Here is a 94,808-nt window from a genome sequence, read left to right on the forward strand (position 1 = left end):
GGGAGCGTTGACGATACTGCGCCCAGAGCTCGTCAAGCGCCCGATTGTTTGTCTCGATTACGCTCAGCGTTGCTTCGACGGGGCGGTCGAACGCCGCCACCAACGGTCCTTCGGGGTCCTGTTGGATGGCGAGCAAGACCTGGCGCCGACTCTCATTGAGCCGATGCTGGACCTCGCCAAACATCAACAGCGTCGCCAGATTGTCCTCGTTTATAGCCCGCAGGCTGTCGCGCGCCTGCTGCAAGCCATACGCACCAAAACCGACCGCCAGTACAAACAACAATGTGGCCAGCAGCGCCCATAGCCACAAGCGCTGAGCGATAGTGATTGTCTTGAACATAAACAATGGCTTATCTCGTGCAACTGACGGGGCGCGGGATGCGCCCCGCTCTGGGTCAGTCGGCAGTCACGCTGGCCAGCATGGCCGCCAGGAAGTGCTCGCCATACGGCGGCAAGAGCCCCCACTCACGACGCGGGTCATGCTCCGGCGCCTTGAACACCGTGCGCTGGTGACTGAACTCGAGAAATCCTTCATGGCCGTGGTAATGACCCATGCCCGAGGCGCCGACGCCGCCAAACGGCGCATCGTGCATCGCCGCGTGCATCATCACATCGTTGACGGTCACCCCGCCGGATACGGTGTGCTCCAGCACGTAGCGCTGCTCTTGGGGGTCTTTGCCGAAGTAATACAGCGCCAGCGGGCGTGGGCGACCATTGATATCGTCTATGACCTGCTCGAGGTCTTCATAGGTCAGCACGACCATGGCGGGGCCGAAGATTTCTTCGCGCATGATCACACTGTCCGGCGCCGGGTCGACCACCACGCGCAGGGGGCGGCGCCGGTCCTGGGCATTCAGCGCCAGGGGCTTGGGCAGACACTCGACGCGTGCGCCACGGGCCTGGGCATCCAGCACGTAACCTTCGACCCGGTCCAGGTGCCGCTGGTTGACCACCGCCACCACATCCGGGTTGCCGGCTACCGTTGGGTTGAGTTCGCTATAGGACGTGCGCAGCGCTTCAAGGAAAGGTTCAAGCAGCGCCTTGGGCACATACACCAGATCCGGATTGATGCAGATCTGCCCGCCATTGCAGGCTTTCCCCACGGCGATACTGAAAGCGGTTTTTTTGAGGTCGGCGCTACTGGTGACGATGACCGGCGACTTGCCGCCCAACTCCAGCGTCACCGGCACCAGGTTCTGTGCGGCGTTGCGCATGACCAGCCGCCCCGTCGCGGTACTGCCGGTGTACACCAGGTGGTCAAACGGCTGAGCGCTGAAGGCTTCGGCCAGTTCCACATCACCGGTGACGACGGCGATCTCCAGCGGGTCGAGGTGTTCAGCGCACAGCTGCGCCACCAATTCGGCCGTCCGTGGCACCACGTCCGACGGCTTGAGGATGGCCCGGTTGCCTGCGGCCAGAACCGAGGCCAAGGGACTGAACAGGGTAAACAATGGTGCGTTCCAGGTGCCGAGAATGCCCACCGTGCCCTTGGGTTGGTGCATCACCCACGCCTTGGCGCCGAGCTGATCATAAGGCGCGAAAGGCGCACGCGGATCATCCTGCATCCAGTCATGCAGATGATCACGCGCATATTTGAGTGAGGCCAGGGCGCCCAGCACATCATTCATCAACGAGAAACCGGCAGGCCGGCCGCCGAAATCCAGGTCGATCGCCTCGGTCAACGCGCCATGGTGGCGGACCAATAGATCGATGACTTGCTGGAGTCGACGTCGGCGGGTGTCGGCGCTCACCGCACCGGCGCTGGCGAATGCGCTTTTTTGCCGGGATAACAGGCTGGTAAGCCCTTGGACGGATGATGTGACTGAACTCATTCGTGTCCCCTTGCTGGTACTGGCCCCATGGCCGGGAAGCGCCCGATGCGCTTGCCGCCACCCTAGCCGTGCACCCTTCGCGACGCCTCGTCCGATCGGACGAGGATCGAGCAAATCTGTTAGTCCGTTGAGACGATGTTAAACAGCGTGTAGCGACCAATACTGGCCCTACGAAAATCCCACCCCATGAGGCCAGTCATGGCAATGCAGAACGTCAGTTTCGATCCCCAGGCTTTTCGTGCCGCACTCGGCACCTTTACCACCGGGGTCACCATCATCACCACCCAGACCGAAGACGGCTCACCGGTGGGGATCACGGCCAACAGTTTCAACTCGGTATCGCTCAACCCGCCGCTGGTGCTCTGGAGCCTGTCCAAACAGGCCCGGAGCTTGCCGGTGTTCACCAGCGGCAAACACTGGAACGTCCACGTGCTGTCCACCGAACAGGAAACCCTGTCGGGACGTTTCGCTACCCAGGGCGAGGACAAGTTTTCTGAGATCCAGTTGGACAATGGCGTCAGCGATGCACCGCTGCTGCAAGACTGCACGGCGCGTTTTCAATGCCGCACCGCGTTCCAGTACGAAGGCGGCGACCACGTGATTTTTGTCGGTGAAGTCCTCGCCTTCGATCACAGCGACCGTGCGCCGCTGGCGTTCCAGAGCGGCCAGTATGCCCTGGCGACCCGCAAGCCGCGCAATGAACTGCGTCTGGCCACCACGCCGCCGCCCCCTGAGTGCAGTTATACCGAGGACTTGCTCGGTTACCTGTTGGGGCGCGGCCATTATCAGGTGCTCAATACGCTGCGGCAGATGCTGAGTAATCAGCAACTGGACGAATGGGCGTTTTTTGTCCTGTCGATATTGTGCATCCGAGACAACCTGAGCCTCGAGGAAATCAATACCTTCGTGGCTTACACCGGCCGCGAAGTCACATTGGCGAGCATGCGTTTTCTCGAACACCAGCGCCTGGTGGCGATCGAGGGCTCGGCCGAGTCGCTGCGGTTTGTCCTCACGGCCCAGGGCCGGGAGATTTCACTGCGTCAACTGGCGCTGGCCAAGGCCGTGGAAGAGGACCTCTCGGCCAAGCTCGGCACCGCCGACGCACAAGCATTGAAGGTCTTGCTCAAACGCCTGATTGTCGTGAGTGACCCCGGCTTGCCGGATCTCTGGGCGCCGCGATGACCGTCGGCCTGGGCACGCTACCGCCAGCCAGGGTCGGTTGGGGCAGCCACGGTTTGCTGTTGCTGCTCGCCATGGTGTTCGCCGACAACTTCGTCGGGCGACAAATACTCGCGGTGATGATTGAACCGATCAAAGCCGAGTTCGGCGTCAGCGATACCGCCATGGGTTTGATCTCCGGCCTGGCGTTCGCGGCGGTGTATGCACTCATGGGTTTGCCGGCGGGACGGCTGGTGGACCGCATGCCGCGTACGCGCCTGCTGGCCATGTCGTGCCTGCTCTGGGCCGTGGCGACAATGGCCTGTGGGCTGGCCGGAAGTTTCCTGGCACTGGCCATGGCGCGGATGCTGGTAGCGGTCAGTGAATCGCCGACCACTTCGGCTTCGCTGTCAGTGATCGCTGACCTCTATCCCCCGCAACGACGCTCATTCGCGATCAGTTGCTTTACCTCTGCCCCGACCTTTTCCTCGATCATCGGTTTGAGTATCGGAGCCTGGGTGGTGGAGCACTATGGCTGGCGCAGTGGGTTTATTGCCCTTGGCGTGCCCGCGCTGGTGTTTAGCGTCCTCCTGGCCTTTGTCGTGCGCGACCCGCAACGCGGTCGTTGGGACCTCACGCCCCACGCTCACTCGCCCTCTCCACTGCTGGGTATGGGTGCCGAAGCACGCCAGCTCTGGGCGTTGCCAGCCTACCGTTGCCTGATCCTCGCCGGTGGCCTGACCACGCTCAGCGCCTATGCCATCGGCATGTGGAACACCAGTTTTCTGGTGCGCTCCCACGGCTTGTCACTGCAACACGCCGGGTTGTTGGTCGGGGTGATCTGCGGCATCTCGGCGGGGATCGGTGGCCTGTTCAGCGGTTGGTTAAGTGACCGCCTGAGCCGCCGCCGCCCGCACTGGCAGATTTCCATCCCCGTGCTGGGCCATCTGACGGCCCTCTGCGCGCTGATTCCCTATCTGCTCTGGTCCGACGCCGTGCTGATCCGCCTCGGTGATGTACCGATCCCCAGCGCCATGCTCTGGTGCGCGCTCTATGCCTTCTTTGCCGTGTGGTGGGTCGCGCCGTCCTTCAACCTCGTCACCCAACTGGTGCCGCCAGGTCGGCGCGGCAGTGCCATGGCCCTGCAAACCATCGTCAGTACGCTGCTCGGGGTCGGCGTCGGCCCGCTGATCACCGGGTTGTTCAGCGACATGCTGCTACCGCGATTTGGCCAGGAGTCGCTGCGCTATGCGCTATTGCTGGTGAACCTGCCGATACTTGGCGCTGTGCTGTTGCTGGTACGCACGGCGAGCCATGCGTCCAGAACGGCCTATCGTCACGCGGCGACCGTCTCGTAACCTCATGAGGTGCCCTACAGCTTCAGGCTATGTCAGGTCGAGCATCGCCTGAACAGTCGCATCGGCGGCGAGAACCTCGCCATGGCTGTCGGTTGCCTGCGTCCCTCCACATTTGACTAACCAGTGGTCAAGTGGGTCGCTGGCGGCGCTGATGGCTGCCGAAGCTCGAATCACCCACCACATCGCCAACCTTTAAACCACAGAGGGCCTGCCTCCCTCTCTGGAAGCGGCCCGTGCGCAAGCTGATACCGGGTAGGGTCTATAGCCCGCGAGCGTAGAAATGCGGATTGTCCCGACCGGGCTTGCCATAACGCAGCGCATCGCCGGCCAGGGTGCAGACCTGCCCGCCGGCGGCGACCAGCACCGCATGCCCCGCGGCGATATCCCACTCCATCGTGCGCCCCAGGCGCGGATAAAGGTCCGCCTCGCCGGCAGCCACCAGACAAATCTTCAGCGATGAGCCGGCGCTTTTCAGTGAACGCACCTTGCGTCCATCGAGGAATTTATCCAGCGCCTCGGCATCGCCATGGGAGCGGCTGGCAACCACGTCCAGGCCCTCTTCCGTCACCGCCCGGCAGTGGATGGGTTGGCGCTGCCCGGCCTGTTCGATAAAGGCTCCGCAACCACGGGCGCCGGCAAACAGACGCTCCAGCGCGGGAGCCAGGACCACCCCCAGCACCGGTTCGCCGTTATCGATCAGGGCGATATTGACGGTGAACTCGCCGTTGCGATTGATGAACTCCTTGGTGCCGTCGAGCGGGTCCACCAGCCAGAAACGCTGGCCCACCTCGGGCACCTGGCCAGCAGCGGCGGCCTCTTCGGAAATCACCGGAATCTCCGGTGTGCGCGCCGCCAAGGCCTGCAGAATCAGGGTCTCGGCGCGCTCATCAGCCTCGGTCACCGGGGAGGTATCGACCTTCCCGCGCACCTCGAAATCCGAGCGGTACACCTCCAACACCAATTCGCCCGCTGCGCGAGCAATACCGATGACATCTTCGAGCAGAACAGCCATTGACTCGTTCATGGGATTTCTCCTGTTTTTGTTCTTCATATGGTCCATACGGCCTATGCGCCGTTTTCCGGCTCGGGGAACAGTACAGACATCCGCAACACCGCCAATCAGCAAATGGATGTTTAACAGGAGTTCCTGTGTCCCACGGCAATCAGTTATCCGTTCCACAGATCAACAGGCTCCGCCTGCGCGCCGTGCAGTTGCGCATCGCCGGCAGCACGCTCAAAGCCATCAGCCAGGACACCGGTCTCTCTTCGCCGACCATCATCGCCGCCTACAAGGCCTGGCAAGCCGGCGGCTGGAATGCCGTGCCCGTGCGCGACCGCGGGCGCAAGCAAGGCGAAGGCCGCAGCCTCTCGGCACAACAGGAACAGAACATCTACCAACTGCTGGTCAGCACGCTGCCGGAACGGCACCAGTTGCCGTTCCTGCTCTGGCAGCTGGAGGCCATGCAGGCACTGGTCAAGCGCCTGCACGATATCGACTTGCCAGAGCGCACTGCCGCCCATTATTTGCAACGCTGGCAGCTCAATGCCGAGCGCCCGGCCAAGCGTGTCGCCAAGGCTTCGCTGGCGGTGCAGCGCTGGTACCGCAGCACCTACGGGCACATCCTCGACCAGGCTCGCGCGCAGAACGGCGAGATCCTCTGGGTTGACGACTACGGCGCGCGCAACGACCAAGGCAAGCTCAGTTACGGCGTGCTGCGCGCGATCAGCAATCGCGGCAAGGTGCTCTGGCTGCCTTACGAAGACGGGTTACGCGCGCCGCACCTGCAAGATTTCTTCGACCGCCTGCATCGCTCGGCCGAACGCAAGGTGTTCGCCCTGCTCTCGGGCATGCACTGGCAACGCGCCGCCACCTTCATCACCTGGGCGGGCGAGCGCGCCGATCGGCTGCATCTGTTCCACCTGCCCGAAGCCAGCGACATGCTCAGTGGTGCCCGCGAGCTGGCGACCCACATCAGCCAGCAAGCCGCGCGCGCCAACCATGACGATGTGGTGCTCGACCACGCGGCAGCTGTCGCCTCCGCCCTGCCCCGCAACCCCATGCTGCAGATGTTGCGCCTGATGTTAAAACATCAAGTCGCGCATAAGTCCGAACCGCGGCAGTTGTACGTTGATAAACGACAACAACAAAAAGCGAGAGGCCAATTTATGACGCTTACCCACCTGCAACGACTGGAAGCCGAAAGCATCCAGGCAATGCGCGAGGTTGTCGCCGAATCCGACAACCCGGTCATGCTCTACTCCATCGGCAAGGACAGTGCGGTCATGCTGCACCTGGCCATGAAGGCCTTCTACCCGGCCAAGCCGCCCTTCCCTTTGCTGCATGTCGACACCACCTGGAAGTTCCAGGAGATGTATCGCTTCCGCGATCAGATGGTGGCCAAACTGAACGTGGAGCTGTTGACCCACACCAACCCCGAAGGCATTGAAATGGGCATCAGCCCGTTCAAGCACGGATCGCAGATCCACACCGACATCATGAAGACCGAAGGTCTGAAGCAGGCGCTGGATCACTACGGCTTCGACGCGGCCTTCGGCGGCGCACGCCGCGACGAGGAAAAATCGCGGGCCAAGGAACGGATTTTTTCCTTCCGCTCCGACCAGCATCGCTGGGACCCGAAGAACCAGCGGCCGGAACTCTGGCACCTGTACAACACCCGTAAACACAAGGGCGAGTCGATCCGCGTGTTCCCCCTCTCCAACTGGACCGAGCTGGACATCTGGCAGTACATCCACCTGGAAAACATTCCGATCGTACCGCTGTACTTCGCCGCACCGCGCCCGGTTGTCGAGCGCGACGGGATGCTGATCATGGTCGATGACGAACGCATGCCGCTCAACCCGGGTGAAGTGCCGATGATTCGCAACGTGCGCTTCCGCACCCTCGGTTGCTACCCGCTCACCGGTGCCGTCGAGTCCGAAGCCGACACCCTGCCCAAGATCATTCAGGAAATGCTGCTGACCCGCACATCCGAGCGTCAGGGACGAATGATCGACCACGACTCGGCCGCATCAATGGAGAAGAAAAAACAAGAGGGGTATTTCTAATGGCACACGTATCTGACCTGATTGCCGAGGATATCGAGCAATACCTCAAGGCCCACGAGCACAAGAGCCTGCTGCGCTTCATTACCTGCGGCAGTGTGGACGATGGCAAGAGCACCCTGATCGGGCGCCTGCTCTACGATTCGAAAATGCTCTTCGAAGACCAGATGGAAGCGCTGGAGGCCGACTCGAAAAAAGACGGCACCCAGGGTGGCGAACTGGACTTTGCCCTGTTGGTGGATGGCCTGGCCGCCGAGCGCGAGCAAGGCATCACCATTGACGTGGCCTACCGTTTTTTCTCCACTGACCGGCGCAAGTTCATCGTTGCCGACACCCCAGGGCATGAGCAGTACACCCGCAACATGGTGACCGGTGCCTCCACGGCCGACGTGGCCGTGGTGATGATCGATGCCCGACGCGGCGTCCTGACTCAATCCAGGCGTCACAGCTATCTGGCCTCGCTGCTCGGCATTCGCAAGGTGGTACTGGCGGTCAACAAGATGGACCTGATGGACTATTCGGAGAAAGTGTATAACGCCATCGTCGATGACTACCGCACCTTCGCCAAGCAGATAGGTCTACAGGATTTCACCGCCATCCCGATGTCCGCGCTACGGGGTGAGAACATCACCGAGCAAAGCGAACACATGCCTTGGTACCGCGGTACCACGCTGATGGGTTACCTGGAAACCGTCGAGATCGACGAAGCGCACCAGCAGAAACTGTCGTTCCGTCTGCCGGTGCAGTGGGTCAACCGCCCTAACCTGGATTTCCGTGGCTTCACCGGCACCATCGCCAGCGGCGTGATTCATCCCGGTGACCGTGTACGCGTGTTGCCGGGCGGACAAGAGAGCCGTATCTCGCGCATCGTCACCCTCGACGGTGACTTGCAACAAGCCGTGGCCGGACAGTCCATCACCCTGACCCTGACCGAAGAAGTCGATTGCAGTCGCGGCGATGTGCTGTCCACCGCAGAAGACCCGACCAGCGTGGCCGACCAGTTCCAGGTCAGCCTGATCTGGATGCACGAGCAGGCCATGCTCGCCGGTCGCCCCTATTTGATGAAAATCGGCGGCAAAACCCTGTCAGTGACCTTGTCGGTGCCCAAGTACAAGGTCAACGTCAACACCATGGAGCACTTGGCGGCCAAAGAGCTGGCGCTGAACGAGATCGGCGTGTGCAACCTCTTTACCAGCCAGCCGATCGCCTTCGATGCCTACAAGGACAACCGTGAAACCGGCAGCTTCATCCTCATCGATCGTCTGAGCAACGCCACCGTCGGCGCGGGCCTGATCGAGTTCTCCCTGCGCCGTTCGCAGAACATCCATATGCAGCACGTGGATGTGAACAAGAAAGCGCGCGCCGAACAGATGGGCCAGCAGCCGGTGTTGCTGTGGTTCACCGGCTTGTCGGGCGCCGGCAAGTCGGCCATCGCCAACCTGCTGGAAACCCGACTGTACGCCCGCGGCCGGCACACCTACTTGCTCGACGGCGACAACGTGCGCCACGGCTTGAACCGTGACCTGGGCTTCACCGATGCCGACCGGGTAGAAAACATCCGCCGGGTGGCCGAGGTGTCCAAGTTGTTCGTGGATGCCGGGATGATCGTGTTGTCGGCCTTCATCTCGCCGTTCCGTTCCGAACGCGATATGGCGCGCGGGCTGCTACAGGAAGGCGAGTTCATCGAGATCTTCGTCGACACGTCGCTGGCCGTGGCCGAGGAGCGCGACCCCAAGGGCCTGTACAAGAAAGTCCGCCGTGGCGAACTGAAAAACTTCACAGGCATCGACTCGCCCTACGAGGTGCCGAACAAGCCGGACATCCATATCGAGACCAGCAAGCTGACGCCGGAGGGCGCAGTGGATCGCATCATCGCGGTGCTGACCGAGCGCGGCATCATCGGTAAAGAGTTCTAGCCCCATCGCCCGGTTCGCCGGGCGCTTAACGATCGCCTCGAGTAGTCCGAAAGGACGACGCGAGGCAAATAAAACAGTGGCCCTGTTGTGGGCCGATGAATCCGGTTCGGGCGTCTCTGCGCAGACGTTCACGATCCGGGTTCGACTAATCAAGAGCGTCGAACAATGACAATCAGCTCGATTGACGAACAACACCTGTTGAGTGGCCAGACCTGGTCCACGTTTTGCGATCACCTCAAGCGCTGTGGCGAGCAGATTCTGCGCCCCGAAGCGCCAGCCGATGCGGCCACCCGCGCCGAAGGTTTCCGCTACCTCACGCGCCTGCTGCGCATTGGCCTGGAGATGCACATCGAGTTTGCCGATCCGGCCTTTCCCAGCTTCTTCAAGACCTCCCACGAGACCGCGAAGATCGGTGCCGACAACCCGGACAACCTCTACGAGTACTCGCGCCTGGACGGCACGCTGGAATATCGCATCAAAGGTCAGCGCGGCAGCGTCGCCTACCTGAGTTTCGGCACCCAGAAAGGCGGTTATGAAACCGACGGTACGCTGATCCAGACCGGCTTCATCGATGCCAGCCAGTTACAGGTCGATGCCCAGGGCAACTTCGAAATCATCCTCAGCCGCGAGCCGAAACCGGGCAACTGGTTGAAAATGGAAGACGCCACCAACGCCCTGATCGTGCGCCAGACGTTTCTCGACCGTCGGATTGAAGAGCCGGCCAAGCTGAGCATTGAGCGCATTGGTTCTGATTCCAAGCCACAGGCCCTTGATCCGGCGACCTTCCAGCAAGGCCTGGCGCGGGTCTCCAGTTTCGTGGAGAACACCGCCAGGCTGTTCGCCGACTGGAGCCAGAGCTACCTGCCTCACAGCAATCAACTGCCACCGGCCAACCAGGCCCTGTGTCAGTCAGTGGGCGGCGACCCGAACATTTTCTACTACCACTCGCACTGGGCGCTGGCTGAAGACGAAGCCTTGGTCATCCACATCGACAAAGTGCCGGAGTGCGACTTCTGGAACTTGCAGATCAACAACTACTGGATGGAGTCGCTGGACTACCGCTACCACCAGATCTGCTTCAACAAACACCAGGCCCAATACGACGACAACGGCGGCGTGACCCTGGTCCTCAGCGAGCGGGATCCTGGGCTGAGTAACTGGCTGCAAACCGCCGGCGTACGCCAAGGCACGATGTGCCTGCGCTGGGTCGGTGCCCAGGAGCAATGCCACCCCACCACCCAAGTAGTCAAAGTGTCTGCCATCGCGGAGGCCCTATGAACGCGCATCCCCTGATTGAAGAGTTGACCGTCGAAAGCCTGTTGGCCAGCGCCATCGCGCGCACCGACGGCCTGAGCAATTTTGGCGATGACAACTATCGCGAGTCTCTGGAAGCACTGCTGGTTGCCTTGGCCGCCGAAGCCGAGTTGTCGCAGACCGGCCAGTACTTGCTGCAGGAAAGGCTGGTGGGACAACTGGTCAATCGCCTGGTGATCGAGGACTACCTTGTCCGCTATCCGCAAATCACCCAGATACAGATCGACGATCCGCTGGTCATCGTAGGCCTGCCACGCACCGGCACCACCATGCTGCAACGCACGCTGGCGGTTGACCCGCGCTTCCACTCGGCTGCCTGGTGGGAGACCCGCTTCCCGGCACCGCTGGCAGACGAAACCCTGGCCGTGCCGGCCAAACGCATCGCCCAGGCCAAGGCCGAGGTCGAGCTGATGGCCCAGGTCATCCCGCAGATCCTCGCCATCCACCCGCTCGATGCCATGCTCTGCGACGAAGAGTTCATGCTCATGGAACACTCGTTCATGTGCGCCATGGACGCCTACGTCAACGTGCCCAGCTATACCCGCTGGCTGGATCAGCAAGACCAGCGGCCGGTCTACACCCAGCTGAAAAAAATGCTGCAGTTCCTGCAATGGCAGAAAGGCCAACGGGGTGAACCTGCAGGCCAACGCTGGCTGCTCAAAGCCCCCCAACACCTGCACACCCTGCATCTACTGCTGGATGTTTTCCCGAAGGCGCAGGTGATTTTGACCCACCGCGAACCGGCCCAGACCATCCCGTCAATGGCGAGCATGGCCCACACCCTGTGGCAGATGTACAGCGACAACCCTGATCCGAAAGCCGCCGGCGAACAGTGGAACCACCGCATGGCGCGTGGCATCCGTCACACCATGCAGGTCCGCGACCAGCACGCTGCCGAGCGCTTTCTCGACATCCACTTCGCCGACACCGTGACCCAGCCGATGGATGTGCTGGAAAGGGTTTACGCCTTTGCCGATCTGCCGTTTACCGAAAAGGCCCGCGCCGACGCGCAGGGATGGCTGTCGCAAAACAGCCGGGAAAAACGTGCCAGCCACGACTACAGCCTGGAGCGTTTCGGTTTGAACGAGGCGCAGATGACTGAGGACTACAAGGAATATCGCGCCCGTCATTTGAGCGTCAACCACTAAACCCAGGCTGGAGGATTCATGGAAAAACTCATGTTGACCCTGTGGAAACCGCCACAGCAAAGCGTCGAGCAATGGCGCCAGGCGTTGCTCGACCTGAGCGACAATCTGGTCAGCGTCGGCGCGCGTACCCTGCGCGTCATGGTGGTTGATGAGGGCGTGGCCGCCGCGTCTGCACAGCGCATTACCAATAGCGCCGTTCCCCTGGACGGATTGCTCTCGCTGTGGCTGGACAGTACCTCGCAATGGCCGTCCATCAAGGCGCTTGTGACACCGTTGACCAGTCGCCTGGAGGCTTATCTGGTGCTGGAATCCGAGCCCTACCCCGAGGAGCGCAAGTCGCGTGTAGCCCACTACCGGGTACCGGTTGGCGAGCGCACACCCGGCATGAATCAGGTGGCGCTGCTGCACAAGCCAGATCGGATGAGCTACGAGCATTGGTACGACACCTGGCGCAACGGGCACGGGCCGAATGCCTACCCTCTGCAGTCGATCTTCGGCTACCGGCAGAACACCGTGGTACGTGCGCTCACCTTCGGTGCGCCGGTGCTGCACGCGATCGTCGAGGAAAACTTCCCGCCAGAGGCCATCGGCAATCCGCAAGGATTCTTCGCGGCCCTGGGCGACCCGGACAAATGCGCGCAGCGCCAGCAGGCCATGTACGAATCGACCAGCAAATTCATCGACTTCGAGAAGATCGACTGCATCCTCACCAGCGAGTACCAGCTCAGTGCCTGAGTAGCCCATAAGGAGACTTCATATGTTGGATCTAGAAGCAATCGAGCTGATCAAACAGCTCAAGGCGCGCTATTTCCGCGCCATCGACACCTGCAACATCGAGATGCTGCAGGGCATGCTCACCGAAGACGTCGCCCTGTCGTTCAAGAGCCCTGCCTACGAGTTCCACGTCAATGGCCTGGGCGATGCGCTGGACTTCTACCGCACCTCGTTCACCAAAACCCGCTTGGCCACCCACAACGGTCACACCCCGGAAATCGAAGTCGATGGCGACCAGGCCACGGCCCTCTGGTACCTGAGCTACGTGTTCATCAACCTCGAGGACAACACCCACATGCACGGCAGCGCGATCTACCAGGATCGCTACATCAAGCACGGCGAGCGCTGGATGATCGCCGAGACGGGCTACGAAACCTTGCTCGAGACTATCCAACCCTTGAGCGAACAGCTGCAGATCACCTCCAGACCCATCAACTGAATGCACAACAGGAGACAGTCATGGCCAGAGCCGAAAACATAGTGACCTCCCACACGGTGGAAATTAACGCCCCCGCGCGGGTGGTCTGGGAAGTGCTCATTGATCTCGACAATTACCACCAGTGGAACAGCTTCTGTCCGAGCATTCAGTGCGGCCTGCGGATCGGCGACGAGGTGCATATGCAGGTACTTACCCCCAATACCGGCGAAACCGTTCCGGTCTTCGAATACCTCGTGGCCTGCGACCCCGAGCAGCTGTTGTCCTGGGAGCAGCGCCCCGTCCCGGAAAACATGGACGCCGCCCGCCGCGATCAATATATCAAGGCCATCGATGCCAACCGCTGCAGCTATTTCACCACTGATATTTTCCTGGGCCTGAACCAGGACACGATCATGCGTGAACACGGTGCCTGGGTAAAAATCGGCTTCGACCAGATGGCCCTGGATCTGAAACGACGCGCCGAAGAACTGCACGCCAGCCGCACCTGAACGACCCACTCCCTACCAAAACAATAAGAAGGTAATTGCCATGTTGCTGAAAGATAAAGTCGTCATCATTTCCGGGATCGGCCCTGGCCTGGGCATCAAGCTGGCCGTGCGTGCCGCGGAGTATCAGGCGAAGGCAGTGGTGTTGGCCACCCGCACCCCCGCCAAACTGGACCAGGCTGAACAGGCCATCCGCGACGCCGGCTACAGCACACAGGTATTGAAAGTCCCCACCGACATCGCCCAGGCCGAACAGTGCCAGACGCTCGCCGACCTGACGATCGAGCACTTCGGCCAGATCGACGTATTGATCAACTCTGCCTACGCCCATGGCGCCTGGGGCAGTTCCTCCGAGTCGTCAATGGACGACTGGCGCAAGGCGATGGACGTCAACCTGTTTGGCACCATGCACATGACCCAGGCCGTGCTGCCGCAGATGAAGAAACAGCAGTCGGGCAGCATCGTCATGATCAACACCATGGCCACCCGCACCCCCAACCAACTGGAATCCGGCTATGCCGTCTCCAAGGGCGCATTGAAAACCGCCGTGCAGTACCTGGCCCAGGATCTCGGCCCGTTCGGCATCCGCGTCAACTCCGCCTTCATGGGCTGGATGTGGGGCGCGCCGGTGATCGGCTACTTCGAGAACGAAGCCAAGCGCCTGGGCGTCCCGATGGAGTCGCTGGTCGACCAGGTCGCCCAGCAGATTGCGTTGCGCAAAATCCCCGAAGACAACGACTGCGCCATGGCCGCCCTGTACCTGGCCAGCGATTACGCCAAGGTCATTACCGGCGCGCAACTGGATGTCAACGGCGGCCACTTTCTGCCCTGCTAAATACTTCAAGGCGACAGGAATGTCGCCTCACTCAGATATTCACAGATGGCCGTGCAGCCATCGCCCTACCGCTGGAGATTACCGACATGCTGGACCTCGTTGCCATCGAGCAAATCAAACAGCTCAAGGCCCGCTATTTTCGTGGTATCGACACCTGCAACCTCGAACTGCTGCGCACCGTCCTCGCACCCGAAGTGAAGATCAGCTTCGACAGCCCGACCTACCAGCTAGAACTCAACGGACTGGAGGAGGCCATCGAGTTCTACCGCACCAGCTTCACCAACCGCCGTTTCGGCATGCACAACGGCCACACCCCGGAAATTGAGGTCAACGGGGACGAAGCCACCGGCCTCTGGTACCTCAACGACGTGTTCATCAACCTTGATTCGCAGACCCTGCTCAACGGCAGCGCGATCTACGAGGATCGCTACGTCAAGGTGCAGGGCGAGTGGCGCATCCTCCAGACCGGTTACAAGCGGCTGCTGGAGATGATCGGCCCGCTGGATGCCCAGTGGAGGATCACCTCTCAGCCGATCAACTGACTGGCCGTTTAACAAAGCAAAAAGCAGCTACAAGGCGTCCGCGTACCGCTCGAATTTCTTCGGTTTGAAGTTCGAACGAGCGCTGGGAGCTGGCTCAGTGGTCTCCGACGTTCGCTATTTTTCTGCCAGCGAAACCGGAGATGAAGGCTTGGTGAAGTGGACAACCGGTGTGGTCTAAAACTTATCTGGTTCAGTTCTGCCGATGACCATCCATCAGCTAGTTCCCGCGCCCGGAGCAGGCCACTAGACTTCACATGGGGGATGAAATCAACGCACCTCAAATCAGGAGATCTGTGATGAACAGAGCATCTTGGCTGGCGTTGGTAGTGGCCGCAGGGGCAATTTCAGGTTGCGCGAGCAGATCCGAAATTGTCGATGTCCCCCTGGATGCTACCCCGCACAACGCAGAGCATATCGCTCGAGCCACCCTCAGCCCGGTGGGCAACCAAACCAGCATCTGGCTCACCGTCGGTGGTGTCCCCCACGACATGGCCGTATCCAGCCGCCTCGACACCGCTATCTACGCTGGCTCGTGCCAGCAGCTGGGCGCACAACCGGCGTACAAGACCCGTCAGGCCAACAGCGTCGACTATCCATCGCTGGCCCCGCGAACCCAGCATTGGGCCCAGGCACCGGTGGCACTGAGCGAACTGACCAAGGGTGACTATGTCTTGCTCGTTCGCACCAGCCCGGCAGACGGCAGCCGACCTCTTTTCTGCGGCAACATCAGCGCTGGCTAGGGGCGCATCAAGCAAGCTGCTCGGTACCGTGGCCTGCGCAACTTTCGCCAGGCCACGGTGACGCCTCCATCAGCTTGCCAGGGACAATATTGGTCAATCATTTTCTCCGCGGCAGCCTGGAGAAAAAAGTTCGATAAGACTCGCAGAGATGCCGCCAACGTGCCGATCCGGACCAGACCTCACACAGCAGTGCACCGGTAAGACCCAGGTGTACTGCCTGTCCACCCCCGAAACGCGCGATGGAATACTGCGTTGGAGTCAAAGCCTAACCCTAAAGCAATCTGGGTGATCGAGAGATCCGTGTGAATCAGCTGCTGCACGGCGATATCTCGACGTAAGGCGTCTTTGACTAGCTGGTAGCTAGTACCCTCTTCCTTAAGCCTGCGGGTCAATGTGCGAGTGGACATGAGCAGCGCGATGGCAGCGCCCTGCAAACTGTCATCATTCTTTAGGTTCGACAATAAGTATTGGCGCACCTGCTGAGCCACCAAACGCTCTTTCAACGTGGTGAACAACCAGTAGCGAGGGGCGGCCTTAAGAAAGGGCAGTAGCTCGGCCTTATTGCGGCGAAATATGCGTGCCCCCCACTCAGCGTCAAAACAGAGTGTTGTACAGGGTTGCTGGAAGCTGATCGGCGCAGGGAACATGTGCATGTACTCCGAGGCATACACGGGCCGTGGAAAGGAAAACATTACGCTGCGCAGAGGAATTTCCTGCCCGATCAACCATGACGCAACACCGTGAGCCAGCTTCATCATTAACTCATGGCCGAAGCGCTGTAGCTTGGCGGTGCTGTCACGTGCTTCGAGGGAAATCACAATCCTGCCCGAATCTTCGGTGTAACCGAGCTGGTAGTCATCAAGCAACAAGTTCCAGAATCGCGTGAAACGGTACATGGCGTTGGAAAGGGAACTAGCGTCAAGAAGGCTCAAGCACAAGTACTTGAGCGTGCCACTACGAATACGCCTGGACCATAACCCCATCATTTCGTCACCACTGCCCACGGCCACTTGCTGGTACAAGCGCACAAACTGATCGTAGGTCACCCTCGCGTCTGGCGTTCCCAGCAAGTGTTGGGCGATACCTGCTGCCGTGACAAAACCCTGTATGTCGGTTCGGCTACAGATACTGGTAGCCCCCTGTAACAGTCCCTGGACGAAGGTCATAGACAAGGTGTTATCCACCGGATGATCCACGCGTCCCCACTCCTCTGCGCATCGCCAGACTGGCGTGATATGCAAATAAATCGGCGTATCGGGTTATTTCAAGCCCGATAAGTAGCTGGTTAAGCTAAGGCTCAATCGGCACCGAACGCAACCCGAACCCAGAGCCATATCAAAACACAGGTGGCGGGTAATGCAAGTCTGATAGTTCGATGCAAGGACCGGTATCTCATAACAAAAAAGGGGCTTCTCCATGGACCGTAACACCCGCACCCTCGCTACCCGACTGCTGCTGGCCGGCGGCGTCATTAGCCTCTCGGCACCCGCCGCAGCGGACTTTATCCAGGACAGCAAGGCCAGCCTTGAACTGCGCAACTTTTACTTCCACCGAGATTATCGTCAGACCAACGCCCCTCAATCCAAACAAGAGGAATGGGCGCAGGGCTTCCTGTTGCGCTATGAGTCTGGCTTCACTGAAGGCTTGATCGGTGTCGGTTTCGATGCCATCGGCCTGGTCGGCGTAAAACTCGACTCCAGTCCTGATCGTGCGGGCTCCGGGCTGCTCAAACGTCATAGCGACACCAGCAAAGGTGCCCAGGACGAGTATGGCGAACTGGGTCTGACCGCCAAGTTGCGCGCCTCCAAAAGTGTGCTGAAATTCGGCACCCTGCAGCCCAAGCTGCCGACGATACTGGCCAACGATTCACGACTGCTGCCACAAACCTTCGAAGGCGGTCAGTTAACGTCGCTGGAAATCGAAGGCCTGACCGTGGATGCCGGGCGGCTGACGCAAGTCAACCAGCGCGACTCCTCGAACTATGAGGATATGGGCATCACCCGAACCGGTGCCAAAGGCATCACGACGCGTCATGTGGATAGCGACAGCTTCGATTTCGCCAGCCTGAATTACAAATGGACCAGCAACCTCGCCACCGGCTACAGCTACGGTCACCTCGACAACTTCTACAGCCAGCACTTGGTGAACCTGACCTACCTGTTGCCGGTGACGACGGGCCAGTCATTCAAGACTGATCTGCGCTTCGCCCGCTCCACGGACGATGGCGCTAGCAACGTCGACAACCGCGCCGTGGGCGCGATGTTCACCTACAGCCTTGGAGGTAATGCGTTCGGTCTGGGCTATCAAGCCATGAGTGGCGACACCGGCTACGCCTACATCAACGGCAGCGATGCGTTCCTGGTGAACTTCGTACAGATCGGCGACTTCGCCAGCAAGGACGAACAGTCCTGGCAGGCGCGTTACGACTACAACTTCGCGGCCATTGGCGTGCCTGGCCTGACCTTCATGACCCGCTACATCAACGGCTCGAACATTGATCTGGGCGGCAACCGTCCCGAAGGCAAGGAGTGGGAACGCGATACCGACATCGGCTATGTCATACAGGGTGGCCCGCTGAAAAATGTCGCTGTGAAATGGCGTAATGCGACAGTTCGTTCGAGCCACTTTGGCAGCGACCTGGATGAGAACCGCCTGATCGTCAGTTATAGCCTGCCAATCTGGTAAACAACCGGGCTCATCCCGTTAACGAACGCACCAGGGACGCCACTTGCGGGCCACGTCCCGCGCCTTCCTTCATATGACCAATATGCCCCAAGCGTACGGCATACCCTAAAACGATCCCTGCCTCTAACAAGTTTGGCGTGATATGCAAATAAATAGGCGGATCGGGTTATTTCAAGCCCGATACCTCACTGGCTAAGCTAGGGCTGTACCAATGATTAAAGCGACCTTGACCAAGAGACACCATTAAACAGATCACAACACAGTGGCAGGTAATGCAAATCTGCCACTCATCGAGACACTCTATCCAGCCGTCCAGAAGACTGCTCACTAATAAAAACAATGGAGACTTAACCATGCTGTTACATGGCGGAATGATGAACCAACCTCTTCTCATTTCTTCGATCATCACCCATGCGGCGCGTAACTCCGGTAGTCATGAAGTGGTGTCGCAGCTTTCGGATGGCAGTCTCCATCGTTACACCTATGCCACCTGCGAGCAGCGCAGCAAACTACTGGCCGGCGCTCTGCTGGACCTGGGAGTATGTCAGGGTGATCGCGTGGCGACACTGGCCTGGAACGGCTATCGCCATCTGGAAATCTACTACGGTGTTTCAGGGCTCGGCGCGGTCTGCCATACCATCAACCCCAGGCTGCATCTGCAACAGATTGTCTACATCATCAATCATGCCCAGGACGTCGTGGTGTGTTACGACATCGGCTTCGCGGCGCTGATCGCGCAGATCAGCGGGCAATGTCCAAGCGTGCGTCACTGGATCGCGCTAACCGACATCGACCCTGCCGAAGGTTCTCTGAGTTACGAGGCATTGCTTCGCCAGGCCAACGCCCTTGAGCACTGGCCCGAGTTCGATGAGAACACCGCTTCGGGTCTGTGCTACACCTCGGGAACCACCGGGCAACCCAAAGGTGTCTTGTACTCCCACCGCTCCACGCTGCTCCAGGCATACGCCGCTTCTCATCCCGACGCGATGGGTATCTCCGCACACGATGTGGTGATGCCGCTGGTACCCATGTTTCACGTCAACGCCTGGGGACTGCCCTATACGGCGCTAATGGCGGGTTCCAAGCTGGTCCTGCCCGGTAGCCGGCTGGATGGCGCATCTCTGCAAGCACTCTGCGACGGCGAAGGCGTGACCTTTTCAGCAGGCGTGCCTTCAGTCTGGCAGGGCTACATCGAAACCCTGCAGGCCAGTGGTCAGCGACCGCGGACCCTGCGCAGAGCCTACATCGGAGGATCAGCCTGTCCGCCAGCGATGTTCAGCGCACTCCATGAGCTAGGCGTCGATGTCACTCACTCCTGGGGCATGACCGAAGTGTCGCCCCTGGGAACGGCTTGCCGTCTGCTGCCCAAGCACGATGACGAGGACAATCAAAGCAGAATCCGGGTGTTGGCCAAGCAGGGACGCGAGTTGTTCGGCATCGAAATGCGCACGGTCGATGAAGGTGGCATAGCCCGGCCCCGAGACGGACAACAGCCAGGCAACCTTAGGGTGCGTGGCAATTGGGTGGTCCGTGATTACTACCAGAGCGACTCAACGGCGCTGACCGAAGGCTGGTTCGACACCGGTGACATGGCCACCATCGACGAAGACGGTTACCTGCTGATCACCGACCGCTGCAAAGATGTCATCAAGTCCGGTGGCGAGTGGATCTCCTCCATCGACCTGGAAAACATCGCCATGGCCCATCCCAAAATACACATGGCCGCCTGCATTTCCTGCGATCACCAACGCTGGGGTGAACGCCCTCTGCTGGTCGTTGTTGCCAAGCCTGACACGCAAGTCGATGCCGCCGAGTTGTTGGCTTTCTTCGAACACAAGGTTGCCAAATGGTGGATACCCGATGACGTCCTGTTCATCGCGGACATGCCCCTGACCGCCACCGGCAAGCTATTCAAACTCGCCCTGCGCGAGCGGTATCGCGATCACTACGAGCGCCAGTCATCGACTGGCGGCAATACACAGAGCCCTCCCCTGAACCAGGCACACGCCTGACCCATCACTGCTATCTGGAGTCTGTATGAACGAGCCCTTCCTGAAAATCGAACTGCGCGGCACCATCGCGATCGTCACGCTCAATCGTTCACAGAAACGCAACGCGTTGGATGAACAGGCGATTGCCGCCCTGGATGATTTCTTCTCCACGGTTCCAACGAGCGTACGCGCCATCGTACTGGCTGCTGCGGGCCCACATTTCTGTGCCGGCCTGGACCTCAAAGAACACCATGACAAAGAGCGCTCGGCGATTGATTTCATGCGTGTATGTCAGGCATGGCACCGCGCCTTTGACAAAATTCAGCATGGCGGCATCCCGGTGATTGCGGCCATGCAGGGGGCGGTTGTCGGCGGTGGGCTGGAACTCGCTGCCGCTGCCCATGTGCGGGTGGCAGATTCCACCACCTACTTCGCTCTACCCGAAGGCCAGCGCGGCATTTTTACCGGGGGTGGCGCCACCGTGCGCGTGGCCCGGATCATCTCCGCCAACCGGATGGTCGAGATGATGCTGACTGGACGCGTACTCGACGCCCGCGAGGGGCATCGGTTGGGTCTGGCCCACTACCTGTGCGAGCAAGGCCAGGATGTGCTCGAACAGGCCATCGAGTTGGCCCAGCGTATTGCCTCGAACGCCGCGCTGTCCAACTACGCCATCGTCAGCTCAATCAACCGCATTGCCGACATGTCCTCAACCGACGGTCTCTTCGCCGAAGGCTTGATGGCTGCGGTGGTGCAGACCGGACACGATGTTCAGCGGCGTCTCGGAGATTTCGTCGAGAAGCGCACCGAAAAAGTCAGAGTCTGAGCCCGTTCAGGGCCGTCGTGCATCACCTGCCACCGGCGTGGCAGGACCATAACAAAAAACTCCACCCGATAACCTCTCAGGTATTAAGGAGCGGCAGCATGTCATCGAACCTCGTTTATCAGAAAATCCGCGAAAACCCTCTGTATCACTCCCTGGTGCTGGGCCGCAGCCGACTGGCCTTTACCCTTAGCGCCGTGGTACTGGGCCTCTACTTCCTGTTCATCGCTGCAGTATCGTGGCAACCGCAACTGCTGACACAGGTGCCCCTGAGTAGCGGCAGCCTGACCATCGGAATCTGGGCTGCGCTAATCCTGATTGTCGGTTCATGGCTGCTGACAGGCCTATACGTGCTGCGCGCCAATAACCAGTTCGACAAGTTGACCGAGGCGCTGCTTGAGGGGGTGCGGCCATGAAGCTCATCACTCGGGTAACGGTATTCAGCCTACTCTCCGCCGTCAGCTTCATGGCGGTTGCGCAGGCCTCGCTTCAGAGCACACGCGCTCCTAATATTACGGCGATTGTGATTTTCCTGGCTTTCGTTATCACCACGATCGGCATCACCTACTGGGCTGCCGGGCGCACCCGCTCGACGGCCGACTTTTACACGGCAGGGGGTGGCATCAGCGGCGTGCAAAACGGCTTCGCGATTGCTGGGGATTACATGTCGGCGGCGACTCTGCTCGGTGTTTCAAGCATGGTCTTCAGCACCGGTTTCGACGGCATGATCTATTCCGTCAGCGCATTTCTGGGTTGGCCGTTGATCATGTTTTTGATGGCTGAGCGACTGCGCAACCTTGGACGCTTCACCCTCGCCGACATCATCTCCTACCGCCTCGACCCGGTGGGCACACGGATATTTTCAGCCTGCAGTTCGCTGATCATCGTCTGTTTTTATCTGATCGTACAAATGGTCGGCGCCGGTCAGTTGATCAACCTGTTGTTCGGGCTCGATTACGAGGTCGCGGTCATCTGCGTCGGCGTGTTGATGGTGGTCTATGTGACATTCGGCGGTATGGTCGCCACGACCTGGGTGCAGATCATCAAGGCTGTCCTGCTGCTCGGCGGCGGCCTGTTCCTGACGCTGCTGGCATTCAAGCACTTCGGCTTCAGCCTGGAGCGCATGGTGGACAGCGCGGTTGCCAGTCACCAGAGCGGCAACGCAATACTCGGGCCGTTGAAGTTCGCCAGTGATCCACTCTCCATCATCTCGATGTGTCTGGGTCTGGTGTTCGGGGTGGCAGGCCTGCCGCATATCATGATGCGTTTCTTTACCGTTCCGGATGCCAAAGCAGCGCGCCAGTCGGTGTTTGTGGCCACCGGTTTGATCGGGCTGTTCTTCATCGTGGTCTGCGTGCTGGGAATGTCGGCGATCAGTATCGTCGGACAACAACCGAGATTTTTCGAGCAGGGGATTATAGGCGGCACGCTACTCGGTGGTGGCAATATGCCAGTCATGCACCTGGCCCAGGCTCTGGGTGGCGACCTGATGTTTGGGTTCCTGGCCGCCGTGGCCTTCGCCACCATCCTTGCCGTAGTTTCCGGTCTGGCCCTGGCCGGTGCTTCAGCACTCTCCCATGACCTGTATGCCAATGTCCTGTGCAAGGGACAATCCTCCAGCCGCAATGAAATGCGTGTCAGCCGCTGGGCAACGCTAGGTCTGGGAATAGTCGCCATTGCCTTGGGGATTGTCTTCAAAGGTCAGAATGTGGCGTTTCTCGTCGCGCTGACATTCGGCATCGCCGCCTCATCGAATTTCCCGGTACTGCTGCTGGCCATGTATTGGCAAGGATTGACTAGCCGGGGAGCCATTTGTGGCGGCCTGGCCGGCCTTATCAGCTCTGTTGCCTTGGTCGTGCTGTCTCCCGGGGTCTGGGTCAAGGTGCTGCATCATCCCGAAGCCATCTTTCCTTTCGACTACCCCGCGCTGTTCTCGATGCCCTTGGCCTTCGGTATCGCCTGGGCAGTCTCGTGCCTTGATCGCAGCCCAGCTGCAAACCTTGAAAGAACGGCGTTCGAACCACAGAGCGTACGCGCCGAAACTGGCTGGGGCGCCAACCAAGCGGCGCAACATTGACTATCTGAACGACCTCCAAGGAGTTACCGATGAGCTATCAAGCCCCGGTTAAAGAGATGCGCTTCGTCATCAATGAGTTGGCAGACCTGGCCGCCATCGCCCGGCAACCTGGAATGGAGGACGCAAGTCCCGATATGGTGCAGGCGGTGCTCGATGAGTCGGCGAAATTCACTACGGAGGTGATTGCACCCCTCAATCACCCTGGCGACGTTCAAGGGTGCCGGTTGATCGCAGGCGAAGTCTTCACCCCTTCCGGCTTCAAGGAAGCCTTCGCCCGGTTTGCCGCCGGTGGTTGGCAGGGGCTGGCGCACCCCAGCCGATTTGGTGGCGCAGGGCTGCCGAAACTGGTCAGCACGGCCTGCAATGAAATGCTCAATTCAGCCAACATGTCCTTTGCGCTGTGCCCACTGTTGACCGATGGCGCGATCGAAGCCTTGCTAATGGCCGGCAGCAAGGAACAGCAGGATTACTATTTGCCACGCCTGATATCAGGAGAATGGACCGGCACCATGAACCTGACCGAACCCCAGGCAGGCTCGGATCTGTCCCTCTTGCGCAGTCGTGCCGAACCCATTGGCGATGGTCGCTATCGCGTATTCGGTAGCAAGATTTTCATCACCTATGGGCAGCACGATATGGCGAGCAATATCGTGCATTTGGTGCTGGCACGCGTACCCGGTGCGCCGGAAGGCGTCAAAGGTATTTCCCTGTTTGTGGTTCCCAGGTTCCTGCCCGATGCGGACGGCCAGCTGAATCTGCGCAACGACATAGAGTGTCTGAGCCTGGAACATAAGCTGGGGGTCAGAGCCAGCCCCACGGCAATCCTGCAGTTTGGCGATCATGGCGGTGCGATCGGCACTTTGATCGGCGAGGAGAACCGCGGCCTGGAATACATGTTCATCATGATGAACTCGGCGCGTTATGCCGTCGGCATGCAAGGTGTAGCCATCGCCGAACGTGCCCGACAACAAGCGACTGCCTATGCGCGAGTACGCGTCCAGGGCCGGGCATTGGACAGTAGCCATAGAACCGTTGCGATCATTGAGCATCCCGACGTCAAGCGCATGCTCCTGGACATGCGCGCCTTGACCGAAGGCAGCCGGGCAGCCGCCTATATGACCGCTGCTCATAGCGACCTGGCGGCACATCATGCAGATCCCCGGCAACGACGGGAGCATCAGGCGCTCTATGAGTTCCTGGTACCGATCATCAAGGGATGGTGCACCGAGATGGCCCAGGAAGTGACCAGCCTGGGCATACAAGTCCATGGTGGTATGGGCTTCATCGAGGAAACCGGCGCAGCTCAGCATTTCAGGGATGCGCGGATTTTGCCGATTTACGAAGGGACCACCGCCATTCAAGCCAATGATTTGATCGGTCGCAAGACGGTGCGCGATCAAGGCGCAGTGGCGCGGTTGCTGGCCAGTCGCATTGAGGAAACCGAGAACCAACTGCTCGCCAGTGGCAACCCGGATGCTCGGGCCGTTCATGGTCCGTTGCGCCAGGCTCGATTGGCCTTCGAGGCAGTGGTGGACCATGTGGTCGAACACCATCGTAGTTCAGCACAGACGGTCTACGCCGAGGGAGTCGCTTACCTGACACTGTGCGGGATAGTGGTCAGCGGCTGGCAACTGGCGCGCGCCCTGCTGATCAGCGAGCCACGACTCGCCGAAGACCAGAGCTTCTACGGCGCAAAAATCGTCGTCGCTCGCCACTTTGCCGGGCACTACCTCACGCGGGCAGCAGCATTGCGCGATTGCGTGCTGTACGGCGGCGAAACGGTAAACCGTCTGGCAGCCGATGATCTCTAACGCTACCAGAGTTCTGCAGCGCATCAATATTGGCCAACTATCCCGCTTCTACGGACCAACGGGAAACTTCATCGGCTAAGACCTGGCTACCCCAGGACATCAAAATGAGAGAAAAACAACAATGGCTACCATCCCCCATTTGATTCACGCAGAACGCATCGTCAGCGGTGGGCGTACTTGCACTGTATCCAACCCCTCCACCGGCGAGGATATTCATACGCTCGGCCTGGCTGACCGCGAAACAGTGCAACGGGCCATCGACTCCGCCAAGCTGGCCTTTCCAGCCTGGCGCAATACGCCGCCGGCCAAGCGTGCCCAGGTGATGTTCCGCTTCAAGCAACTGCTTGAGCAGAACGAAGCACGTATCGCTCAGTTGATCAGCGAAGAGCACGGCAAAACCCTGGAAGACGCCACCGGCGAATTGAAGCGCGGTATCGAGAACGTCGAATACGCCTGCTCGGCGCCGGAAATCCTCAAGGGCGAGTACAGCCGTAACGTCGGCCCGCGTATCGATGCCTGGTCAGATTTCCAGCCATTGGGCGTGGTTGCCGGTATCACCCCGTTCAACTTCCCGGCCATGGTGCCGTTGTGGATGTATCCGCTGGCGATCGTCTGCGGCAATTGCTTTATCCTCAAACCCTCCGAACGTGATCCGAGCTCAACGCTACTGATCGCCGAACTGCTGCAGGAAGCCGGGCTGCCCAAAGGCGTGTTGAACGTGGTGCACGGCGATAAGGAAGCGGTGGACGCGCTGATTGAAGCGCCGGAGGTCAAAGCGCTGAGTTTTGTCGGTTCGACGCCGATTGCCGAATACATCTATTCCGAAGCCACCAAGCGCGGCAAGCGTGTCCAGGCCTTGGGTGGCGCGAAGAACCACGCGGTGCTGATGCCGGATGCGGATCTGGACAACGCGGTCAGTGCCTTGATGGGCGCGGCTTACGGTTCGTGCGGTGAACGCTGCATGGCGATTTCGGTGGCGGTGTGTGTCGGTGACCAGGTGGCGGATGCGCTGATCAGCAAACTGGTGCCGCAGATCAAAGCCCTGAAAATCGGTGCAGGTACAACTAGTGGTCTGGATATGGGCCCGCTGATTACCGGCGCCCACCTGGACAAGGTAACCGGCTACATCGAAGACGGCGTGCAGGCTGGCGCTCAGCTGGTCGTCGACGGGCGCGGATTGAAGGTTACCGGTAACGAAGGCGGCTTCTTCCTCGGTGGCTGCCTGTTCGATCGCGTCACGCCAGAGATGCGAATCTATAAAGAAGAGATCTTCGGCCCGGTGCTGTGCATCGTGAGAGTGAACAGCCTTGAACAGGCCATGCAACTGATCAACGAGCACGAGTACGGCAACGGCACCTGCATCTTTACCCGTGACGGTGAAGCGGCCCGATTGTTCTGCGACGAAATCGAAGTCGGCATGGTCGGCGTCAACGTACCGTTGCCGGTTCCAGTGGCGTACCACAGCTTCGGCGGCTGGAAGCGCTCACTGTTCGGTGACTTGCATGCCTATGGCCCGGACGGTGTGCGTTTCTATACCCGTCGCAAGGCGATTACCCAACGCTGGCCACAACGTGCAAGTCTTGAGGCGGCGCAGTTCGCTTTCCCTAGCAACAGCTAGCAATGAGTTGCTTTATCGGATAATAAAACCGGTATGGCTCAATGCCGGGCAGTGACTTGAAACAGGTTCTGCACGGAATCTCGGGAAACACAGAAACAAGAACGCCGATTTGATTGATGATGTTTGTGCGAGCAAACACGTCTGACAAACCGGCGTTCTTATGCCAGAGCAAAAAGCGATGCACCCTGGGCCGCTTTCCGGCGCGTGCGCATGGCAACACCGAAAAACTATTTTTTCCCGCACTGATATCGGCTACTTTGCCGACTCACTACGCCACCCGCTGGGTGGCGCGCGGCAAACTGCGCTCGATCATCGCGCACCGGTTGGCGTATCGTTCGGCCTTTCATTGCATCACCCGCCAGGGGCTGGAGCAGAAATGCACCGTCAGCCGTTTTCTCGACGTGTTGACGGCTCATTCGCAAAAGCATTTGTGTTAGTAGAATCCGCCTGTCCTGGCGGCGCGCTAATGAGTCGCCTAGCAGGAATACCGCATGCAACTTGAATGGCTTGAAGACTTTATCGAACTGGCCCGCACCCGCAGCCTGTCGCGTGCCGCCGAAAATCGTTGCGTCACGCATCCCGCGTTCGGTCGACGTATCCGGGCGCTGGAAGAGTGGGTCGGCACGGCGCTGATCGAGCGCAAGCAACCGCTGTCGCTGACGCCTTGCGGTGTACTGTTTCTCGATGCCGCTACGCAATCGCTGGAATTGCTAACTGCGGTCAGGGCGCAATTCCAGGGCGGCACCCTGAGTCGCGACGAGCCGGTGCGCATCGCCACCGGACGGACCCTTGCCTGTGATTTTTTCCCCGATTGGTACGAGTCACTGAACCAGCAATTCGGCAGCTTTCCGGTGTCATTGGTCACCAGTGGCGCGCAAGAAGCGATTAGCAAATTGTCCGCCGGCGAGGTCGACTTGCTGTTGAGTTTTTCCAGCGCGTTGACTCAAACACTGATGGACCCGGAGCGTTTCGACTCGCTGGTGCTGGCCAATGAAGAGCTGCTACCGGTCAGTGCGCCGGACGCCAAGGGTCAACCGCGGCAGCAGATATCCGCCAACAGCAGCGCCTTGACCATCCCTTGGCTGGCGTTCTCGCCGACCCTGGCTCTGCGCGGCGTACTGGCCCAACACCTGGAACGACTGCCACAGCGCTTGGCGCTGCGGATGGTTTACCAGGCTGATTCCTATGACGCCATTCTGGAAATGGCCAAGCGCGGAAAAGGCCTCGCATGGCTGCCGCGCATGGTGGTCAAAGGTGCGCTGGAGTCGGGCGATTTGCTGATTGCGGGCAGTGCCGAGTTCCGCGTCAGCTTCAACGTTTCGCTGCATCGCTTGCGCGCCAACCAGAGCGAATGGGTGATGAAGATATGGAACGGCCTTTGACGACTCCTGACCCTCTGTTGCCGCTGCCGCGTCACGAACCTTTCGGGCTCGATCGCAGCCCTGCGGCAGCGGCTACATAGGACCTGTGCCAAAACAGCTCAAACCTGTGCCGAAACAGCAATTGCTGTTCTGCTGCACTTGATTCAATTTCACCCGGGCTTTCACCCATAACAATTAACGCCTTCGATCTCGCCAGGCCGCCCTGCGGTTCGGTGAATCCGAATGCCAACTGTGAAACAGACTCGGTGCTCACTCATGACAGCTCAATCATCCGCCGTACCGTCGGCACATGCTACGACCAAGCGAGGCCCGTGGAAGGAAATCGTCGCGGCCAGTGTCGGCAACGCGCTGGAGTTCTACGACTTGTTGATCTATGGCTATTTTGCTGTGGTCATCGGCAAGCAGTTTTTCCCGTCCGACAACGAAACCACTTCGCTACTGCTGGCCGTGGGCTCGTTCGGTATTTCCTTTTTGATGCGTCCGCTGGGCGCCATCGTGCTCGGCTCATACGCCGACAGGGCCGGGCGCAAGGCGTCGTTAACGATGTCGATCATGATCATGTTGATCGGCACCGCGATGATTACCTTCGCTCCGACCTATGAGCAGATCGGCCTGGCGGCACCGCTGCTGATCGTCGTTGCGCGTATGCTCCAGGGCTTTTCTACGGGCGGCGAGTTTGGCGCGGCGACGGCGTTTATGGTCGAGCACGCAGATGCCAAGCGCCGTGGTTTCTTCGCCAGCTGGCAATTGTCGACCCAAGGCCTGGCAACGGTGTTGGCGGCAGGCGTCAGCGCGATCCTCAGCTATGTGCTGTCGGATGTGCAATTGAACGACTGGGGCTGGCGCGTTGCATTCGGCATCGGCCTGCTAATCGGGCCGGTGGGTTTTTACATTCGCACGCAAATCGATGAAACCCCGGACTTCAAGAAAACCGTGGCCAACATCGAGGTCAAGACTCCGCTGCGCGATGTCTTGATCAAAGGGCATGTCAGCTTGTTGCTGGCCATCGGCGTGGTGGCCGGTGCGACCGCGTTCAATTACGTGCACAAGCTATACATGCCGATCTATGCCTTGAAACAGTTAAACATCGCCGCAACTTCCTCGTACCTCGGGGCGCTGATGACCGGCGTGACGCTGATGATCATGGCGCCGGTATTTGGTGGGCTTTCCGATCGCCACGGACGATTTCGGGTGCTGACCATCGCCTTGTTGATTACCGGGCTGTCGTCCTATCCGATGTTCGTGCTACTCAACACCTTCCCCAGCCTCTCTACGCTGCTGATGGTGCAAGCGATTGTCGGCGTGTTGATCGCGGCCTGCCTGGGGCCGATACCGGCGATGCTTGCCGACATCTTCCCAACCAGCATTCGCGGCACCGGCCTGGCGCTCAGCTACAACTTTTCCGTCACCCTGTTTGGTGGTTTTGCACCGTTGATCGTGACCTGGATGATCGATGCCACCGGCAGCAAACTGGCCCCGAGTTTTTATGTGATGGCGACCGTTTTGATCAGCGTACTGGCGATCGTCTGCCTGGGGCGGCGCATGCGCGGCACCCGTCCGTCAGCCAGTTAAGCAAAGTCCCTGTGGGAGCGGGCTTGCCCGCGAATACAGGTGCGCTTTCTTGCAGTAAACCCTTCTTGCTTGTCACGCCTGAACGTCGCGCGACAAGTGCAATCGCTGGTCTGTCGGAGACTGAAATGAAGACCCTTGAGCAAGTTCGTGCATCGCTGAAACCGTACCCCGTGGAAGTCGAGTTCCCCGATATTGGCCAGTGGAAAACCGGTAACTGCGGGATCGACTACGTCCACAGCTTCGACAGTGGCAAGCCAGGGCCGCATGTGCTGATCATGGCGCTGACCCATGGCAATGAAGTCAGCGGGGCGATCGCGGTGGACACCTTGCTGCGCAGCGGTGTGCGCCCTCGTCAGGGGCGATTGTCGCTGGGGTTTGGCAACGTCGAGGCCTATCACCGCTTCGATCCACAGGACATCGATGCGACCCGTTTTCTTGACGAGGACATGAACCGCGTCTGGCTGCCATCAGCGCTGGACGGCGAGCGCGACTCCGTCGAATTGCGCCGCGCCCGTGAATTGCGGCCGCTGATCGACAGTGTCGATTTGCTGCTCGATATCCACTCGATGCACGAAGAGTCCGCGCCGCTGATGATGTGTGGTGCATGCGCCAAAGGCCTGGAGTTTGCCAAGTCGCTAGGCGTACCCGCAACCGTAGTCGCCGACGCTGGCCACGCCAACGGTCGGCGCATGCGTGACTACGGCGGATTTGGCGATGTCGCCAGTAAAAAAAACGCACTGCTGATCGAGACCGGCCAGCATTTTTCAAAAAAGAGCGAACACGTCGCCCTCGATGTGGCGGCACGTTTCTTGATCGCTACTGAAGCAGTCGCTGAAGCAGACGTCTTGGCGTTTCTAAGCCAGGAAAAACCCGCAGACCAGCAATTTCTGCAAGTCACCGATCCGGTTATCGCCAACAGCATGGACTTCAGTTTTACCGAAGATTTCCGCGGCCTCGAACGGATCGCCCACGCTGGAACGGTGATCGCCCGGGATGGCCAGCGCGAGATCGTCACGCCGTACGACAACAGCGTGCTGATCCAGCCGTCTCTGCGGCATCTGGGGCGAGGGGTTACGGTTGTGAGATTGGCGCGGGTGCTGGATGTTTAGCTGCGCTCAGCGCATCGCCCGACTCATTGCCGGCGCAGGGCTTTGCGCGCCCTCCCCCATGGACGCCAGGCGGATCTGACCCGTCTGGCGGGTACTGCAATTTGATCCCGGGCCATCTTGTCATTTGCCAAGGCTTAAGGCAGGGTCGATAACATTGACACTTCTGCCACAGGAGTCACCTATGTCAAAGCTATATCCCAGTATCGATCCCGAGGGACTGGTCGAGTACTCGGTGGTCTACACCGACCGCTCGCTCAACCACATGTCGCAGTCGTTCCAAGGGGTGATGAACAACATTTCCAGCACCCTGAAACAGGTCTACAACGCCCAGGCCGTTGCGGTGGTCCCCGGCAGCGGCACATTTGGCATGGAAGCGGTGGCACGGCAGTTTGCCGGCGACCAGCAATGCCTGGTGATCCGCAACGGCTGGTTCAGTTATCGCTGGAGCCAGATCCTTGAGATGGGCAACATCCCGGCGGCCACCACGGTGCTGAAAGCCCGACCGGTCGAGGCTGGTCGCCAGGCTGCCTACGCTCCACCCCCTCTGGACGAAGTGCTGACAGCCATTCAGGCGCAGAAGCCGCAGATTGTCTTCGCCCCCCACGTTGAAACCTCTTCGGGGATCATCCTGCCCGATGACTACCTGCGCGCCGTCGGCGACGCCGTGCATGCGGTGGGGGGGCTGTTCGTGGTGGACTGCATCGCCTCGGGCGCGCTATGGGTCGATATGCAGAAGTGCGCTATCGACCTGCTGATCAGTGCGCCGCAGAAAGGCTGGAGCGCGTCCCCTTGCTGCGCCTTGGTGATGTTCAGTCCCTTGGCCCTCGAGCGCATCGAGCAGACGCAGAGCAGCAGCTTCGCCTGCGACCTGAAAAAATGGCTGCAGATCATGCAGGCCTACGAACAGGGCGGGCATGCCTACCACGCGACCATGCCCAGCGATGCCCTCGCGCGTTTTAGCGATGTGATGAAAGAGACGCAAGCCTACGGCTTCGACAAGGTCCGCGGCGAACAGCAGGAACTGGGCGACCGGGTGCGCGCCCTGTTGACCGGCAAGGGTATCAAAAGCGTGGCCGCAGCTGGCTTTCAAGCCCCTGGCGTAGTGGTGAGCTATACCGACGATGCCGAGATCAAGAGCGGCAAGAAATTTGCCGCGCACGGCCTGCAGATCGCCGCCGGAGTGCCGTTGCAATGCGACGAGCCGGCCGACTTCCAGACCTTTCGCATCGGTCTGTTCGGACTCGACAAGCTGCACAATATCGAGCGCACGGTCAGCACACTCGAACAGGCGCTGGACGAGGTCATGCGCAGCTGAGCCATCCACCTTCGCTGAGGCTCGCGGGGGATGACAACCTCCGGCGAGCCCACGAATCGTTATCCCCTCAAACGGGCGTAGATCTGGTTGAGCCAGGTGCGTACCTTTCGAGCTGAGACCAGCGCCCCTCTGCGCTCAATTCGCCTAATGAGCTCCAGCACGTCACCACGAGAAATATTCGCGATCGGAAGATCGCCCAAACACGGCAGCATGTCCTTCTTCAGGTATTTTCTGGCTTGCCCCACACTGCCCTTCTTACATTTCGTCAGTTTTTTACTTCGGAACTCATGCCAGCGATCAGAAACCGCTTCAACCTTGTTGTTGACGGCGTGAGAGGCTTTCTGCCGCTCGGCACATGCGATCGGGGATCGATATTGTTGGCCACCAGCGCACGTGCAGCCGCTCTCCGTCGACGAGCCTCCTTGAGACTTACGTCGGGATAGGTACCGAGGGAAATACGCAATTGCTTGTCATGCCAATAGAAACGGAAATGCCAGCGCTTCGAACCAGTCGTGGGCACCTGCAGAGATAAGCCATCCCCATCAGTTAACGTATAAGGCTTGCTGACGGGCTTGGCTTGCTTGATCGCGGTATCTGTCAGAGCCATCAGACACCACCTTTTACATCAAGGAGGGGAATACAACCCAGCGGTAGACGACCAATACGAAAATTGATGCGCAAGAAATCGTAAAAGGCTGTGCCCGCGGTGTACTTAAATGTGTACTTAAAAACCGTGGCTGGAGATGGATTGCAGTGAAATTCAGAAAACGAAAAAAGCGGCTCAAGGCCTCTATTTCCGTGGCCTCCACGCGTTCAGTGGGCCTTAGTGGAAGCAAATATGGCGCAGCGGACGGGACTCGAACATAAAAAGGTCCGCGGAGATACCAAAGCTATTTAGATCCAGAATATCCGTGGGGGTAAATGTGGGGGTATTTTTCAGATATGAAAAAGCCCAATCTTTTCAGATTGGGCTAAGTCATTGAAAAATATGGTCGGGACGGAGTGATTCGAACACTCGACCCCTAGCACCCCATGCTAGTGCGCTACCGGACTGCGCTACGCCCCGACTAGGCGTGTAACTCGTCCCTCACCTCGAGGAACGCTCAAGAATATATCGCAAGCGTTTGAAAACTGGAAGTATTTAAACGCAGAAATTTATTTCTTGAGTACCACCAGAACATCTTCGAGTTCGGCGATCATCTGGCGGATCATTTGCTTGTACTGGGTGGTGTCGTCTTTGGCTTCATCACCGGAAAGGCGCAGGCGCGCTCCGCCGATGGTGAACCCCTGGTCATACAGCAACGCGCGTATCTGGCGGATCATCAGCACATCCTGTCGCTGATAATACCGGCGGTTTCCGCGGCGTTTGACCGGGTTGAGTTGAGGAAACTCCTGCTCCCAGTAGCGCAGCACGTGCGGTTTTACCGCACAGAGCTCGCTGACTTCACCAATGGTGAAGTAGCGTTTGCCTGGGATGACGGGTAGCTCGTCGTTATGACTTGGTTCCAGCATAAGCCTCAACTCGGGCCTTCAACTTCTGCCCTGGACGAAAGGTGACCACACGGCGAGCCGTGATCGGGATTTCTTCCCCCGTTTTCGGGTTGCGGCCAGGCCGCTGGCGTTTGTCCCGAAGGTCGAAGTTGCCGAAACCGGACAACTTCACCTGTTCGTTGTCTTCAAGAGCGTGCCTGATTTCCTCAAAAAACAGTTCGACCAATTCCTTGGCCTCCCGCTTGTTCAGGCCCAGCTCTTCATACAGACGTTCCGCCATTTCAGCTTTCGTCAGAGCCCCCATACGTCACTTCCTTAACGTGGCGTTCAACCTTTGTTCGAGCGAGGTGAGGATGTTTTGCGTCGTGGTATTCACCTCATCGTCATTAAGAGTGCGCGATGGATGCTGCCAGGTCAAGCCGACTGCAAGGCTTTTTCTATGCGGATCAATGCCTTTACCCTGATACACGTCAAATAGCCTGAGGTCTGTCAGCCACTCGCCTGCATTTTCACGGATTACGTCCAGTACGGCACTGGCTGCAACGTCTTTGTCGGCCAGCAGTGCAAGATCACGACGCACTTCAGGAAAACGCGACAACTCCTGGAATTTAGGCATTTTGCCCAACGCCACTTCGGCCAGAACCAGCTCGAATACGAAGACCGGACGGTCGAGACCGAGGGTTTTCGATAATTCAGGGTGGATAGCGCCGACGTAACCGACTTCGCGACCTTCACGTTCGATGCGCGCGGTTTGACCCGGGTGCAGCGCAGGGTGTTTGCCCGGCACGAAGGTGAAGGAGTCCAGTGCACCGGCAAAGCCCAGCACCGCTTCAACGTCAGCTTTAACGTCGAAGAAGTCCACAGTATCGCGACCTTGGGCCCAGCCTTCCGGCAGACGGCTACCGCAGACCACACCGGCCAGCATCGGCTCTTGTTTCAGGCCTTGCAGTTGACCGACGAAGCGTAGGCCGCTTTCGAACAGGCGCACGCGATCCTGTTGACGGTTCAGGTTGTGCTGAAGCGCCTTGACCAGACCAGGCCACAGGGACGAGCGCATGGCGGCCATGTCGTTGGAGATCGGGTTGGCCAGCAGCAGCGGTTCGACGCCTGGGCTGAACAGCTCAAACTGTTTCGGATCGATGAAGCTGTAAGTGATCGCTTCCTGGTAACCGCGGGCTACCAGCAGACGGCGCAGCTCAGGCAGATCGCTACGGGCTTCAGCCTTGGCTTGCGGCGCCAGGCGGGCTTGCGGGTAGCGAACCGGCAGACGGTTGTAGCCGTACAGACGGGCCAGTTCTTCGATCAGGTCGACTTCCAGGCTGATATCGAAGCGGAAGCTTGGCACTTCTACGTGCCATTGCCCTGCCCCATCGGCGGAAATTTTCAGACCCAACGCGCTGAGCAGACGCTCGACTTCGAGCGGATCCATTTCCAGGCCGAGCATCTGGGTGATGCGCTGGGCACGCAGAGTGATCGGTGCGATCGACGGCAGGTGCTGCTCGCTGACGGTTTCGATGATCGGGCCAGCTTCGCCGCCAGTGATTTCCAGCAGCAGGCCGGTGGCGCGCTCCATGGCTTCACGGGCCAGTTGCCAGTCCACGCCACGCTCGTAGCGGTGCGAAGCGTCGGTGTGCAGGCCGTAGGAACGGGCCTTGCCAGCGACGGCAATCTGGTCGAAGAACGCGCTTTCAAGGAATATGTCGCGAGTGGTCGCGGACACGCCGCTGTGCTCACCACCCATCACGCCGGCAATGGCCAGGGCGCGGGAGTGGTCGGCAATCACCAGCGTATCGCTACGCAGGCTGACTTCCTGACCGTCGAGCAGTACCAGTTTCTCGCCCTCGATGGCCATGCGCACACGGATGCCGCCATTGATTTCGGCAAGATCGAAAGCGTGCAGCGGTTGACCCAGTTCCAGCATCACGTAGTTGGTGATGTCGACGGCGGCGTCGATGCTGCGTACGTCGGAACGACGCAGACGCTCGACCATCCACAGCGGCGTAGGCTTGGTCAGATCGACGTTACGGATAACGCGACCCAGGTAACGCGGGCAAGCAGCCGGCGCCAGGACTTCAATCGTACGGACTTCATCGTGCACGGCGGGGACGGTGGCAATTACCAGGGGCGTGACTTCAGCAGCGTACAGTGCGCCGACTTCACGGGCCAGACCGGTCAGGGACAGGCAGTCGCCGCGGTTCGGGGTCAGGTCGACCTCGATGCTCGCGTCGTCCAGTTTCAGGTACTCGCGAATGTCCAGGCCGACCGGTGCATCGGCCGGCAATTCCATCAGGCCGTCGTTGCCTTCACCCACCTGCAGCTCGGCTTGCGAGCACAGCATGCCGTTGGACTCGACGCCCCGCAGCTTGGCTTTCTTGATCTTGAAATCGCCTGGCAGTTCGGCACCGATCATGGCGAACGGGATCTTCAGGCCCGGGCGCACGTTTGGCGCACCGCAAACTACCTGGAAGGTCTCCGAGCCATTGCTGACCTGGCAAACGCGCAGCTTGTCGGCGTCCGGGTGCTGCTCGGTGCTCAACACCTCGCCCACTACCACGCCATTGAATTCACCGGCGGCCTGCGTAACGCTATCGACCTCAAGACCGGCCATCGACAGACGAGCAACCAGCTCGTCGCGACTTACCTGCGGGTTTACCCAACCACGCAGCCATTGTTCACTGAATTTCATCCTGCTCTCCTAAGAATTCGTTACGACTAGCGAAATTGCGCGAGGAACCGCAAGTCGTTGTCGAAGAACAGACGCAAGTCGTTCACGCCGTAACGCAGCATGGCCAGACGCTCAACGCCCATGCCGAAGGCAAAGCCCGAGAACTCTTCCGGGTCGATCCCGGACATGCGCAGCACGTTCGGGTGAACCATGCCGCAGCCCATGACTTCCAGCCAGCCAGTCTGTTTGCAGACGCGGCAGCCTTTACCGCTGCACATCACGCATTCCATGTCGACTTCGGCGGATGGCTCGGTGAAGGGGAAGTACGAAGGACGGAAACGCACGGCCAGTTCTTTTTCGAAGAACACTCGCAGGAACTCTTCGATGGTGCCTTTCAGGTCGGCGAAATTGATGTCGCGATCGACCAGCAGGCCTTCGACCTGGTGGAACATCGGGGAGTGGGTGATATCCGAGTCGCTACGGTACACACGGCCTGGGCAGACGATGCGGATCGGCGGCTGTTGCGATTCCATGGTGCGGACCTGTACCGGCGAGGTATGGGTGCGCAACAACATGTTCGCATTGAAATAGAAGGTGTCATGCATCGACCGGGCCGGGTGATGGCCTGGGATGTTGAGCGCTTCGAAGTTGTGGTAGTCGTCTTCGACCTCAGGGCCTTCGGCAATGCCGTAGCCGATGTGGGTGAAGAACTGTTCGATACGCTCCAGAGTCCGGGTAACCGGATGCAGACCACCGGAGGTCTGGCCACGGCCAGGCAGGGTCACGTCAATGGACTCGGCGGACAGTTTGGCGGCTAGATCAGCCTCTTCAAACAACGCCTTGCGCGCATTGAGAACCTCTGTGACACGCTCCTTGGCAACGTTGATCAGCGCGCCGACTTGCGGGCGCTCTTCTGCCGGCAGATTCCCCAGGGTCTTCATCACCTGAGTCAATTCGCCCTTTTTGCCAAGGTAGTGAACCCGGATTTGCTCCAGGGCATTGATATCTTCAGCGCTTTGCACAGCCTCTAGTGCTTGAGAGACCAGCGCATCCAGGTTTTCCATGTACAGACTCCAGATACAAAATAGGGGAAGAGCTTGAAGGCTCTTCCCCTATTTATGACGTTTAACACCTGGGCCCACGGAGGTGAGCCCGGGTGACTGTCGGGGGTACTTAAGCCAAGGTGGCTTTAGCTTTCTCGACAATCGCAGCAAACGCCGCTTTTTCGTTCACTGCCAGATCAGCCAGAACCTTACGGTCGATCTCGATGGACGCTTTTTTCAGGCCGGCGATGAAACGGCTGTAGGACAGACCGTTGATACGTGCACCAGCGTTGATACGAGCGATCCACAGAGCGCGGAACTGACGTTTTTTCTGACGACGGTCACGGTAGGCGTATTGGCCTGCCTTGATTACCGCTTGCTTGGCAACACGGAATACGCGCGAGCGAGCGCCGTAGTAGCCTTTAGCAAGTTTCAGAATTTTTTTGTGACGTTTACGGGCAATGACGCCACGCTTTACACGAGCCATGAGTTACTTCCTCTATTCTTAACCAAAAATTAGCAAAGGCGCAGCATACGCTTGACTTTTGCAACGTCGGACGGGTGCAGCAAGCTGCTACCGCGCAGCTGACGCTTACGCTTGGTCGACATTTTGGTCAGGATGTGGCTCTTGAAAGCGTGTTTGTGCTTGATACCGTTAGCAGTTTTCAGAAACCGCTTAGCAGCACCACTTTTAGTCTTCATCTTTGGCATGTTCGGATACTCCGCATTCAGTTGATAAACATAACCGTAAGGCCTGCCGTGCCCTGGTGGTTATTTCTTCTTTTTCGGGGCGATGACCATAATCAGTTGGCGTCCTTCCATCTTAGGATGCTGTTCGACCGAACCGTACTCGAGCAGGTCAGCTTCAACCCGCTTGAGGAGTTCCATCCCCAGCTCCTGGTGGGCCATCTCACGACCGCGGAATCTCAACGATACCTTGGCCCTGTCCCCGTCACTCAGGAAACGTACCAGGTTGCGCAGTTTTACCTGGTAATCCCCTTCCTCCGTCCCTGGACGAAACTTGATTTCTTTAACCTGAATCTGCTTCTGGTTTTTCTTGGCCGCGGCAACCTGCTTCTTCTTCTCGAAGATCGATTTGCCGTAGTCCATCAGTTTGCAAACAGGGGGTACTGCATCGGCGGAAATCTCCACCAGATCCAGTTTGGCCTCTTCAGCCTTAAGAAGCGCGTCTTCAATTGACACAATCCCAAGCTGTTCACCTTCAGCCCCAATTAACCGAACCTCGCGTGCCGAGATATTCTCGTTGATCGGGGCTTTCGGTGCAGCTCGTTTATCTTGTCTCATTTCACGCTTAATAGTAATTACTCCGAATCTGGGCGACCACGCCGGGAAACCGCTTGCGCGAGGAACTCAGCGAACTGGGCGACGGGCATCGAGCCCAGGTCAGCACCTTCACGAGTACGCACAGCGACAGTCTGCATCTCGACTTCCCGATCTCCGATAACCAAGAGATAAGGAACCTTGAGCAAAGTATGCTCGCGGATTTTAAAGCCGATCTTTTCATTTCTCAAGTCAGACTTGGCACGAAATCCGCTTTGATTGAGAGTTTTTTCAACCTCAGCGGCAAAATCTGCCTGTTTATCAGTGATATTCATGATCACTGCCTGAGTCGGAGCCAGCCACGCAGGAAACGCGCCCTCGTAATGCTCGATCAGGATCCCGACGAAACGTTCGAAGGAACCGAGGATCGCCCGGTGCAACATGACCGGATGCTTGCGACTGTTGTCTTCGGAGACGTATTCGGCTCCCAGACGGATCGGCAGGTTAAAATCGAGCTGCAGGGTACCACACTGCCAGACGCGACCAAGGCAATCTTTCAGCGAGAACTCGATTTTCGGGCCGTAGAAAGCACCCTCGCCTGGCTGCAGATCGTACGGCAGGCCCGCACTATCAAGGGCTGCGGCCAGTGCAGCTTCGGCGCGATCCCACAGCTCGTCGGAACCGACGCGTTTTTCCGGACGAGTGGACAGCTTCATCTCGACGTCTTTAAAGCCGAAGTCGGCATAAACGTCCATGGTCAGCTTGATGAACGCAGCGGATTCGGCCTGCATCTGCTCTTCGGTGCAGAAGATGTGGGCGTCGTCCTGAGTGAACGCACGCACACGCATGATGCCGTGCAGCGCGCCCGATGGCTCGTTCCGGTGGCAGGCACCGAATTCGGCCAGACGCATCGGCAACTCGCGGTAGCTCTTCAGGCCCTGGTTGAACACCTGCACGTGGCACGGGCAGTTCATTGGCTTGATGGCGTAGTCGCGGTTCTCCGACTGAGTGGTGAACATGTTGTCGGCGTAGTTGGCCCAGTGCCCGGATTTCTCCCACAGGCTGCGGTCAACGACCTGAGGCGTCTTGATCTCCAGGTAACCGTTGTCGCGCTGAACCTTGCGCATGTACTGCTCGAGCACCTGATACAGAGTCCAGCCGTTCGGGTGCCAGAACACCATGCCCGGCGACTCTTCCTGGGTGTGGAACAGGCCCAGGCGCTTGCCGATCTTGCGGTGATCGCGCTTTTCAGCTTCTTCGATCCGCTGGATGTAAGCCGCCAGCTGCTTCTTGTCGGCCCATGCAGTGCCGTAAACGCGCTGCAATTGCTCGTTCTTGGCATCGCCACGCCAGTAGGCGCCGGACAGCTTGGTCAGCTTGAAGGACTTCAGGAAGCGAGTGTTCGGCACATGCGGACCACGGCACATGTCGACGTATTCTTCGTGATAGTACAGGCCCATGGCCTGCTCGTTCGGCATGTCTTCGACCAGGCGCAGCTTGTAGTCTTCGCCACGGGCCTTGAACACTTCGATCACTTCGGCGCGCGGAGTGACTTTCTTGATCACGTCGTAATCTTTTTCGATCAGCTGCTGCATGCGCTGTTCGATGGCGGCCAGGTCATCCGGGGTGAAAGGACGCTCGAAGGCGATATCGTAATAGAAGCCTTCGTCGATGACCGGACCGATGACCATCTTGGCCGTCGGGTACAGCTGCTTGACCGCGTGGCCAACCAGGTGGGCGCAAGAGTGGCGAATGATCTCCAGCCCCTCTTCATCCTTTGGCGTAATGATTTGCAGCGTGGAATCGCTGTCGATGATGTCGCTGGCGTCGACCAGCTTGCCATCGACCTTGCCGGCCACGGTGGCTTTGGCCAGGCCAGCACCAATGGATGCGGCGACCTCGGCTACGGAAACCGGGTGATCGAATGAACGTTGACTGCCGTCGGGAAGAGTAATAGTTGGCATGGCGCCTCCTCTCCTAGTGGTGACCCCTACCAAAGGTCACGTGGGTTGGGATGAGCCAGTACAAGATTCAGTCCAGGCCATTCAATAACGAACGCTTGCCTTACAGCGGCAGGAGCCTTGCGGCCAACCGGAAAACCGAATCAGAGTGACTGGAGTTCAAATCAGGATTATCAAAGGTGCAGACCGCTACCGGGACGAAATACCATCCGGAGCCTGAAAACACTCAAGCCGGGCATGCTAGCACAGATGAACGGTCATCGCGCCGCGCTACCCTCGCGCTGGCGTAATTCGCCGGATTTTGTGCAAGAGTGCTGAACTTGAGCTGCACTTCAGGCCTCAGATACAGAGAACCGTACTCTGCCCCATCGACCACAAGGAGCATCCCAGCATGCGTCTGAATCGTTTTTTCGCCATTGCTGCGCCCATCATCCTGTTACTGCCGCTGACCGCCAATGCCGCTTGGCCCGAGGGCCAGCGTGAAAAATACATGGCTCAGTGCACCCAGGCCGCCGGTTCGCAGCCCGGGATCAGCGCCGCCACTGCAAAATCCCATTGCGCATGCGGTGCCGACAAGATCGCTTCTTACGACGCCAAGGACATTCAGGCGCTGATGGATAACAAGGCCAGTGTCGATCTTTCGAACAAGGCACTGGCGGCTATTTCGACCTGCAAAGTGCCGAAAAAATAATCGCCCGATGAGCTTTTCAAGCGGTTTCGAACCGGTGAAATGACCTGAAAAACAGCTTTGCCCTACAAAATAACCAGCTTTTACAGCTTTTTTTATCGTCTTTATTTTCGGATGAAAGCCCCTGAAACCGGGGCTTCCAGCCACTTCAGGCGATAAAGGAAACGCAACTGATCGGCAAACGGCACCTGCGGGGGGCTCCCAAGTCGAACATTTCGACTATGATACCCCGGTGTGCCCAGTTGGCCTGAGCAGCACAGCACTACTGAAAATATATGTTTCTTGGAGATACACCATGTCTAATCGCCAAACCGGCACCGTTAAATGGTTCAACGATGAAAAAGGCTTCGGCTTCATCACTCCTCAAGGTGGCGGTGACGACCTGTTCGTACACTTCAAAGCTATCGAAAGCGACGGTTTCAAAAGCCTGAAAGAAGGCCAGACTGTTTCCTTCGTGGCTGCGAAAGGCCAAAAAGGTATGCAAGCTGAGCAAGTTCGCGCTGAGTAATTTCTCCGCGAGCTAAAAAAACCCCGTCCATGTGACGGGGTTTTTTATGGGCGCAACAAAAAAAAGCAGGAACAATCAGCCGCAGTTGACCCGAGTGATTACCAGGTTGGCGTCGGTATTGAGGTTCAGGCGATCGGAGCGATACTCCAGCGTCACCATGTCGTTCGGCTTGAGGATTCGCGCGTTCTGCGCACCCGAGCGCGTACGCGCCTGCTCCAGCAGCTCGGGCGAAGCCTTCTTGCCGATGGCGAATTGCGCCGCTGCAGATTCACAGCGGCTGTGTCCGGTCTCGGTCGCCACAGGGTCTTTTGCCGATTCGGCGGTACTGCAGCCGGTCAGGACGACTGCTGCCAACAAGGTACCGAATGACGCGAGCTTCCAAGGCATGAAGCCTCCTTTTTCAAAAAATAAGCAGAGATCGTGCGACAGCTGATTTGGTTGTTGGTTTCAACAACACCCCTGGCATCCTGCCCGCAACCTATCCAGCGCTCCAGTCTGCCTCAGCCGGCACAGAATTTTCTCGATTCAATCGTGACTGAATATGAACCGCGCGCTTAGTAGACGTCGATGTAGTCGAACGGAGGGTTAGGCCAGTTCTGCTTCAAGGCGTTGTAAATCTGCATCACCCAGACCGCGTCACTGGCAGCGACCGCACCGACGTAGCCCGAGCCCTTCGCCCAGGTTTCCAGACGAAACAACAGACCTTCGGTATCGGTACCACCGACGACGCCTGAAGAAATATAGGCTATACCGCTCTTGGTGACCCGCAGCTGGGTGTGCTCATCGTCGCTGGCCGAAGCCAGCAACTGACGCACGGCCTCCAGGGTCAAGCTGTCAGGAGTATTCAAATCGATCTGCACAGCGCGGTCCTTGATAAATTCTCAAAGCCCAAGTGTCGCATAGCCCTCCTCCCATGCCTAAGTCGGAGTGCGAAAAGCCGCGCAAGATGTTTAACTCAACACAGCCCAAACCTCTCGGATCGACGACCAGGCCTTGGGCGGCCTATTCAGACTTCGCGAGTTCATCATGACAACCGTAAGCATCGACGCCGACATCAAAGCCAAATGGTCTCTGGGCCACTGTTCCTATAGCCCTGGCAGCCCGGAAGAGCTGGCGATCATCAGTATCGACCTGCTGGTCAAGGAACTGGGGGCGCAGGCAGCCCAGGTGTTCATCGCACAGATATTCGAAAAATACCCGAGTAACCCTATAGGCGCGCCACACACGGAAAGGGCGTAACGCCCCACAGGCTGGCACCCGCGGGACTGAAGCTTACTTGAGACGGGCCAGGCGCGCTGTCAGCAAGTCGAAGAATCCCTGGGCATCGCCGCTCTCGACCCAGAACACGTTCTTTTCCTGCTTCAGACCGTCGTGCCAGTCTACGATGGTCTGGCCGAAGGTCGGCCCTTCACGGCTATCGACCACCATGTTGACCTGTCGGCCGTTGAACAACTGTGGCTTGAGCAGATAAGCAATGACAGTGGCGTCATGTACCGGGCCACCCGACATGCCGTAATGCTCCATATCGGCTTTGACATACTCGTAGAGAATATCCCCGACCACCTTGCTGGCATTGTTGCCCAACGCCGCGATTTGCTGCAAACGTGCTTCACTGGTGAGCACTTTGTGGGTCACGTCCAGCGGCAGGTACGTCAGCTTGACGCCGCTGTTGAGGACCACTTCAGCAGCCTGCGGATCGGCGAACAGATTGAACTCGGCGACCGGGGTGATATTGCCGCCATTGAAGTGCGCGCCACCCATGACCACTACTTCCTTGATGCCCTGGGTAATGTCCGGCGCCTGAATCAGCGCCAGCGCCAGATTGGTCTGCGGGCCAAGCATGGCAATGGTGATGCTGTGGGGTTTGGCGGCGCGCAAGGTGTCGATCAGGTAATTGACCGCGTTGCCTTCGGCCAGGCCGGCCTTGGGCTCGTGCACCGTGACACCCGAGATGCCCTCTTTGCCATGGATATTCTCGGCGTAGATCGGCGTGCGCAACAAGGGCTTCGACGCCCCCGCATACACCGGTACGTCTTCGCGCCCCGCCCACTCGCGGGCCAGCCGGGCATTGCGCGAGGTCTTGTCCAGCCGCACGTTGCCGGCAACGGTGGTGAGCGCGCGAATGTTCAGCTCCTCAGGGGACGCCAGGGCAAACAACAAGGCCACGACGTCATCGGCACCCGGATCGGTGTCGATAATCAGCTCGATTTTATCCGCCGCGTGGGCGCTTGTAGCGGTGATCAATGACAAAAGCAGCAGACTCCGGACCAGGTGTTGAAATAGCTGAGCTTAGCGGTACATGGCGCACTCCTTGTGCGTGAGAAATCCTGGTTGAGGTACAGCGGTCTAAAACGTCACGCCCGCGACCAACACAATGTTGCAATACGGCTGACATTCGCCGGTACGAACCACTGCACGGGCTTGTCGAGTGAGGGTTTTGAATGCTTCGTGACTGAGCAACTTGCGCTCGCCCAATGCTGCCCTGGCCGTCAGCTCGTCAATCACTTGCAGCGCAGGCGGCTGCTTGAGCAGGATTTCTTCGGCCAGCACATGGCTTTCCACCTGCATTTCGCTGAGCACCACCTGCAAGGTGCTGACGAAGTCCGGAATACCTTGGGTCAACGCCAGGTCGATCAATTCGACACCGGGCGGCACTGGCAAACCAGCATCGGCAATCACCACCCTATCGCCATGACCCAGAGAGGCGATCAATCGCGACAAGGCGATGTTGAGCAACGGCGTCTTTTTCATGAGGGGCTAAAGGCCTGTACGTCGGACAAGGTTGGAATGGAAGGTTGTGCGCCGGCTCGAGTGACCGACAGCGCGGCCGCGATCTGGCCGAAGCGAATGGCCTCGGCTTCGCTTTGGCCGGCCGCCAGTGCCGCGGCAAACCCACCGACGCAGGTGTCACCCGCTGCCGTCGTGTCAAGCGCCTTGACCTTCGGCGCGGGGAAATGCTCGAAGCCCTGCCCGTTGGCAAACAGCGAACCCTGGGCTCCGAGGGTAACGATGACTTTACCGGCGCCCGCCGCTATCAATCGACCCGCGGCGGCTTCGGCGGTTGCCAGCGAATCCACCGGCAAGCCGCTCAGGGCCGACGCCTCGCTTTCATTGGGAATCAGGTAATCAATGGATGAATACCAGTGCGCCGGCAACGGACTGCTTGCGGGGGCTGGATTGAGAATCATGGTCTTGCCCAGCTCCCGACCGCGCTTGAGGGTGTAGCCGACGGTCTGCATCGGCACCTCGAGCTGGCAGATGATCACATCGGCGGTCTGCAACACCGCGTCGAAAGCGCTGACCACTTCGGGCATGAGTTGACCGTTGGCGCCCGCGACTATGACGATCGAGTTCTGGCTGCTGTCATCGACCACGATCAACGCGACGCCACTGGAACCCTCGACGGTGGTCACGGCCTGGCAGTCGATCTGCTCGGCCAGCAGCGCCGCTCGCAGCTGCTCGCCATAACCATCGCCGCCGACACAGCCGATCATCGACACCTGCGCGCCCAGGCGTGCCGCAGCAACGGCCTGGTTGGCGCCCTTGCCGCCCGACACGGTGGCAAACGACTGGCCAATCAGCGTTTCACCGGCTCGCGGCAATCGCTCTGCCCGGGTCACCAGGTCCATGTTCAGGCTGCCTACTACCACTACTTTTGCTGGCATACATCAATACTCGTCAATTCGGTTCAGCGGAATTGGTCGAAGACGCCGGCCAGCGGCGCAGTCGACTCTCGCAAGACAATGCTGGGGGTCACGATGCGCTGATCAGTCGCCAGTTGGGGGCTCGCGATCCGCCGCAACAGGACTTGCGCAGCCATCTCGCCCAACTCAAGGATCGACTGGCCCACAGTGGTCAGTGCCGGATAGACATAACGGCTCATCTGGATATCGTCGAAGCCAATGACCGAGAGCTCGCTCGGCACGCGAATATTGCGCTCGGCCGCGGCACGCAACACGCCGATACCGATCATGTCGTTACCGGCGAATATCGCACTGGGCGGATTCTTTTCCAGCAGCCGGGCGGCAGCGCTGTATCCGCCGGTACTGGTGAAGTCGCTCTCGAGCATTCGCTCCCGCGGCACTTGCACCCCGGCTTCTTTCAGCGCCCGGCAATAACCGGCCAGACGCATCTGCGCCACGCTGGTATGGGCCGGGCCGCCGATACAGGCGATGTCCCGGTGGCCCAGATCGAGCAAGTGGCGAGTCGCCAGATAGGCGCCGTATTCATGATCGATGCGCACCATGTCCGCATCGATCCCCTCCAGCCCGCGGTCGACTATCACCATCGGCGTGCGTACTGCGGCGAGACCGGCAGCCAGGCCGGCGTCACCACCGGCCGAGGCGACGATCAAACCATCGATGCGCTTTTCCAGCAGCACCCGCAGATAACTGCGCTGCTTGTCGGGGTTGTCGTCGGAGTTGCACAGAATCACGCAGTAGCCGTTACGCTCGCAGTAATCCTCGATGCCCCGGGCCAGTTCGGCGAAGTACGGGTTGAGGCTGTTGGGTACCAGCAAGCCAATGGTCGCCGTGGTTTTCGCTTTCAACGAGCGGGCCACGGCACTGGGCACGTAGTCCAGGCTCTTGATCGCCGCCTCGACTTTGATCCTGACTTCTTCACTGACTGGCCGGGTCTTGTTCACCACGTGAGACACCGTGGTGTAGGAAATTCCGGCGAGCGCTGCGACATCTTTGATGGTTGCCATGATTCATGCCTGCCGACGTGCGCGCTGACTGCGATAAGTATCGAGCACCACTGCGACCACGATAACCGCGCCAGTGATGATGCGTTTGGTGGGCTCGGTCGCGCCGATTTGCGCGAGACCAGCCGCCAGCACGGAGATGATCAGCACGCCAAAAAAGGTACTGATGACCGAACCGCGCCCACCCATGAGGCTGGTGCCACCGATGACCACCGCGGCGATGACTTGCAGCTCCAGGCCGGAACCGGCATTCGGGTCCGCCGCTTCCAGGCGAGAGATCTGGAACAGCGCCGCCACCCCGGCCAACAGCCCCATCAGACTGAACACCAGAATCTTGTAAGGCTTTGGATTGATACCTGCCAGGCGCACCGCTTCTTCGTTGGTACCAATGCCGATCAGGTAGCGCCCGAACACCGTGCGCGTCAGCACCGCCTGAGCGATGAAGATGATCAACAGGGCAATGATGAACGACGGCGAAATACCAAAGGCAATCGGGTTCGACAGCCAGGCAAAGGCATCGCCGATATAAGCGGTGCGCGAGCCAGTCATCTGGTAAGCCACGCCGCGAGCCATTTCCAGCACGCCCAGGGACACGATGAACGAGGGAATCCGCCAGGCCACGGTGATCGAACCGGTGATGGTACCGGCCAGCGCCGCGACGGCCATGCCGAGTACCGCGGCCGGCATGACGCTCCAGCCCCAGCCGAGGATTGCCACGCTGACCGCCGACGCCGCCAGCGCCAACACCGACCCGACCGACAAGTCGATACCGCCGATGATCAGGACGAAGGTCATGCCGACGGCCAGTACCATCAAATCCGGAATCTGATTGGCCAGGGTGCTGAAGGTGTCATAGGAGAGGAAATGACTGCTCAAGGTCGAGAACAGGGCAATCATCGCCAGCAAGGCACCGGCCAGACCCAGATAAGTGCCCAGGCCATAATAGTTGCCACTACGTTTGCTGGCAGAAGGTGCAGTTGTCATGGGATATCCCTAGGCGCTGCTTCATTGAGCAGCGCATCACGTTTTTGGTAGCCGGCAAACGCGGCAGCAAGCAGTTCGTCCTGGGTCCAGCTGTCGCGCTCGAAGGTTTCGATCAAACGCCCGGCGGAAAGTACAGCAATCCGGTCGCAGATCAGCATCAACTCGCGCAGATCGCTGGAAACCACCACCAATGCCTTGCCCTGACGAGTCAATTCGCCCAGCAAGCCATAGATATCGAATTTGGCGCCGACGTCGATTCCCCGGGTCGGCTCGTCGAACAGCAGCACCGAACAATCGCGCTCAAGCCAGCGACCGATTACCACCTTCTGCTGATTACCACCCGACAGCTCGGACACCAGCTGCGCCGGGCCCGAACTGCGAATGCGCATGGCATTGATCTGCCGCTGGGCCAGGGCCGACTCGTCGGCACCGTTGACGATGCCGCCGCTGGAAATCACCGGCATGTTGCCCAGGGCGATATTGGCACTGATCGACTGAGTCAGCAGCAGGCCTTCACCCTTGCGATCTTCAGTGATCAAGGCAATCCCGTGCCCGACCGCGTCGGCTGGCGAGCGGATGTTCACTACCTGTGCCGGCGAACCCAGCGCGACGCTGCCGCTGTCTGCCGTGTCGGCACCGAAGATCAGGCGCAACAGCTCGGTGCGCCCCGCCCCGATCAACCCGGAAATACCAAAGATCTCGCCGCTGCGCACCTCGAAGGAGACGTCGAGGACCTTGTCGGAACGGCTGAGTCCTTTGACCGACAAGGCCGTAGCGCCGATCTGCCGTGGCCCCAGGTCGATGTGTTCGCCCAGCTCGCGGCCGACCATCAGGTTGACCAGTTGCTCACTGTTGTAATTGGCCATCGGCTCGATGCAGACCAGACAACCGTCTCGCAGCACGGCAATGCGCTGGGCGACACGGGCCAGTTCTTCCAGGCGATGGGAGATGTAAATGATCGCCACCCCACGCGCTTGCAGGCGGGTGATCTGCTCGAAGAGCATTTCGACCTCGCGGGCAGTGAGCATCGCGGTCGGCTCGTCGAGGATCAATACATGGCAATCGCCAATCAGGTTGCGGGCGATCTCGACCATCTGCTGGTGACCGATGCCCAGCTCACCGACCAAGGTGTCCGGATCGATCGCATCCAGCCCGACCTGAGCCATCGCTTCAATGGCCGCCTTGCGCAATTGCTTGCGACTGATCCAGCCGCCATGGCTGGGCAGATTGTCGAGAAACAGGTTTTCGGCGACGGACAAGGTCGGCAGCAGGTTGAGTTCCTGCATGACCATGCGGATCCCCAGGTCTTCGGCCTGCGTGCGGCTACCGGGACGGTAATCCTGCCCCTGGAACTGCATCTGACCGGTGGTCGGCGTGACCAGGCCGCCGATGATTTTCGACAGGGTACTTTTGCCTGCGCCGTTTTCACCGGTCAGCGCCAGCACTTCACCACGCATCAACGTCAGGTCGATGCCGGTGAGCACCGGCTGAGCATAGGTCTTGCCGATACCGCTGACCGAGAGGACCGCGTTCGGGGCGAAAACTGACATAAGAAACTCTCCATGCGCCCGCCCGTATGAGCGAGCGCCAGTGTGCCGCCAGAATAGCTACTGGGTGACCAGTTCCACCGGAGTTTCGATCACGCCATTGCTGCCGCCTTCGACCTTCTCACCCTTCAAGATCTTTAGCGCGGTTTCGATGCCGAATACCGCCTGTTTGGCAGCAAACTGATCTGCGGTCGCCAGGACACGGCCGTCTTTGAGCATCGGCTTGATCGCGTTGATGTTGTCGTAACCGACCACCTGGACCTTGCCCGCCTTGCCGGCTGCGCGCACCGCGGAAACAGCGCCGACTGCCATGCTGTCATTGCCGGCCAGGAGCGCTTTGAGGTTCGGGTATTCGCTCAGCATCGACGAGGCGACCTGGTTACCTTTGTTGATTTCCCAGTCACCGGATTGCAGGGACACGACCTTGATCTGTGCCGCCTCCATCGCATCCTTGAAGCCGGCGGTGCGCGCCTGGGCATTGGTGGTGGTGGAGACACCTTCGATGATGCCGACTTCGTCACCGGCCTTCAGCTCCTTGGCCAGATACTCACCGACCAGACGGGCACCCTTGCGGTTATCCGGCCCTACAAACGGGACGCTGATGTTTTTGCTTTTGACCACCGCCGGGTCCAGTTGGTTATCGATGTTGATCACCGTGATACCGGCGTCGACCGCCTTCTTGATCACCGGCACCATGGCTTTGGAATCGGCCGGTGCGATGATCAGCGCGTTGACCTTCGAAACGATCATCTGCTCGACGATGCGAATCTGGTTGGCGGTGTCCGTTTCATCCTTGATCCCGTTGGAAATCAAATCGAAGTCTGCGGAGTGCTCTTTCTGGTAGGCCTTGGCGCCATCTTCCATGGTCAGGAAGAATTCATTGGCCAAGGATTTCATGACCAGGGCGACTTTGGGTTTTTCCGGCGTTTCGGCGAAGGCCGAGGAAAACGGCAGCGCGGCGGTTGCGCCTGCGAGCATAGCGACAGCGAGAAGACGTCCAGCGAATGGCAGCTTCATGGGTTCACTCCGTTCTTATGATTATTTGTGAGCAACGATAGCGGGTGAAACAAAGATTTCCGGGTCTGGCGAGACAAGCCCTCGCGAAACACTCGCAAACGTTTGCGTAGACCAAACTATGGGAATCCCGTCGGCATTTGTCAACGACCAGAAAATGCCTTTGACCTCCTGTGCGTCAGACGCGCTGATACAAAGGATTTCAGTTTCCTCCCCAAGCAGGACATGCAGGTTTTTTACGTAGGACTTCTTCGGACAACCGAACACCAAACTTCCCTATCGTCGGAAAACCGGACACAAACTCACACAACAAAATGGGACAATCAATAAATAATGTTACAAATCAGATAGTTATAATATTTTTCTCGACCCGCTGCGAATGGTACAGATCCTGCTCCTCTCCAGTCCCCCACGGCATTCAGATCTGCCTGGGGTGTTTCTAGATGAACTTGCATCAGCACCATCATTACAACTAGAGAGAAAAATAATGAAATCTGCCTTCAACACCTTTGTTCCGGGCGCTTTGGCCCTCCTGCTGCTCCTCCCTGCCACCCTGCAAGCAAAAGAAGTCGAAACCCAACAGAAGCTGGCTAACGTGGTGATCCTCGCTACTGGCGGAACTATCGCCGGCGCGGGTGCCAGCGCCGCGAACAGCGCCACGTATCAAGCGGCCAAAGTCGGTATCGAGCAGTTGATCGCCGGTGTGCCCGAGCTGAGCCAGTTGGCGAATGTGCGTGGCGAACAGGTCATGCAGATCGCGTCCGAAAGCATCACCAACGACAACCTGCTGCAACTGGGTCGCCGCGTCGCCGAACTGGCCGACAGCAAAGACGTCGATGGCATCGTCATCACCCACGGCACCGACACCCTGGAAGAAACCGCTTACTTCCTCAACCTGGTGGAAAAAACCGACAAGCCGATCATCGTCGTCGGCTCGATGCGTCCAGGTACCGCGATGTCTGCTGACGGCATGCTCAACCTGTACAACGCCGTCGCTGTCGCCAGCAGCAAGGACGCTCGCGGCAAAGGCGTACTGGTGACCATGAACGACGAAATTCAGTCGGGTCGTGATGTCAGCAAAATGATCAACATCAAGACCGAAGCCTTCAAAAGCGCCTGGGGCCCGCTGGGCATGGTGGTCGAAGGCAAATCCTACTGGTTCCGCCTGCCGGCCAAGCGTCACACCATGGATTCGGAATTCGACATCAAAACCATCAAGAGCCTGCCTGACGTCGGAATCGCTTACTCCTACGGCAATGTCAGCGACACCGCGTACAAGTCCCTGGCTCAATCCGGCGCCAAAGCCATCATCCACGCCGGCACTGGTAACGGTTCCGTTTCTTCGCGCGTGGTTCCAGCCTTGCAGGCGCTGCGCAAGGATGGCGTGCAGATCATCCGTTCGTCCCACGTCAATGCCGGTGGTTTTGTCCTGCGCAACGCAGAACAGCCTGACGACAAATACGATTGGGTCGTGGCCAATGACCTGAACCCGCAAAAAGCCCGGATCCTGGCGATGGTCGCGCTAACCAAGACCCAGGACAGCAAAGAACTGCAACGCATGTTCTGGGAATATTGATTCAGCCCTCGCCCGGTCTTGTCTGACCGGGTAACGGTAACGACCACTCGCCAGCGCTGGCGAGTGGCTCTGCAACAGGCTTCTCGTCCCGCCCCATCCCTGGCCACTGCAACTCCCACGGCCGTAAAAAAAGTCCCCACTGCCTACACCAAACCGGATAAATCGCTGTCAGAAGAACTTCTTGAATTTTAAGCAGTTGCGAAATTGCCTACAGTTAAATACTGTATGCACGTACAGCTTAATAAGGAATCCTCCGTGGCCATTACCTCAGCAGCAGCGACTACCCCTCCAGGCTCTTATGAACGCCTCGGTTTGCGCGTTCAGAAAATCATCAATTCTCCCAACGCACAGAAGGCCAAAGCCGCATTGATCTTTCGGCTCCCGGACGAACCGGTGGACGAGTGGGAGCAACTGTTGGAGGAAATCGCCGAGAACGACAACGTCACCCTCGCCTACCGCGACGATGGTGGGGTGCAAATTTTCTGGGTCGTGCCGAAGGAAGATTGACTCAATGCTTGTTCGTCTACTTGTCCTGGTCTTTTTCCTCGGCGCCTTGAGTGCCCAGGCCGCCGCCCCACGCACCTTCAACGAAGCCAAGAAAGTCGCCTGGAAGCTGTATGCACCGCAATCCACCGAGTTCTACTGCGGCTGCAAATACACCGGCAACCGAGTCGACCTCGCTGCCTGTGGATATGTACCGCGCAAGAACGCCAACCGCGCGGCACGCATCGAGTGGGAGCATATTGTCCCTGCCTGGCATATTGGTCATCAACGCCAATGCTGGCAAGACGGTGGCCGCAAGAACTGCACCCGCAACGATCCGACCTACCAGCGTGCCGAGGCGGACCTGCACAACCTGGTGCCGAGCATCGGCGAAGTGAATGGGGATCGAAGCAACTTCAGTTTTGGCTGGCTTCCCGTGCAACCCGGGCAGTACGGCTCGTGCCTGACCCAGGTCGATTTCAAGGCCAGGAAGGTCATGCCCCGCCCATCCATTCGCGGCATGATCGCCCGTACCTACTTCTACATGAGCAAACAGTACAACTTGCGTCTGTCGAAACAGGACCGCCAACTCTACGAAGCCTGGAGTAAAACCTATCCGGTGCAGAACTGGGAACGCCAACGCAATCAAAGCGTGGCGTGCGTGATGGGGCGAGGCAACGAGTTCGTCGGGCCGGTGGATTTGAAAGCCTGCGGTTGACCCATTGCTGAAACTGAAAAGGCCTCGGACACCACCGTCTCGAGGCCTTTTCAGTTTCCAACGTGCCGGGGCAACGGATCACTGAGCCGCTTGATGCTCGACCACCACTGACACGATATTACGTTTTTTCGCCCGGACCAGGCTCTCGGTCAGCTGTACCTGCCTGGCCTCAGCTTCGGCCCTGGAACTGAAGGGGCCGATGAAAATCCGCTGTGTAGCGCCGTCCCTGATCACATTGGAAACGAAACCGTGTTCGAGCAACCAGCCGGTCAGATCGCTCACCGCCAGCAAGGTGTCACCCTTGACCTCGACATCCCACTGTGGCGCTGCCTCGGTCGCAGGAGTTTGCGCCGCGGGCGCCGACGACGATGCAACCTTGTGCTCCACATTGGTGCCTTCACCACACCCAGCCAGCACCAGCATCGCCATTCCCATCGCCAGTTTACGCACAGCCTTCCCCTCAAGAGTTCAAGCTGGCGATTTTACCACCCACGATAGATACGCGGCCCCGCAAACACGCTCTAAAATACGAGAATGATGTTTATCGGCTCTGTATAGTTGCACCTTGGGAATTAATAGCGCGGCTACGCGTCAGAAAGAGGCATCCACACTGTGTCACTTCGCAGTAATCTATACGTACCACCGACATCTGCATTGTCTGAATCAGGTACCCCTACCAAGCAATCAAGGAGAAGATCATGCTGATACTCACCCGCAAAGTCGGTGAAAGCATAAACATCGGTGACGATATTACGATCACCATTCTGGGCGTAAGCGGCCAACAAGTCAGGATTGGCATCAATGCCCCGAAAGACGTCGCTGTTCATCGCGAAGAAATCTATCAGCGTATCCAGGCAGGTTTGACTGCCCCGGACAAACGCGAGACGCCCTGAGCTTCGCCAGTAGCCAGCCTTTACTCCCACAGCAATGGCTGGCGAAAAACCTGTAAGCTCATTTGATTCGTCATGCTTGGATTTCAGCTATTCCCTTCTCCTTGGCCGCGGCGCAGGTCCAACTCGCCACCGCCAGCGCAACCCATTCAGTTCAGAACCTGCCAATCAGAACGGGTATGCACGCTATCGACATAACCCTCCTCTGCGCCATGACAAAAAACGCTTGGGTCGATACTAGCAACGCCTCAGTGCCCCGAATGTCGGAAGTTTCCGAGTTTGATGACGGCAATCAGCCAAAATGTGGCCATACGCTGCGAGAGAGGGACTCCCATTTTTTTTGCTCGCGGGATAATCCGGTACTTGCACACCTGCGAAGCCTCGCACCCCCACGCTAACCGAACACCACCCCACGTGCCATGCCGCTTGCGGCTACGACCATCATGACCACCAGCAATGCCTCGATATGGCTGATCCGGGCAAACAGTATCGCCCGCCCGGTATCGATCGCCATGCCTCGGCTCAAGGCGATCCGCCATTTGATCAGGCTGATCATCGGCGCAATCTCTAGCAACAGGATGAAAACAAACAAGGTCATCTTCAGATGAAACAGCGGTTGGTGCAGGTAATAGTCCGTACCCTTCTCATAACCGGCAAACGCCCGAAGGCCGCCCGTGAGCAGAAGCACCAGGGCCGAGATGCCCCATAAACTGTCCGCCAGCAAAACCCTGCGCAGTTGCCCGACGTCTTCTGTGATCCGGCGCAGCGCGGTACCCCGCGCAATGACCGACGCCAGCGCCAGGGCGAAGGCCAAGAGATGGATTGCCGCAAGAAACCAGTGCATGAGCATCGACTTGAATCTCCGTTCAATGACGCAAGAAATAGGCCTGTCAGTAGTAGTCCATAACCCGCGACTTTGCGAAGCAGCCGTCAGGAGCTGATAGTCTGTTTCAAAACTCGACAAGCTCTCTCGAATGGAATCGACCCCATGCCTGACCATCCCCGCTGCTCCAAACCCATCGCCAAGCGCACCGCTGCGCTACTGATCAGCCTGCTGGCATCGGCCACCTGTGGCGCGGCGTCATCGACTTTCCCCGACTCCGCGGCCAGTGACCCGGAAAAGCTGGGCTGGATGGTGGGCTCCCCGCCTCCTGCCGAGCGGACCGTTCGATTTGAAGATGGCAGCTATTTCCAGTTCCCGGCCATGCGCTGGAGCGTCTCGAATTTTCGCCAGCTCATGCCCACGGTCAACGTCTCCCGTGGGTTGGGGTCACCCGTTGCATTGCCTCGGGCCCTGCGCAACGACCTGGATGAGGTCAGTTTCGTGCCGCTCGGCGCAACACAGTCGATGACCTGGAAACAATCCCTGGCCGCCACCTATACCGATGGGATCGTCGTCCTGCATCACGGCAGAATCGTCTATGAGCGCTACTTCGGCGTGCTCAAGGAGGACGGCCAGCACGCGGCAATGTCGGTGACCAAGTCGGTGATCGGCACGCTTGGGGCAACGTTGGTAGCCGAGGGGCGCATCGACGCCAGGCAGCGTGTTGATCATTACGTACCTGAATTGGCCAGCTCCGCATTCGGCGACGCCAGCGTGCGCCAGGTTCTCGATATGACCACCGGGCTGAAATACAGCGAGGACTACGCCGACCCGAACGCCGAAGTCTGGGCTCATGCCAGAGCCGGAAGCCCGCTGCCGAAACCCAAGGACTACACCGGCCCTCGCAGCTACTACGAGTTTCTCCAGACAGTGCAGCTGCAAGGGCGACACGGCAACGCCTTCAGCTACAAGACAGTCAACACCGACGTGCTCGGCTGGGTGATCGCCAGGGCCACCGGCCGCAACGTCGCGCAGTTACTTTCAGAGCGCATCTGGAGTCGCCTTGGCGCTGAGCAGGATGCCTACTTCACCGTCGATTCGATCGGCACTCCGTTTGCCGGCGGAGGCCTGAATACCGGTCTGCGTGACCTGGCACGTTTTGCCGAGATGCTGCGCAACAACGGGCAATTCAATGGCCAGCAGATCGTTCCCAAGGCAGTGGTCGATGATATTCGCCACGGCGGTGACAAACAGGCATTTGCCCAGGCCGGTTACAACCTTTTGCAGGGCTGGAGCTATCGCTCGATGTGGTGGGTCACCGACAAGGAAGGTGGCGCCTTCATGGCTCGCGGCGTGCACGGGCAACGGATCTACATCGATCCGGAAGCCGAGCTGGTGATAGTTCGCTATGCCTCCCACCCGGTCGCCAGCAACTCGGCTAACGATCCGGTTACGTTGCCGGCCTTTGATGCACTGGCCAGGCACCTGTTGGCCAAGCCTTGAACCAATGCCAGGGACTGCGGGTTGCATGAGCGATTGCGAAATCCTCGCAACCCGATTTTATTCCATAAAAATCAAGATGTTAGCGATTCATCTTCGTAACATGATCCGCCCTTTCTCCGGCGTTCTACCGACCGAACCCTGAAAACCTCTACAGATCATCGCCTGCCATGACCGAATTGCCACCACTGTACTACTGTATATATTTACAGTATATCTAGTGGGCACCCTCAATCTCGATGAAGACATCGACGACTGGCTCGGCATTTACACCCAGCTCGAAACCTGCAGACAACAAGGCAAAACCAGGAACCGATTCAGTCAGCATCACCACTGCCCATTCACCGAATGGGCAGTGGGATGTAGGCCTGCATCAGACACCGATCGGGCTCAAAAAGAGCTGACTCATAAACTTCATGTCCAAGGAATTATCATGACAGTCGATATCAGCAACTACACCATCGCGACTCCCCTGCCCATCTCCGAAACCAATCCTATCGCCCTTGAAATCATCGGCTGGAGGGCGCTGCTCGAATGCCCGGACATCATTTCGATGCTCGACGACGGCTCGCTTCAACTCACAGCGCCAACAACCGGCGCTTCAAGCAAAAGCACCCACCGCACTCGCTGTGAATGGAAGGAACCCGGCTACTGGTTGTTTGCCAGCGCGGCGGATCACTGGAATCGGCAGGAAATGCGGGTGACGAAAGTCAATTCGGCGCAGAAAGTGGTGATTGCCCAGATTCATGTGAAAGGTTCCGAGAGACCGCCCGTCAAGGTGTTCTGGAACAAGGGTAAAATCACCATGGGTTTTCGCTCGAGCTACCTTCAAGAAGACCCGGTGAACACCACGGTCCTGGAAAACGTTCCACTCGGTGCGCTGTTCAAAGTCAACATCCACGCCAATGACAGCGGAGCCGTTTCGGTTTCCGCCAGCTGCAACGGCAGCAAATCCACTTCTCCAATTCTTCGCCTCGATAACACCTGGGACACCAAGACACTCGCCTTCCACGGCGGCGTGTACAACCAGATCGACTATTCCGACACCACTGATCCAGACGATGGTTCGATCTGCATCATCAGCGATCTCTCCATAACGCACGGTTAATTGTGGGTGAGGACATCTCGCCCTGTATCAGGAGGTTTGTCTTCAGCTGTACTTCTTCAGCTGTACTGATGGATCGTCGGTAGCGAGATGGCGAAGGCCTATCTCGCTGTCGCATACGGTCATGGAGAGAAGCGGCGGAGATGAGTCTCGCCGTGCGATTAACGGCACTTGAACAAAAAACCTCACCTTCCTACGATAGTTCTACGCAGTTGCTTAAGTACCCTGGCAATTGCGTGGGTGGTGAGTGTTCTGAACGCCTACCAAGCTCGCCATTCGCTTCACACGCAACTTGAGCCTCTTCGGCTCTTCTTTCTCCCCATCAAAGAGCTCTGAGGCTCTTTTTTGGCCGGTGAAAAATCATCCGCACCCTCTCCAGCCCCACTAAAGCGCAGATCTTTCTACTTTGGCCTCAGAGTGAAATCTTCACCTGCAACGGCACGCAAATAAGCCTGATCAGCCTCGATCCGAAGGTCACGCCACTCTTGCCAAGTGACTATTTTCAGCCGGTCCATCTCATCTGCGTGCCGAAGTAACTCATCGTGATAGACATCCGGGCAGTTCATCCGAAGTGCTCGATCATCCAAGGCGTCGTGCCAGGAACTGAGAGCTAGCAGCTTGCGTTCTTCATCTGGCGTCAGCAGACCGTCTTGAAAGGATTTCATGAGATCGGCAATCCTGAAGTTCTTTCTGGATGGATCAGATAGCTCGGTCTGATGTTCAACGCACCCGACCAGAGGTTTAGCGGCTGATCAGCGTCAGGGGGTTCCCCCAGGAACCCTGGATTCAGTGAGTGTTTTCTTGAGCAAGAAAACACTCACTGGCCGGGCTTTCGGCTTTCGTACTTACCGCCTGTCATCAGATAGCGGCGTCTGCTCATCGGCCGCCGGCAGATCCATCTCCGCGGGGTCTTTCCAATCTTCCGGGCGCCCATTCGATACTTCGTCCGGACCGCGCAGCGGATCGTATTTGCCGGGACGTTCAGGATCGACCGGCGGCTTGCCTGCGTCCGACTCTGGTTTGGGAGGGGCTGACCCTTGCATCTTCTTGTCCTGGACACTCGAACTGGTAGCCATACGCACCTCACTATTGTTGAGCTCCAGCAATTCTGGGGCGTACAGGTTTGAAGTCAGGACTGAGAGTGAGGTGCGATTGAGTTGACGAGCGGCAGGTGCACACAAACGGCCAGCGCCGGGCTTTTCGTTCTGGCGTTAACATTTTTTTCACGACTTGGTGCGTATTGTTGTTCCTGCTCCTTGCAAGATCTTAAGCCCGCTAATCCCCATCGCGGGCTTTTCTTTGCCTGCGATTTACTGGGGCAGCCCATCCTTTTCATCCTGGCCTACGCTTTCAATTCCTCGATTCATTACAGATGTCGGCCGTTTTCCTTCAAATCATCCAGATCCTGGTCATCCGGGTTGATATCGGCCCGTCGTTTCGCCGGGCCATTCGGGCGAAGGGCATCGTTATCCCTCTCTACCTCTCCTGGCATGAGGGCTTCATCGGGATTCTCTGTATCTGGCGGACGCTGATTACTGGCCATAGCTCACCTCACAAGCGGTCTTGTTCCCACAAGATTTAGAGAAGCGCCAAATCGCCAACGCTCAAAGTAAATTAATTACTCACCCCTAAATCACGCGCATGCACTCCCCAACGGCAACCCGCGGAACAGATGAGTGCAGCCTAGCGAATTTGGATCAACCAGATGGAGCAAGGTTCTACGAAGACAACGTAGCCGATGGCAGCCACTGCACAGTAGTAACCCATCCCCGGCGTCCCTGCCGATCCTCTCCACACCAGAATCCACAATCGGTAACAAGTCACGGCTTGCCTAAGGCAGCCTGGAATGGGATGGTTTTCTGTTGATTGTTTTGGAGGGATCCCATGACCACATTTCAATTCATCGTAGGCATGGTTTTATGCCTCACTGCGCTCGGCGTAAGAGCTTACTTACTCTTTCAATATCACGGAAAAGAAAAGGTCGGCCGATCGAAAAACCAGTGAATAGCGGCAAGATCAATCTCTGATGCTTGCCGTTAAAGGCTCTGATAGCCTGCCAGTCATCTTCGCCAGACATTAAGGGATGATGGCGAAAATAGAAGCCCTGAAGGCGCCAACCTTCAGGGTTTTGCTTTTTTAGCATTCGGTTGACCGAAACAGCGGTCAAATCTTGAAGCTGTCGACCCATTGCTTCAGCCGGTTGGCCTGCTGAGACAACGCATCACAATCCCTCAAGGTCTCGTTGAGGTTGACCACGCCCTGCTGGTTCAGCAGGTTGATCAGGATGCGCAAGCAGGCGCCGCTCAAGCTGGGGCGGACGCTCATGCTCCGGCGGCGCCCACAAGTGCTTCAGGCGCTGCATCAGGCTTCCCGGCTGTGCCACGTCGCGCCACATCGCGATGAACTCATGGAAGTTGAGGGTTAGCGGGTTGTAACTGTAGACCTGACGTTTGATGCCGTAATCCACGGGTTCCTGCTCTTGTACGTAGGTGCCGAACAGGCGGTCGAAAATGATCAGCACGCCGCCGTAGTTTTTGTCGATATAACAGTCGTTACGGCCGTGATGAGCGCGGTGATTGCTGGGAGTGTCGAACAGGTACTCCAGAACAGGATGCAGCTTGCCGACGCTTTCGGTATGGATGAAGAACTGATACACCAGGTTGCAGGCGTACAGGATGAACACCACCGCCGGATGCACACCCAGCAGCACCAGCGGCATGAAAAACAGCCACCAGCCGGTGATCGAATAAAGCATCGATTGGCGCATGGCGGTCGTCATGTTCATGTGCTCGCCGCTGTGGTGCACGACGTGGGCGCTCCAGAACCAGCGCACGCGATGGCTGCAGCGATGGAACCAGTAGTAGCAGAATTCGATGCCTAGGAAAATTGGCAGCAAGGTCCAGCCGTTGATTGGAATCGTGAAGAAGCGATGGTCCCAGAACCAGAATATGGCGGCGCCGACGAATATCACATGCGCCGCCAGCTCGAACAGCTGGTAGCTGGTGCCGAGGGTGAGGTTCGTGCAGATGTCCTTCCAAGAGAACTGCTGGCGCTTGCCGCGCTTGCGCATGACCTGCCATTCGATGGCAAAGCCGACCAGGAACAAAGGTGTCATGCCGATCAGCACTACTTGCTTCCATTCTATATGAGAGCCGAAAGTGGCTTCCATCCAGGCAATCAGATCTATCACGATGCACCGCTCCATACCCTTGGTCGATGCTCTGGATTTTGGCCCAGGGAAAACTTAATGGCTTGACCGCGGCAGACAATTATTTGACAGTTCTCGCCATGAACCAAACCATAACGGATTCTCCGCCTCGGGGCGTAGTCCCTAGCACCTACGTGCGGCTGCTGTATGAGTACCTTGAAACGCGGGGTGTGGTTGCCGGCGCGTTGCTGGGCGTCGCCGCGCCGCAAACTGCCGACCGCAGCTCGCAGCGTTACCCGGTAGCGGCCTGGCGCGACTTGTTACAGCGCGCCGCCGAACACTTGAATGACCCCTTGCTAGGCCTTCATCTGGGCCAGACTATTACGCCGGCTCATTTCGGCATAATGGGCTATGTGCTGTTGGCTTGTCCGAACCTTGGTGCGGCGCTGGCCCGTGCCTTGCAATACCAGCGCCTGCTGTATGACGTCAATCCAATGCGAAGCACCTTGGAGGGCAGCGACCTGCTGCTGGAGTGGGGCGTCGACAAGGGCCGTCCCGGGCCGCTGGTGGACGAGTGCGCCATCACCGCGCTGTTGCAGCTGACGCGCAACGTTACCGGTCGCCACATCGTAGCCCGGGAAATCCGCTTTCCCAATCCGCCGCCGGCCGACATCCAGCCATACCGAGACTGGTTTGGCTGTCCAGTATTGTTCGACCAGCCGCAAACCTCGATTCGTTTTCCGCAAGCGTTGCTGACCTTGCCAATGCGGCAGCCTGATACGGTCCTGCTGAATATCCTGGAAAGGCAGGCCAATGACCTGCTGGCGCTATTGCCGCCCAGCGGCGATTTCGAGCATGCAGTACGACGCTGCATCGTCCGCCTGGTGCGCGAAGGACAGCCGGAGTTGGATCGGGTAGCCAGCGAGCTACACGTTTCGGCACGTACCTTACATCGCCGACTGGCTGTCGACGGCATCAACTTCAGGGAGCTACGCGAGAGTATCCGCCAGCGCCTGGCCGAGGATTATCTGGCCGAGCCGAGTCTGCAGTTAACTGAAATCGCCCAGTTACTGGGTTACTCCGAGCAAAGCGCGTTTACCCGCGCATTCCGGCGCTGGAGCGGGCAGGCGCCCTATGCTTACCGGCTGCGATTACGCAGCTCCACTACCGAATAAAGCTCATCAGCAGATACGGAAAGTGCACGTCAAGGGTGCCGGGGTATCGCCGTGGCAGATCCGGCATGCGCTGGAACCAGCGGTTATGTGCTGGTGGATATCACTTTGCGCATGCTGCAGCCACCAGAACTGAAGCGGGCCCAGGGCTTCGACGAGAGTTACATCATTGATCGCGGACTGTTCGTGGATCCGGTCACCGGTGCCGAGCTTTCATCGCGCCTCTCTTTGATCCGGCTCATACCGGGCCATCAACCAATAGCCCACAAACACACATACGCCAGCCTGAAGGCCTGATGCCGGGTCGACGGCACTATCACTCATTTTCATCTAATCGGAACCTGCTCAAGACAGGGGATCCCGACAGCTTGCTGATCTCAACCTCAACATGCCTCCCGCCACAGTGCTCGCAATTGAAGACCTGACCGTCGATGTCCTCGTCAAAGCAAAGCTCTACGGACGTATCTTGTTTGCATTTCTGGCAGATGAGTTTTTTCGTCATGGCTGTAACCCCTGAGAATTTAACCGCCTGAGCTTAGCCAACTTTTCCTATGACCACCGAGACACATTCTCATGCCCCCCTGACGGTGTCGCCCGGCAAGACCCAGGGCTACGACAATCCCATCCACCTGAAGATCACCATGGGCGCGGCGTTGCGCGAGGTGGTTGGCGAGTGCCTGCGGTCGTCCGTGGTGTCGCCGTACCTGATCCACTACAAGCCGAAAGCCCGGCGCCGGGAACAGATCGATGCGAAGGACCACTGGACCTCGGTGACACCGGACTATCTGACCAAGGAGTTCAGCAAGGCCCGGGACGCAGCGCACGCATACGACACGCGCCATCCGGCGAGCGCCATCCGGCGAGCGCCCCACTTTTCACGAGATCCGCGCTTTGGGTGCATGGCTGTACGAGCAGCAGGGTTTTGCTCAGGAATACATTCAGGGTTTGATGGGTCATACGGACGAGAAGATGACGAAGCACTATCAGGAGGGGCACGACGAAAAAGTAATCGAGTACCTGGAGGTGGACGCCGAGTTGGCGTTCTGAGTGGGGGTTTTGCAAAGTTTTGCAAATCGCAGACAACAAAAAAGGGCCCACCTTTCGGTGAGCCCTTCTAGACCGCCCAGCAGAGCGGATTTTGTTTGGTAGGCGCGATTGGACTCGAACCAACGACCCCCACCATGTCAAGAGCCACCCTGCTAAGCGCTGAGCCACGTAGCTCAAGGCCCTAAGAGAACGCCCATTCACATCATGAGGCGTCAACAATGGCTAACATCCGCTCCCTACCATCAGGAAACTGGAACGCTCAGATACGACTGAAAGGAAAACCTGCCCAGTCTAAAACCTTCCCTACTCAGGCATTGGCTCAGGCATGGGCTGACCAGCTTGAAGCTGTCACCAAGAAACACCAGACCCATACGCTTTACACCCTAGGCATGACCTACTGTGAAACCCTACTCAAGGGTAAGGGTAGCTACGACCATGCAATCAAGATCGTTGATCAGCTCTTTGCTGCCTTCCCTCAGTCAATCCATGACATCACCCCTCAGCTAGTCAATGACTTCAAGCTGAAGCGTCTACAGACGGTCAAGCCTGCTACCTGTCGTACACAGCTAGCGTTCATGTCCCGTTTCTTCAGGTTCGCTAAGCGTGGCCTGCTAATCGACATACACAACCCCGTAAGTGACATAACCCTACCCAAACCAGACAAGTCCAGCGACAAGGTAATCAGTGCTGGCGAGCTTAGACAATTGCTCAACAAGCTATCCCCCACCATGGCTCTCATCGTAGAGCTTGCCTATGAAACCGCTATGAGACGCTCAGAGATACTCAAGCTCACAGTTAATTGCCTTCACCTGGAGGAACGAATTGCGGATGTGATTGATGGGAAGAACGGCACTAGGTCTGTGCCCTTAACCTTGCGTGCCATAGAGCTACTGAAAGAAGCTCAGAGACTAGCTCTAGCAGACCGAGCACACAGGGGAAGACTGTTTACTGTGACGCCTCATAGCGTCTCACAGGCGGTCAGATTGGCAAGGAACAAAGCTGGCTTGGACTGTAGCGTAAGACTCCACCAGTTAAGACATACACGGATTACTAATGTAGCCAAGAAAGGCTTTAACAACGCTCAGATAATGATTGTCTCAGGACATAGGGACACTAGGTCTGTAGCTAGATACTCTCACTTGAACGCTAAGGATGTACTTCACTTGATTGACTAGACCTCCTGTAAGCTCATAGGAGCGACGATAGATAGTTAGTCTAACCCAATATAGCCGCTCCACCTAATAGCCCCCTCACAGGGGCTTACAGGAGGTTACAGGAGGTTACAGGAGGCTATAGTAATGGGATGATGGCTACTGAGAGTTACCTTTAGAAAATAATTTAAGGGTACGTGTCCCCTTTCTTCTCAAAAATAAGTATATACATATAGGGCTGGTAACTATTTTCGACCCACGCTGAGTACTTTCCTCTCAGATATAAGTATATACATATAAGGCTGATAACTATTTTCAACCTCTTATGTATACGAAACTCCTAAAAATAAGTATATACATATAAGGCTAGTAACTCTTTTCAACCCTCCCTGCACCCTTTTCTCTCAAAAATAAGTATATACATATAAGGGTGTTGATTTTCTACCTAGTTAAACTTTACCTCCTGAGTCAATGAGGGGGTAGGACTGTGTTTAACCAAAAGAAATAAGCACCATTTCCCCCAAAAACAATCGAGTATAAAACATGAGCATCACGCTAGAAGAAATTGTAGCTGTACAGCATCAAGCATTAAATACCCTACCCCGCAAGATCATCTATCTAATGATTCGTAACAGTGAAGATGATACAGGCTGGGCCACCATATCCAGAGGTACATTCTCTGGAGCAACCGCACTACCACGCCGTAGCGTTGACTACGTAACAAAGCACCTGATGAGTGTTGGTCTGATTGAAAGGCGTAAGTCAGCAGACAACACCAACTCTCCATACCAATATCGCGTCATTGAAGCTTAAGGAACCACTATGAAAACTATCACTATGAGTGACGTAAACGAGCTCGCCCACCGCACCGGCAATACTCCTATGGGCGTTCTTACAGAACTTATTGGCCAAGGCTACCAGCTAACTGAGGAACCCCCTCAACCAAGAGGCAAGCCCCTTAGCTCTGCCAAGGACGCTCTTTCACTCTGGAAGGAATCTAAGCAGCGAGTAGCTGATGAAATATATAAGCGTGACCCTCTGGTGCGCCAGCTAATGGATGTGGATAACGCCTATAAAGATTTCGCCCCTCAAACTCAGAAGAGCATTCTTCAACGTGATGAACACGGGAACGTAACAGGCACTACCAAGAGCATGCTTACTGGAGCAACTATGAGAGAGCAAGCTGAGCTTATGGCTGCTATCCGTGCCACTTACAACCAAGGAGAGAAGTAATGGGCAATACTTACATGAGTGAATCAGATCTTAAAGCCCTGCAAGAGCGACGCTCTGAGCTAGGCGCTATTGACTGTAGCATTGAGCAGAAGAACCGCCTCATCTCAGGCATACGAGACTACAAACTAATCGAGTACGGCATGAACCCGTATGGGTTCTATCAGGTTCTGGCTGTCAAAGGTCACAAGACAATTCCCCATGAGCTGACAGGTAACTTCACCCACCCTAGCTATCTTACCAAGGTAGTAGACACCCTACTCAGAGAGGGAAAACTGATTGAGCCTAAGTGAGCCGAAGGTCATTTACGTAGCAGAAGCCCTTCCAGGAAGCGGCAAGTCAACTAAGTTTATCGAAGCACTACCTACACTCATGCACACCAGCAAGATTGTGTATGCGATGCCTACCAACACTCTTATCAAAGAGCTTGCCCTAACCATTAAGGTAAAAGTAGGTCTATCTCCTTTGGTCATCACGTCCGACACTGTGGACCATGTGACAGCACACCTTGAGAAAGTCTTAGCTGCATACACTCAACCGCTAGTTATGATTACGCATGAGGCCCTACGGCGTGTTGACCCTCGCCTCCTAGAAGGATGGGAGCTAGTAGTAGATGAGGTTCCTAGCGTCTCTGATTGTAAGGGCTATCAGTTCGACAGCATTAGCTACCTTGGAAGCCTAGGTAACTACCTAACCGTGGACACTGAAAAGAAAGCTGCCCTCAAACTTGAGAATATTGCTTTAGTTGAGAATATGATTAAGGCCAAAGACAGCAGCGCTCTCAGCGACTCAGCCTTAGACGTTCTCAAAGCAATGCTGACTCCCAAATGTAGTGTTGAGGTAGAGGCACAGACAAACAAGGGCAAGCGACTTGTGCGCATAGTGAGGTATAGAGATTTCCTACCAGCTTTCTCTAACGCCAATAGCGTTCACATCCTCGCTAACAATGTACAGGACACGCTGCTAGGCATCCATGCCACCTACCAAGGTTGGCGCTTTGAACCGTCTCTATTCACACCTGAGTTCGATGGTTACGGAAAGCGGGTTGAGCTTCACCCTTTCTTGACTACAAAGTATTCAAAGACTCAAAGCATGATGCAGCGTAATGGCAAACCTGCTGATACTTGGGATGAAGGGGTGCAGCTAGCTGATTGGCTACGTTGCATCACCGCCATGGTAGGGGATGAGAAAGGGTTAGCCTTTGCGCATCAATGGATGCAGTACAATTTCAGTGACAGCATAACCAAGCTACCAATTGATAGCAGGGGCATTAACGGCTACCAAGACAGACACATTGCTATATGCCTTCAACATGGGAATGTTAGCTGTGATGACGCACTAAGCTTTCACACACTCGGCGAAATGCTTGGTGTTCCTGTTGCAGAAGTACGCAAGGCCATTGAGTTTGAACGCTTCTATGAAAGTACCTTACAAGCTGTAGCTAGAACATCACTTCGGGACAGGAGTAGCACAGAGCCTGTTACGCTATTCGTTCAGAGCATGGATATGGCTGTATACCTTCAAGAGAAGCTTGGACGCTTAGCGACTATAAACACTGACTTCGCTATGACGCCTTGGAAGAAGCAAAAGTCTGATAAAAAGAAAGCCAAGGCTGCTCTTCAGGCTGAAGCAATTGTAATGTTTCAGAATGAAGGTATTGACCGACAGTCTATTGCTCAGAAACTTTCTGTTTCTTACCTTCAAATCAGACGTTGGACAGTTGGACTTAAACAGGCAGCATAAATTGTGCAGCGGCGACAAATATTTTGTTCACTTTTCCTTAAAGGCTCCTTAAGAGAAATGGAACAATTTCTTAATCTTACTGTGTAATTTTCCTTAAAGATACTCTAAGAGATTTCGCACACTTTAATACTAAACAATCAAAAGCAAAAGCAACGTCAGCAAGCTGACAAAGAGCACGCATTAAAGAGAGAATCAAAAGCGAAGCACCTACTAGTATTCCGCTCTTGATCTTTCTTATTTGCGTATGCCACTACGTGGCGTGCTCTTGCTCTTGCTCTTGCTTCTGTCACGCAGTGACGTTTAGGAACTGACCTTCTCCTACCCATAAACAATGACCTACCTTTTAACATTACTATTATGCTTACAGTATACACAGTTACTCATCCTACAGATCATGCAGAACTACAGCATTCTAGCCATAGCCCTTAACATCATCTGTTATTCAATCACCTTGATAATTACAATTCAACATACAAGACAGAGAACACCATGAACCTGACTGATAAAGATAAGACCGAATACATTGAGACCAATTCACACTGTGACCTAGCCAAACGCCTAGACATCTCTATGCTAACGCTTGATACATATGCTGATGAGCAAGGATGGAAGGAGGAACACCGTATCTACTGGCATGATAAGTCCATTGAGATATTGAAACAGGAGCTAGTCAATGGGAACATTGCAGCCGTTAAGGAGATGCTTAAGGTAACTGGTAGCGTCAGACCAGTAGGACGCCCTCGTAAGTCTGATGTTGAGCGTGAAGTAGCAATTAGTAAGCGGATTGCTGACGAATACCAGGCTGACGTGCAGAGACTGAGCCTTGTAGGGAACAAATAGATATTTATTAACAGAGAGGGGGTGTAATGGCTTCTAACGCTACTGACCAGATTTAAACTGGTGAGGAATGGACATAGCTAGGGCATAGAGAGCGTTACGCGCTGTTTCTAGGAGGTTCCTAGATGCCCCTTTGGGGTGCTCAATGCGTTGCCACATTGGCCGTTCTTCACAGGGGCTGACGCCTGCTGTGCCTGATAGTTCAGCTACCAGTAACCTGCCCTCCTAACCAAGCCAGAAGGGATAAGCCTACACCTATTCGCTGGTGTATAGCGGGGGAGTTCTACCAACCATCCTCCCAATGTCCGATGAGCCTTCACCGTTCAACTACACCATTAAAGGCTTCGCGAGAACTAGTTACTATCCCACCAGCGCCTCACTCTCTGAGACGTACAGTTAGTCACAAGTGACAGGCCCGTTTGCCTACGCTCAGACTTATAACAGCACAAAAACAACATGTCAATACACATATAGAAATTTATCGAGTAGCACGGAAAGCCACTCCCCTGATATACGGAACAGCGGTTATCAGCTCGAACGGATCGAATCCCTCAACCTCCCCCCGAAACATCTGAACGTTTTTTATCGCGCTCAGTATCAATTGCTGTTCTCCGAATGCAGCCCGCATATCTCCAAGCCCGTCAATCAAGTACCCACTTACGAGAGCTGCCGTATCTCCCACAGGCTGATTAGCCTTGGACGCCAACCCCAATAAAATAAGATGCTTGCTTAGCCCACCCAACTCAATGGCACTGTGAAACAGACGCCTGTTCACACACAAATAGTCAGCAACTTGATTCCCAAATCTTCGGCCCGACCAAGCGACAGCAACCGCCTTAAATATACCCACCGGATTCATAACGCTACCTTCGCACCTTCAACGGGGTGATGTTACTTCGACATCTTGAGTTTCCGCTAGAAATTCATGATCCACATTGCATACATAAGCACCTCCCCCCTAACCCCCTGCTCCCCCTGTTAAACAAACCCTCACAGGAACTCCTACAGCGTCACTCAGAGCGTTCATGATTCAACACATGGCGTTGGGTGTAGAGCGTGGCCGATAGGCGTCTATCGACACACAGCAGGCACGTAGCTCAGTTGGTTAGAAAGCCTGCCCTTGTGAGGCACGAACAACGGGCATGGGAGTGAGCTTGCGAACGTACCACCACCTAGACAAGATAGTGCTCAAGCCTTACGCATCAATAGGTTAGGTAGAGTCATTCACAAATGTTTGTGTGAACACAGCTCAGAGAGAATCGTCATTCACATTGCTGTGTGTGAATGAGGCCTGTAGATTGTGAACGTTTTCTTAGGCAAAGAAAAAGGGGAACCCTTTCGGATTCCCCTTCACACCGCCCAGCAGAGCGGATTTTGTTTGGTAGGCGCGATTGGACTCGAACCAACGACCCCCACCATGTCAAGGTGGTGCTCTAACCAACTGAGCTACGTGCCTGCTGTGTGGCGGCATTCTACGGAATTCCGGAGGGGTGTCAACACCTTTTTTGCGGCTAAGCCTATGAATATGCGAATTTTTTAATTTCGGCGCAACAAACAAGATTTTTCGCTGGCTGGCGGCCGTTTTTCAACTCAGGTAGGATCGATGCACTCGTAAAATATATTAAACAGAGGCAACAGGATGGCGAACACCCCCTACCCGGATTCCTATTACGCCGCATCGGCTAACGCGGTAACGCCACGTCCATTGCTGCAGGATGACGTAGAGACTGACGTCTGTGTGATTGGTGCCGGCTACACCGGCCTCTCCAGTGCGCTGTTTCTGCTGGAGAACGGTTTTCGGGTGACTGTCCTGGAAGCGGCCAAGGTCGGCTTCGGCGCCTCGGGGCGCAATGGTGGCCAGATCGTCAATAGTTACAGCCGCGATATCGATGTGATCGAGCGCAGCGTCGGGCCCAAACAGGCGCAACTGATCGGGCAGATGGCGTTCGAGGGCGGCAGGATCATTCGTGAGCGTGTGGCCAAGTATCAGATTCAGTGCGACTTGAAGGACGGCGGGGTGTTCGCTGCGATCACCGCCAAGCAGATGGGCCATCTGGAGTCGCAGAAGCGCCTCTGGGAGCGTTATGGCCACACCCAGCTGGAAATGCTCGACCAACGCCGCATACGCGAAGTGGTGACCTGTGATCAGTACATAGGTGGCATGCTCGACATGAGCGGCGGGCACATGCACCCGCTCAATCTTGCCCTTGGCGAAGCCGCTGCGGTGGAGTCGCTGGGCGGGACCATTTACGAACAGTCGCCGGCCATCCGCATCGAGCGCGGGGCCAGTCCGGTAGTCCATACGCCCCAGGGTAAAGTCCGGGCCAAGTTCATCATCGTCGCCGGCAATGCCTACCTGGGCAATCTGGTTCCGGAGCTGGCGGCCAAGTCGATGCCTTGCGGTACCCAGGTCATCACTACCGAACCGCTGGGTGATGAATTGGCTAAAAGCCTGCTGCCGCAGGACTACTGTGTCGAAGACTGCAACTACCTGCTCGACTACTACCGCCTCTCGGGTGACAAGCGGCTGATTTTCGGCGGTGGCGTGGTCTATGGCGCACGGGATCCGGCGAACATCGAAGCGATCATTCGACCGAAGATGCTCAAGGCTTTCCCGCAGCTCAAGGATGTGAAGATCGATTACGCCTGGACCGGCAACTTCCTGCTGACCCTGTCGCGACTTCCTCAGGTCGGACGCCTCGGCGACAACATCTACTACTCGCAAGGCTGTAGCGGCCATGGCGTGACGTACACGCACCTGGCAGGCAAGGTCCTGGCCGAAGCCCTGCGCGGTCAGGCAGAGCGCTTTGACGCCTTTGCCGACCTGCCCCACTACCCGTTCCCTGGCGGACAATTGCTTCGCACACCATTCGCCGCATTAGGTGCCTGGTATTACGGCCTGCGGGACAAGTACGGTTTCTGATTCCCCGTAGGAGCTGCCGCAGGCTGCGATCTTTTGATCTTTGCGATGGTGGTGCCCGCAGGAAAGATCGCAGGCTACGCCAGCTCCTACGCCGACCGCGTACACCTGCAATGGTGTGTGAGCTGCCGCAGGCTGCGATCTTTTGGGGGCGCCCAATGCTGACCGGCCAGATTGCGTATAGAACAGCAGGCAAGGGAAAGCCAAATTCCAGATACAAAAAACCCCGGTCTTTCGACCAGGGTTTTTGCTATCAATCAGAAGAAGCCAGCGGCTTTCTTCGTAGCTTCAAGGCGTTCAGTGGGCCTTGAGGCAGATATGGCGCAGCGGACGGGACTCGAACCCGCGACCCCCGGCGTGACAGGCCGGTATTCTAACCGACTGAACTACCGCTGCGTATCGCTTTGGACTTGCGCCCATTTGAACCTTTGAAATCGTCTGACTGGAAAGCTTCGAGGCTTTTCAATCTCAAACCGGGTAAACCCGATCTGGAAAATATGGCGCAGCGGACGGGACTCGAACCCGCGACCCCCGGCGTGACAGGCCGGTATTCTAACCGACTGAACTACCGCTGCGCGTCGGTGGAGGCTTTTAACAGCTTCCGTCTTGCTTTCGCAAAACTCTCAAGAAGTGGTGGGTGATGACGGGATCGAACCGCCGACCCTCTGCTTGTAAGGCAGATGCTCTCCCAGCTGAGCTAATCACCCTTTGCTTCGTTGAGGCCGCGAAATTTACGCAGGTATCGAAGCTAAGTCAATAGCCTGCTTGAAGTTTTTATGAAAAAGACAAAATCAGTCATCTTTCCGAACCAGCCTTTCATTCGAACCGCCCCCTCGCACAAACCGCATCGCGAGCAAGCTGCGCTCCTACAGGTAGACCATCTTCTTGGTCATGCCGCCATCGACCACAAACTCCTGGCCGGTGACAAACCCTGCATTCTTCGACAGCAGCCAGGCCACCATCGCCGCCACGTCTTCCACAGTCCCTACCCTCCCCGCCGGGTGCTGAGCATGATCGGCGTCCGTCAGCGGCTCGGCACGACGCACAGACGGGTCTCGGGCATCAATCCAGCCGGGGCTGACCGCATTGACCCGGATCTCCGGACCAAGACTGATCGCCAAGGCATGGGTCAGCGCCAGCAATCCACCCTTGCTCGCCGCATAAGCCTCTGAATCAGGTTCTGACTGCCCGGCCCGGGTCGAGGCCAGATTGACGATGGCCCCCGCATGAGCACGCAGGTAGGGCGCGCAATGCTTGGCCAACAGCATTGGTCCGCTGAGGTTTACCGCCAGAACGCGATTCCAGTAAGCCAGATCAAGGCTTTCCAGGGTGATGTTGTGCGGGTCGGCCACCGCCGCATTGCACACCAGCGCATCCAGGCGCCCGAACTGCCCGAGCACCTCGGCAACGCCCAGGGCGACTTGCCGCTCGTCCGCCACGTCCATGCTGATGAACCAGGCGCTGTCACCGAGGACCTTGGCCACCTTTGAGCCACGCACCCGATCCAGGTCCGTCAGCACCACCTGCCAGCCTTCGCTGATCAGCCAGGCCGCAATCCCCAGACCAATGCCACGCGCCGCGCCGGTGACCAGCGCGACACGACCATGGGTGCTGCTACCCGCCGCCATGGACATCTCGATCACAAGGCAGCCAACCCACGGGCCAGATCCGCCTGCAAGTCGCCGACATCTTCCAGACCGACTGCAACCCGGATCAAACTGTCACGAATCCCCGCCGCCTCACGCTCCTGCGGCGCCAGACGGCCGTGAGAGGTGGTGCTCGGGTGGGTGATGGTGGTTTTGCTGTCACCCAGGTTGGCCGTGATCGAAATCAGTCGGGTCGCATCGATAAAGCGCCAGGCGCCGTCTTTGCCGCCCTTGACCTCGAAACTCACCACCGCACCGAAGCCGCGCTGCTGACGCAGGGCCAGCTCATGCTGCGGATGACTCTTGAGGCCGGCGTAATGCACCTTCTCGATACCGTCCTGCTGTTCCAGCCACTCGGCCAGGATCTGCGCATTGGCGCAATGAGCACGCATACGCAGGCTCAAGGTTTCCAGCCCCTTGAGGAATATCCAGGCATTGAACGGACTCAGGCTCGGCCCGGCGGTACGCAGGAAACCCACCACTTCCTTCATCTGCTCGCTGCGACCGGCGACCACGCCGCCCATGCAACGGCCCTGGCCATCGATGAACTTGGTGGCCGAATGCACCACTACGTCGGCACCCAGTTTCAACGGCTGTTGCAACGCTGGCGTGCAAAAGCAGTTGTCGACCACCAGCAGCGCGCCCTTGGCATGAGCAATCTCGGACAAAGCCGCGATATCCACCAGCTCGGCCAGCGGGTTGGACGGTGATTCTACGAACAGCAATTTGGTATTGGCCTTGATGGCCGCATCCCAGCCGGACAACTCCGCCAGGGGCACGTAATCGACTTCGATACCAAAACGCTTGAAATACTTGTCGAACAGGCTGATGGTCGAGCCGAATACACTGCGCGACACCAGCACATGATCGCCGGCGCTGCACAAGCTCATGACCACCGCGAGGATCGCCGCCATGCCCGTGGCAGTGGCGACCGCTTGCTCGGCACCTTCCAGCGCGGCGATGCGTTCTTCGAACGCCCGCACTGTCGGGTTGGTGTAACGCGAATAGACGTTGCCCGGTACTTCACCGGCGAACCGCGCAGCCGCATCGGCAGCCGTGCGGAACACGTAACTGGAGGTGAAGAACATCGGATCACCGTGCTCACCTTCCGGCGTTCGGTGCTGACCGGCGCGCACGGCCAGGGTATCGAAAGCTACGCCGTCTAGGTCGCTGTCCAGCCGACCGGCATCCCAATCCTGACTCATGCTGCCTACTCCTTAGTCTTGATATCTAAATCAGTTGTTGTACAGGTCGATGATCGCGCTGACAGCCTGAGTCTTGACCTTTGAGGCATCGTTGCGCGCTTGCTCGATCTTGTTCAGGTAAGCCTCGTCGATATCACCGGTCACGTACTTGCCGTCGAACACCGCGCAGTCGAAGTTGTCGATCTTGACCTTGCCGCCGCCGACCGCTTCGATCAGGTCCGACAGGTCCTGGTAGACCAGCCAGTCAGCGCCGATCAGATCCGCGACGTCCTGGGTGGTGCGATTGTGCGCGATCAGTTCGTGAGCGCTTGGCATGTCGATGCCGTAGACGTTCGGGTAGCGAACCGCCGGGGCCGCCGAGCAGAAGTAGACATTCTTCGCACCCGCTTCACGGGCCATCTGAATGATCTGCTTGCAGGTGGTGCCGCGAACGATGGAGTCGTCCACCAGCATCACGTTCTTGCCGCGGAATTCGAGTTCAATGGCATTGAGCTTCTGGCGTACGGATTTTTTCCGTGCAGCCTGGCCCGGCATGATGAAGGTCCGACCGATGTAGCGGTTCTTCACGAACCCTTCGCGGAACTTCACGCCCAGGTGGTTGGCCAGTTCCAGTGCCGAAGTGCGGCTGGTGTCGGGAATCGGGATGACCACGTCGATGTCGTGATCCGGACGCTCGCGCAGGATCTTGTCGGCGAGCTTCTCACCCATGCGCAGACGAGCCTTGTACACCGAAACCCCGTCGATGATCGAATCCGGGCGCGCCAGATAGACGTGTTCGAAGATGCATGGGCTGAGTTTCGGGTTGATCGCGCACTGACGGGTATGCAACTTGCCCTCTTCAGTGATGTAGACCGCTTCGCCCGGCGCCAGGTCGCGGATCAGGGTGAAACCGAGCACGTCCAGGGAAACGCTTTCGGAGGCGATCATGTACTCGACGCCTTCGTCAGTATGACGCTGACCGAAGACGATCGGACGGATGCCGTTCGGGTCACGGAAACCGACGATGCCATAACCGGTGATCATCGCGACTACCGCGTAACCACCGACGCAACGGTTGTGCACGTCGGTGACCGCGGCGAACACGTCTTCTTCGGTTGGCTGCAACTTGCCGCGCTGGGCCAGTTCGTGAGCGAACACGTTGAGCAGGACTTCCGAATCGGAGTTGGTGTTGACGTGGCGCAGGTCAGATTCGTAAATCTCCTTGGCCAGTTGCTCAACGTTGGTCAGGTTACCGTTGTGCGCCAGGGTGATGCCGTAAGGCGAGTTGACGTAAAACGGTTGGGCTTCGGCCGAAGTCGAGCTGCCCGCGGTCGGGTAACGCACATGGCCAATGCCCATGTGGCCGACCAGGCGCTGCATGTGACGTTGATGGAACACGTCACGGACCAGGCCGTTGTCCTTGCGCAGGAATAACCGGCCGTCATGGCTGGTCACGATACCGGCAGCGTCCTGGCCGCGGTGCTGGAGGACGGTTAGCGCGTCATACAGCGCCTGATTGACGTTCGACTTACCGACGATACCGACGATGCCACACATGCGACGCAACCCCTACTTAATGGATCTGAACTGAACACAACTCACTGAGGCGTTTTGGCCGTCGGCAAGAGGTGCTCCTTGAACGGTATATCAGCGGGTACGCTGATTCCGCTGGCAAGCCACTGACTGCTCCACCCGAGGATCAGGTTTTTGGACCAGTCTGCAACCAATAGAAATTTTGGCACGAGCCGTGACTCTTGCCACCACCCGTCCTGCTGTACCGGCCCCAGGCTCAACAGCCCGACCGCCACGACCACCAGCAACGCGCCACGCGCTGCGCCGAAGGCCGTGCCGAGAAACCGGTCGGTCCCGGACAGGCCGGTGACACGGACCAGTTCGCCGATAAGATAATTGATCATTGCGCCTACCAGTAAGGTGGCGACAAACATGATGGCGCAGCCCGCGATCACGCGAGCCGAAGGTGTTTCGATGTATCCGGCGAGGTACTGTGACAATGAGCCACCGAATAACCAGGCTACGACCCCTGCGATGATCCAGGTGAGCAACGACAGTGCTTCTTTGACGAAGCCGCGGCTCAAACTGATCAAAGCGGAGATGGCGATGATTGCAACGATCGCCCAGTCAACCCAGGTAAATGGCACAGTTCAGCCTACAGACAGATAAGGCGGCGCATTTTAGCAGAAGCGCATGCCTGTCGGTAAGCTGCGATTGTCAGTGCATTTCAAATCAGTGCGATAGCGTTGACCTATCGCCAACGTGTAGCGGAGCCGGACACAGGCCGCTACGAATACCGCGCACTCAAATCCTTCAGCCGCGTTCCGGCTGGAAACGCACCACAAAACCCTTGAGGTTCTGCTGACGACCGAGCAAGTCCCGCAGGCGATCGGCTTCGGCACGCTCGATGAGCGGCCCGACGAATACCCGATTCTTGCCGTTGGCGGAACGGATGTAGGCGTTATAACCCTGGCTGCGCAGGCTTTTTTGCAAGCTCTCGGCACTTTCCCGGCTGGAAAGACTGGCCAACTGCACCGACCAACTGACCGACAGGCCATTGGCGTCGACACGGCTTTGGCTCACATCCGGTTTTGCCGATCCGGCAGGCTGGGCGGACGACTTGGGAGCAGGCGGCGCGACAGGCTTGCTGACGGCGACCGGCGGCGCAGGAGCGACCGGCACAGCCGGCGCAATTGGCATCGACGGCTGCTCCTGGGCAATTTCCTCATCGCTTGGAACCGGTTCCTGCGGCAAGCTTTGCGGCTCGGGCACGACCACCGGTTCGACCTGAACCTGCGGCATGGCCGGCGCTTGAGGTGCGGCCGGGGCGTCAACGGTTATCTGGCGCTGCTCATCCTGACGGGAGAACAGCATTGGCAAAAAGATCACCGCCAATGCCACCAGAACCAGGGCCCCGACCATACGCTGCTTGTAAGCGTTATTCAGCAAAGCCATCTGCAGCCTCCTCCGTGGAGCGCCGGGCCAGCCATTGGAGAGCCTCGGCAACACAATAAAATGATCCGAACAGCAGAATTTCGTCCTCGGCCGTCGCTTGCGCACACTGCCCTTCCAGCGCGGCGGTGACACTTTCATAGGACGTCACGGACGCACCAAGGTTCTGCAAGGCCGCCTGCAGATCCGCGACCGGACGACTGCGCGCAGTATCCAGCGCAGCGACAGCCCACTGCTGGACACTAGCACTCAACTCGGCGAGCACTCCGTCAAGATCCTTGTCCGCCAGCAAACCAAACACCGCCAGGCGCCTGCCGACCAATGGACGACGGGCCAGGCGATGGGCCAGATACTCGGCGGCATGCGGGTTGTGGCCCACATCCAGCAGCAAGTGTAGGCGTTTGCCGTGCCAGTCGACCTGACGTCGATCCAGGCGCCCGACGACTCGAGTTTGTTTCAACGCCTCGACAATCTGCTCCGCCTGCCAGGGTAAACCGAGCAGCAGGTAAGCCTGCAACGCCAGTGCCGCGTTTTCCATGGGCAGATCGAGCAACGGCAAATCATGCAGTTCAACCGCCTGGCCCTGTGCATCAAGGCCGCGCCATTGCCAGTTTTGATCAGTGATACCGAGGTCGAAATCGCGCCCGCGCAGGAAAAACCGGCAGCCCAGCTCGCGGGCCTTGTCCAGCAGTGGTTGAGGAGGATTGAGATCGCCGCACAGCGCCGGCGCGTCCTGGCGGAAGATGCCGGCCTTTTCGAAGGCTACCGACTCGCGACTATCACCTAGATAGTCCGTGTGATCGACGCCGATGCTGGTGACCAGCGCGAGGTCGGCATCGACCAGGTTGACCGCATCAAGGCGCCCACCCAGGCCGACTTCCAGCACCACCGCATCCAGACCGGCACGCTGGAACAGCCAGAACGCCGCCAGGGTGCCCATCTCGAAATACGTCAGGGAGATTTCGCCACGTCCGGCCTCGACCGCGACGAAGGCCTGGCACAGCTCGGCATCCGTGGCTTCGACGCCATTGATCTGGACCCGCTCGTTGTAACGCAGCAGGTGCGGCGAGCTGTAGACGCCGACCTTGAGCCCCTGGGCTCGCAACAAGGACGCCACGAACGCACAGGTAGAACCTTTGCCGTTGGTACCCGTAACCGTGATCACCCGAGCCGCGGGCTTGCCCAGACCCATCCGCGACGCGACCTCTTGCGAGCGCTCAAGGCCCATGTCGATGGCCGACGGATGCAGTTGCTCAAGGTAGGCGAGCCAGTCGCCAAGGGTACGTTCGGTCATATGTTTGCAGGCACCGGTGGAACCACGATCGGCTCGATGGCCGCAGCCACGAACACCGGGGTCGGCACGCCCATCAATTGCGCCAACAGGTTACCCAGACGCGGACGCAGTTCCTGACGGGCAATGATCATGTCGATGGCGCCGTGTTCCAGCAGGAACTCACTGCGCTGGAAGCCTTCCGGCAGCTTTTCACGGACGGTCTGCTCGATCACGCGTGGGCCGGCGAAACCGATCAGGGCTTTAGGCTCACCGACGATCACGTCGCCAAGCATGGCCAGACTGGCGGAAACACCACCGTAGACCGGGTCGGTCAATACGGAGATGAACGGAATGCCTTCTTCACGCAGACGCGCCAGAACCGCCGAAGTCTTGGCCATTTGCATCAGGGAAATCAGCGCTTCCTGCATCCGCGCACCGCCGGAAGCAGCGAAGCAGATCATCGGGCAACGGTTTTCCAGCGCGTAGTTGGCGGCACGAACGAAACGCTCGCCAACGATGGCACCCATCGAGCCGCCCATGAAGGAGAACTCGAAGGCCGATACCACTACCGGCATGCCCAGCAGGGTACCGCTCATGGAGATCAACGCGTCTTTCTCACCGGTCTGCTTCTGGGCCGCGGTCAGGCGATCCTTGTATTTCTTGCCATCGCGGAATTTCAAGCGATCAACCGGCTCCAGGTCGGCACCCAGCTCGGCACGGCCTTCAGCGTCGAGGAAGATGTCGATGCGGGCGCGGGCGCCGATGCGCATGTGGTGGTTGCACTTGGGGCAAACGTCCAGGGTCTTTTCCAGCTCCGGGCGATAAAGCACGGCCTCGCAGGACGGGCATTTGTGCCAAAGACCTTCAGGCACCGAGCTTTTCTTCACCTCGGAACGCATGATCGAAGGGATCAGTTTGTCTACCAACCAGTTGCTCATGCTTTCTTTCTCCAGTACCGGCGGCCCGAACGCTGTACGTTCGAAGCCCCGAGTATGCCCTTGAGCTAAATTCATGTGTGCGGCGATGATCCATCCGCTGCCGCGGTCAGCGCGAGGCTTGACCTGCCTGTAGCGAATCGTTCCTCAGCCCTCTCGACAACTCGCTCCAGAGCGGTTGCCACTTGGATTTCGGCCTGTCCAGCGACGGTGTCGGACCGTTTTTGTACGACTGCGCCAGCTTTTTTGTACAGTGGTGTTGGACGGCGGCAGACTGCCAGCCGTCACATCGGCCAGGTACTACTGCGTACGGCCTGCATAAACGCTCGAATCTTCGCGTGATCCTTGATCCCCTTGCTCTGCTCCACCCCGCCGCTGACGTCCACCGCATAGGGGCGGACCCGGGCGATGGCTTCAGCCACATTGTCCGCCGTCAGGCCGCCAGCAAGGATAATCGGCTTGTTCAAGCCCTGCGGCACCAGCGACCAGTCAAAGGCTTCGCCCGTACCGCCGGGAATGCCTTCGACATAGGTATCGAGCAAGATCCCGCTGGCGCTCGTGTAAGCCTTGCAACCGGCCGCGATGTCATCGCCGGCCTTGACCCGCAACGCCTTGATGTAGGGCCGGTGGTAGCCTTCGCAATCGGCCGGCGTTTCGTCGCCGTGAAACTGCAACAGATCCAGCGGCACCGCATCGAGGATCTCACCGAGCTCGCAACGGCTGGCATTGACGAACAGGCCAACAGTGGTCACGAAGGGCGGCAACGCGGCGATGATCGCCCGCGCCTGCTGCACATTCACTGCCCGCGGGCTTTTGGCGTAAAACACCAAACCAATGGCATCCGCCCCGGCTTCGACCGCTGCCAACGCATCTTCTATGCGGGTAATCCCGCAAATCTTGCTGCGAACGGCTGACATGTCGTTTGAACCTCAGGACTTCTCCGGGAAAGTCCCGGATGGTAACAAATGCTTTTCCGGGCGTCAGCCGTCAAGTTCCGAGAAACCGGTAAGGAAATGTGGACCGATGAAGCGCTCCGGCAGTTCGAATTCGTCGTGGTACTCGACCTGCACCAGATACAGCCCGTACGGATGCGCCGTGACCCCACCGGTTCGACGAACACGGCTTTCGAGCACTTCCCTGACCCACTCCACCGGACGCTCACCGGCACCGATGGTCATCAGCACCCCGGCGATGTTGCGCACCATATGGTGCAGGAAGGAGCCGGCGCGGATATCCAGCACGATCATCTTGCCGTGCTGGGTGACTCGCAGGTGGTGGAGCTTCTTGACCGGCGACTTGGCCTGGCACTGGCCGGCGCGAAACGCACTGAAATCGTGAGTCCCGACCAGATGTTCTGCGGCTGCGGCCATGCGCTGCACGTCCAGCGGGCGATGGTTCCAGGTAATTTCCTGATTCAAATGCGCCGGACGAATCTGGTCGTTGTAGATCACATAACGGTAGCGCCGGGCAATCGCCTTGAAGCGCGCATGGAAATCCGCCGGCATGACCTTGGCCCAGCTCACGCTGATGTCATGGGGCAAATTGATGTTGGCGCCCATGACCCAGGCCTTCATCGAGCGTTCGGCCCGGGTATCGAAGTGCACCACTTGCCCGCAGGCATGCACACCGGCGTCGGTACGCCCGGCGCACATCAGCGATACCGGCGAATCGGCAACTTTGGACAGGGCATTTTCAAGGGTTTCCTGCACCGTCAGTACGCCGGAAGCCTGACGCTGCCAACCGCAATAACGCGAACCCTTGTATTCAACACCCAGAGCGATTCTGGAAAAGCCTGCGGCCGCCCTTTCGGCGGCCGCGTTATCTATATTTGCCAAGGACTTACAGCCTGCTGATTTGCGCAAAGGCGGCCATTATACGGCCACGGGCCTTGGACGCCATACATATAAGGCGTCTGCAAACCCCGTAGGAGCTGCCGCAGGCTGCGATCTTTTCGGGGCGCACGCCATCCTTTGTGGGAGCGGGTTTGCCCCAATGCCTACGGGGGCATTGCGGCTTGCCCGCGAAGGAGGCGTCCCAGACAACAACACACCCCGCCTTGAAACAAAAACGGCAGCCTCAATGGCTGCCGTTGTCGTCAAAGCACTTACGATTTACCCGGCCAAGCGCGCCAACAGTTCCTTGGCTTCGCTCTTCTGACCGTCATCGCCCTCGCTGAGGACTTCACTGAGAATGTCCCGCGCACCATCGCTGTCGCCCATGTCGATGTAAGCCTGGGCCAGGTCCAGCTTGGTAGCCACTTCGTCGGTGCCCGAAAGGAAATCGAACTCCAGTTCGTCGTCGGCGGTGGCCGCTGCGTCCTCGGCGGTGAAGCTGGGTTCGGCAAACGGCTCGGCAATAGGCGGCTGCTCAAGACTTTGCGACAGTCGATCCAGCTCGGCGTTGACGTCATTCAACTCGGCAGCAAATGCATCCGGCTCGGCTGGCGCATCGATTTCATCGGCCAACGACAAATCGAAATCATCCAGCAGGTCCAGATCATCGAGTGGCGTCTCGTTCATTGTCGGGGCCGCAGTCACTGCCGGTGTTTTCAGCTCATCCTCAAGACTCAGCAGGAATTCGTCATCGGCCAGGGTCTCGGCCGGCATATCGGCACCCAGGTCAAGATCGAACTCCGACAAGTCTTCCAGACTTTCTTTCGCTTCGGTCTGCTGTTGCAAAACCGCTTCGAAGCTCAAGTCATCGTCCGCTGGAAAGGCATCAAGCTCTGGCTCTGGCTCTGGCTCGGGTGTCGGCTCTGGCGTAATTATCGCTGGAGAAGCCGCTTCCAGGTCATCCAGACTCAGATCAAAGTCGCTATCAAACTCATTCGTAGCTGCAACAGCGGCTGGCGCCGGCACCTCGGGCTCATCCAGGCTCAGATCAAAGTCGCTATCGATTTCATCCGCCGCTGCAACAGCGACCGGTGCTGGCGCCTCGAGCTCATCCAGGCTCAGATCAAAGTCGCTATCGATTTCATCCGCCGCTGTAACAGCGTCCGGTGCTGGCGCCTCGGGCTCTTCCTGCAACAGGTCCTTGACGTATTGTGCGTCCAGCTCGGCAGCCGCCGCAGCAGCAGCAATACCGGTGGCGGCCGCCACTACAACCATCGCTGGGAAACGACTTTTCAGCTGTTCGACTTCTGCGTAATTCTTGCCATTGGCTACCAACTGACGCTCTTGAGCGACAAAGGCATCACGGTCGCCCTGCTCGCCATAGACTTCCATCAGCTTCAAGCGCAAGTCACTGCGTTGCGGCTCTTGCTTGATCGCGCCTTGCAGCAGGTCCGCAGCCTGATTCAGGGCGCCGCGCTGGATGTGCGATTGCGCTTGCACCAGAACGTCGTCCGAGCGCTCGGCTGCCGGCGCCACCAAAGGTGCGGCAATCGGCGGTACAACCACGACTGGAGCGATGGGCGCTCGAACTGGAGCTGGCGCTGGCGCTGGCGCTGGCGTGAGCTTGACGCTTGGCGGTGAAATTTCAATGTGGTCGAAGCTGTTGGATGGCAGATCCAGATCCAGATCAGCAGAAAACTCCGGCTCTTCGGCCAAGGCCCGGGCCATGCGCAGATGCTTTTCCGCTTCTTGCTGTGCCTTGCGACGACGGGCCAGCAACAGCAACAAGAGCAGCACCACCACGGCACCACCACCGACCAGCCCCATCAGATATGGATTGGTCAGCAGCTCATTGAATTTGGCTTCTTCTGCAGGCGGCTTCGCGCCTTGAATCGGTGCCTCGGCAGGTACAGCGGCTGGCGTGGCAGCATCGGCTGTCGCTTCTGCCGGCGGCGTTGCAGCAGCCTGAGGATCAGCGGCCAACTCAGCCGACATCGGCGCTGCAGGCTGAGCAGCGCCCGGACCTTCGGCCTGCAGCTTGGCCAACTGATTATTCTTCAGCTCGATCAAGCGCTGGAGCTTGTCCAGCTGACTTTGTAGATCGGTCATGCGGTTTTTCAACTCAGCGTTGTCACGCCGGGTCGTATCGAGACTTTCCTGGGTGACGGCGAGCTTGTTGTTCAGCGCCTGTGTGTCGCCCGCGGCGCCTTTGCCGCGCGCTTTACCGGACTCGGCGGAAACCAGACTCAAATTATCTCTGGCTACCTGCCCGGGTGCGGCATCGCCACGCCCACGCTTGGTGGCATCCAGTTGCTGCGGTCGGGCGACCAACCGACGACCCTGACGCCAGGCAGTGTTTTGTGCAGCCACTTCGGCAATGGCCTGGGGTTGCGGCAGGCTGGTGCTCTGTGCCGAATCCGGCAAACGCAGCACTTGGCCGGTTTTCAGGCGGTTGATATTGCCGTCGATAAAGGCATCGGGGTTCATTGCCTGGATCGCCAGCATGGTCTGCTGGATCGAGGCGCCGTTGCGGGCCTTCGCGGCGATTTCCCACAGGGTATCGCGGGCAGTCGTGGTGTATTGCGCCGACTTGCCAGCGGCGGCTTTAGCCGGTGCGGGCTGAGCAGCGGCCTCGGCGGTTTGTGGCGAGAACTTCGAAGGGTCGAGCAGCACACTGTAATCGCGCAGCAAGCGGCCATTGGGCCACATCACCTGCACCAGGAATTTGACCATCGGTTCGGACAGCGGCTTGCTCGATGTCACGCGCAACACGCTTTTGCCACTGGAATTGAGCTCGGTGGTGAAGGTCAGGTCGTTGAGAAACGCCTGGCGATCGACACCGGCCTTGGCGAATTCTTCTGGCGAGGCCAGGCTCGGCACCACTTCGGCAGCGGTGAGATCCTTGACATCGAGCAGTTCGATTTCTGCCATCAGCGGTTGGTTCGGAGTCGACTTCAGGGTCAATTCCCCGAGCCCAAGCGCCTGCGCCACACCAGAGGACAGCGCCGAGGCGGCCGCAATTGCCAGCACCAGTTTGCGAACTTGAACCATAGCCTCTTCCTTTGTTTGAACACTCCTCGGCCTGCGAGAAGGTCTAGTAGCCGCCGCCCTAAGGCGTTGCGCAGAGCAATGAAGGCAACCTGCACGGGATTATTTCGTTCATGCCAGTGGAAGCCGCAAACGGCGGCTCCAAGCCAAGCATAGCGCTCAGCTAGAATCATTCAGCAAATTGTTGCCAAGTATCTTTTACAGCAGGTCTTTTATCAACAACTCAGCCAACTGCACAGCGTTTAGCGCTGCGCCCTTGCGTACGTTATCTGACGTCAGCCACAGATTAAGTTCCGCCGGGTCGTCGACGCTGGTCCGAACCCGGCCGACATAGACCACATCCTGCCCCACCGCATCACCGACTGCCGTCGGGTAATCACCGGCTTCAACCAGTTCAATACCAGGCGCAACGCCCAGCGCAGCGTTGACCTTTGCCAGATCGACAGCCGCCGTTGACTGCAAGGTCACGCTAAAGCTATCGCCGAAAAACACCGGGGCTTGAATGCAGGTTACAGAAATCTTCAACGAAGGCTCTGCCAGGACCTCACGCAGCTCCTTGACCAGGCGCTTTTCCAGCAAGGTGTGGCCTTGGGCATCCGGCGTGCCGACCTGCGCCAGCAGATTGAAAGCCATTTGCCGATCAAAGAATCGCGGCTCCAGGGGGCGGACGTTGAGCAGTTCGGCGGTTTGCCGGGCCAACTCTTTAACGGCTTCGCGACCTTGAGAGGAGACTGCCAGGCTGGCGGTCAGGGTGACTCGCTGAATGTCGAGCAAACCGCGCAATGGGGCGAGCACCACTGCCAGCACCGTGGCTGATGCGCTTGGGCTGCTCAGTTGGACCGGCTTTTTCAGCCCGGCCAGCACCTGGCCATTAGCTTCCGGAACGACTTGCGGTGCTTGCGCAGCAGGCAACGCGCCGGACAAATCGATCACCGCACAACCGGCCGCCGTGGCACGCGGCGCAAAACTCAGGGTAACCGCGGGGCCGGCAGCAAAAAACACCAGTTGAACCTTGCTGAAGTCGAATTCGTCGACTTCCCGCACCCGCACGTTCTTGCCGCGAAATGGCACCGAATGCCCGGCGGACTCGCTGCTGGCCAGCAAGTACAGGTTGGCGACAGGGAAATCGCGCTCTTCGAGAATCTGGACGAGTGTTTCGCCGACAGTACCGGTGGCGCCGATCACAGCGATATCAAAGGACTGGCTCATGTTGCTACCTCAGGCGAAACGGGGGAGCGGCACTTTACCGGGTGGTTGGCACGCAGGCAATTAACGGCGAAATCCCCCGTAGCAGCTGGCGCAGCCTGCGTTCGGCCGCGCAGCGGTCGTAAAACCTGAGAGCGCGGTCTTTCAGGAAGATCAAGGTGTTCTGATTCACGAGGACTACGTCCTCGAACGCAGGCTTCGCCAGCTGCTACAAAAAGCTCATCGCCTTCACAAAGAAAAAACCCGCACCTCTTTCAAGGCACGGGTTCTTTCATTACGTCAATAAATCAACGCTCGAGCAGAATCCGCAACATGCGACGCAGCGGCTCGGCCGCGCCCCACAGCAGTTGGTCGCCGACGGTGAAGGCACCGAGGAACTGCGACCCCATGTTCAGTTTGCGCAGACGGCCCACCGGGATATTCAGGGTACCGGTGACCTTGGTCGGGCTCAGCTCCTGCATGCTGATTTCACGCTGGTTCGGCACCAGCTTGACCCATGGATTGTGCTGGCTGATCAGCCCTTCGATATCAGTGATCGGCACGTCTTTGTTCAGCTTGATGGTCAGCGCCTGGCTGTGGCAGCGCATCGCGCCAATCCGCACGCAGATGCCATCGACCGGAATCGGGCTCTTGAAGCGACCAAGGATCTTGTTGGTCTCGGCCTGGGCCTTCCACTCTTCGCGGCTCTGACCGTTCGGCAGTTCCTTGTCGATCCACGGGATCAGGCTGCCGGCCAGGGGCACGCCGAAGTTCTCGGTTGGATAGGCTTCGCCGCGCATGGCTTCGGCCACTTTACGGTCGATGTCGAGGATCGCGCTGGCCGGGTTGGCCAGTTCATCGGCAACTGCGGCGTGGGTTGCGCCCATCTGCTTGATCAGTTCGCGCATGTTCTGCGCGCCGGCACCGGAGGCCGCCTGATAAGTCATGGCGCTCATCCATTCCACCAGGCCGGCTTCGAACAGGCCACCCAGGCCCATCAGCATCAGGCTGACGGTGCAATTGCCACCGATGTAGTTCTTGGTCCCGGCGTCGAGCTGCTGGTCGATCACCTTGCGGTTCACCGGATCGAGCACGATCACCGCGTCATCCTGCATGCGCAGGCTGGAAGCGGCGTCGATCCAGTAACCCTGCCAGCCGGCTTCGCGCAGTTTCGGGAACACTTCGCTGGTGTAGTCGCCACCCTGGCAGGTCAGAATCACGTCGAGGGTTTTCAGCTCTTCAATGCTGTAAGCGTCCTTGAGCGGAGCAATGTCCTTGCCCACGGACGGGCCTTGGCCACCGACATTGGAAGTGGTGAAAAACACCGGCTCGATAAGATCGAAATCCTGCTCTTCCAGCATCCGCTGCATGAGCACGGAACCGACCATACCGCGCCAACCGATCAGACCTACACGTTTCATCGCAACTACACCTTCTTGAAAAAGTGGGCCGCTGCTTTCAAGGTTGAAAGTTGCAGCGGGCCCAAGAGATTACAGATTCCGCAGCGCGGCGACTACTGCGTCGCCCATTTCCTGCGTACCGACTTTAGTACAACCGGCCGACCAGATGTCACCAGTGCGCAGGCCCTGATCGAGCACCAGGCTCACGGCTTTCTCGATGGCATCGGCCGCATCCTGCAGATTGAAGCTGTAACGCAGCATCATCGACACCGACAAAATGGTCGCCAACGGGTTGGCAATGCCTTTGCCAGCGATATCCGGCGCCGAACCGTGGCACGGCTCGTACATGCCCTTGTTGTTGGTGTCCAGGGATGCCGACGGCAGCATGCCGATGGAACCGGTGAGCATCGACGCCTGGTCGGACAGAATATCGCCAAACAGGTTGTCGGTGACGATCACGTCGAATTGCTTCGGTGCACGCACCAACTGCATCGCGGCGTTGTCCACATACATGTGGCTCAGCTCGACGTCCGGGTAGTCCTTGGCCACTTGCTCGACCACTTCACGCCACAACTGGCTGGAGGCCAGTACGTTGGCCTTGTCCACCGAGCACAGCTTTTTACCACGTACTCGCGCCATGTCGAAACCGACACGGGCGATGCGACGAATCTCGCTTTCGCTGTAGGGCAGCGTGTCGTAGGCCTGACGCTCGCCATTCTCCAGCTCGCGCACGCCACGCGGGGCGCCGAAATAGATGCCGCCGGTCAGTTCGCGGACGATCAGGATATCCAGGCCAGCGACGATTTCCGGCTTCAGGCTCGAGGCCTCGGCCAGTTGCGGGTAAAGGATCGCCGGGCGCAGGTTGCCGAACAGGCCCAGTTGCGCACGAATCTTCAGCAAGCCACGCTCAGGGCGAATGTCGCGCTCGATGGTGTCCCATTTCGGACCGCCCACGGCGCCGAGCAGTACCGCGTCGGCCGCACGAGCTCGGGCCAGGGTTTCGTCAGCCAGGGGCACGCCGTGCTTGTCGATGGCTGCGCCGCCGATCACGTCATGACTCAACTCGAAACCCAGGTTGTATTTGTCGTTGGCCAGTTCCAGCACCTTGACCGCTTCGGCCATGATTTCCGGGCCAATACCATCACCTGGGAGAATCAGAATCTGCTTGCTCATGCTTTCCTCATTTCATCTGTCGGCGTGCCCGCGGGCACACCTGGAAAAATTCTAGCGTTCGGCGCTTATCGTTCAGCCATCAGCACCAGTACATCCGTACTGAACGAACCATCGGCCTCAATATCGAAATATTCGCGCACTTCATTGCCCATGGACTGCTGCAACTCAAGGATCGCGGCGCGCATCACTTGCGGTGTGCGCATCCGCTCGACCCAGGAGTTGTACTCCAGGCGCAACCGCTGGCGCGTGGTGCTGCGGGTATGCAACCCCGCCTCGCTGACCTGGCGCAACCACTCACCGGCGGAATAATCGCGCACGTGGCTGGTATCGCGCAGTACCTCGACGCTTTGCAGGTAAGTGTCGAACAATGGACTGCCCGGCGACAAGACATCGATGAACGCGGCCACCCCACCCGGCTTGAGCACTCGCCGCACTTCCCGCAGGGCCAGGCCGAGATCGCTCCAATGGTGTGCCGAATAACGGCTGAAGACGAAATCGAACTCGCCATCGGCGAACGGCAGGCGCTCGGCGGTGCCCAACTGGGTGGAAACGTTGCTCAGCCCGCGGTCTACTGCCGCAGCGGCGACCACATCCAGCATCTGCTGAGACAAGTCGTAGGCCACCACTTCTTTGACCAGCGGCGCTACATGGAAACTCACGTGACCGGCGCCACAACCCAGGTCCAGCACTCGGGCATCGCCCTGCCCGGCCAATTCAGCCTGCAGCAGCGCAAATTCGGTGCCTTGAGCGTGCACGGCACTGCTCAGATAAGCCGAGGCCTGCTCACCGAATTGCTTTTGGACTACCTGGCTGTGCTGGGGACCGCTGGTCATGGTGACTTCCTTTTAGGGTGAGTCTTGTGTTGCCTGGTTGAAGATCAAAAGATCGCAGCCTGCGGCAGCTCCTACAGGTGTACGCGAATCCAATGTAGGAGCTGGCGAAGCCTGCGATCTTTTCAGCGATCACATCAAACCATCACGCGTCGCGAAACAACCACGGCTGGCTAGCACGGTGCTTGGCTTCAAACGTAGCAATCGCCTCGTGGTCCTGCAGGGTCAGGCCGATATCGTCCAGGCCGTTGAGCAGGCAATGCTTGCGGAATGCGTCGATCTCGAAGCTCAACACCTTGCCATCAGGACGGGTCACGGTCTGTGCTTGCAGATCAACCTGCAACTGGTAGCCAGGAGTCGCTTCAACCTGCTGGAACAGCTCATCGACTTCAGCATCGCTCAAGATGATCGGCAGCAAGCCGTTCTTGAAGCTGTTGTTGAAGAAAATGTCGGCATAGCTCGGAGCGATGATGCTGCGGAAACCGTATTCTTCCAAGGCCCACGGCGCATGTTCGCGGCTGGAGCCGCAGCCGAAGTTTTCCCGGGCGAGCAACACGCTGGCACCTTGATAACGTTCGGCGTTGAGCACGAAATCCTTGTTCAACGGGCGCTGGGAGTTGTCCTGGTACGGCTGGCCGACATCCAGGTAACGCCACTCGTCGAACAGGTTCGGGCCGAAGCCGGTGCGCTTGATCGACTTCAAGAACTGCTTGGGAATGATCTGGTCGGTGTCGACGTTGGCACGGTCCAGCGGCGCGACAAGACCAGTGTGCTGGGTAAATGCTCTCATGATTACTGCGCTCCCTGGATCAATTCACGGACGTCGACGAAACGACCGTTCACAGCGGCGGCGGCGGCCATGGCCGGGCTGACCAGGTGAGTACGACCACCGGCACCCTGACGGCCTTCGAAGTTGCGGTTAGAGGTCGACGCGCAATGCTCGCCAGACTCCAAACGGTCAGGGTTCATCGCCAGGCACATCGAGCAACCCGGTTCACGCCACTCGAAACCGGCTTCGAGGAAGATCTTGTCCAGCCCTTCCGATTCCGCCTGAGCCTTCACCAGGCCCGAGCCAGGCACGACGATCGCCTGCTTGATGGTCGAAGCCACTTTACGGCCCTTGGCGATCACTGCCGCAGCGCGCAGGTCTTCGATCCGCGAGTTGGTGCAAGAGCCGATGAATACCCGGTCCAGCTGAATGTCGGTGATCGCCTGATTGGCGGTCAAACCCATGTACTTCAAGGCACGCTCGATGGAGCCGCGCTTGACCAGATCCATTTCCTTCGCGGGATCCGGAACGTTCTGATCAACAGCAAGCACCATCTCGGGCGAGGTGCCCCAGCTGACTTGCGGCTTGATCTGGGCGGCGTCGAGCTCAACGATGGTGTCGAACTTCGCATCCGCGTCGGTCACCAGATCTTTCCAGGCTTCGACCGCCAGGTCCCATTCCGCGCCTTTCGGGGCAAACGGGCGGCCTTTGACGTAAGCGACCGTCTTTTCGTCGGCGGCCACCAGACCCACTCGTGCACCGGCTTCGATGGCCATGTTGCAGATAGTCATGCGGCCTTCGACCGACAAATCACGAATCGCGCTACCGGCGAACTCGATGGCGTGGCCGTTGCCGCCGGCGGTGCCGATCTTGCCGATGATCGCGAGGACGATGTCCTTGGCGGTCACGCCGAACGGCAATTGCCCTTCAACCGACACCAGCATGTTTTTCATTTTTTTCGCGACCAGGCACTGAGTGGCGAGCACATGCGCGACCTCGGAAGTGCCGATCCCGTGAGCCAGGGCGCCGAACGCGCCGTGGGTCGACGTGTGGGAGTCGCCGCAGACCACGGTCATGCCTGGCAAGGTTGCGCCCTGCTCTGGACCGATCACGTGGACGATACCCTGACGGATATCGTTCATCTTGAATTCGACAATGCCGTATTCATCACAGTTATCGTCGAGGGTCTGGACCTGCAAACGCGAGACCTGGTCGGCAATGGCTTCGATGCCGCCTTTGCGCTCCGGGGTGGTCGGTACGTTGTGGTCCGGGGTCGCGATGTTGGCATCGATGCGCCAAGGCTTGCGCCCGGCCAGACGCAGGCCTTCGAAGGCTTGCGGCGAAGTCACTTCATGAATGATGTGACGATCGATATAGATCAGCGCCGAGCCATCGTCGCGCTGTTTGACCAAATGCGAATCCCAGAGCTTGTCGTAGAGCGTTTTGCCGGCCATCAGACGGTTCCTCATCAGCTTGTTTCTATGCCCTGGGTCTTGATGCAACTCAATGACCCCTTGGCTTGTGAGGTCGATCCTATGGCGTTACATTAAATAACTCAAATTCATATTTTTCATGCTTTGGATAACCATCTGGAATGCGACCATGGACCTGGCCAACCTTAATGCCTTTATAGCCATCGCCGAGACCGGCAGTTTCTCTGGAGCAGGCGAACGCCTGCATCTGACGCAGCCGGCGATCAGCAAACGCATTGCCGGGCTGGAGCAGCAACTCAAGGGGCGCCTGTTCGACCGGCTTGGCCGTGAAGTCGGCCTGACCGAGGCCGGGCGCGCCCTCCTGCCGCGGGCCTATCAGATTCTCAATGTGCTGGACGACACGCGCCGGGCGCTGACCAATCTGACGGGTGAAGTGACCGGGCGCCTGACCCTGGCCACCAGCCATCACATCGGGTTGCACCGCTTGCCACCTCTATTGCGGGCCTTTACCCGGCGTTATCCCGACGTGGCGCTGGATATTCAGTTTCTCGATTCGGAAGTGGCCTACGAAGAAATCCTCCATGGCCGCGCCGAGCTGGCGGTCATCACCCTCGCACCGGAGCCGCACACACTGGTGCGGGCGACACCGGTCTGGGATGACCCGCTGGACTTCGTCGCCGCACCCGAGCACCCGCTGGTCAGCAATGGCGTGGTCAGCCTGGCCGACATCGCCCTGCATCCAGCGGTGTTCCCCGGTGGCAACACCTTTACTCACCATATCGTCCAGCGTCTGTTCGAAGGCCAGGGGCTGATACCGAATATCGCCATGAGCACCAATTATCTGGAAACCATCAAGATGATGGTCTCGATCGGCCTGGCCTGGAGTGTTTTACCGCGCACCATGCTCGATGAACAGGTGGCGCGCATCCCTTTACCGGGCATACAACTCACTCGCCAGCTAGGCTATATCCTGCACACCGAACGGACGCTGTCGAATGCTGCGCGGGCTTTCATGGCCTTGCTGGATGCGCAAATCGATTTGCCACGCAACCAGGTATAAGGTGCGCTAACCCGCTATTGTCTGGAACCCATGTGCCAACTGCCCTATTCAGCCTAAGGCCTGCTGCCAATGCACAAACCCGCTGACCGTACACCGCGGATGCCGCGCATCAGGGCAATCGACCCGCAAACGTCCGAGCAAAGCTGGGAAAGCGCCTCGCAGCTGCTCGCTGCGCTGAACGGCGCGCACCTGGGTGCCTGGTGTTGGGACATCGAGCGCGGACAGATCAGTTGGTCACGCGGTACCCAGGCGCTGTTTGGTTTCGACCCTCGGCAACCGCTGCCGGCCGACCTGGAGTATCTGGACCTGCTGCCTGTCGAAGATCGGGCCAAAGCTATGCGTGCCTTCCATGCCGTGCTCGCCGGCGCACCACTGGAACAGGCGATGCATCACCGAATCCGCTGGCCGGACGGCAGTCTGCATTGGCTGGAGATCAACGGCAGTCTGTTGCCGGACAAGCACGGTAAACCACGAATGATCGGGGTGATTCGTGAGATCACCCATCAACGCCAGCGCGAACAAGCCTTGAGCAGTTCGGAAAAACGCTTCGCCACGCTGTTTCATCTGTGTCCGAACATGGTCTTGTTGACCCGTCAGGAAGACGGGCTGATCAGCGAGGCCAATCAGTACTTCGAAAGCCTGTTCGGCTGGCCGGTACAGGACGCGATCGGCCGCACGACCCTGGAACTGGGCCTCTGGGTCGATCCGGAGCAACGCGCACAGCTGATCAAAGCGACCAAGGCCAAGGGTGAACTGGTCAATATGGAGGTGCAGTTTCGGGCCAGCAGCGGGCAAATCCATGACGGAATTCTCAGCGCACAAAAGGTCGAACTGGAAGGCCAGCCTTATCTGCTCAGCACCTTCCTTGACACCAGCGAACGGAAAAACGCCGAGCTAGCCCTGAAAGACAGCCAGGAGCGCCTCGACCTGGCACTGGACTCGGCTCAGCTCGGCACCTGGGACTGGCACATTCCAAGCGGCATGCTCTATGGCTCGGCACGGGCGGCGCAGCTGCATGGCATGGAGCCCAAGCCTTTCCATGAGCCGTTCGATGCCTTTTTCGACGGGGTTCCCGGCGAAGAGCGCGACACTATGCGCAACGCCTACCGCAGCCTGCGCGAGGGCCCGGCCGGCAACTATCAATTGACCTATCGTGTGCAACTGGAAGACGGTAGCTCGCGCTTTCTGGAAAGCCGCGCCCGACTCTACCGCGACGGAGACGGCAACCCGTTGCGCATGGCTGGCACCTTGCTGGACATCACCGAGCAGGTTGAGCGCGAGGAACGCCTGGTAACTTCCGAAGAGAAGTTCGCCAGCCTGTTCCAGGTCAGCCCGGACCCGATCTGCGTGACACGCCAGGACACCGGTCAGTTCATCGAGATCAACTCCAGCTTCACCCAGACCTTTGGCTGGGCCGCCACCGATGTCATGGGCCGCAACGCCGACGAGATCGGGCTCTGGGACGATTCGGGGAAACGCCAGCAGCGGATCGAGCAAGTCATCCGCGAGCAGGCGCTGAACAATGTCGCGGTGATTGTTCATCACAAAGACGGGCAAGCCTTGACCTGCGTGATATCAAGTCGCCAGATCAACGTCGGCAATCAGCCGTGCATCGTTACCACCCTGCGCGACATCACCCAGCAGCAGCGCTCGGAGGCCGCGCTCAAGGCCAGCGAAGAGAAGTTCGCCAAGGCGTTCCACTCAAGCCCCGACGCAATCACCATCACCGAACGCGATACCGGGCGTTATCTGGAGGTCAATGACGGTTTCTGTCGGCTGACCGGCTACCGCGCGAGCGAAGTAATCGGACGCACGGTGTACCAGATCGGCATCTGGGCCGAAGAGAAACAGCGTTCAGCCTTGCTCGCCGAACTGCAGATAAAAGGCCGGGTCCATCACCAGGAAATGCTTGGCCGCAACAAGCGCGGGGAAATCCTCACCGTCGAGGTTTCGGTCGAGCCCATCACCCTCAATGAAACCCACTGCCTGCTGCTGACCGCGCGAGACGTCAGCCTGCTGAAGAATGCCGAGGCGCAGATCCGCCACCTGGCCTACCACGACCCGCTGACCAATCTGCCCAACCGCGCATTGCTGATGGATCGGCTGAGCCAGCAGATCGCCCTGCTCAAACGGCATAACCTGCGCGGCGCACTGCTGTTCCTCGATCTCGATCACTTCAAGCACATCAACGACTCCCTCGGCCACCCGGTGGGCGATACGGTGCTGAAAATCGTCACCGCCCGCCTCGAGGCCAGCGTGCGCATGGAAGACACCGTCGCACGCCTGGGCGGTGACGAATTCGTGGTCCTGCTCAGCGGCCTCGAAGGCACTCGCAGCGAAGTCAGCGAACAAGTCCGGGAACTGGCCGACACCCTGCGCGAACTGCTGTCCGAGCCGATGTTTCTCGACGGTCAACGCCTGCAGGTCACGCCAAGTATCGGCATCGCCTTGATTCCCGATCACGGCTCGACTCCTGCCGACCTGCTCAAGCGCGCCGACATCGCGCTTTACCGAGCCAAGGACTCAGGGCGCAATACCACGCAAATGTTTCACAACACCATGCAAAAGGCCGCCAGCGAGCGCCTGCGCATGGAAACCGATCTGCGCCTGGCCCTCTCGCGAGGCGAGTTCAGCCTGCACTTCCAGCCGCAGGTCGATGCCCGCAACAACCGCATCGTCGGCGCCGAAGCGCTGGTTCGCTGGAATCACCCCGAACTGGGTGCGCAAGCCCCCACAGAGTTCATCAAGGTGCTGGAAGACAGCGGATTGATACTCGAAGTCGGCACCTGGATTCTCGATGAGGCCTGCAAAGCCTTCCGCCAATTGATCGACGAAGGCCGGGTCGATCCGCTCGACTTCAGCCTTTGTGTGAATATCAGCCCGCGACAGTTTCGCCAGAATGACTTCGTTGAACGTGTCGAACGCAGCCTCAGCAACCAGCAATTGCCCTGCTCGCTGCTGAAGCTGGAGATCACCGAAGGCATCGTGATCCAGAACCTGGATGACACCGTCAACAAAATGCGCCGTTTGCAGAAGCTCGGCGTGAGCTTTGCCATGGACGATTTCGGCACCGGTTACTCCTCGCTGACCTACCTCAAGCGCCTGCCCGTGGATGCGCTGAAAATCGATAAGTCGTTCGTCCACGACGCCACCAGCGACCCGAACGACGCCGAGATCATCCGCGCTATCGTCGCCATGGCCCTCAGCCTCGAACTGGCGGTGATTGCCGAAGGCGTGGAAACCCCCGAGCAGCTCGAGTTCCTGCAGGGTCTGGGCTGCCATCTGTATCAAGGCTACCTGCACAGCCGGCCGCTGCCGCTGGACGAGTTCAAGAAGCTGCTCAAATAGGAGGAAGCGGGGATCACTCGCGCCTGAATCCAGAACAACCCTACACCAAACAAGGAAGTATCTGATTCATCTCCAGCATCGCCTTATCTAGCGTGTTCGTCCCTGCAGATAAAACAAGGACATAGACCGCATGAGGCGCTATCACATCACCGTCGGGGCTAAAACCACCGTCGACGGCACCGTGCGCACCGGCTGGCAGTGCAGCACGATCAATGGACTGGCCATGGCCCGCGAAGGCGATGAGGTCTATTGCCCGGAATGCGACAGCACTGGGGAGATTGTCTGCGACGGCCCGCGCCTGGTGGACCTGCTGGAGGGACGCAACGCCGCCCTGGACGGTGACCTCTGCAAGTGCAAGTGCGACCCGCCGCCGCGGCTGATTGCCAACCAGACCCTCAGGTGTCAGGAGATCGATGGTGGTGCCGTCGCGCCGCGTCCCCGGGCAGCCGCTCAACCCGCCGCGCCGGCCGCCGCCCGCCAATCGGTCACCGAGCCGCGCCCCTCCGGTTTC

The 94,808-nt window shown here is 58.4% G+C and carries 91 protein-coding genes, 5 tRNA genes and 1 pseudogene (1 of these 97 only partly in view); 46 read left to right on the forward strand and 51 right to left on the reverse strand.

Annotation, left to right across the window (positions count from 1 at the left end; genetic code table 11):
- Positions 1-340: the beginning of a methyl-accepting chemotaxis protein gene (locus tag F8N85_RS18035; protein ID WP_150804904.1), read on the reverse strand. It extends 1,313 nt beyond the left edge of the window; only the first 340 of its 1,653 coding nucleotides appear in the window; it begins with the start codon at positions 338-340; its stop codon lies beyond the left edge, outside the window.
- Between the two features lie 55 nt (positions 341-395).
- A complete protein-coding gene (locus tag F8N85_RS18040; protein ID WP_150804905.1) occupies positions 396-1,832 on the reverse strand; it encodes a coniferyl aldehyde dehydrogenase in 1,437 nt (478 codons plus the stop codon).
- Positions 1,833-2,030: 198 nt separating this feature from the next.
- On the opposite strand from F8N85_RS18040, the gene F8N85_RS18045 reads away from it, so the two are divergent.
- Both F8N85_RS18045 and F8N85_RS18050 read left to right on the forward strand, forming a co-directional pair.
- Positions 2,031-3,014, forward strand: coding sequence for a flavin reductase family protein (locus F8N85_RS18045; protein WP_150804906.1), 984 nt, complete (start codon positions 2,031-2,033; stop codon positions 3,012-3,014).
- On the forward strand, positions 3,011-4,348 hold the full coding sequence (locus F8N85_RS18050) for a spinster family MFS transporter (RefSeq protein WP_150804907.1): 1,338 nt from the start codon (positions 3,011-3,013) through the stop codon (positions 4,346-4,348). Before F8N85_RS18045 ends, F8N85_RS18050 begins: the two co-directional genes overlap by 4 nt.
- A gap of 259 nt (positions 4,349-4,607) precedes the next feature.
- Here F8N85_RS18050 and cysQ read toward each other — a convergent pair whose 3' ends face one another.
- Positions 4,608-5,372 carry a 3'(2'),5'-bisphosphate nucleotidase CysQ gene (gene cysQ, locus F8N85_RS18055; protein ID WP_150804908.1) on the reverse strand — a complete coding sequence of 255 codons (765 nt, stop codon included), beginning with the start codon at positions 5,370-5,372 and terminating at the stop codon, positions 4,608-4,610.
- A gap of 1,142 nt (positions 5,373-6,514) precedes the next feature.
- On the opposite strand from cysQ, the gene cysD reads away from it, so the two are divergent.
- The 10 genes from cysD (at position 6,515) to F8N85_RS18110 (ending at position 15,604) form a co-directional block, all read left to right on the forward strand.
- Positions 6,515-7,414, forward strand: a complete 900-nt coding sequence (cysD, locus tag F8N85_RS35025; protein WP_412072501.1) for a sulfate adenylyltransferase subunit CysD — start codon at positions 6,515-6,517, stop codon at positions 7,412-7,414.
- Positions 7,414-9,327 (forward strand): sulfate adenylyltransferase subunit CysN, encoded by a 1,914-nt coding sequence (gene cysN, locus F8N85_RS18065; protein ID WP_150804910.1) that lies wholly within the window; start codon positions 7,414-7,416, stop codon positions 9,325-9,327. Before cysD ends, cysN begins: the two co-directional genes overlap by 1 nt.
- 165 nt (positions 9,328-9,492) lie before the next feature.
- Positions 9,493-10,605, forward strand: coding sequence for a DUF1214 domain-containing protein (locus tag F8N85_RS18070; RefSeq protein ID WP_150804911.1), 1,113 nt, complete (start codon positions 9,493-9,495; stop codon positions 10,603-10,605).
- The gene (locus F8N85_RS18075) at positions 10,602-11,789 is read left to right on the forward strand and encodes a sulfotransferase family protein (protein ID WP_150804912.1); all 1,188 of its coding nucleotides are present in this window, start codon (positions 10,602-10,604) and stop codon (positions 11,787-11,789) included. Before F8N85_RS18070 ends, F8N85_RS18075 begins: the two co-directional genes overlap by 4 nt.
- 18 nt (positions 11,790-11,807) lie before the next feature.
- A complete protein-coding gene (locus F8N85_RS18080; RefSeq protein ID WP_150804913.1) occupies positions 11,808-12,524 on the forward strand; it encodes an EthD domain-containing protein in 717 nt (238 codons plus the stop codon).
- A gap of 22 nt (positions 12,525-12,546) precedes the next feature.
- Positions 12,547-13,002, forward strand: coding sequence for a nuclear transport factor 2 family protein (locus F8N85_RS18085; RefSeq protein ID WP_150804914.1), 456 nt, complete (start codon positions 12,547-12,549; stop codon positions 13,000-13,002).
- A 20-nt stretch (positions 13,003-13,022) separates the two neighbouring features.
- Positions 13,023-13,490: an SRPBCC domain-containing protein gene (locus tag F8N85_RS18090; protein ID WP_150804915.1), complete on the forward strand. Its 468-nt coding sequence runs from the start codon at positions 13,023-13,025 to the stop codon at positions 13,488-13,490.
- Between the two features lie 40 nt (positions 13,491-13,530).
- Positions 13,531-14,322 (forward strand): SDR family oxidoreductase, encoded by a 792-nt coding sequence (locus F8N85_RS18095; RefSeq protein WP_150804916.1) that lies wholly within the window; start codon positions 13,531-13,533, stop codon positions 14,320-14,322.
- Between the two features lie 86 nt (positions 14,323-14,408).
- Positions 14,409-14,864 carry a nuclear transport factor 2 family protein gene (locus F8N85_RS18100; protein WP_150804917.1) on the forward strand — a complete coding sequence of 152 codons (456 nt, stop codon included), beginning with the start codon at positions 14,409-14,411 and terminating at the stop codon, positions 14,862-14,864.
- 296 nt (positions 14,865-15,160) lie between these two features.
- Positions 15,161-15,604: a hypothetical protein gene (locus tag F8N85_RS18110; protein ID WP_150804919.1), complete on the forward strand. Its 444-nt coding sequence runs from the start codon at positions 15,161-15,163 to the stop codon at positions 15,602-15,604.
- Between the two features lie 179 nt (positions 15,605-15,783).
- Here F8N85_RS18110 and F8N85_RS18115 read toward each other — a convergent pair whose 3' ends face one another.
- Positions 15,784-16,800: an AraC family transcriptional regulator gene (locus F8N85_RS18115; RefSeq protein ID WP_150804920.1), complete on the reverse strand. Its 1,017-nt coding sequence runs from the start codon at positions 16,798-16,800 to the stop codon at positions 15,784-15,786.
- Positions 16,801-17,020: 220 nt separating this feature from the next.
- Between F8N85_RS18115 and F8N85_RS18120 the strand changes: the two genes are divergently transcribed.
- From F8N85_RS18120 to F8N85_RS18175, 12 genes are all read left to right on the forward strand, one after another.
- Positions 17,021-18,289 (forward strand): OprD family porin, encoded by a 1,269-nt coding sequence (locus F8N85_RS18120; RefSeq protein ID WP_150804921.1) that lies wholly within the window; start codon positions 17,021-17,023, stop codon positions 18,287-18,289.
- A gap of 374 nt (positions 18,290-18,663) precedes the next feature.
- Positions 18,664-20,301, forward strand: coding sequence for a long-chain-fatty-acid--CoA ligase (locus F8N85_RS18125; protein WP_318183224.1), 1,638 nt, complete (start codon positions 18,664-18,666; stop codon positions 20,299-20,301).
- A gap of 25 nt (positions 20,302-20,326) precedes the next feature.
- Positions 20,327-21,106 carry a crotonase/enoyl-CoA hydratase family protein gene (locus tag F8N85_RS18130; RefSeq protein ID WP_150804923.1) on the forward strand — a complete coding sequence of 260 codons (780 nt, stop codon included), beginning with the start codon at positions 20,327-20,329 and terminating at the stop codon, positions 21,104-21,106.
- 98 nt (positions 21,107-21,204) lie between these two features.
- Complete coding sequence (locus F8N85_RS18135) at positions 21,205-21,519, forward strand: DUF485 domain-containing protein (protein WP_150804924.1); 315 nt, start codon at positions 21,205-21,207, stop codon at positions 21,517-21,519.
- Positions 21,516-23,180, forward strand: coding sequence for a cation/acetate symporter ActP (gene actP / locus F8N85_RS18140; RefSeq protein WP_150804925.1), 1,665 nt, complete (start codon positions 21,516-21,518; stop codon positions 23,178-23,180). The genes F8N85_RS18135 and actP overlap by 4 nt, the downstream gene beginning before the upstream one ends.
- Before the next feature lie 29 nt (positions 23,181-23,209).
- Positions 23,210-24,991, forward strand: a complete 1,782-nt coding sequence (locus F8N85_RS18145) for an acyl-CoA dehydrogenase (RefSeq protein ID WP_150804926.1) — start codon at positions 23,210-23,212, stop codon at positions 24,989-24,991.
- A gap of 121 nt (positions 24,992-25,112) precedes the next feature.
- Positions 25,113-26,609 carry a CoA-acylating methylmalonate-semialdehyde dehydrogenase gene (locus tag F8N85_RS18150; RefSeq protein ID WP_150804927.1) on the forward strand — a complete coding sequence of 499 codons (1,497 nt, stop codon included), beginning with the start codon at positions 25,113-25,115 and terminating at the stop codon, positions 26,607-26,609.
- A 257-nt stretch (positions 26,610-26,866) separates the two neighbouring features.
- Positions 26,867-27,046 (forward strand): hypothetical protein, encoded by a 180-nt coding sequence (locus tag F8N85_RS18155; RefSeq protein WP_150804928.1) that lies wholly within the window; start codon positions 26,867-26,869, stop codon positions 27,044-27,046.
- A 54-nt stretch (positions 27,047-27,100) separates the two neighbouring features.
- Entirely contained in the window at positions 27,101-27,991 is an 891-nt protein-coding gene (locus F8N85_RS18160; protein ID WP_150804929.1) for a LysR family transcriptional regulator, read from the forward strand.
- A 255-nt stretch (positions 27,992-28,246) separates the two neighbouring features.
- Positions 28,247-29,563: an MFS transporter gene (locus F8N85_RS18165; RefSeq protein ID WP_150804930.1), complete on the forward strand. Its 1,317-nt coding sequence runs from the start codon at positions 28,247-28,249 to the stop codon at positions 29,561-29,563.
- 125 nt (positions 29,564-29,688) lie between these two features.
- The gene (locus tag F8N85_RS18170; protein ID WP_150804931.1) at positions 29,689-30,672 is read left to right on the forward strand and encodes a M14 family metallopeptidase; all 984 of its coding nucleotides are present in this window, start codon (positions 29,689-29,691) and stop codon (positions 30,670-30,672) included.
- Positions 30,673-30,853: 181 nt separating this feature from the next.
- On the forward strand, positions 30,854-31,987 hold the full coding sequence (locus tag F8N85_RS18175) for an aminotransferase class V-fold PLP-dependent enzyme (protein WP_150804932.1): 1,134 nt from the start codon (positions 30,854-30,856) through the stop codon (positions 31,985-31,987).
- A 59-nt stretch (positions 31,988-32,046) separates the two neighbouring features.
- Here F8N85_RS18175 and F8N85_RS35810 read toward each other — a convergent pair whose 3' ends face one another.
- From F8N85_RS35810 to thrS, 11 genes are all read right to left on the reverse strand, one after another.
- Complete coding sequence (locus F8N85_RS35810) at positions 32,047-32,349, reverse strand: phage integrase central domain-containing protein (RefSeq protein ID WP_412072502.1); 303 nt, start codon at positions 32,347-32,349, stop codon at positions 32,047-32,049.
- The gene (locus F8N85_RS35030; RefSeq protein ID WP_224795708.1) at positions 32,253-32,594 is read right to left on the reverse strand and encodes an Arm DNA-binding domain-containing protein; all 342 of its coding nucleotides are present in this window, start codon (positions 32,592-32,594) and stop codon (positions 32,253-32,255) included. The genes F8N85_RS35810 and F8N85_RS35030 overlap by 97 nt, the downstream gene beginning before the upstream one ends.
- Before the next feature lie 382 nt (positions 32,595-32,976).
- Positions 32,977-33,053 (reverse strand) — tRNA-Pro (locus F8N85_RS18185).
- An 89-nt stretch (positions 33,054-33,142) separates the two neighbouring features.
- Positions 33,143-33,499 (reverse strand): MerR family transcriptional regulator, encoded by a 357-nt coding sequence (locus F8N85_RS18190; RefSeq protein ID WP_003179985.1) that lies wholly within the window; start codon positions 33,497-33,499, stop codon positions 33,143-33,145.
- The gene (ihfA, locus tag F8N85_RS18195) at positions 33,480-33,782 is read right to left on the reverse strand and encodes an integration host factor subunit alpha (RefSeq protein WP_002553164.1); all 303 of its coding nucleotides are present in this window, start codon (positions 33,780-33,782) and stop codon (positions 33,480-33,482) included. The genes F8N85_RS18190 and ihfA overlap by 20 nt, the downstream gene beginning before the upstream one ends.
- Positions 33,783-33,785: 3 nt before the next feature.
- The gene (gene pheT, locus F8N85_RS18200; protein WP_150804933.1) at positions 33,786-36,164 is read right to left on the reverse strand and encodes a phenylalanine--tRNA ligase subunit beta; all 2,379 of its coding nucleotides are present in this window, start codon (positions 36,162-36,164) and stop codon (positions 33,786-33,788) included.
- Between the two features lie 26 nt (positions 36,165-36,190).
- The gene (gene pheS, locus F8N85_RS18205) at positions 36,191-37,207 is read right to left on the reverse strand and encodes a phenylalanine--tRNA ligase subunit alpha (RefSeq protein ID WP_150642686.1); all 1,017 of its coding nucleotides are present in this window, start codon (positions 37,205-37,207) and stop codon (positions 36,191-36,193) included.
- A 109-nt stretch (positions 37,208-37,316) separates the two neighbouring features.
- On the reverse strand, positions 37,317-37,673 hold the full coding sequence (rplT, locus tag F8N85_RS18210; protein ID WP_007905879.1) for a 50S ribosomal protein L20: 357 nt from the start codon (positions 37,671-37,673) through the stop codon (positions 37,317-37,319).
- 29 nt (positions 37,674-37,702) lie between these two features.
- Positions 37,703-37,897 (reverse strand): 50S ribosomal protein L35, encoded by a 195-nt coding sequence (gene rpmI, locus F8N85_RS18215; RefSeq protein ID WP_003442181.1) that lies wholly within the window; start codon positions 37,895-37,897, stop codon positions 37,703-37,705.
- Between the two features lie 60 nt (positions 37,898-37,957).
- Positions 37,958-38,509 (reverse strand): translation initiation factor IF-3, encoded by a 552-nt coding sequence (infC, locus tag F8N85_RS18220; protein ID WP_170827566.1) that lies wholly within the window; start codon positions 38,507-38,509, stop codon positions 37,958-37,960.
- On the reverse strand, positions 38,509-40,431 hold the full coding sequence (gene thrS / locus F8N85_RS18225; RefSeq protein ID WP_150804934.1) for a threonine--tRNA ligase: 1,923 nt from the start codon (positions 40,429-40,431) through the stop codon (positions 38,509-38,511). The genes infC and thrS overlap by 1 nt, the downstream gene beginning before the upstream one ends.
- 388 nt (positions 40,432-40,819) lie before the next feature.
- On the opposite strand from thrS, the gene F8N85_RS18230 reads away from it, so the two are divergent.
- Positions 40,820-41,119 (forward strand): hypothetical protein, encoded by a 300-nt coding sequence (locus tag F8N85_RS18230; protein ID WP_150804935.1) that lies wholly within the window; start codon positions 40,820-40,822, stop codon positions 41,117-41,119.
- A 292-nt stretch (positions 41,120-41,411) separates the two neighbouring features.
- A complete protein-coding gene (locus F8N85_RS18235) occupies positions 41,412-41,624 on the forward strand; it encodes a cold-shock protein (protein WP_047571823.1) in 213 nt (70 codons plus the stop codon).
- A 75-nt stretch (positions 41,625-41,699) separates the two neighbouring features.
- Here F8N85_RS18235 and F8N85_RS18240 read toward each other — a convergent pair whose 3' ends face one another.
- Together F8N85_RS18240 and F8N85_RS18245 are read right to left on the reverse strand one after the other, a co-directional pair.
- Complete coding sequence (locus tag F8N85_RS18240) at positions 41,700-42,011, reverse strand: I78 family peptidase inhibitor (protein ID WP_150804936.1); 312 nt, start codon at positions 42,009-42,011, stop codon at positions 41,700-41,702.
- Between the two features lie 167 nt (positions 42,012-42,178).
- The gene (locus tag F8N85_RS18245) at positions 42,179-42,484 is read right to left on the reverse strand and encodes a hypothetical protein (protein WP_150804937.1); all 306 of its coding nucleotides are present in this window, start codon (positions 42,482-42,484) and stop codon (positions 42,179-42,181) included.
- 166 nt (positions 42,485-42,650) lie between these two features.
- Between F8N85_RS18245 and F8N85_RS18250 the strand changes: the two genes are divergently transcribed.
- Positions 42,651-42,863 carry a hypothetical protein gene (locus F8N85_RS18250; RefSeq protein ID WP_150804938.1) on the forward strand — a complete coding sequence of 71 codons (213 nt, stop codon included), beginning with the start codon at positions 42,651-42,653 and terminating at the stop codon, positions 42,861-42,863.
- Positions 42,864-42,896: 33 nt separating this feature from the next.
- Here the strand turns inward: F8N85_RS18250 and F8N85_RS18255 are convergent, their stop codons facing one another.
- From F8N85_RS18255 to F8N85_RS18285, 7 genes are all read right to left on the reverse strand, one after another.
- A complete protein-coding gene (locus F8N85_RS18255; protein ID WP_150804939.1) occupies positions 42,897-43,895 on the reverse strand; it encodes a nucleoside hydrolase in 999 nt (332 codons plus the stop codon).
- 75 nt (positions 43,896-43,970) lie between these two features.
- Positions 43,971-44,375: a D-ribose pyranase gene (gene rbsD, locus F8N85_RS18260; protein WP_150804940.1), complete on the reverse strand. Its 405-nt coding sequence runs from the start codon at positions 44,373-44,375 to the stop codon at positions 43,971-43,973.
- Complete coding sequence (rbsK, locus tag F8N85_RS18265) at positions 44,372-45,289, reverse strand: ribokinase (RefSeq protein ID WP_150804941.1); 918 nt, start codon at positions 45,287-45,289, stop codon at positions 44,372-44,374. Before rbsK ends, rbsD begins: the two co-directional genes overlap by 4 nt.
- Positions 45,290-45,312: 23 nt before the next feature.
- A complete protein-coding gene (locus F8N85_RS18270) occupies positions 45,313-46,332 on the reverse strand; it encodes a LacI family DNA-binding transcriptional regulator (RefSeq protein WP_150804942.1) in 1,020 nt (339 codons plus the stop codon).
- Between the two features lie 3 nt (positions 46,333-46,335).
- A complete protein-coding gene (locus tag F8N85_RS18275) occupies positions 46,336-47,313 on the reverse strand; it encodes an ABC transporter permease (protein ID WP_150804943.1) in 978 nt (325 codons plus the stop codon).
- Entirely contained in the window at positions 47,310-48,863 is a 1,554-nt protein-coding gene (locus F8N85_RS18280; RefSeq protein ID WP_150804944.1) for a sugar ABC transporter ATP-binding protein, read from the reverse strand. Before F8N85_RS18280 ends, F8N85_RS18275 begins: the two co-directional genes overlap by 4 nt.
- Before the next feature lie 57 nt (positions 48,864-48,920).
- Positions 48,921-49,877: a sugar ABC transporter substrate-binding protein gene (locus tag F8N85_RS18285; RefSeq protein WP_150804945.1), complete on the reverse strand. Its 957-nt coding sequence runs from the start codon at positions 49,875-49,877 to the stop codon at positions 48,921-48,923.
- Positions 49,878-50,361: 484 nt separating this feature from the next.
- Between F8N85_RS18285 and F8N85_RS18290 the strand changes: the two genes are divergently transcribed.
- From F8N85_RS18290 to F8N85_RS18300, 3 genes are all read left to right on the forward strand, one after another.
- Positions 50,362-51,450: an asparaginase gene (locus F8N85_RS18290; RefSeq protein WP_150804946.1), complete on the forward strand. Its 1,089-nt coding sequence runs from the start codon at positions 50,362-50,364 to the stop codon at positions 51,448-51,450.
- A 225-nt stretch (positions 51,451-51,675) separates the two neighbouring features.
- A complete protein-coding gene (locus F8N85_RS18295; RefSeq protein WP_150804947.1) occupies positions 51,676-51,957 on the forward strand; it encodes a DUF1654 domain-containing protein in 282 nt (93 codons plus the stop codon).
- 4 nt (positions 51,958-51,961) lie between these two features.
- Complete coding sequence (locus F8N85_RS18300; protein ID WP_150804948.1) at positions 51,962-52,651, forward strand: endonuclease; 690 nt, start codon at positions 51,962-51,964, stop codon at positions 52,649-52,651.
- 78 nt (positions 52,652-52,729) lie between these two features.
- On the opposite strand, the gene F8N85_RS18305 is transcribed toward F8N85_RS18300, so the two are convergent.
- A complete protein-coding gene (locus F8N85_RS18305) occupies positions 52,730-53,101 on the reverse strand; it encodes an SPOR domain-containing protein (RefSeq protein WP_150804949.1) in 372 nt (123 codons plus the stop codon).
- A 248-nt stretch (positions 53,102-53,349) separates the two neighbouring features.
- Between F8N85_RS18305 and csrA the strand changes: the two genes are divergently transcribed.
- Positions 53,350-53,544 (forward strand): carbon storage regulator CsrA, encoded by a 195-nt coding sequence (gene csrA, locus F8N85_RS18310; protein ID WP_007920550.1) that lies wholly within the window; start codon positions 53,350-53,352, stop codon positions 53,542-53,544.
- Positions 53,545-53,935: 391 nt separating this feature from the next.
- Here the strand turns inward: csrA and F8N85_RS18315 are convergent, their stop codons facing one another.
- A complete protein-coding gene (locus tag F8N85_RS18315) occupies positions 53,936-54,391 on the reverse strand; it encodes a DUF2214 family protein (protein ID WP_150804950.1) in 456 nt (151 codons plus the stop codon).
- Between the two features lie 138 nt (positions 54,392-54,529).
- On the opposite strand from F8N85_RS18315, the gene F8N85_RS18320 reads away from it, so the two are divergent.
- Both F8N85_RS18320 and F8N85_RS18325 read left to right on the forward strand, forming a co-directional pair.
- Complete coding sequence (locus tag F8N85_RS18320; protein WP_150804951.1) at positions 54,530-55,867, forward strand: serine hydrolase domain-containing protein; 1,338 nt, start codon at positions 54,530-54,532, stop codon at positions 55,865-55,867.
- A 430-nt stretch (positions 55,868-56,297) separates the two neighbouring features.
- Complete coding sequence (locus F8N85_RS18325; RefSeq protein WP_150804952.1) at positions 56,298-56,972, forward strand: polysaccharide lyase family 7 protein; 675 nt, start codon at positions 56,298-56,300, stop codon at positions 56,970-56,972.
- 398 nt (positions 56,973-57,370) lie between these two features.
- Here F8N85_RS18325 and F8N85_RS18330 read toward each other — a convergent pair whose 3' ends face one another.
- The 5 genes and pseudogenes from F8N85_RS18330 to F8N85_RS35035 all read right to left on the reverse strand — a co-directional run.
- Complete coding sequence (locus F8N85_RS18330; protein WP_150804953.1) at positions 57,371-57,634, reverse strand: hypothetical protein; 264 nt, start codon at positions 57,632-57,634, stop codon at positions 57,371-57,373.
- Positions 57,635-57,814: 180 nt separating this feature from the next.
- Positions 57,815-58,045 carry a hypothetical protein gene (locus F8N85_RS18335; RefSeq protein ID WP_224795709.1) on the reverse strand — a complete coding sequence of 77 codons (231 nt, stop codon included), beginning with the start codon at positions 58,043-58,045 and terminating at the stop codon, positions 57,815-57,817.
- Between the two features lie 290 nt (positions 58,046-58,335).
- Complete coding sequence (locus F8N85_RS34565) at positions 58,336-58,512, reverse strand: hypothetical protein (RefSeq protein ID WP_191636204.1); 177 nt, start codon at positions 58,510-58,512, stop codon at positions 58,336-58,338.
- A gap of 381 nt (positions 58,513-58,893) precedes the next feature.
- On the reverse strand, positions 58,894-59,157 hold the full coding sequence (locus F8N85_RS34570) for a hypothetical protein (RefSeq protein ID WP_191636206.1): 264 nt from the start codon (positions 59,155-59,157) through the stop codon (positions 58,894-58,896).
- Between the two features lie 312 nt (positions 59,158-59,469).
- Positions 59,470-60,174: pseudogene (locus F8N85_RS35035) on the reverse strand (sterol desaturase family protein); the annotation flags it as partial.
- Positions 60,175-60,257: 83 nt separating this feature from the next.
- On the opposite strand from F8N85_RS35035, the gene F8N85_RS18345 reads away from it, so the two are divergent.
- The 9 genes from F8N85_RS18345 to F8N85_RS18385 all read left to right on the forward strand — a co-directional run bounded on the left by F8N85_RS18345 (position 60,258) and on the right by F8N85_RS18385 (position 67,300).
- Positions 60,258-61,292 carry an AraC family transcriptional regulator gene (locus tag F8N85_RS18345; protein ID WP_150804955.1) on the forward strand — a complete coding sequence of 345 codons (1,035 nt, stop codon included), beginning with the start codon at positions 60,258-60,260 and terminating at the stop codon, positions 61,290-61,292.
- 51 nt (positions 61,293-61,343) lie between these two features.
- Positions 61,344-61,586 carry a hypothetical protein gene (locus tag F8N85_RS18350; protein ID WP_224795712.1) on the forward strand — a complete coding sequence of 81 codons (243 nt, stop codon included), beginning with the start codon at positions 61,344-61,346 and terminating at the stop codon, positions 61,584-61,586.
- Between the two features lie 585 nt (positions 61,587-62,171).
- The gene (locus F8N85_RS18355; RefSeq protein WP_412072503.1) at positions 62,172-62,336 is read left to right on the forward strand and encodes an integrase; all 165 of its coding nucleotides are present in this window, start codon (positions 62,172-62,174) and stop codon (positions 62,334-62,336) included.
- Positions 62,337-62,554: 218 nt separating this feature from the next.
- On the forward strand, positions 62,555-63,511 hold the full coding sequence (locus F8N85_RS18360) for a tyrosine-type recombinase/integrase (RefSeq protein WP_150804957.1): 957 nt from the start codon (positions 62,555-62,557) through the stop codon (positions 63,509-63,511).
- Between the two features lie 519 nt (positions 63,512-64,030).
- A complete protein-coding gene (locus tag F8N85_RS18365; RefSeq protein ID WP_150804958.1) occupies positions 64,031-64,300 on the forward strand; it encodes a hypothetical protein in 270 nt (89 codons plus the stop codon).
- A gap of 9 nt (positions 64,301-64,309) precedes the next feature.
- Positions 64,310-64,720: a hypothetical protein gene (locus F8N85_RS18370; RefSeq protein WP_150804959.1), complete on the forward strand. Its 411-nt coding sequence runs from the start codon at positions 64,310-64,312 to the stop codon at positions 64,718-64,720.
- Positions 64,720-65,010 (forward strand): hypothetical protein, encoded by a 291-nt coding sequence (locus F8N85_RS18375; protein ID WP_150804960.1) that lies wholly within the window; start codon positions 64,720-64,722, stop codon positions 65,008-65,010. Before F8N85_RS18370 ends, F8N85_RS18375 begins: the two co-directional genes overlap by 1 nt.
- Positions 64,997-66,460 carry a hypothetical protein gene (locus F8N85_RS18380; protein ID WP_150804961.1) on the forward strand — a complete coding sequence of 488 codons (1,464 nt, stop codon included), beginning with the start codon at positions 64,997-64,999 and terminating at the stop codon, positions 66,458-66,460. Before F8N85_RS18375 ends, F8N85_RS18380 begins: the two co-directional genes overlap by 14 nt.
- 489 nt (positions 66,461-66,949) lie before the next feature.
- Positions 66,950-67,300, forward strand: a complete 351-nt coding sequence (locus F8N85_RS18385) for a hypothetical protein (RefSeq protein ID WP_150804962.1) — start codon at positions 66,950-66,952, stop codon at positions 67,298-67,300.
- A 1,376-nt stretch (positions 67,301-68,676) separates the two neighbouring features.
- Here the strand turns inward: F8N85_RS18385 and F8N85_RS18390 are convergent.
- Positions 68,677-68,753: transfer RNA gene (locus F8N85_RS18390), tRNA-Val, on the reverse strand.
- A 183-nt stretch (positions 68,754-68,936) separates the two neighbouring features.
- Here F8N85_RS18390 and F8N85_RS18395 point away from each other — a divergent pair.
- Positions 68,937-70,220 (forward strand): NAD(P)/FAD-dependent oxidoreductase, encoded by a 1,284-nt coding sequence (locus F8N85_RS18395; protein WP_150804963.1) that lies wholly within the window; start codon positions 68,937-68,939, stop codon positions 70,218-70,220.
- A 316-nt stretch (positions 70,221-70,536) separates the two neighbouring features.
- On the opposite strand, the gene F8N85_RS18400 is transcribed toward F8N85_RS18395, so the two are convergent.
- The 19 genes from F8N85_RS18400 to leuC all read right to left on the reverse strand — a co-directional run bounded on the left by F8N85_RS18400 (position 70,537) and on the right by leuC (position 89,910).
- Positions 70,537-70,613: transfer RNA gene (locus F8N85_RS18400), tRNA-Asp, on the reverse strand.
- A gap of 102 nt (positions 70,614-70,715) precedes the next feature.
- Positions 70,716-70,792, reverse strand: a tRNA-Asp gene (locus F8N85_RS18405).
- 56 nt (positions 70,793-70,848) lie between these two features.
- Positions 70,849-70,924: transfer RNA gene (locus F8N85_RS18410), tRNA-Val, on the reverse strand.
- Between the two features lie 159 nt (positions 70,925-71,083).
- Positions 71,084-71,845 (reverse strand): SDR family oxidoreductase, encoded by a 762-nt coding sequence (locus F8N85_RS18415; protein WP_191636205.1) that lies wholly within the window; start codon positions 71,843-71,845, stop codon positions 71,084-71,086.
- 11 nt (positions 71,846-71,856) lie between these two features.
- Positions 71,857-73,068: an O-succinylhomoserine sulfhydrylase gene (locus F8N85_RS18420; RefSeq protein WP_150804965.1), complete on the reverse strand. Its 1,212-nt coding sequence runs from the start codon at positions 73,066-73,068 to the stop codon at positions 71,857-71,859.
- Positions 73,069-73,098: 30 nt separating this feature from the next.
- On the reverse strand, positions 73,099-74,604 hold the full coding sequence (gene purF, locus F8N85_RS18425; protein WP_150804966.1) for an amidophosphoribosyltransferase: 1,506 nt from the start codon (positions 74,602-74,604) through the stop codon (positions 73,099-73,101).
- Positions 74,605-74,645: 41 nt separating this feature from the next.
- Complete coding sequence (locus F8N85_RS18430; protein ID WP_150804967.1) at positions 74,646-75,206, reverse strand: CvpA family protein; 561 nt, start codon at positions 75,204-75,206, stop codon at positions 74,646-74,648.
- 166 nt (positions 75,207-75,372) lie between these two features.
- Positions 75,373-76,014, reverse strand: coding sequence for an SPOR domain-containing protein (locus F8N85_RS18435; RefSeq protein WP_150804968.1), 642 nt, complete (start codon positions 76,012-76,014; stop codon positions 75,373-75,375).
- Complete coding sequence (gene folC, locus F8N85_RS18440; protein ID WP_150804969.1) at positions 75,998-77,305, reverse strand: bifunctional tetrahydrofolate synthase/dihydrofolate synthase; 1,308 nt, start codon at positions 77,303-77,305, stop codon at positions 75,998-76,000. The genes F8N85_RS18435 and folC overlap by 17 nt, the downstream gene beginning before the upstream one ends.
- The gene (gene accD, locus F8N85_RS18445; protein WP_150804970.1) at positions 77,302-78,222 is read right to left on the reverse strand and encodes an acetyl-CoA carboxylase, carboxyltransferase subunit beta; all 921 of its coding nucleotides are present in this window, start codon (positions 78,220-78,222) and stop codon (positions 77,302-77,304) included. The genes folC and accD overlap by 4 nt, the downstream gene beginning before the upstream one ends.
- 281 nt (positions 78,223-78,503) lie before the next feature.
- Positions 78,504-79,136: a phosphoribosylanthranilate isomerase gene (locus F8N85_RS18450; RefSeq protein ID WP_150804971.1), complete on the reverse strand. Its 633-nt coding sequence runs from the start codon at positions 79,134-79,136 to the stop codon at positions 78,504-78,506.
- 63 nt (positions 79,137-79,199) lie between these two features.
- Positions 79,200-80,054: a tRNA pseudouridine(38-40) synthase TruA gene (gene truA, locus F8N85_RS18455; RefSeq protein ID WP_150804972.1), complete on the reverse strand. Its 855-nt coding sequence runs from the start codon at positions 80,052-80,054 to the stop codon at positions 79,200-79,202.
- 276 nt (positions 80,055-80,330) lie between these two features.
- Complete coding sequence (locus F8N85_RS18460; RefSeq protein ID WP_150804973.1) at positions 80,331-83,102, reverse strand: FimV/HubP family polar landmark protein; 2,772 nt, start codon at positions 83,100-83,102, stop codon at positions 80,331-80,333.
- A gap of 195 nt (positions 83,103-83,297) precedes the next feature.
- Positions 83,298-84,308, reverse strand: coding sequence for an aspartate-semialdehyde dehydrogenase (locus F8N85_RS18465; protein WP_150804974.1), 1,011 nt, complete (start codon positions 84,306-84,308; stop codon positions 83,298-83,300).
- Between the two features lie 284 nt (positions 84,309-84,592).
- Positions 84,593-85,705: an aspartate-semialdehyde dehydrogenase gene (gene asd / locus F8N85_RS18470; RefSeq protein WP_150804975.1), complete on the reverse strand. Its 1,113-nt coding sequence runs from the start codon at positions 85,703-85,705 to the stop codon at positions 84,593-84,595.
- Between the two features lie 69 nt (positions 85,706-85,774).
- Positions 85,775-86,857, reverse strand: a complete 1,083-nt coding sequence (gene leuB, locus F8N85_RS18475; RefSeq protein WP_150804976.1) for a 3-isopropylmalate dehydrogenase — start codon at positions 86,855-86,857, stop codon at positions 85,775-85,777.
- 65 nt (positions 86,858-86,922) lie between these two features.
- The gene (locus tag F8N85_RS18480) at positions 86,923-87,690 is read right to left on the reverse strand and encodes a class I SAM-dependent methyltransferase (protein WP_150804977.1); all 768 of its coding nucleotides are present in this window, start codon (positions 87,688-87,690) and stop codon (positions 86,923-86,925) included.
- Positions 87,691-87,832: 142 nt separating this feature from the next.
- Complete coding sequence (gene leuD, locus F8N85_RS18485) at positions 87,833-88,477, reverse strand: 3-isopropylmalate dehydratase small subunit (RefSeq protein ID WP_150804978.1); 645 nt, start codon at positions 88,475-88,477, stop codon at positions 87,833-87,835.
- 2 nt (positions 88,478-88,479) lie between these two features.
- Positions 88,480-89,910, reverse strand: a complete 1,431-nt coding sequence (leuC, locus tag F8N85_RS18490; protein ID WP_150804979.1) for a 3-isopropylmalate dehydratase large subunit — start codon at positions 89,908-89,910, stop codon at positions 88,480-88,482.
- Between the two features lie 148 nt (positions 89,911-90,058).
- Between leuC and F8N85_RS18495 the strand changes: the two genes are divergently transcribed.
- The 3 genes from F8N85_RS18495 to F8N85_RS18505 all read left to right on the forward strand — a co-directional run.
- Positions 90,059-90,949: a LysR family transcriptional regulator gene (locus F8N85_RS18495; RefSeq protein WP_150804980.1), complete on the forward strand. Its 891-nt coding sequence runs from the start codon at positions 90,059-90,061 to the stop codon at positions 90,947-90,949.
- A 69-nt stretch (positions 90,950-91,018) separates the two neighbouring features.
- Positions 91,019-94,297, forward strand: coding sequence for a PAS domain S-box protein (locus tag F8N85_RS18500; RefSeq protein ID WP_150804981.1), 3,279 nt, complete (start codon positions 91,019-91,021; stop codon positions 94,295-94,297).
- Positions 94,298-94,427: 130 nt separating this feature from the next.
- On the forward strand, positions 94,428-94,808 hold a 381-nt coding region (locus F8N85_RS18505), incomplete at its 3' end, for a PAAR domain-containing protein (protein ID WP_150804982.1).

It is taken from the genome of Pseudomonas fluorescens, assembly GCF_902497875.1.
Classification (GTDB): Bacteria; Pseudomonadota; Gammaproteobacteria; order Pseudomonadales; family Pseudomonadaceae; genus Aquipseudomonas; species Aquipseudomonas fluorescens_BR.

Coding starts and splice junctions, on each gene's coding strand:
- F8N85_RS18040 (WP_150804905.1), bottom strand. CDS start 1,832: ATGAGTTCAGTCACATCATCCGTCCAAGGGCTTACCAGCCTGTTATCC.
- F8N85_RS18045 (WP_150804906.1), top strand. CDS start 2,031: ATGGCAATGCAGAACGTCAGTTTCGATCCCCAGGCTTTTCGTGCCGCA.
- F8N85_RS18050 (WP_150804907.1), top strand. CDS start 3,011: ATGACCGTCGGCCTGGGCACGCTACCGCCAGCCAGGGTCGGTTGGGGC.
- cysQ (WP_150804908.1), bottom strand. CDS start 5,372: ATGAACGAGTCAATGGCTGTTCTGCTCGAAGATGTCATCGGTATTGCT.
- cysD (WP_412072501.1), top strand. CDS start 6,515: ATGACGCTTACCCACCTGCAACGACTGGAAGCCGAAAGCATCCAGGCA.
- cysN (WP_150804910.1), top strand. CDS start 7,414: ATGGCACACGTATCTGACCTGATTGCCGAGGATATCGAGCAATACCTC.
- F8N85_RS18070 (WP_150804911.1), top strand. CDS start 9,493: ATGACAATCAGCTCGATTGACGAACAACACCTGTTGAGTGGCCAGACC.
- F8N85_RS18075 (WP_150804912.1), top strand. CDS start 10,602: ATGAACGCGCATCCCCTGATTGAAGAGTTGACCGTCGAAAGCCTGTTG.
- F8N85_RS18080 (WP_150804913.1), top strand. CDS start 11,808: ATGGAAAAACTCATGTTGACCCTGTGGAAACCGCCACAGCAAAGCGTC.
- F8N85_RS18085 (WP_150804914.1), top strand. CDS start 12,547: ATGTTGGATCTAGAAGCAATCGAGCTGATCAAACAGCTCAAGGCGCGC.
- F8N85_RS18090 (WP_150804915.1), top strand. CDS start 13,023: ATGGCCAGAGCCGAAAACATAGTGACCTCCCACACGGTGGAAATTAAC.
- F8N85_RS18095 (WP_150804916.1), top strand. CDS start 13,531: ATGTTGCTGAAAGATAAAGTCGTCATCATTTCCGGGATCGGCCCTGGC.
- F8N85_RS18100 (WP_150804917.1), top strand. CDS start 14,409: ATGCTGGACCTCGTTGCCATCGAGCAAATCAAACAGCTCAAGGCCCGC.
- F8N85_RS18110 (WP_150804919.1), top strand. CDS start 15,161: ATGAACAGAGCATCTTGGCTGGCGTTGGTAGTGGCCGCAGGGGCAATT.
- F8N85_RS18120 (WP_150804921.1), top strand. CDS start 17,021: ATGGACCGTAACACCCGCACCCTCGCTACCCGACTGCTGCTGGCCGGC.
- F8N85_RS18125 (WP_318183224.1), top strand. CDS start 18,664: ATGAACCAACCTCTTCTCATTTCTTCGATCATCACCCATGCGGCGCGT.
- F8N85_RS18130 (WP_150804923.1), top strand. CDS start 20,327: ATGAACGAGCCCTTCCTGAAAATCGAACTGCGCGGCACCATCGCGATC.
- F8N85_RS18135 (WP_150804924.1), top strand. CDS start 21,205: ATGTCATCGAACCTCGTTTATCAGAAAATCCGCGAAAACCCTCTGTAT.
- actP (WP_150804925.1), top strand. CDS start 21,516: ATGAAGCTCATCACTCGGGTAACGGTATTCAGCCTACTCTCCGCCGTC.
- F8N85_RS18145 (WP_150804926.1), top strand. CDS start 23,210: ATGAGCTATCAAGCCCCGGTTAAAGAGATGCGCTTCGTCATCAATGAG.
- F8N85_RS18150 (WP_150804927.1), top strand. CDS start 25,113: ATGGCTACCATCCCCCATTTGATTCACGCAGAACGCATCGTCAGCGGT.
- F8N85_RS18160 (WP_150804929.1), top strand. CDS start 27,101: ATGCAACTTGAATGGCTTGAAGACTTTATCGAACTGGCCCGCACCCGC.
- F8N85_RS18165 (WP_150804930.1), top strand. CDS start 28,247: ATGACAGCTCAATCATCCGCCGTACCGTCGGCACATGCTACGACCAAG.
- F8N85_RS18170 (WP_150804931.1), top strand. CDS start 29,689: ATGAAGACCCTTGAGCAAGTTCGTGCATCGCTGAAACCGTACCCCGTG.
- F8N85_RS18175 (WP_150804932.1), top strand. CDS start 30,854: ATGTCAAAGCTATATCCCAGTATCGATCCCGAGGGACTGGTCGAGTAC.
- F8N85_RS35030 (WP_224795708.1), bottom strand. CDS start 32,594: ATGGCTCTGACAGATACCGCGATCAAGCAAGCCAAGCCCGTCAGCAAG.
- F8N85_RS18190 (WP_003179985.1), bottom strand. CDS start 33,499: ATGCTGGAACCAAGTCATAACGACGAGCTACCCGTCATCCCAGGCAAA.
- ihfA (WP_002553164.1), bottom strand. CDS start 33,782: ATGGGGGCTCTGACGAAAGCTGAAATGGCGGAACGTCTGTATGAAGAG.
- pheT (WP_150804933.1), bottom strand. CDS start 36,164: ATGAAATTCAGTGAACAATGGCTGCGTGGTTGGGTAAACCCGCAGGTA.
- pheS (WP_150642686.1), bottom strand. CDS start 37,207: ATGGAAAACCTGGATGCGCTGGTCTCTCAAGCACTAGAGGCTGTGCAA.
- rplT (WP_007905879.1), bottom strand. CDS start 37,673: ATGGCTCGTGTAAAGCGTGGCGTCATTGCCCGTAAACGTCACAAAAAA.
- rpmI (WP_003442181.1), bottom strand. CDS start 37,897: ATGCCAAAGATGAAGACTAAAAGTGGTGCTGCTAAGCGGTTTCTGAAA.
- thrS (WP_150804934.1), bottom strand. CDS start 40,431: ATGCCAACTATTACTCTTCCCGACGGCAGTCAACGTTCATTCGATCAC.
- F8N85_RS18230 (WP_150804935.1), top strand. CDS start 40,820: ATGCGTCTGAATCGTTTTTTCGCCATTGCTGCGCCCATCATCCTGTTA.
- F8N85_RS18235 (WP_047571823.1), top strand. CDS start 41,412: ATGTCTAATCGCCAAACCGGCACCGTTAAATGGTTCAACGATGAAAAA.
- F8N85_RS18240 (WP_150804936.1), bottom strand. CDS start 42,011: ATGCCTTGGAAGCTCGCGTCATTCGGTACCTTGTTGGCAGCAGTCGTC.
- F8N85_RS18250 (WP_150804938.1), top strand. CDS start 42,651: ATGACAACCGTAAGCATCGACGCCGACATCAAAGCCAAATGGTCTCTG.
- rbsD (WP_150804940.1), bottom strand. CDS start 44,375: ATGAAAAAGACGCCGTTGCTCAACATCGCCTTGTCGCGATTGATCGCC.
- rbsK (WP_150804941.1), bottom strand. CDS start 45,289: ATGCCAGCAAAAGTAGTGGTAGTAGGCAGCCTGAACATGGACCTGGTG.
- F8N85_RS18270 (WP_150804942.1), bottom strand. CDS start 46,332: ATGGCAACCATCAAAGATGTCGCAGCGCTCGCCGGAATTTCCTACACC.
- F8N85_RS18275 (WP_150804943.1), bottom strand. CDS start 47,313: ATGACAACTGCACCTTCTGCCAGCAAACGTAGTGGCAACTATTATGGC.
- F8N85_RS18280 (WP_150804944.1), bottom strand. CDS start 48,863: ATGTCAGTTTTCGCCCCGAACGCGGTCCTCTCGGTCAGCGGTATCGGC.
- F8N85_RS18285 (WP_150804945.1), bottom strand. CDS start 49,877: ATGAAGCTGCCATTCGCTGGACGTCTTCTCGCTGTCGCTATGCTCGCA.
- F8N85_RS18290 (WP_150804946.1), top strand. CDS start 50,362: ATGAAATCTGCCTTCAACACCTTTGTTCCGGGCGCTTTGGCCCTCCTG.
- F8N85_RS18295 (WP_150804947.1), top strand. CDS start 51,676: ATGCACGTACAGCTTAATAAGGAATCCTCCGTGGCCATTACCTCAGCA.
- F8N85_RS18300 (WP_150804948.1), top strand. CDS start 51,962: ATGCTTGTTCGTCTACTTGTCCTGGTCTTTTTCCTCGGCGCCTTGAGT.
- csrA (WP_007920550.1), top strand. CDS start 53,350: ATGCTGATACTCACCCGCAAAGTCGGTGAAAGCATAAACATCGGTGAC.
- F8N85_RS18315 (WP_150804950.1), bottom strand. CDS start 54,391: ATGCTCATGCACTGGTTTCTTGCGGCAATCCATCTCTTGGCCTTCGCC.
- F8N85_RS18320 (WP_150804951.1), top strand. CDS start 54,530: ATGCCTGACCATCCCCGCTGCTCCAAACCCATCGCCAAGCGCACCGCT.
- F8N85_RS18325 (WP_150804952.1), top strand. CDS start 56,298: ATGACAGTCGATATCAGCAACTACACCATCGCGACTCCCCTGCCCATC.
- F8N85_RS18330 (WP_150804953.1), bottom strand. CDS start 57,634: ATGAAATCCTTTCAAGACGGTCTGCTGACGCCAGATGAAGAACGCAAG.
- F8N85_RS18335 (WP_224795709.1), bottom strand. CDS start 58,045: ATGGCTACCAGTTCGAGTGTCCAGGACAAGAAGATGCAAGGGTCAGCC.
- F8N85_RS34565 (WP_191636204.1), bottom strand. CDS start 58,512: ATGGCCAGTAATCAGCGTCCGCCAGATACAGAGAATCCCGATGAAGCC.
- F8N85_RS34570 (WP_191636206.1), bottom strand. CDS start 59,157: ATGGGTCGACAGCTTCAAGATTTGACCGCTGTTTCGGTCAACCGAATG.
- F8N85_RS18345 (WP_150804955.1), top strand. CDS start 60,258: ATGAACCAAACCATAACGGATTCTCCGCCTCGGGGCGTAGTCCCTAGC.
- F8N85_RS18360 (WP_150804957.1), top strand. CDS start 62,555: ATGGCTAACATCCGCTCCCTACCATCAGGAAACTGGAACGCTCAGATA.
- F8N85_RS18365 (WP_150804958.1), top strand. CDS start 64,031: ATGAGCATCACGCTAGAAGAAATTGTAGCTGTACAGCATCAAGCATTA.
- F8N85_RS18370 (WP_150804959.1), top strand. CDS start 64,310: ATGAAAACTATCACTATGAGTGACGTAAACGAGCTCGCCCACCGCACC.
- F8N85_RS18375 (WP_150804960.1), top strand. CDS start 64,720: ATGGGCAATACTTACATGAGTGAATCAGATCTTAAAGCCCTGCAAGAG.
- F8N85_RS18385 (WP_150804962.1), top strand. CDS start 66,950: ATGAACCTGACTGATAAAGATAAGACCGAATACATTGAGACCAATTCA.
- F8N85_RS18395 (WP_150804963.1), top strand. CDS start 68,937: ATGGCGAACACCCCCTACCCGGATTCCTATTACGCCGCATCGGCTAAC.
- F8N85_RS18415 (WP_191636205.1), bottom strand. CDS start 71,845: ATGGCGGCGGGTAGCAGCACCCATGGTCGTGTCGCGCTGGTCACCGGC.
- F8N85_RS18420 (WP_150804965.1), bottom strand. CDS start 73,068: ATGAGTCAGGATTGGGATGCCGGTCGGCTGGACAGCGACCTAGACGGC.
- purF (WP_150804966.1), bottom strand. CDS start 74,604: ATGTGTGGCATCGTCGGTATCGTCGGTAAGTCGAACGTCAATCAGGCG.
- F8N85_RS18435 (WP_150804968.1), bottom strand. CDS start 76,014: ATGGCTTTGCTGAATAACGCTTACAAGCAGCGTATGGTCGGGGCCCTG.
- folC (WP_150804969.1), bottom strand. CDS start 77,305: ATGACCGAACGTACCCTTGGCGACTGGCTCGCCTACCTTGAGCAACTG.
- accD (WP_150804970.1), bottom strand. CDS start 78,222: ATGAGCAACTGGTTGGTAGACAAACTGATCCCTTCGATCATGCGTTCC.
- F8N85_RS18450 (WP_150804971.1), bottom strand. CDS start 79,136: ATGTCAGCCGTTCGCAGCAAGATTTGCGGGATTACCCGCATAGAAGAT.
- F8N85_RS18460 (WP_150804973.1), bottom strand. CDS start 83,102: ATGGTTCAAGTTCGCAAACTGGTGCTGGCAATTGCGGCCGCCTCGGCG.
- F8N85_RS18465 (WP_150804974.1), bottom strand. CDS start 84,308: ATGAGCCAGTCCTTTGATATCGCTGTGATCGGCGCCACCGGTACTGTC.
- asd (WP_150804975.1), bottom strand. CDS start 85,705: ATGAAACGTGTAGGTCTGATCGGTTGGCGCGGTATGGTCGGTTCCGTG.
- leuB (WP_150804976.1), bottom strand. CDS start 86,857: ATGAGCAAGCAGATTCTGATTCTCCCAGGTGATGGTATTGGCCCGGAA.
- F8N85_RS18480 (WP_150804977.1), bottom strand. CDS start 87,690: ATGACCAGCGGTCCCCAGCACAGCCAGGTAGTCCAAAAGCAATTCGGT.
- leuD (WP_150804978.1), bottom strand. CDS start 88,477: ATGAGAGCATTTACCCAGCACACTGGTCTTGTCGCGCCGCTGGACCGT.
- leuC (WP_150804979.1), bottom strand. CDS start 89,910: ATGGCCGGCAAAACGCTCTACGACAAGCTCTGGGATTCGCATTTGGTC.
- F8N85_RS18495 (WP_150804980.1), top strand. CDS start 90,059: ATGGACCTGGCCAACCTTAATGCCTTTATAGCCATCGCCGAGACCGGC.
- F8N85_RS18500 (WP_150804981.1), top strand. CDS start 91,019: ATGCACAAACCCGCTGACCGTACACCGCGGATGCCGCGCATCAGGGCA.